Origin of the sequence: Nocardia niwae NBRC 108934 = DSM 45340 (assembly GCF_001613465.1) — a bacterium.
GTDB lineage: Bacteria > Actinomycetota > Actinomycetes > Mycobacteriales > Mycobacteriaceae > Nocardia > Nocardia niwae.
Map to the genome: position 1 here is coordinate 54,076 of NZ_BDCK01000034.1, position 113,788 is coordinate 167,863.

Here is a 113,788-nt window from a genome sequence, read left to right on the forward strand (position 1 = left end):
GTCGAAGTCGGCGTCGCCTACTCCGATCCCGTGATGGACGGTCCCACCATCCAGGCCGCCGCCGAACAGGCGCTGCGCGGCGGCGTGCGGGTGCGCGACGTGTTCTCGGTGGTCGAGGCGATCACCGGCGCCGGGGGCCAGGCCGTCGTGATGAGCTACTGGAACCCCGTGCTCAAGTACGGGGTGGATCGCTTCGCGCGGGACCTGGCCGCCGCGGGCGGCGCGGGCATCATCACCCCGAACCTGATCCCGGAGGAGGCCGACGACTGGTTCGTCGCCTCGTCCACGCACAATCTGGATCGCATCTTCCTGGTCGCGCCGTCGTCCACCGAGGAGCGCCTGGTGAAGACGCTGGAGGCCAGCCGCGGCTTCGTCTACGCGGCTTCGACCATGGGCGTCACCGGCGCACGGGACGTGGTGTCCTCGGCCGCGCCCGCGTTGTGCGCGCGGATCCGGGCCCACTCCGACATCCCGATCGGCGTCGGGCTCGGCGTTCGTTCCGGGGCGCAGGCCGCCGAGATCGCGTCCTACGCCGACGGCGTCATCGTCGGTTCGGCGCTGGTGAGCGCGGCGGGCCAGGGACTGGACGCGGTGCGGGCGCTGACCGCGGAACTCGCCGTAGGCGTGCGGTCGGCGACCGTCGCATCCTAGAAGCCGCGCACCGCACCTGGTCCTGACGACCGGGAACGGATGCGTTCCCACGGCGCGAATCGTTAGCGCTGCACGACGGCCTCCCGATCTCCTCGGGCGACCCGGGATCAGCCGTTCTGCGCAGTGTGATCGTCCCGCCCCGCGACGAGGCGGTGCGGTGGTGGCGAGGCGGCCGGGCATCTCCGCTACGGTGGCCCCGTGACGTTACGAGTCCTCGCAGACAGTGTCCTGGCCGACGGCGGCGTCAGCGGCGCCGTGCTGGCCTACATCCCCAGCCCCGCGCGCGGCGTCTGGCAGCTCGGGCCGTTCCCGCTGCGGGCGTACGCCCTCTGCATCATCGCCGGCATCATCGTCGCGATCTGGTGGGGCGAACGGCGCTGGCGCGACCGCGGCGGGCAGCCCGGCGCCATCCTGGACGTCGCGATGTTCGCGGTGCCGTTCGGTCTGGTCGGCGGCAGGCTCTATCACGTCGCCACCGACTGGCAGAAATACTTCGGCGCGGACGGGAACCCGGTCGACGCGCTGAAGATCTACCAAGGCGGACTCGGCATCTGGGGCGCGGTGCTGCTGGGTGGCGTCGGCGCGTGGATCGGCTGCCGGGTCTACCGGATCCCGTTGCCCGCCTTGGGTGACGCCGTCGCTCCGCCGATCCTGCTGGCGCAGGCCATCGGCAGAATCGGCAACTACTTCAACCAGGAGCTGTACGGGCGTGAGACCGACGTGCCGTGGGGCCTGGAGATCTACCGGCGGGTGGGCGACGACGGCCGGCTCGACATGATGAACGGCGTCTCCACCGACGTGGTGGAGAAGGTCGTGCACCCGACGTTCCTGTACGAGCTGCTGTGGAACGTGCTCGTCGTCGTGCTGCTGGTGTACGTGGACAAGCGTTTCCGGATCGGCCACGGACGCCTGTTCGCGCTGTACGTCGCCGGCTACTGCTTCGGGCGGTTCTTCATCGAACTGATGCGCGCTGACGAGGCGACGAAGATCGCCGGTATCCGGGTCAATTCGTTCACCTCCGCCGTCGTTTTCCTCTGCGCGATCGCCTACTTCGTGTTCGCGACGAAAGGCCGCGAGACGCCCGAGCAGTTGCGACCCGGCGCGAGCCAGCGGCCGTGGCCGTGGCAGTTCGGCGCGCTGCGCGCCGCCGCGGCAGCCCCGGCCGAGAAGCCCTCGGACACTGCCGCATCCGAGCCCGGCACCGCTGCCGCACGGCCGGAGACCACGACGACCGAGAACGAGTCCCGTACCACGGAATCGAGCGGGCAGCGGCAGAACGAGACCGTCGAGCCTGCGGCCGAGACCTCCCAAACCTCCTCGGAGCAGGCCGATTCGGAAAAGCGAGCCTCGGACAAGAACTGATCGCCGCGGCCCTCGGCTCGTCGGGTCGCGAATTCTCGTCGGTGGCAACGATCGAGCGATCGGCAGCGATAACTACGCGCAGGACCGAACGTTCCGGGGGCGACAACCCGGTCGATCCCGGTGACAATGGCTCCTGATCGTCGCGAGCGCAGTGCGGCGGTCCAGTGAGGCCGGGGGCCGACAAGAGGGTGCCCGCACTAATGAGGAGGACATGAGTGACCGACCCTTACCAGCAGAATCCGAGCGCTGGGGGCCCGCAGTACGGCCCGCCGGGCACCGGCCCCGACCTGACCAAGCCACTGGACGCGCAGAGCCCGCCCCAGTACAGCCCGCCGTCGGATCCCTACGGTCAGCCGCAGTACGGTCAGCCCGTCGACGCCTACGGTCAGCAGCCGGTCGGCTACCCACCCGCGCCGTACCCGGGCGCCCCGCAGGGCTACAACCCGAACGACCCGGAGGCGCCCTGGGGCCGCGACCCCTTCGGTGTGCCGCTGTCGGACAAGCAGAAGCTGGTCGCGGGCCTGCTGCAGATCTTCCTCGGCAGTTTCGGCGTCGGCCGCTTCTACCTCGGATACACCGGTCTCGGCATCGCCCAGCTGGTGGTGAGCGTGCTCACCTGCTTCACCGTCGGATGGATCTGGGGCATCGTCGACGGGATCCTGATGCTCACCGGCAAAGTGCCCGACAGCGACGGCCGCCCGCTGCGCGACTGACGCGGCACCGGTAGTACTGGAGGCGGGCACGGTGTGCCCGCCTCCAGGTCGTCATCGGCCGGAAGCGCCGAGCGCAATCCTTCCGCGCACCATGATCGCGATACTGTCGCTCGCGGAAGTCGGGGCGTAGCATGACCGGATTCGTGTGCCGTGTGTGGAGCTCCACGCACCGAGGAGAGGGATCCCGTGCGTCGTAGATTGTTCGCCGCCGCCATGCTCGCCGTCGTCGCCGCCACCGGGCTGAGCGCGTGCGGCGACAGCGACCCGAACGTGTTGAAGGTAGGCACCGAAGGCACCTACGCGCCGTTCAGCTTCCAGGGCTCCGACGGCAAGCTCACCGGCTACGACGTGGAGGTGATCCAGGCGGTCGGCGACAAACTCGGCAAGCGGGTCGAATTCGTGCAGACGCCGTGGGACGCCATCTTCGCGGGCCTGGAATCCAAGCGCTTCGACCTCGTGGCCAACCAGGTGACCGTGAACGACGAGCGCACGGCCGAGTACGCGCTGTCGGCGCCGTACACCACGTCGGCGGGCGTGATCGTCACCCGCGCCGACAACAACGCCATCGCCGGCCTCGGCGACCTCGACGGCAAGACATGCGCCCAGTCGGCCACGAGCAACTGGAGCAAGGTCGCCACCGACGCGGGCGCGAAGGTCGAAGCCGTGGAGGGTTTCGTGCAGGCTGTCCAGCTGTTGAAGAACAGCCGCGTGGACGCCACCGTCAACGACAATCTCGCCGTCGCCGAATACACCAAGAAGACCGGTGACACCAGCGTGAAGATCGCCGCCCGGACCGGCTCGGTGAGCAAGCAGGCGTTCGCCGCGCGCAAGGGTGACGCGCTGATCACCGACGTGGACAACGCGCTGAACCAGCTGCGCGCCGACGGCACCTTGGCGAAGATCTCCGAAAAGTATTTCGGCACCGACGTCAGCCAGTAGCCCGCATCGTTCATGGACGCCGCCACCCGGGACCTCATCTGGCACAACCTGTGGCCGATGCTGCAGGCCACCGTGACCAAGACGCTTCCGCTCACCGCGATCAGCTTCGCCATCGGCCTGGCGCTCGCGCTGTTCGTCGCGCTGGCCAGGATGTCGCCGGTGTGGCCGCTGTCGGCGGCCGCCCGGTTCTACATCTCGATCATTCGCGGCACTCCGTTGCTGGTGCAGCTGTTCATCGTGTTCTACGCGCTGCCGCAGTTCGGCATCGTGATCGACCCCTTCCCCGCCGCGGTGATCGCGTTCAGTCTCAATGTCGGTGGATACGCGGCCGAGGTGGTGCGCGCGGCGATTCTCAGCGTCGCCACGGGGCAGTGGGAGGCGGCGCAGGCGCTCGGCATGTCGTACCCGATGATGCTGCGGCTGATCATCCTGCCGCAGGCAGCGCGGATCGCCGTGCCGCCGCTGTCGAACACGCTGATCTCCCTGGTGAAGGACACCTCATTGGCCTCGACCATTCTGGTGACCGAGTTGCTGCGCGTGGCCCAGCTCGCGGCCGCGCCGACGTTCGATTTCTTCGCGCTCTACGGGGTCGCGGCACTGTATTACTGGGTGATCTGCTTGGTTCTCGGATTCGGGCAGACCCGGCTGGAAACGAGGTTGGCCCGTCATGTCGCCCGCTGAATATCCGTTTGTACCTGCTATGGAGCTGTCGTTCATTTTTTTCACCAAGGATTCACCGTGGCCACGGCGGGCCCTGCCCACCGAGCGGGACTAGGCTCTACTCGTGATGCGACGGACGAAGATTGTGTGCACGCTCGGACCGGCCACTGCCACCGAGGACCGTATCCGCGAACTCGTCGAGAGCGGTATGGACGTAGCCCGGCTGAACTTCAGCCACGGCGAGCACTCCGACCATGCCGAGAACTACAAGAAGGTGCGTCAGGCCGCCGACCACCTCGGCCGGGCGGTCGGCATTCTCGCCGACCTGCAGGGTCCCAAGATCCGCCTCGGCCGCTTCCTGGAAGGCAGGACCGTCTGGGCGACGGGCGAAGAGGTCCGCATCACCGTCGACGACATCGACGGGACCCACGACCGCGTGTCCACCACATACAAGGAACTGTCCAAGGACGCCAAGCCGGGTAATCGCCTCCTGGTCGACGACGGCAAGGTCGGCCTCATCGTCACCCGGGTCGAGGGCAACGACGTGGTCTGCCGGGTCACCGAGGGCGGTCCGGTCTCCAACAACAAAGGCGTGTCGCTGCCCGGCATGGACGTGTCGGTTCCCGCGCTGTCGGAGAAGGACATCGAGGATCTGGAATTCGCACTGAAGCTCGGCGTGGACTTCATCGCGCTGTCATTCGTGCGGTCCCCGTCCGATGTCGAGCTGGTGCACGACGTGATGGACCGGGTGGGCCGCCGGGTGCCGGTGATCGGAAAGCTGGAGAAGCCGGAGGCGATCGACAACCTCGAGGCCGTGGTCCTGGCCTTCGACGCGGTGATGGTCGCGCGTGGCGACCTCGGTGTCGAGCTGCCGCTCGAGCAGGTGCCGATCGTGCAGAAGCGCGCCATCCAGATGGCCCGCGAGAATGCCAAGCCGGTCATCGTCGCCACCCAGATGCTGGAATCGATGATCGACAACTCCCGTCCCACTCGCGCCGAGGCGTCGGATGTCGCGAACGCGGTGCTCGACGGCGCCGACGCGGTGATGCTGTCGGGTGAGACTTCGGTGGGCAAGTACCCGATCGAGACGGTGCGCACGATGGCGCGCATCGTGCACGCGGTGGAGACCGAGTCGACCCGGGTGCCGCCGCTGACTCACGTGCCCCGCACCAAGCGCGGCGTGATCTCCTACGCTGCCCGCGACATCGGCGAGCGGCTCAACGCCAAGGCGCTGGTCGCGTTCACCCAGTCGGGTGACACGGTGCGCCGCCTGGCCCGGCTGCACACGCCGCTGCCGCTGCTGGCGTTCACCCCGCTGCCGGAGGTGCGCAGCCAGCTCGCGCTGACCTGGGGCACCGAGACCTTCATCGTGCCCACCGTGGACAGCACCGACGCGATGATCCACCAGGTGGATGTAGCACTTCTGTCGATGGACCGATACCAGAAGGGTGACCTGGTGGTCATCGTGGCCGGGTCGCCGCCCGGTACCGTCGGTTCCACCAACCTGATCCACGTTCACCGAATCGGTGAGGAGGACCATTAGTGAGTGCTTCCCTGAGCAGCCCCGTCGGCATCGCGGAGCCGGATGCGCAGCGCACTGATCTGGATGTGCTGCTCGGCCTGCTCGATCTCGAGCAGATGGACGAGGACGTGTTCGTCGGCCAGCACCCGGAGAAGGTGTGGAGCCGGACCTTCGGCGGCCAGCTCGTCTCGCAGGCCATCATCGCGGCGGGCCGCACGGTCGGTGACCGTCCGGTCCACGCGGTCAACGCGCATTTCGTGCGCGGCGGCGACGTGAAGAAGCCGATCGAGTACCGGGTGGACCGGCATCGCGACGGTCGCGCGTTCGCCAACCGCACTGTGACCGCTAGCCAGGACGGCCAGGAGCTGTTCGTCATGCTCGCGGCGTTCCAGGACTGGGGCACGGGGCTCGAGCATGCGCACGCCCAGCCGGAGGTGCCGGATCCGGAGACGTTGCCGCGGGTGGAGGAGAGCTTCGAAGGCTTGGAGGACAAGCTGGAGATGTTCGTCAAGGCGCCGCATCCGATCGACATGCGCTACACCAACGACCCCGCGTGGATTCTCAAGGGCACGGGGGAGCGGCTCAACCACAATCGCGTGTGGATGCGCGCGGACGGCAGGCTGCCCGACGATCCGCTGATCCATGTGGCGACGCTGGGCTACTCGTCCGACACCACGGTGCTGGACTCGATCATCACCACCCATGGGCTGTCGTGGGGTCTGGACCGCATCGTCGCGGCCACGGTCAACCACTCGATCTGGTTCCACCGCCCGTTCCGTTTCGACGAGTGGGCGCTGTACTGCACCGAGTCACCGGTGGCTGCCGGCTCTCGTGGCCTGGCGACCGGCCGCTTCTACTCCCGCAGCGGCGATCTGCTGGCCACGACGGTGCAAGAGGGACTCATCCGCCACTTCCCCGCGCGGCGCTGATATCTACAGCAGTTCGAGGTCGCGATCGATGTCGAGATCGACATCGGTGCGTTGCGATGCGCGGATCGAGACCGGGATCCCCGGGCCCGGCTCGGTTCGCGCCAACCGCGAGATGGCCTGCAACAGGTGGCGTTCGAGTGCGGCCATATGGTCGGCGGTGAGCTGGTCGGGTGCGCCGACCAGACTGAGCGCGATCTCGTAGGTGGTGCGATCGTCCGCAGCGGCGCTGGGCGGATCTGTCGGGTAGCGGTTTTCCAGTGCCGCATGGGCCGGGTCGTCGGTGTCCACCGGCAACGTGAAGCGCCAAGCGAATACGTCCCGGTCGGCGAGGTGTTCGTCGACCACCGCACGGACGGTGTCGACGACGCGTTCGAGGGTTTCCGGTGTCACATAAACATGGAGCGAAACATCCGAAATGCGTTTCGGCATGTCTGATTCCTGTCCTGTGTCGAACCAGCAACGGCGGAAGTGTTGTCCGGCGGGAGTTTAGTGCGTCCGGCGCGGAAAAGAACACAGCCGGTTGGTAACAGGTTGATACGCGGGAGCCGGGCGCGCTATCGCGTGCGGTCGCCGGCGGCGGTCACCGGGTGCGCTGCGCGGCGAGGAAGGTCGCCAGCGGTGCGGGTGCGCCGCCGGGGCGGATCACCAGTCCCCGGCGCTCGTCATGGGGCCAGCGCGGCTGTTCGTGGGGAGCCAGCGCCAGCAGCAGCGGCACCAATTTCTCGGCGATCCGGTCGCCGACCTCGCAGAATGCCTGGGCCGACAGTCCGACCGGGTCGGCGATGTTCTCCCGGCCCACCAGTGACAGGTCGTTGCGCGCCCGGTGCAATTCGGCGACCGTGCGCGCTCCGGTGACGTGCGCGATGCGGTGGGCCTCCAGCAGCGTGAAGGTGCGTGGTCCGGCGCCGAAGGCCAGGTCGACCACTTGCCCGCGAATCTGCTCGGTCATCGTGAGGACCAGGTCGGCCTTGTCGATCATCTCCGGCTCGAGCCTGCGGGCCCGGAAGTTGCTCGGGTCGGCGCCGAGCCCGGCGATGGTCTGCGCGGCCAGCGGCTCGACCGGGAAGCCCACCAGCGCACGTGTTCCGGCGCTCTCGGCGGTGAGGTAGGGAAGATCGTATTCGACCGCGAGGGCGCGCGTGAGCCGCTCGGCGATCACCGAACGACAAACGTTGCCGTTGCAGACGAACAGGACGTGCATACGGATAACGATAAACGGCGCAGAAGCTACCAGACGGGCCCAAGTCGTTAGTCCCACATGTGGGAACAACATATTCATCTGTTCGTAGCGCGCCGTACACGAAGTGCGCCGCTTTCGGCGGTTGGCCTGCGACGTAGGTCACTCCGAGCGGTGGTGCTGTTCGATTCTTCTTCTGGCCGTACCCCGGAGTTCGCACATTCACACGCTGCTTTGTGATTGCATCGTGATATGACCGAGCGCGCAGGCTACTCGGATTCGTCACTGTAGTAAGCGGATTCGCTCACGACGGGTTCGAACCCGGCCGTTCTGCCCTGCACCCGGCCGCGGGTGGAGAAGCGGTGCCCGCGGGAGGCGACTACGGGTGCGAACCGCGCGAGTCCGGTCGCCGGATCCATGTCGTCGTACATGGCGTCGATGCCGCCGCGGGCGAAGTAGGCCTCGTGCCAGAAGCCGGTGCCGCCGGAGTCGCGCAGGAACTTCTGCCACCAGTCCCGGTGTGGCGCGGTCCGCGTCCATGCTTCGAGGCTGTCGAGGTCGCGCCAATACTGCCGTGCGCCCCAGTGCGGCGGGAACAGCGCCCACACGAGGTCTTCGTGCAGCAGCAACCCATCCGGCCGATCCTTGTGCGAGCGATAGAGTTTCGGCCCCAGTCCGAGCAGTCGCAGCATCCCCCTCGGCCGCCGCACCCGCATACCGATATAGATGACCACCAGATCCGGATACTCGGACAGATCCACAGTGGTCCTGTTCACCCTCATCACTTACCTCCGCTGCCCCGCACACCCGATGCCGCCATTTCGATAACGATCCAGCGACCGGATCGGTTCGATGACGATAGAACGCGGGCCACCCGAGATCCGGTCGCCCCGCCATCAATCCCCGACCCGCTCGCTCCCGATCGTGCCGTCCATGCCCGACCGACCACCCACGCGAGATGAGCGGTACCGAACGCGTCGACGAGGTTCGCCTTCGGCAGAAACCAGCTGGCAATCAGCAGGCACAGCACCGAGCACACAGGTACGCATGGTTCGACCGGTCATACCGGGCAACGGCGAGCAGAGGGCTGTAAATGAGGGTCGAAGCATCACGGACTACCTCGCCGGACGCCTCCGGCGCCGGGCATCGGCGGCGGGTACCACCCGGCCGCCGAGCCCGGCGGCGGCTGATATGGAAACGGCGCGGGTCGAATCGGCGCCGGAGGCGGCTGTTCGCTATCCCCGGAATGGTGCGAGGGCGTCGATCTTCGATGGCGGTCATATGCGAGTGCGGCCCACCGAAAGAAAAGGGCGGGAACCAGGCCCGTCGCAACGCCGATGAGAACGAGGCCGAAGAAGTTGCCGAGCGGATTAACGTACGGCGGCAACCCGGCAACCAGTACGGCCAACACGAAAAGGGAGATCGTCCACGTGAAGGCGACATAATAGACGCCTCTCAGGAGTTTTCCGCCTGCGGTGTCGATGCTCCCGATCAGCCACATCTCGCCGACCCTGTTCTGTCGTGGAACGCTTTCCGGCTGGCGCATCGCTTGTGCTTGGGAGAGTGATTCCAGCGCGGAAGCGATTATCGACTCCGCCTTCCGGGAGAATTCGGACGGATAACCATCCTGAGCGGCTTTCATCGATTCCCATATTTGTATCGCGGAAAGCTGGTCGCGAGCCGAGCTGACCAAGTTCTTCCGGCGGACTTCCAAGTCGCGGGCTTCTCTCCGCTGCTCGAAGATGCCTATCGCTGCCACCAGGCCGGCCGTGACGGGCCCTGCCAGAATTGCGACCGCCAACTCCGTATTGTCCATCCGACGATTCCTTCCGTCGCAGGATGATTCAATGACGCCTGTGCAGCAAATCTTCTGCAAATTTTAACACCGGAGTCGCCGTGAGCTGAAGACTCGGACTGCGCGGGCGGCGTACGCCGGGAGACCGTCGCGAGGCGGCGTCAGGAGGCCGATCCGGCCGTGTCCGAGATCGGCCGGTGGCCGGCGAGGTCGGCCAGGCTGGATACGCCCCTCGGTGAGGTGGGTGAATTCCTCCCCGGGCGTACACGCCCGGCACACGCGAGCGATGGCGTTCGGTGAAGCGCCGATGGCGAACACGGGGGCTCGTGGGAAGACCACGTCCACCTTGGTGCCGAGTGTGGGACTCGAACCCACACGTCCTTTCGGACAACGGTTTTTGAGACCGTCGCGTCTGCCAGTTCCGCCAACTCGGCGCACCGGGTGGCAACTATAGCGGGTCGGACGGCGTGGACGCGAATGGGTTGGTCCGCGCGGCGCGAGGGCACGGTTTGCGCAGGGTATATGCGTTCTATGCCGAAGTGAAAGGTACTCTTTACATCACTCGACAGCCCGATGGACGGCCGACGGTCGCCTCGTGCGAGCGCGGCTTTCCTTTGGTTGGGTCGGGTACAGGGCATCGGAACCAGAGGGGTCTACCTATGAGCACAGCAGCTGGGGGCGTCGGCACCAAGCGGGAAGCCGGGGCGAAGCGGGTCGTCGTCGCCGAAGACGAAGCGCTCATTCGCATGGATCTGGTCGAGATGCTGACCGAAGAGGGCTATCAGGTGGTCGGTGAAGCGGGCGACGGCCAGCAGGCGGTGGATCTGGCGGTCGAGCACCGGCCGGACCTCGTCATCATGGACGTGAAGATGCCGCGCCGCGACGGCATCGACGCGGCGGCGGAGATCGCGTCCAAACGCGTTGCCCCCGTGGTCATCCTGACCGCGTTCAGCCAGCGCGATCTGGTGGAGCGGGCACGCGACGCGGGTGCGATGGCCTACCTGGTGAAGCCGTTCACGAAATCGGATCTGGTGCCCGCCATCGAATTGGCGGCCAGCCGCTTCCACGAGATCACGGCGCTGGAGAGCGAGGTCGCCAATCTCGCCGAGCGGTTGGAGACGCGCAAGCTGGTCGAGCGGGCCAAAGGTGTGCTGATGCAGACACAGGGCCTTTCGGAGCCGCAGGCGTTCAAGTGGATTCAACGCACCGCAATGGATCGCCGCACGACGATGAAGGCGGTCGCCGAGGTCGTGCTGGAGAACCTGACACCGAAGTGACCGCGCACCGGGTTGCGGGAGAATTTACGCAGCTGAAACGTCGTCGTGAACAAGAATTCGAAACGATGTCGCGCGCATGATCCGAATGTGATGCGGAACTAACGTACCGACGCTATGTTCTGACCGGGCTGATGTGAGTCGGCCTCCTCGGCGACCCCGGGGGAGCACAGAACTTAGATGAGGTGAAACGTGCTTAGTTCGACATGGCGCAGTCGCTCGACGCGAGCTGTTCTGGCCGTCGGCGCCGCCGCCGCGCTGGTGCTGACCGGTTGTAGCGACAAATCCACCAGCAGCGGTTCGGATTCCTCGGGCACCAACGGGGCGGGCGGTCTGTCCATCCAGCCGCTTCTGCAGGTCGACCAGCAGGGCAAGGAAGTGCCGAAGGCCGACGCGGCCACGGCGGCCGATCCCGCGGGCGACGGCAAGGCGACCTGCGCGCCGGGCACGGCCGTCGCGATGGCGGGCGCGCTGACCGGCCCCGACGCCGCGCTCGGCATCAATATCGTCAACGGCGTCAAACTCGCCCTCGACAAGCACAACAAGGCCAATCCCGGGTGCAAGATCGAACTCAAGCAATTCGACACCGAGGGTGATCCGCAGAAGGCCACCCAGGTGATCCCGCAGATCGTCAACGACCGTTCGATCATCGGCCTGGTCGGTCCCGCGTTCTCCGGGGAGACGAAGGCGACCGGCAAAATCCTCAGCGACGCGGGCCTCGTCTCGGTCACCTCCTCGGCGACCAACGCGACGCTGACCCAGAACGGCTGGACCACCTTCTTCCGCGGTCTGGCCAATGACGACGTGCAGGGTCCCTCGGTGGCGAAGTACCTGGTCAACGGCGCGGGCTACAAGAAGGTCTGTGTCATCCAGGACAACACCGACTACGGCACCGGCCTGGCGAAGTCGATCACGGAAGGTCTGGGCGCCGCCGCCGACCCGGCGTGTGCGGCCAGCATCAAGAAGGGCGACAAGGACTTCTCCGCGACGGTCACCAAGGTGGCGGCCGCCAACCCGGACGCCATCTTCTACTCCGGCTACTACTCCGAGGCCGCGCCACTGGCCCAGCAGTTGAAGTCCGGTGGCGTGAAGGCCGTTTTCGTCTCGGCCGACGGCACCAACGACCCGCAGTTCGTCTCCCAGGCGGGCAGCGCGGCCAAGGGCGCGAAGCTGTCCTGCCCGTGTGGTCCCGCCCCCGAGAAGTTCGCCGCGGACTACGAGGCGCTCAACGGCCAAGCGCCCGGCGTCTACTCGGTCGAGGCCTACGACCTCACCACGATCTTGGCCAAGGGCATCGATGGCGGCAAGGTGAGCCGCCCCGACCTGCTCGACTATGTGCGGACGTACGACGGTGCCGGCCTCGCGCGTCAATACAAGTGGAACCCGAACGGTGAGCTGTCGAACGCGCTGATCTGGGTGTACGAGGTCAAGTAGTCCCGGATTCCGGGCGCACGGCACGTACGGGGGTTCATCCGAATCCCCGTACGTGCCGTTGTTCGGTGGGCGAATGGATGAGGGCGGAAATAAATGAAACAAACGGCATTGGCCGGTGGCTTACAACTCGCGGCCGGTTCGATCGACTTCAACTACGAGGGGCTGATAGATAGTTTCTGGCGACTGACCGTGGACGGCGTGACATACGGCGCCATCTATGCCTTGGTTGCCGTGGGCTACACCTTGGTGTACGGCGTATTGCGCCTGATCAATTTCGCCCATTCGGAAATTTTCATGCTCGGGTTGTTCGGGCAATTGATCGGCTTGATGATCTTCGGATTCGTCGCCAGTCCCGATGTCTACACCCAGGGCGTGGTGCTCACCGTCGTCTATCTGGGTTTGGCGATGATCGTGGGCATGGCGGTCTCCGGCGGCGCGGCCGTCGGCTTGGAGCGGGTGGCCTATCGCCCGCTGCGCAAGCGTGGCGCCAAACCGCTGGCTTTCTTGATCACCGCGATCGGCATGTCGTTCGTGCTCCAGGAACTGGTGCACTTCGTGCTGCCCAAGATCCGCCCCGACCTCGGCGGCACCAACGCCCAGCAGGCCATCCGGCTCGTCGAGCCCACCGTGCAGTTCAGTTTCGGCGGCGCGGACGTCACCAACATCATGCTGCTCATCGTGATCGCGGCGGTGGTGCTGGCGATCGTCACCGAACTGCTGATCAACCGGACCAAGTTCGGGCGCGGCATCCGCGCCGTGGCGCAGGATCCCGACACCGCGACGCTGATGGGCGTCTCCCGGGAGCGGGTCATCATGCTGACCTTCCTCATCGGCGGTGTGCTCGCGGGGGCTGCGGCGATGCTGTACACGCTGAAGATCCCGAACGGGATCATCTACTCCGGCGGCTTCATCCTCGGTATCAAGGCGTTCAGCGCGGCGGTGCTCGGCGGCATCGGCAACCTGCGCGGCGCGCTGCTGGGCGGGCTGGTGCTCGGCGTGGTCGAACAGTACGGCCAGATCCTGTTCGGTACCGAGTGGCGTGACGTGGTCGCGTTCGTGGTGCTGGTGCTGGTGCTGATGGTGCGCCCGACCGGCATCCTCGGCGAAAGTCTCGGAAGGGCGCGGGCATGACCGACACGACCAAGACGGCGTCCGCGCCGGACACCGCCCGCCGCGGCCTCGGCGACGCGATCCGCACCTGGTGGGAGGGCCTGAGCAGGCCCGCGCAGTGGGGCGTCGGCGTCCCGATCCTCCTGCTGCTCGCGCTGCTTCCGCTGTTCCCGCCGCCGCTGCTGAACACGCCCTCCTACAACTTCGGCCTGGTGATGGCGCAGGTGGCGATGTACGCCCTGCTGGCCATCGGCCTCAACGTCGTGGTCGGGCAGGCGGGTCTGCTCGACCTCGGTTACGTCGGTTTCTACGCGGTCGGCGCCTACACCGTCGGCCTGCTCACCAGCCCCAACAGTCCGTGGAACCAGACCGACGGCGGCTGGCTCGACCCGAAGTGGGCCTGGCTGGCCTGCCTGCCGATCGCGGTCGCCGTGACCGCCGTGTCGGGCCTGATCCTCGGCTCGCCGACGCTGCGGCTGCGCGGCGACTACCTGGCGATCGTGACGCTCGGATTCGGTGAAATCGTGCGGCTGCTCGCGGAGAACCTCACCGAGATCACCAACGGCAGCCTCGGCCTGTCGGGTGTCGCCTACCCGCATGTGGGCGAATCCGCGAGCAAACCGGAAGGCGTGTTCTCCGGCGGTAACAGCGGCAACCCCGACAGCGCCAACCTTCTCGACCGCGCCAGCTACGGAACCTATTGGTACTGGTTCGGCATGGCGCTGGTGGTGGTCGTGCTGCTGGTGGTCGGCAATCTGGAGCGCAGTCGGGTCGGCCGCGCCTGGGTGGCCATCCGCGAGGACGAGGACGCGGCCGAGATCATGGGCGTGCCGACGTTCAAGTTCAAGCTGTGGGCGTTCATGATCGGGGCGGCGGTAGGCGGCATGTCCGGCGCGATCTACGCCGGGCAAGTGCAGTTCATCAATCCCACCGGCTTCAACATCATCAACTCGATGCTGTTCCTGTGCGCGGTGGTCATCGGCGGGCAGGGCAACAAACTCGGGGTGATCTTCGGCGCGTTCGTCATCGCCTATCTGCCCGCGCGGCTGCAGTCGGTGAACCTGGTGAGCAACGAGTCGACCGGCTACGTCCTGCTGGCGATCGACGTGGCGGCGTTCGTCGCGCTGATCGTCGTCTGGCGGCTGTGGGCAGGTCGGCTCGGCGTGTGGCCGCGCCGCGGTGTGATCACCGGCATGGTGGTGACCGGCGTGCTGGCGTTGCTGCTGCTCGGCAGTGTGCTGCTGTTCCGCAAGGGCGGCGCGCAGTCGCTGGGCGACCTCAAATATCTGTACTTCGGTATCGCGTTGGTGGTGATGATGATTCTGCGTCCGCAGGGTCTGTTCCCGGTGCGGCAGAAGCTGCTCACCTACGGCAGGCAGGTGTATCAGGCCGTGCGCAGACCCGCCGCGGCCGAGCCGATCGGAGCGGGCCGATGACCGGGCCGGGCGCGGGTGACGCGCTGTTCGACAACGAGGACATGGCCGCGGGCTACGCGGCCGAACCGCAGGTCGAGTCCGCGGGCACGGTCGACGTCACCCAAGTGATCCCCGACCTCGCCGACGCCGAGACGGTCGCCGAGGTCGTCGCCCCGCACCGCGCCATCGAGACCGCGGTGGGCGAGCCACTGTTGCGCACCGAGGGTCTGACCGTGCAATTCGGCGGCCTCACCGCCCTGGACCAGGTGAGTTTCGAGATCCGCCGCGGCGAGATCCTCGGTCTCATCGGGCCCAACGGCGCGGGCAAGACCACCTGCTTCAACGCGATCACCGGTGTCTACCAGCCCGCCGCCGGACTGGTGTACTTCGACGGCAAGCCGCTCACCAAGACCAAGCGCAACGCCATCACCCGCCTCGGCATCGCGCGCACGTTCCAGAACGTGCGGCTCTTCGGCGAGATGACCGCGCTGGAGAATGTGGTGGTCGGCACCGACGCACGGCACAAGACCTCGGTGCCGGGTGCGGTATTCCGGACGCCGCGGCATCGGCGCGAGGAACGCGACGCGATCGAGCGCGGCATGGCGCTGCTGGAGTTCGTCGGTATCGCCCCGCGCGCGGTGGAGAAGGCGCGCAATCTGTCCTACGGCGACCAGCGTCGCCTGGAGATCGCCCGCGCGCTGGCCACCGAGCCGAAGCTGCTGTGCCTGGACGAGCCGGCGGCCGGGTTCAATCCGAGCGAGAAGTCCGCGCTCATGGACCTGATCCGCAAGATCCGCGACGACGGTTTCACCGTCCTGCTGATCGAGCACGACATGCGGCTGGTCATGGGCGTGACCGACCGGATCGTGGTGCTCGAGTTCGGCCGCAAGATCGCCGACGGGCTGCCCGCGGACATCAGGGACAACCCGGCGGTGATCGCCGCGTATCTCGGCGTGCCGGATGACGAGGTGCGCGCATCCGGCAGCGCCGCGACGGCAGACGGCGAGACCGGCGACGGCACACCGCCGGGCCCGGAACCCGCGGCGGTGCCGCTCGGTAAGGCGGCGGTCACCGAGCCGGTGACCGAGGCGCCGCGCGAGCAGGCGGGCGGCGGTGCGGCGCCGCTGCTGGAAGTCGAGGACATGGTTGTCAACTACGGCAGAATCCAGGCGCTGCACGGGATTTCGCTGACCGTCGCCGAGGGCGAGCTGGTCACCCTGCTCGGAGCCAACGGCGCGGGCAAGACGACCACCATGCGTGCGATGTCCGGGCTGTTGCCGCTGACCCGCGGCCGGATCATGTTCGAGGGTCGCGACATCACCCGGATGAAGGCGCACGAGCGGGTGACGCACGGGCTGATCCAGGCGCCGGAGGGCCGGGGCGTTTTCCCCGGCATGACGGTGCAGGAGAACCTCGACATGGGTTGTTACGGACGGAGTTTCAAGCAGAAGGCCGAGTACGAGCGGACTCTGGAGTGGGTCTTCGAGCTCTTTCCCCGGTTGCTCGAGCGGCGCAAGCAGGTCGGCGGCACGCTCTCCGGCGGTGAGCAGCAGATGCTCGCCATCGCCCGCGCGCTGATGGCGCGGCCGCGGCTGCTGCTGCTCGACGAGCCGTCGATGGGTCTGGCGCCCATGGTGATCCAGCAGATCTTCCGGATCATCGGCGAGATCAACCGGCAGGGCACCACGGTGCTGCTGGTGGAGCAGAACGCCCAGCAGGCGCTGGCCCGCAGCGACCGCGCCTACATCATGGAAACCGGTGAGGTCACCAAGGCCGGCCGTGGTGCGGAATTGCTCACCGATCCCGCGGTGAAATCGGCGTATCTCGGCGTGGGTTAGGCGGCTTCGCCCGGCGGGCGCGCCTACTCCGGTGCCGCGCGGCCCGGCTCGAGGCATGATCGTGACCATGGATGGTCACGACGAGCTGATGAGCCTGGCCGAGCGGTACTGGGACGCGGTGCTCGAGGCGGCGCCGAGCGAGGCCACCTTGCTCGGCGACCGCCGCTTCGACGATCGGATCGAGGATCTGTCCGCCGACGCCGAGCAGCGGTTGCTGTCGACCTGGCGTGAGTTGCTGCGCGCGGTCGACGTGCTCGACGCCGAGCGATTGAGCCCCGCCGACCGGATCACGCGCAGCTTGCTGCGTACCGAGCTGAGCGGCGCGGTCGAGCACTTGGAATGGCGGCCGATGGAACTGGCCTCCGATCAGATGAACGGCGTGCACGCCGGGGTGCTGATGGTGGCGCCGCAGACCAACGCGCCGCAACCGGAGAACGCGCTGGCGCTGGTGCGCCGCTACCGGCAGTTCGGCGACATGCTCGGACAAGCCGTGGAACGCTTCCGGGCCGGACTCGCAGCGGGCCGCCCGCCCGCGCGGATCACCATCGAGCGCTCGCTCAACCAGTTGGACGGCTATCTGGACTCGGACATAGCCGCCGACCCCTTCGTCACCTTCCCTGGGCCCGAGGGCTGGGACGGCGAGGCCGCGTGGCGCTCCGAATTGGCCGACGTGGCGCGGGATGTCATCCGTCCCGCGTTCCAGGTCTACCGCGACGCGCTCTACGACGAACTGCTGCCCGCCGCCCGTCCCGACGACCGGCCGGGCCTGTGCTGGCTCGGCGCCGACGGTGAGGACATCTACCGGCGGCTGCTGCGCCATCACACGACGTTGCCCGAGCTCGGCGCCGACGAGATCCACGACCTCGGTCTGGCCGAGCTGGCGAAGTTGCGCGAGGAGTACGCGACGGTGGGCGCGCGCCTGTTCGGCACGGCCGATCTCGGCGAGATCTTCGCCCGGCTGCGCGACGATCCCGCGCTGTGCTACGACGACGCCGAGCAGATCATGTTCGACGCCCGCCGGGCGCTGGCCTTGGCCACCGCCGAGATGGGGAACTGGTTCGGGCGCCTGCCGAAGGAGTCCTGCGACATCGTGCCGGTGCCCGAGTTCCTGGCCGCGGATTCGCCTGCGGCCTACTATTTCCCGCCCGCGGCCGACGGTTCCCGTCCGGGCACGTATTTCGTCAACCAGCACCATCCCACCGGCCGGGGCCGCTTCGAGACCGCGTCGGTGGCCTATCACGAGGCGATTCCCGGACATCATCTGCAACTGACCATCGCCAACGAACTCGACCACCTGCCGCGCTTCCAGCGCCAGTCCTTCGCCAATACCGCCTTCGTCGAAGGGTGGGCGCTCTACACCGAGCGGCTGGCCGACGAAATGGGTTTGTACGAGGACGATCTCGGGCGGCTCGGCATGCTGGCCGGGGACTCATGGCGCTCCTGCCGCCTGGTGGTCGACACCGGTCTGCACGCGAAGGGATGGAGCAGGCAGCAGGCCATCGACTTCATGGTGGCCAACGCGCCGGTCGGACTGGCCGAGATCACGGTGGAGGTGGACCGCTACATCGCGATGCCGGGTCAGGCGGTCGGCTACAAGATCGGTCAGCTGGAGATCCTGCGCCAGCGGGTCGCGGCCACCGAGCGGCTCGGCGCGGCCTTCGACATCAAGGCCTTCCACGACCAGGTGCTCGGTTCCGGGTCGGTGAGCCTGCCCGTGCTGCGGGAACTGGTGGCCACGCTCTGATGCCGCGGGACGCGACCGGCACCCGCGTCCGCGAGCCGCAGTATCGTCGCTCGGCGGCGCGGGGCTGCCGGGTGTCGGCGTATCGCCTTGTCGGTGCCGGTCCCTAGACTCTGGGGCGTGAGTTCACCCACGACCGCTCCCCGTCCTGCTCCCGCGTCCGGCTCCGGCGATCCCGGCTCGGGAGACCGGCCGACGCTGCTGCTGCTGGACGGGCATTCGATCGCCTATCGCGCGTTCTTCGCGCTACCGGCGGAGAATTTCAAGACGGTCACCGGGCAGACCACGAACGCGGTGTACGGCTTCACCGCGATGCTGATCAACCTGCTGCGCGACGAGAAGCCGACGCATGTGGCCGCGGCGTTCGACGTCTCGCGCCAGACCTTCCGCGCCGAGGCGTACCCGGAGTACAAGGCCAACCGCACCACCACGCCGGACGAGTTCCGCGGTCAGGTCGAACTCACCAAGGACGTGCTGGGCGCGCTGGGTATCCCGGTGATGGCGATCGATGGCTTCGAGGCCGACGACATCATCGCCACGCTCACCACGCAGGCGACGGCCGCGGGTTTCCGCGTACTCATCGTCACCGGTGACCGGGACTCCATCCAGTTGGTGAACGAGAACGTCACCGTGCTGTACCCGCGTAAGGGCGTGTCGGACCTGACCCGGTTCACCCCCGAAGAGGTGATGGCGAAGTACGGCCTCACGCCCGGCCAATACCCCGATTACGCGGCGCTGCGTGGCGATCCGAGCGACAACCTGCCCGGCATCCCGGGCGTGGGGGAGAAGACCGCGGCCAAATGGATCCGCGAGTACGGCGACCTGAACACGCTGGTGGAGAAGGTCGACCAGGTGAAGGGCAAGGTCGGCGACGCGCTGCGGGCGAACCTGAGCAGCGTGGTGCTCAACCGTCAGCTCACCGAGTTGATGCGGGAGGTGCCGCTGCCGTACACCCCCGATCAGCTGGCGCAGGGGCCGTGGGATCGCGAGAAGATCCATCAGCTGTTCGACGATCTCGAGTTCCGGGTGCTGCGCGACCGGCTGTTCGAGACGCTGGCCCCGCCGGAGCCGGAGGCGGAGGCGGGTTTCGAGATCAGCGGCGGCGCACTGGAGATCGGCGCGGTCGCGGACTGGCTGGCCGAGCACGCGAAAGCCGATGTGCGCCATGGCGTCTCGATCCTCGGCACGGGCTCCCCGGCCGGTGGCGACGTGCGCGCGCTGGCCATCGCGGCGGGTGACGGCGAGAGCGGTTACATCGACGTCACGGTGCTCACTCCCGAAGACGAGGCCGCGCTGGGCGCCTGGCTCGCCGACCCGGCGGTGCCGAAGGCGCTGCACGAGGCCAAGGCCGCCTTGCACGCCCTGCGCGGCCGCGGCTGGACCCTCGGCGGGTTGACCAGCGACACCGCGCTGGCGGCTTATCTGGTCCGCCCCGGCCAGCGCACGTTCAATCTCGACGACCTGTCGCTGCGCTACCTGCATCGGGAGCTGCGCGCCGAGACCGGCGAGACCGCGCAGCTGTCGCTGCTCGACGACGAGGACGCCGTCGACGCCGAATTGGCCCGGGCGCAGATGCTGCGCGCGCGGGCCGTCGCGGACCTGGCCGACGCACTCGACCGTGAACTGGCCCAGATCGAGTCCACCCCCCTGCTGGCGGATATGGAACTGCCGCTGCTCGGTGTGCTGTCCACCTTGGAGGAGGCGGGCATCGCGGTGGACACCGATCAGCTGGCGACGCTGCAGCGGCAGTTCGCCGACCGGGTCGCCGAGGCGGCCGAGGCGGCCTACGACGTGATCGGCAAGCAGATCAACCTCGGCTCGCCCAAACAGCTGCAGGTGGTGCTGTTCGACGAACTGGACATGCCGAAGACCAAGCGCACCAAGACCGGCTACACCACCGATGCGGACGCGCTGGAGTCGCTGTACGAGAAGACCCAGCACGCGTTCTTGGAGCACCTGCTCGCGCATCGCGACGCCACTCGCCTGAAAGTCACCGTCGACGGCCTGCTCAAGTGCGTCGCCGAGGACGGTCGCATCCACACCACGTTCAATCAGACGATCGCGGCCACCGGGCGGTTGTCCTCGACCGAACCGAACCTGCAGAACATCCCGATCCGCACCGACACCGGCAGGCAGATCCGCGACACCTTCGTCGTCGGTGCCGGCTACCAGTCGCTGATGACCGCGGACTACAGCCAGATCGAGATGCGGATCATGGCGCACCTGTCCGGGGACGAGGGGCTGATCGAGGCGTTCAACTCGGGCGAGGATCTGCACAGCTTCGTGGCGTCGAAGGCGTTCGACATCCCGATCTCCGAGGTGAGCCCGGAGATGCGCCGCCGGATCAAGGCGATGTCCTACGGCTTGGCCTACGGGTTGAGCTCCTACGGTCTGTCCGCGCAGCTGAAGATCAGCACCACCGAGGCGAAGGAGCAGATGGAGGTCTACTTCGCCCGCTTCGGCGGCATTCGCGACTACCTGTACGAGGTGGTGGAGCAGGCGCGCAAGGTCGGTTACACCGAGACGCTGTTCGGTCGCCGCCGCTATCTCCCCGATCTGGACTCCAGCAACCGGCAGCGCCGGGAGGCGGCGGAGCGCATGGCGCTCAACGCCCCGATCCAGGGCACCGCGGCCGACATCATCAAGGTGGCGATGATCAACGTGCACCGGGCGATGCGCGACGCCGGTCTGCGTTCCAGGATGCTGTTGCAGATCCACGACGAACTGCTGTTCGAGGTCGCCGACGGCGAACGGGAGGCGCTCGAGGCGCTGGCGCGCGAGCAGATGTCCGCGGCGATCGCCCTGTCGGTGCCGCTGGAGGTCTCGGTCGGCGTCGGCCGCAGCTGGGACTCCGCCGCGCACTGACCGGCGCAGCGGGACATGCCGGGCCCGACCGCAGGGGCCCGGCACCCGGCATCTGAGAGCTATCATCGGGCAGCCACGCGCAAGTAAACGAATCACGATGAACGGGACGGATGTCCCGTGCCGCGCGGCGACCTACCGTGGGGCTGGTCATACACAGGGATTACCGAACTCAGGGATGGCCCATGACTGTCACCGATGAGTACCTGCAGAACAACGCGGCTTATGCGAGCACCTTCCAGGGCCCGCTGCCGCTGCCGCCCTCGAAGGGCGTGGCCGTGGTCGCGTGCATGGACGCGCGGCTCAATGTGTACGGCGCGCTCGGCCTCGCCGAGGGCGAGGCGCACGTCATCCGCAACGCGGGCGGCGTGGTCACCGCCGACGAGATCCGCTCGCTGGCCATCAGCCAGCGGCTGCTCGGGACCAGGGAGATCATCCTGATCCATCACACCGATTGCGGCATGCTCACCTTCACCGACGACGACTTCAAGGCGAGCATCCAACAGGAGACCGGGATCAAGCCCGACTGGTCGGCGGAGGCGTTCTCCGACCTGGAAACCGATGTGCGCCAATCGATCGCGCGCATCGTCGCCAGCCCGTTCGTGCCGCACAAGGACTCGATCCGCGGCTTCGTCTTCGACGTCGCCACCGGCAAGCTGAACGAGGTCCTTTCCCGGTAGGGGATCGAATTCTGCTGCGACGCAGGGGGATCCGGGTGGAATCACCCGGATCCCCCTGCCTTGTGGCGTTCTCAGGAAGGCCGTGCACGATCAGGCGCGCCGAGCCCGCGGCCGCCACCGGATGGCCGGACCGTTTGCGAGCCCAGGGCGCTTGTTCCAAGCCACTTCGGCGAAGGCGGACAGGATGAGCAGGACGGCAAGGCCGGGGATGGTCATGGCCACGAGGAGACCCATGTCACCGACGCTGCCCTCCGCGCGGCCGCACCGTCCTGAACTGCGCGAACAGTACTCGCCAGTAGACAAATCGGGCATCGAATGTGGTTGCTATTGCCTCGCGATGTCCCTATCCTCGATGCCGTGCCGAATCCCGCCGACCGCCGCAGCGCAGCGCTCCTTGTCGCAGACCGCGACAGCGCTCTGCTTTCGGCGTCGCTCACCGGGCCCTCCGTGGCTGCGCAGGCTACCGCCTCCCAGCCCGAGGTTCGCGCCGAGCTACTTCCGCTCACCGCGATGGTGGCGCCGCGTTCCCGAGTTCTCGTAGTACCCCGCCGTAGCGGGGTCTGATCCGGGCCGGCCCCCTCGCTGCGGGCTTTTCCACTTGTTAGTGCTGGTCCCCTCTGTCAACTGAGCCACGACATACTTCGGGAAGACCTACTTTCAATGACCATCCTGACTCTTGATACAGACATGTTCCACGCCGCCGCTCCCAAGGGCCTACGCGCCGAAGCCGCCGGGCTGACCTCGGCGGAGTTCCACAGCCGCTACTGCGCGCACGGCGGCCCGATCCGCCTCGGGGAATGGTCGCCCGCGGGCGCCAGGACCGCGGCGTTCACCGCCACGCTCGAGTTCGCCGGCCATCTGCGGACCGTCGTCGCCACGGGCAACCCCGTCGCGGCGATGACCTCGGCTCTCTACGACGAGGGCTACCCCGTGGAGATCCTGCAGTTCCACCAGCGGCGCACCGCCGAGGGCACCGCCACCTTCGTGCAGTGCGAATGCAACGGCAGGCGCGGCTGGGGGGCGGCGATCGCGGATGACGGCGCCGAGTCGACGGTCCGCGCCATGATCGCGGGCGTCAACCTGCTCGGCACGTCCTGATTCGAGCGCGACCCCGCGGGTCGGCAGCACGCCGCCCCGCGGTGTCGCGTCGGCGGATCCGGACGCACAGCGGGCCCGGACACGGACTGCCGCTTCCGCGTGTCCGCCTCCGGGCCCGAACGAATTCCATTGCGGCGCAGTGCCTCACCGCGCCGCGCGGCCTACTGCCCGGCCTGCTGCTGCTCGGCGAGCTGCTTGCGCACCTCGTCCATATCCAGCGCCTTGACCTGGGTCACCAGATCCTCGAGCGCCGCGGGCGGCAGTGCGCCGGGCTGGGCGAACACCAGCACGCCTTCCCGGAACGCCATGATGGTCGGGATGGAGCGGATGTTGGCAGCCGCAGCGAGGCCCTGCTCGGATTCGGTGTCGACCTTTCCGTGCACCACGTCGGGGTGCTTGTCGGAGGAGGCCTCGAAAGTCGGTGCGAAGCTCTTGCACGGACCGCACCAATCGGCCCAGAAGTCGACGAGTACCACGTCGTTTCCGGTGACGATCTCATCGAAATTGTGCTGGGTCAGCGTCTGGGTGGCCATGACGTCCTCTCGTTTCGGTGTGCCTGCTATAACGCGGGCTTCCTCGGTTATCTTCCACGGCGGATCCGGCCGACCGGCCACTCGCGCCGCTGATCCCCGTCCCATCGACGGATACCCAGCACCGTCGCCGGAAAATCCCGATCCCGTGCGACGGCGTGGATGGCCTCGCCGAGTTGGTGCGGGGGCAGCCGCCTGGCCAGGGTGATGTGCGGGGTCCACGCATCCGGGTGCACGTTGGCCGGAACGCCGGGGCACGGGGAGATCGTGTGGAAGACCCGCCGGTGCAGCGCGAGCAGCGCCTCGGACGGGACCACCAGTCGCACCAGGATGGGACGGCGCGCACCGAAGACCACCAGTCCGCCCAGACGCACGGGAATCGGCGCGAAGGCCAGCTCGTCCAGCGCCTGCTCGATGCGCGGCCAGATCTGCCTGGCCACGGCGGCGGTGACGTGCGGGCGATGGGACTCGTCGGTGTGCGCGGCGGGACTCCGCACGCCGGCCTCCGCGAGCAACTGCCATTGCCTGCGGATCTCCGTGTCGGCGTCCTCGTCGAGGAGTAGTTCGACCGACTGCACCATGGTCCACCGAAGGTAACCGCAACCGGCGTGTCCGCGGGCCGGTTCCGGCGGCCGGGCCTGTCGGCGGGAGGATGTCCCGGTGAACGACGCGAATCAACCCCGGACGACGCGGGCACTGCGGCTCGGCCTGATCGACGGCGACGGCATCGGCCCCGAGGTCGTGCGAGCCGCCAGGCAGGTGGTCGACGAGGCGCTGTCGGCCGCGGGTGCCGCGCCGGTCGAGTGGGTGCCGCTGGTGATGGGTCACCGCGCCATCACCGACTTCGGCACTCCGCTGCCCGGGCGGACGCTCGAGGAACTGGCCGGGGTGGACGCTTGGATTCTCGGTCCGCACGACAACGCCTCCTATCCGGCCGAACACCGCGTCGCGCCGGGCGGTGTGATCCGTAAACATTTCGACCTCTACGCCAACATCCGTCCCGCGCGGGCGTTCGCGGGCGTGCACGCGGCGGCGCCGGAGATCGACCTGGTGATCGTGCGGGAGAACAGCGAAGGGTTCTACGCCGACCGCAATATGTTCGCGGGCTCGGGGGAGTTCCGGCCGACGCCGGACATCGCGATGTCGGTCGGGCTGGTGACCCGGGCCGCGTGCGAGCGGATCGCGCACGAGGCGTTCCGGCTGGCCGCGACACGACGCAAGCGGGTGACCATCGTGCACAAGGCCAATGTCCTGCCGCTGACGATGGGGCTGTTCCGGGACGTCTGCCATGAGGTCGGCCGGGCCTACCCGGGGGTCGAGGTGGACGACGAACACGTCGACGCGGCGGCCGCGCATCTGGTCCGCGCCGCCGCGGACTACGACGTCCTGGTCACCGAGAATCTGTTCGGTGACATCCTGTCCGACCTGGCCGGGGAGTTGAGCGGCTCGCTCGGGCTGGCCGCGTCGCTCAACTGCTCGGCCACAACGGCGATGGCCCAGGCGGTACACGGCGCCGCGCCTGCGCTGGCCGGGCACAACCGGGCGAACCCGGCGGCGTTGCAACTGTCGGCGGCGATGCTGCTGCGCTGGCTGGCGACTCGGGACGCCGAGACGAGCTGGGCGCGGGCAGGTGAGCGGATCGAGCGGGCCGTCGCCGCGACCTTCGAGGCGGGCATCGCCACCGCCGACCTCGGCGGGCTGGCCTCCACCAGTGAATTCACCGAGCAGGTGTGCGCCAGGGTGCACCGCAGGTAGTCGGCGGAATGTTTGTGGCACAGAGATTTTCGCCCCGCGTATCGGAGGACGGGATGCGGCGCAGCGTCCGGCCGCGAAACCGAGCGCGGGAGGACCGGCCGGGGCGGGGTAGGGTGTCCCGCCGACGCGCCCGGCGCGGGATCGCGCGAGGCGTTCGTATTGCTGTTGCATTACTGTCCAGCGCGGAGCGGCCCGGTCGCTTAGATTGCCAAACGGGTGATGACGCCCGGGTTGCGTGGAGCCAAAATGTGGAGGGCTGCTGTGTCTGATCGTTCGTTTCTCGGCAGGCGCGCCCTGCGAGCCACCCTGGGTGCGCTCGCCGCGGGCGCGCTGGTGCTGACCGGATGTACCACCAACACCGAGGACACGGGACCCTCGGTGGCCAAGGTGCAGGTGGACAAGGTCGACGAGATCGCCGCCCAGCTGCCCGACAAGATCAAGCAATCCGGCAAGCTCGTCGTCGGCGTGAACATTCCCTACCAGCCGAACGAGTACAAGGACGCGAGCGGCCGGATCGTCGGCTTCGACGTGGACCTGATGGACGCGGTCGCCTCGGTGCTCGGCGTGAAGGCCGAGTACGTCGAGTCGGCGTTCGAGAAGATCATCCCCTCGATCCAGGCCGGTACCTACGACGTGGGTATGTCGTCGATCACCGACTCCAAGGAACGCGAGCAGCAGGTCGACTTCACCACCTACTTCAATGCGGGCGTCCAGTGGGCCCAGCAGAAGGGCAAGCCGATCGACCCGGAGAACGCCTGCGGCAAGAAGGTCGCGGTGCAGGCCACGACCGTGGAGCACACCGACGAGGTGCCCGCCAAGAGCGCCGAGTGCGTCGCCGCGGGCAAGCCCGCCATCGATATCAAGCCGTTCGACGAGCAGAGCGCCGCGACCAACGCGCTGGTACTCGGGCAAGTCGACGCGATGTCGGCCGACTCCCCGGTGACGGCGTACGCGATCAAGCAGAGCAACGGCAAGATCGAGACCGCCGGCCCGGTGTTCGACTCCGCCCCCTACGGCTGGGCGGTGCCCAAGGGCGCGCCGCTGGCCGCCGTGCTGCAGAAGGCGGTCCAGCACCTGATGGACACCGGCAAATACCTCGAGATCACGAAGAACTGGGGCGTCCAGGACGGCGCCATCACCAAATCCGTCGTCAACGGCGCCGTGAGCTGATCGATGGCCGACAACGACACTCGGCCGGCGCCCGGCGATCCCGGGCCCGGCGGAGCGGACTCGACGCGGGAGCCGGAGCCGATCAAAGCGGTTCCACTGCGCAGGCCGGGCCGTTGGATAGCGGCGGCGGTGATCCTCGTCCTGGCGGGGCTGTTCGTCTACGGCGCCGCGACGAACCCGGCCTATCGCTGGGACACCTACGGGAAATACCTTTTCGACACCCGGATCACCGCGGGCGCCATCGTCACGCTGGAACTGACCGTGTGCGCGATGGCGATCGCGGTCGCGCTCGGGACGATGCTCGCGGTGATGCGGCTGTCGCCGAATCCGGTGCTGCGCGCCACGTCGTGGGTGTATCTGTGGATCTTCCGCGGCACTCCGGTGTTCGTGCAGCTGGTGTTCTGGGGCCTGGTCCCGTCGCTGTACAGCCAGATCCAGCTGGGGGTTCCGTTCGGGCCGCAGTTCTTCCAGCTCGATGTGCAGCAATTGCAAGCCGCGTTCGCCTTCGCCGTGCTCGGACTGGGTCTCAACGAAGCCGCCTATATGGCCGAGATCGTCCGGGCCGGAATCAACTCCGTCGGCGAGGGACAGCGGGAGGCGTCGTTCGCGCTCGGCATGTCCTGGAGCCAGACCATGCGCCGCACCGTGCTGCCGCAGGCCATGCGCGTGATCATCCCGCCGACCGGCAACGAGCTCATCGGCATGCTGAAGACCACCTCGCTGGTCACCGGCATCCCGCTGAGCACCGATCTGTTCGGCCGGGCCCGCGACATCTACGGCGTGAACTTCCAGCCCATTCCGCTGCTGCTGGTTGCCGCCACCTGGTACCTGGCGATCACGAGCGTGCTCATGATCGGGCAGTACTACTTGGAGCGCTACTACTCGCGCGGCGTCTCCCGTCGGCTGACCGCCAAGCAGCTGCAGGAACTCGCCGACGCCCAGCAGGGGGAGAAGGCGAAATGAGCGTGGACGTGGAGAAGACCACCGCCCCTCCGATGATCGTCGCCGACCGCGTCTGCAAGAACTTCGGCGCGCTGCAGGTGCTCAAGGGCGTCTCCCTGGAAGTGGGCCGCGGCGAGGTGCTGTGCCTGATCGGGCCGTCCGGCTCGGGCAAGTCCACCTTCCTGCGCTGCATCAACCACCTGGAACAGGTGAACGCGGGCCGGCTCTACGTGGACGGCGAGATCGTGGGCTACCGGGAGAAGAACGGCAAGCTCTACGAGATGCACCCGCGCGACGCGGCCAAGCAGCGCCGCGAGATCGGCATGGTGTTCCAGCACTTCAACCTGTTCCCGCACCGGACCGCGCTGGAGAACATCATCGAGGCGCCCACCCAGGTGAAGAAGGTGCGCAAGGCGGACGCCGTGACCAGGGCGCGGGAGCTGCTGGACCGCGTCGGCCTGGCGGACAAGGCGAACGCCTACCCGGCGCAGCTGTCCGGCGGTCAGCAGCAGCGGGTGGCGATCGCCCGCGCGCTCGCCATGGATCCCAAGCTCATGCTGTTCGATGAGCCGACCTCCGCACTGGACCCGGAACTGGTCGGCGAGGTGTTGACGGTCATGCGGGAACTCGCCCGCTCCGGCATGACGATGGTGGTGGTGACCCACGAGATGGGGTTCGCCCGGGAGGTCGCCGATCAGCTCGTCTTCATGGATGGCGGTGTGGTGGTCGAGGCGGGTGCGCCGCGGCAGCTGCTGGCCGATCCACGGCACGAGCGCACCAAGGCGTTCTTGTCCCGGCTGCTCTGACCCGGTCGCCGGAAGGCTCGCCGACCGTGCGCGATGAACCGTCGGCGGGCCGGACCGGTGTACCGAAGCGCCCGCATCCGTGCGGGGGCGGTCGCCGGCTCACCGATCGGCGCGCAGCGCGAGACGTAGCTGTCCGAGCAGCACCTTGGCGGCCGGGCTCGCGGGGCGGTCGGTGCGCCAGGCCAAGGCGAGGCGCCCGCGTATCTCGGGCTCGACGATGCGAACGGTCCGCACCCCGAAGGCCGTGGCCTCCTCGGCGGTGAGCACGGGCACGACGGCGACGCCGAGACCGCGCGCGGCCAGGCGCAGCAGAAGTGCGGGCGCCGCCGCCTCGTAGGCGATGGCGGGCTCGAATCCGGCGGCCGCGCAGGCCCGCTCGAAGACGCCGCGGATGCCGGTGCCCGGCGTCAGGCAGATCAGTGGACGACCCCGCAGCGCGGCGAGCGGAAGCTCGGCGCCGAAGCCAGGGTCGTCCGCCGCGACGGCGGCCACCAGCGCGGTCTCCAGCACCACTTCCATGCCGATGGCCGGATCGAGTTGCGCGCCGGTCAGCCCGATCAGGGCCAAATCCAGCTCGCCCCGGCCCAGGGCTGCGAGCATCCGCTCGGACGTGTCCTCGGTGAGGCTGATCCCGACCTGCGGGTGGTCGTGATGGAAATCGGCGAGCACCGCGGCGACGTCGAATTCCTCGACCGCCGCCCCGGAAATGAGACCGACCCGGACCTGACCCCGCAGCAGGCCGCTGAACTCGTCCACCGTGTGGGTGATCCGCTCGACGGCCTCCAGCGCCGCCCGCGCTTGCGGCAGGACGGCGGCCCCCACCTCGGTCACTGTCACGGTGCGCCCGCCCCGGTCGAGCAGCGGATGACCGAGCTCGCGTTCCAATTGCCGGATCTGGGCGCTGAGCCCCGGCTGGGCCAAGTGCAGCCGTGCCGCGGCGCGGGTGAAGCTCGCCTCCTGCGCGACGGTCACGAAGTAGCGAAGCTGCCGCAATTCCATAACTGATCATTATAGTTATTAGAAGAATTATATGTTTTACTTCTTCACCCTGGCAGAGCAGGGTCGAAGCATGGGAAACAACGCCGCACAGACCACGGAAAACCTCGAAATCCTCACCGGTCCGGTCTTCCGTCCCGGCGACGACGGCTACGACGCGGAGATCGCCGGCTTCCAGACCGCCTATACGCATCGGCCCGCGCTGGTCGTCGGCGCAGTGCACACCGAGGATGTACGCGCCGCCGTGGAGTACGCCGCCCGCCACGACCTGCCGATCGCCGTGCAGGCCACCGGTCACGGGCTGTCCGTCGCCGCCGACGGCGGGCTGCTGATCAGCACCCGGCGCATGACCGGAATCCGGATCGATGCGGCCCGCCGGACCGCGTATGTCGGCGCGGGAGTACGTGCGGGCGCGCTGGTCGAAGCGGCAGCCGAGCACGGATTGGCGCCGCTGAACGGATCGTCGCCGTCGGTGGGTGTGGTGGGTTATCTGCTCGGCGGCGGCGTCGGCCTGCTCGCGCGCCAGTTCGGGTACGCGGCCGAGCACGTGCGGACGATCGAGCTGGTCACCGCGGACGGCCGGGTGCGCACCTTGACGCCGCAGGACGATCTGTTCGGCGCCGTGCTCGGCAGCGGAGGCAACTTCGGCGTCGTGACCGCGGTGGAGGTCGGCCTGGTCCCGGTGCAGACGGTGTACGGCGGACAGCTGGTGTTCGACACGCCGCTGGTCGAGCGGGCGCTGGAGGCGTGGCGGCGGTGGACCGCGACCGTGCCGGACGAAGTGACCTCGACGGTGACCATGCTGGCCTTCCCGGACATCCCGCCGGTGCCCGCACCGCTGCGCGGGCGGTACGTCGCGTCGGTCCGGGTCGCCTACACCGGGCCCGCCGAGGAAGGCGACCGGCTGGTCGCGCCGCTGCGGGCGGTCGGGGAACGCCTGAAGGACGACCTGCGCGCGATGCCGTACACCGAGTCGCACACCATTCACAGCGACCCCGACCACCCGCACGCCTACGCCGCCACCAACGCCCTGCTCGGCGCATTCACCGAGGAGACGGCGGCGGCCCTGCTGGCCGTGGCGGGCCCGGAATCCGGCGCCGGGGCGGTCGTCGACGTGCGTCATCTCGGTGGCGCGCTGGCCCGCGCGGGCGAGGCCGGGATCGCGGTGGACCACCGCGATGCCGCCTACATCGTGCGGATCATCACCGGCCCCGAGGAGACCGAGGCCCGGGCCGGAATCCGCGCCGCGCTGACGCCGTGGGCGCTCGGCCACAGCCTGAACTTCCTCTACGGGGCGGGCGCCGAAGCCGACGAGGCGCAGACCCGGGCGGGTTATCGGGCGGACACCTACGCCCGGTTGGCCGCGCTCAAGGCTCGGCACGATCCCCGCAATCTGTTCCGCTGCAACCGCAACATCCGGCCGGACGCCGGGTGATCCGGCTGCCGTCGCCGCCCTGGCCGGGCGCGACGGCAGCATGCTATCTTCATGATATCACTCTGATATTGGGAGGATGTCATGCAGTTTCGATCCGCGTTCCACGTCAACGGCTTCCTGGTGCTGGTGGCATGGTTCGTGCTCACGATCTTGTTCGGCGGTGGCGCGGCGCTCGGTTTCGTCGCGGGCGCCCGGGACGGCAATGCGCTCGCCGTGGGCGGCGCCGTGGCGGCCACCGTTGTCGTCGTCGTCCTGCTGTTGCTCGCGACCGGGCTCACGGTGGTGAACCCGAACGAAGCCAAGGTGGTCCAATTCTTCGGCCGCTACGTCGGCTCGGTGAGCGAGCCGGGTTTCTTCTCGGTGCTCCCGTTGACCGATCGCAAGAGCATCTCGCTGCGCGTGCGGAACTTCGAGACCCAGAAGCTCAAGGTCAACGACGCCGACGGCAACCCCGTGGAGATCGCCGCGGTGGTCGTCTACCGGGTGGTGGACAGCTTCAAGGCCGCCTTCGCGGTCGACGACTACGAGGAGTACGTCGAGACCCAGTCCGAAGCGGCCGTCCGGCACCTGGCCACGACGCACCCGTACGACGCGCACGAGGACGATCGCACCAGTCTGCGCGATGGCGCCGAGGTGGCCGAGGAACTGACCGTCGAGCTGCGCGAACGCACCGAGATGGCGGGTATCGAAGTGCTGGAGGCGCGGATCACCCACCTCGCCTACGCGCCCGAGATCGCCCAGGCGATGCTGGTTCGCCAGCAGGCCGCCCAGGTGGTCGCCGCGCGGACCAGGATCGTCGAAGGCGCGGTCGGGATGGTGGGGCTGGCGCTGGAGCGGCTCGCCCAGGAGGGCATGGTGGAGCTGGACGAGGAGCGCAAGGCGGCGATGGTGTCGAATCTGCTCGTCGTCCTGTGCGGTGACCGCCCCACCCAGCCCGTCGTCAACGCCGGTTCGCTCTACTCCTGAGGCGGGCTGCCCGTGGCCGAGCGCAAGAAGCTGCTGCTACGCCTGGATCCGGCCGTCCACGACGCCATCGCGAAGTGGGCGGCCGACGACCTGCGCAGTATCAACGCCCAGATCGAGTACGCGCTGCGCCTGGCGCTGGAGCAGGCCGGGCGCAAACCGAAGTCGCAGTGACACGACCTCGATACCGATCAGAGATGGTGCCCCGGCCCGAGGGCGCGAAGACTGGCAAGGTGTCAGCAAATGTCCGGCCATCGGAACCGAAAGGGGAAATGATGACCACGATTGTGCACATCGACGACACCGTGCGCGACTACGAGACGTGGAAGCCCGCGTTCGACGGTCTGGAGCAGTTCTTCGCGGAGGCGGGCGCTCGCAACTGCCGGGTGGAGCGGTTCACGCACAACCCCAACCGAGTGCTCGTCGAGCTGGACTTCGACACGATGGCGGAGGCCGAAGCCTTCCGGGACGACCTGCATCGACTCGTCGACCTGCCCCGGACCCAGATGCTGCTGGTCAGCCACGAGGTGTCGCTCCTCGAACTGGTCGACGACCGTCATCTCACGGTCCGGGCTTCCTCGTGACGAAGATGGCCGTACCGGGGAACAGTTCGCCGCGCAGCGGGCTCCACTGTCCCCATTCGCGCTCGAGCCATTCCGGCCATTCCGGTTCGACGATGTCCTCCAGCGCCAGTCCCGCCGCGACGATCTCCCGGACCCGGTCGCCGATGGTCCGGTGGTGCTCGACATAGGTGGGCACGTCGTCGCCGTCGACCTCCACGTAAGGCGTGCGGTCGAAGTACGGGATGGTGGCGGTCAGCCCCGCCGGGCCGGGATCATCCGGGAAGATCCAGCGCATCGGGTGGTTCACGGAGAACACCCAGCGTCCGCCCGGTCGCAGCACTCGCGCCACCTCGCGCATCACCAACGCCGAATCAGCGACGAACGGCACCGCGCCGAACGCGGAACAGGCCAGATCGAACGCGGCGTCCGCGAAGGGGAGGGCCTCGGCATCCGCCTGCACCAGCGGAACCCGGGGGCCGCCGCGCGCCATCACCGCCGAGCCCCGCTCCAGCATGCCGCGCGAGAGGTCGAGACCGACCGGACGCGCGCCCTGCCCCGCCAGCCAGCGCGAGCACGGAGCCGAGCCGCAGCCGATCTCCAGCACCCGCTTGCCGGAGACGTTCCCGAGGAACCGCATGTCGCCCTCGTGCAACCCTTCCGGGCACCACACGAACTCGCCGCCGGGGGAGTCCACGCCGAGGAAATCCGCGTGCGTCTCGTGGTATTGAGCGGCATCGGCGTCCCACCACCGCCGGCTTGCCAGCCTGCTGGCCGCCGATCCGATCCGGGTCCGCGCCGTGCCCGTCGTTCCGAGCAGTGCGTTTGCTTGCGCATGGCGATCTTCCGACACGCCGATCAGAGTATCGGCGTGGCGACCCGACGGTTTGCCCGCCCGGACCGAGGTCGCGTACGCTGAACGCGCGAGTGTCTTCCGTACAACCGTACCGGAGTTCAACCCGTGCTGAGTTTCACGCGCGTCGCGTGCGGTACGTTCCTAAGTGTCCGTCTTCACACCTCGCGGTGAGATCGCAGCGTACCGAAAGTTCCAATGTCCGCAACCGACCACAATCCGTCCGGAGCAAACCGACATATGCCCACCACCGTCACCTCGCCGCAGGTAGCCGTCAACGACATCGGCTCCGCCGAGGATTTCCTCGCCGCCATCGACGCCACGATCAAGTACTTCAACGACGGCGACATCGTCGAAGGAACCATCGTCAAGGTCGATCGCGACGAGGTCCTGCTCGACATCGGTTACAAGACCGAAGGCGTCATCCCCTCTCGCGAACTCTCCATCAAGCACGACGTCGACCCCAACGAGGTCGTTTCCGTGGGTGATGAGGTCGAGGCCCTTGTTCTCACCAAGGAGGACAAGGAAGGCCGCCTGATCCTGTCGAAGAAGCGGGCGCAGTACGAGCGTGCGTGGGGCACCATCGAGGAGCTCAAGGAGAAGGACGAGGCCGTCAAGGGCACCGTCATCGAGGTCGTCAAGGGCGGCCTGATCCTCGACATCGGCCTGCGCGGCTTCCTGCCCGCGTCGCTGGTCGAGATGCGCCGGGTCCGCGATCTCCAGCCGTACGTCGGCAAGGAGATCGAAGCCAAGATCATCGAGCTGGACAAGAACCGCAACAACGTCGTGCTGTCCCGCCGCGCCTGGCTGGAACAGACCCAGTCCGAGGTCCGCAGCGAGTTCCTGCACCAGCTGCAGAAGGGCCAGGTCCGCAAGGGTGTGGTCTCCTCGATCGTCAACTTCGGCGCCTTCGTCGACCTGGGCGGCGTGGACGGTCTGGTGCACGTCTCCGAGCTGTCCTGGAAGCACATCGACCACCCGTCCGAGGTCGTCGAGGTGGGCAACGAGGTCACCGTCGAGGTGCTCGATGTCGACCTGGACCGCGAGCGCGTCTCGCTGTCGCTGAAGGCGACCCAGGAAGACCCGTGGCGTCAGTTCGCCCGCACCCACGCCATCGGCCAGATCGTGCCGGGCAAGGTCACCAAGCTCGTTCCGTTCGGCGCGTTCGTCCGCGTCGAGGAGGGCATCGAGGGCCTGGTGCACATCTCCGAGCTGGCCGAGCGCCACGTCGAGGTGCCGGACCAGGTCGTGGCCGTCGGCGACGACGCGATGGTCAAGGTCATCGACATCGACCTGGAGCGTCGCCGGATCTCGTTGAGCCTCAAGCAGGCCAACGAGGACTACCACGCCGAGTTCGACCCGTCGAAGTACGGCATGGCCGACAGCTACGACGAGCAGGGCAACTACATCTTCCCCGAGGGCTTCGACCCCGACACCAACGAGTGGCTCGAGGGCTTCGACAAGCAGCGCGAGGAGTGGGAAGGCCGCTACGCCGAGGCGGAGCGTCGCCACAAGATGCACACCGCGCAGATGGAGAAGATGGCGGCCGACGCCGCGGCCGAGGCCGCGAACGGCGGTGGCGCGTCGAACTACTCCTCCGAGAGCGGTTCGCAGTCCTCCGCCAGCCAGGCCGAGCCCGCCGGCGGTTCGCTGGCCAGCGACGCCCAGCTGGCGGCGCTGCGTGAGAAGCTGTCCGGCAACGCCTGATAGGCAATAGCCCGAACGACTGTGCCCCAACCGGATCCGGTTGGGGCACAGTCGTTTTCGTTGAGCGTCTTCAATCTTCTTCGTGCCGCGACGATTTCGTCGTGCCCCGTTCGACCCGTGGGGCGATCGCGGGCGGCCGTGCCGCCTCGTGTGGCGCCACCATCTGGGCTGTGGTGAGCGCGACGACCTCGATCTGCTCGAGCCGCAACCCGAGCGCGGCCAGCCGCGCGATGACGCCCAGCCGATGCTCCGGCAGGCCGGGGCGGATCACCAGCGGTTCCCGCTCCGGAAGATTCAGGACATAAGCACGGCGTTCGGCGTCGAATCGCACCGGGGCGCCGTCCCGGATGGCCCGGTAGGCGTCCACATCCAAGGTGCTGTGCCGGATCGGGTCGATCATCAGCGACTCGACGAATTGCTCCGTCTGCCGCAGCCACGGCTCTTGCTCCGACGGATCCAGATGCTCGATCCGCTGAGCCACGCGCCACCGGTAATCCGCCGCCGCATGGCGCAGCAGAGCGCGGTGCCGCTCGATCTCGGCAGCGAAGGCCACGAGTTCTTCGTGATCCACGGCGAGACGGTCGGGCGTCGAAGCATGGACGTCGGGCATGGTGACCCCTATCTCTCGGGTTGCGGGTTACTTTGTGTGGCAACCAGATCGACGTCCGACATTCTTATTGTGCCGGAGGGGTCCGACAGAAACGGCGCGTGCGGCAGTGGTCCTGACGATCAGCTCTGCGGCTCTCCTGCCTGGCCGGTCAGTAGCCGACTGTGAAGCGGCGCTGGACGAAGCGCGGCAGTTCGGCTTCGTCGAGGAGGGCGACCGCCACGTCTTCGGCGGAGATGTCCGGGCCGACCAGGAGCTGATCACCACCGATCCGGAAGCGGGCGGTGCGTTCACCGGGATTGATCCGCCCGGAGGAGGGGCTCAAGTAGGTCCAATTGCGGTTGGACAGTCGATAGATGGTCAAGGCGTCGCGCAATGCGCGCACGACCCGGGCGTATTCCGCGGGCACGTCGAGCACTTCGGTGAGGGTGCGAGTGAACTCGTCCCCGGTGTCGAGCAATTGGACACCGGGTGCGACCTCCAGGCTGCCCGCTCCGCCCACCGCGATCAGGCGGACGCGCGGCCGCCGGTCGAGCGCGGCGACCATCGCCCGCGCGCCCATCACGAAATCGTCCGCCTTGGCGATGGTGTCGGCGATGCCGTGCCCGGCGTTCACAGCGCTCACGACGACGTCGAGGCCGGCGATCGCGTCGGCGATGCTGTCGGCGTCGAGCCAGTCGGCCACCGCCCACCTCTCGTCTCCGTGCCGGGCGGGGAACCGCGCCGCGTCGCGGGTGAAGGCGGTGACCCGGTGACCCCGGCTCAGCGCTTCGGTGACGACGCGCGAACCGATGACGCCGGTCGCACCGAAAACACCGATATCCATGACAGCTCCTTAACGACGTTCATTTACTACACGGCGTTCAGTAAAGACACGGCAGATAGTAGCCGAACGTTGTAGAGTGTCAACCGTGGCCGAGATCGGGACAAGTCGCCGGGAGCGTCTGCGCGCCCAGACGCTGGAGGACATCGAGACGATCGCGATGCGGCTGCTGGCCGAGGGCGGCCCGGACGCGATCTCGCTGCGGGCCATCGCCCGCGAGATGGGGATGACGGCGGGCGCGATCTACGGCTACTTCGCCACCCGCGACGATCTGATCTCCACCCTCATCTCGGAGGTCTATACCGCCCTCGTGGACCGGCTCGAAGCGGCCCGCGACGCCGTTCCGGCCGAAGATCCCGCCGCACGCATCGTCGCCTGGGCCGACGCCGTGCGCGCTTGGGCGGTCGAGCGACCCGCCGAATTCCGGCTCATCTATGGAGACCCGGTCGCCGGTTATCGACCGCCGCCGGGTGGACCCGCCGTCGCGGCCGAATTGCGCGCCTGCACCGGCCTGGTCGGTCTCGCCGCCGCCGCCTGGCCCCGGGCCGCGGCGACGCAGTCCGCGGGTGACTGCGCGTGGTCGGACTTCGACGCGGGCTTGGTCGAGCATGTCCGGTCCGAGTTCCCGGAGTTGCCCCCCGACGCACTCGCCCTCGCGCTGCGCATGTGGGGCCGGATGCACGGGCCGATCGCGCTCGAGGTGTACGGCCACCTACGTCCGCAATCCCAGGACCCGGCAAAGCTTTTTCGCGCGGAGATGCGCGATCTGGTTCGCTCTCTCGGCTTTTGAGTAATGGCCGCTGCGGCGACTCCGGAGCGGCGTAGCTCTAGCGTGCCGGCGCTGTCGTCGCGCGGGAGCCCGGCTCCATGGGCCCGTGCGCGATGTCATGAAAAGCGTGGCGCAGCAAGGCGATGATGCGCTGTGGCGGCGCGTCGCGCAAGCCCTCCAGTTCGAGCAGGTGGCGGCCGATCACCACGCCGATGGTGAGGGCGCCCAGCAGTCCGGCCCGCAGGTCGGCCTCGTCGTCGGCGAGTTGCCCGGCCGCTTCGCGCTGGCGCTCGGTCATGGCTTGGTTTCGCCCGGCTTCGCCGGTGTGTGGTCACGGAACTCGAGATTGCCGGTAATGCGCCAGATCCATAATCGGCAAGGTTCGGATGCGCGGGATATTGTGCCGGTGTCCGCGTCGCCAACACCGTCATCGGTTTCGGTGTTGCGGTAATTCGGCGCCGCGCCTTCCTTCCCGGCGCTTCCTCCATTGCCCGGGATGGCTGGATCGGTCCGCGTGGGTTCGGCCATCGCGCCGCCCGCTCGGATGTGCGCGAAATCACCGGATAGCGGGAAAACATTTCTGTCGGCGGCATGGGCGGAGGGCATTTTTCGTCGCACGACACGAGTTATTTCCGCAATCGGAACCGTCGTGAGACGATGCGCCGACCGGCGCGCTCGGCCCTGGTGCAGGTAACTGATCTTGCATCTGTACTTGCATTTTCTGCTGGGCGAGGCCGGGTGCTGCCGACGTAAAGGGTGGTGCGGCGGGGCCGGTTACCGTGCTGGACTCCGAATCCCGCGCACGCAAAGCAGTGGCCCAGCCTTGGCTAGAGGCTGGGCCACTTCGAACTCGGGTTCAGCTTGCGGTAGCAGGTACCCACCGGACCGCTGGTGCGGCCGGACGGTTCCGCATGGCAGCGAAACTGTGCCGCGCGGGACTGATGAACGCGGTGAACCAAGAGCGGCGGTGCTCGGCGAGCGCCGCCGCGACAGCGGGGATCTGAATGCAGTGCACTCGCCCCGCCATGCCCAGGCGGTGGCGACCCGTCTGGTTGATTCTGGTGCCCAATGGTGTTCCTTTGCTTCGCTGGTGTCGGCCTGGATCGCCACGGCGAAGATTAGCGGAACGAAAGTGCGCGGCAGAGTATTTTGCCCGAGTAATTGCCCCGGCGTGTCGGAAAGTCGCCGCGGTGGAACGGCAAACGTCCGGAATTGTTGCGAATCGGTCTCGGCGTTGTCACGGATCGGGCAAATGGCGTCACGGGTGGTGGAATGCGCGGGCCTACCGGGTAATCGGCGGGACCGGCCTCGTCCGGTCCGGCGGGCGGGCGGCGCGCTCGGGGCGGCGGACGCCAGGGCCTGGTCCGGATGCGAGACTGGTCGAATGTTACGAATCGGCCTCACCGGAGGCATGGGAGCGGGGAAGTCGACGGTGGCCCGGGCGCTCGCCGACCTCGGCGCGGTGGTCATCGATTCCGACCTCATTGCCCGGGAAGTGGTCGAGCCGGGCACCGAGGGCCTGGCCGCGCTGGTAGAGGCGTTCGGCGCAGGCATCCTCGCCGCGGACGGCAGCCTCGATCGGCCGGCCCTGGCCGCCAAGGCCTTCGGTGACGACGAGGCGCGCGCGAAACTGAATTCGATCACCCATCCGCTCGTCGGGAAGCGTACGGCGGAATTGATCGCCGCCGCGCCCACGGATGCCATTGTGGTGCAGGATATTCCGCTTCTGGTGGAAAACGGTCTCGCGCCGCTGATGAATCTCGTGCTTATCGTCGATGTCGATGCGGAAACTCGTATTCGCCGCCTGGTGGAATTCCGCGGTGTCGCCGAAGCCGATGCGCGCGCGCGTATTTCCGCGCAGGCCACCGACGAACAGCGCCGAGCCGTTGCCGATGTGTTGCTGGATAACAGCGGCGCGCCGGGTGCGGTCGAGGAGCAGGTGCGCCGACTGTGGGCCGAGCGTCTGGTGCCATTCGAGCGCAATCTTCGTGGCGGGACGCCCGCGCGCCGCGGTGACATCCGGCTCGTGCCCGCCGATCCGGGTTGGCCCGCGCAAGCGCAGCGGCTGATCGCCCGGCTGTGGGTGGCCTGCGGAAGCGCCGCGTCCCGGATCGATCACATCGGTTCCACGTCGGTGCCTGGGTTGCCCGCGAAGGACGTGATCGATCTGCAGATCACCGTCGCCGATCTGACCGCCGCCGACGGCTTGCGCGACACTCTCGGCGCGGCGGGATTCCCGGTGCGTCCGGACAACACCCAGGACAATCCCAAGCCGACGCCGCGGGACCCCGCTGGCGTCGATACCACTCTGTGGACCAAGCGCTTCCATCAGAGCGCCGATCCCGGCCGGTTGGCCAACGTGCACGTGCGCGTCGACGGTTCGCCCGGGCAGCAGTACGCGCTGCTGCTGCGGGACTGGCTGCGCGCCGACGCCGAGGCCCGCGCGGAGTACGTCGCCGTCAAGCGTGAGGGCGAAGCCGCGGCGGCGGGCCTGAGCGGCGCGGAGGCGACCGCGGCCTACCTCGGAGTCAAGGAGCCGTGGTTCGACGCCGCCTATCTCAGGGCTCTCGCTTGGCGGGACTCGTCGGCGCCGTAACGGCGGGCGCGTTCGAGGCGGTACCGGCGGCGTCGGTCCGGCGCGACGAAGCGGACCCGCCGATTCCTCCGTCGCACGGTGCCGATGTGCGACGGAGGGTCGCTCGCGACGTGAATCGGCCGAGTGCGGGAGCTACAGCCACGTCAGAGTGATATCCATGGTTTCCAGCCAGCCCTCGAAGGTGTGGCCGTTGGCGGCGATGCCGTCGATGGCGGCGGTCGCGTGCTGCACGGCGGCCTCGGCCTCGGCGAGGCCGATCAGCCCCGCGGCGTGCGCGGCGATCAGCTCGTCGACGTCCAGCAACTGGGTCTCGCGCGAGGAGCGCACGACGATGTCGAGGTAGTGATCGACGGACTTCCACTTCTTCGGGGCCACCGCCGTGAAATCACCGATGTCGAGGTAGTAGTCCTGGTCGCGCCGATGCGCGGGAAGATAGTGGAATATCGTCGCGCGCAGGTGCAGTTTCGGCAGCAACCACGACTCGATGTAGTGGAACTGCGGGTGATCCGAGGTGCGGGCCATGTACAGGCCCCACGGCTCGACGTGGTACTTCTCGACCGGACGCACGAAACCTTTCGGATCCGTGTTCGTCAGATCCGCGATGTTGAAGTACTCGACCTTGGGCCGGTGCACGTCGACGATGGGTGCCTGCGTCATGCATCAAGAATCTACCGCCGTTCTCGACGCGTCGAGCCGGGGCAGTAATCGGCGGGCTACATCCAGGTGAGGACGATGCCGTGGGTGGCGAGCCAGCTCTCCACGCGGTGCTCGTGCGCCGCCAGCCCGTCCAGCACGGCCGTGGCCCGCTCGAAGGCCCGGTGCGCCTGCGCGGTGTCGACCAGCCCGGCGGCATGCGCGGCGAGCAACTCGTCGACTCCGAGCAGTTCGGCGGTGCGCCCGCGGCGCACGGCGATGGACAGGTACTGGTCCACCGCCTTCCAGCGCTTCTGGCCGACGCGGGTGAACTCCCCAACGTCGAGGCGGTAGACCGGTTCCCGGTGGTGTGCCGGGTTGGTCCGCGCCAGCGTCGCGCGCAGCGAGAGTTGCGGCAGCAACCAGGATTCCAGGTAGTGCGAATCCGGTCCGCCGACCCGGCGCGCCATGTACAGGCCCCACGGTTCGGCATGGAAACGATCGACCGGGCGGACGAAGCCCTTGGCGTCGGTATTGGTGAGTTCGGCCAGATTGAAGAACTCCACCCTCGGCCGGTGCGGCGCCGGTCTGGCCGCGGCGATCGGCCCTGGTGGGGCGGCCGCGGCGGCGCCGGCGACGGAGGGAACCACCGCGCGGATATCTCTGGCGACGTACCCCGCGAGGCCGGTGACGGCCGGTACGGCGACGAGCAATGGAAGCAGACCGCTCATGGCTCTTGTCCTTCACCACGTCCGAACAACCAGATCAGGTTACACCTGACGCGGGGTCGTCGCGCGGTTCGCGATAAGGTGTTCTTCCACACGAAACATGTTGCCGCAACGGACATTTCGGACATGTAACCGTCCGCTCGCAGTGGCCTCCGCACGGCTGTGCGGTGCGTTGGCGCGCACCCGCTCACGCGGCTTTCCGCGGCAACTTCTCCGGCCCCGAGGGCGATTCGTGTGTGCTCGGCAAAAGCTTTGCGGGGCAGTTGCTTTCGCCGCGGATCGCTCGGGCATTCCTCTTTGCCGTCGGCGGGATCGCCTTCGGCGGGATTGCCTTCGGCGTACGCCTCCGGCCCGGTGGCCCGGCTGTGCCGCGGCATCTTCCGGCCGTGGCGGGGCGGCTCGAGAGTTCCCCGTGACTCCGGCGGTGGCATGGCGACGCGACGGGGTGCCGACGTGATCAGGCTCACATTCTCCGATGCTCCGGCGGGGGGCCGGCCCTGACGGTCCGACTGCGCCCCGGGAACCTGTCGGTGGGTGGGCCTACGCTGGTGAGCATGGCATTCGCAACCGAGATTCCGGCGGAGGGCTTCGAGGAGCGGGCCGCCGAGCAGCCGCTCGCGCACTCGGAGTTCCGTCCGGTCGGCGAGATCGAGCGCGTCGGCGGCCGGTTCGAGGTGGTCAGCGAACACCAGCCGGCGGGTGACCAGCCGGCCGCGATCGCCGAGCTGGAGCGCAGGATCAAAGCGGGGGAGCGCGACGTGGTGCTGCTCGGCGCCACCGGTACGGGAAAGTCGGCCACCACGGCCTGGCTGATCGAGCGGTTGCAGCGGCCGACGCTGGTGATGGCGCCGAACAAGACGCTCGCGGCCCAGCTGGCCAACGAACTGCGCGAGATGCTGCCGAACAACGCCGTCGAGTACTTCGTCTCCTACTACGACTATTACCAACCCGAGGCGTACATCGCGCAGACCGACACCTACATCGAGAAGGACAGCTCGATCAACGACGACGTCGAGCGATTGCGGCATTCGGCGACCTCCAGCCTGTTGTCCCGGCGCGACGTGGTGGTGGTCGCCTCGGTGTCGTGCATCTACGGCCTCGGCACGCCGCAGTCGTATCTGGACCGCTCGGTGCAGCTGGAGGTCGGCTCCGAGATCGACCGGGACGCGCTGTTGCGGCTGCTGGTCGACGTGCAGTACACCCGCAACGACATGGCGTTCACCCGCGGCTCGTTCCGGGTGCGCGGCGACACCGTGGAGATCATCCCGTCCTACGAGGAACTCGCCGTCCGCATCGAGTTCTTCGGCGACGAGATCGAGGCGCTGTACTACCTGCATCCGCTCACCGGCGATGTGGTCCGCCAGGTCGACATGCTGCGGATCTTCCCCGCCACCCACTACGTGGCGGGCCCGGATCGGATGGAGCGCGCGGTGCGCGACATCGAGGCCGAACTGGAGGATCGGCTCGCCGAGCTGGAACGCCAGGGCAAGCTGCTGGAGGCGCAGCGGCTGCGCATGCGCACCCAGTACGACTTGGAGATGATCCGGCAGGTCGGGTTCTGCTCCGGCATCGAGAACTACTCGCGCCATATCGACGGCCGCCCGGCCGGTTCGGCTCCCGCGACGCTGCTGGACTACTTCCCGGAGGATTTCCTGCTCGTCATCGACGAGTCGCACAACACCGTCCCGCAGATCGGCGGGATGTACGAAGGCGACATGTCCCGTAAGCGCAACCTGGTGGAGTACGGCTTCCGATTGCCGTCCGCGGTGGACAACCGCCCGCTGACCTGGGAAGAATTCGCCGATCGGATCGGGCAGACGGTCTACCTATCGGCCACGCCCGGTCCGTACGAACTCGGGCAGACCGGCGGCGAGGTGGTCGAGCAGGTCATTCGGCCGACCGGCCTGGTCGACCCCAAGGTCGTGGTGAAGCAGACGAAGGGGCAGATCGACGATCTGATCCACGAGATCAGGGAACGCACCGAGCGCGACGAGCGCGTCCTGGTCACCACGCTCACCAAGAAGATGGCCGAGGATCTCACCGACTATCTGCTCGGGCTGGGCGTGCGGGTCCGCTACCTGCATTCCGAGATCGATACGTTGCGCCGAGTCGAGCTGCTGCGGCAGCTGCGGCTCGGCGAATACGACGTACTCGTGGGCATCAACCTGCTGCGCGAAGGTCTCGACCTGCCCGAGGTGTCGCTGGTGGCGATCCTCGACGCGGACAAGGAGGGATTCCTCCGCAGTACCACCGCGCTGATCCAGACGATCGGCCGCGCGGCGCGCAACGTCTCCGGCGAAGTGCACATGTACGCGGACAAGATCACCGACTCCATGCAGTTCGCCATCGACGAGACCGAGCGCCGCCGCGCGAAGCAGATCGCCTACAACGAGGAAATGGGGATCGATCCGCAGCCGCTGCGCAAGAAGATCGCCGACATCCTCGATCAGGTGTACCGCGAGGCCGACGCGACCGAGGTGGAGGTCGGCGGCTCCGGGCGCAACGCCAGCCGCGGCAGGCGGGCGCAGGGCGAGCCCGGACGGGCGGTGAGCGCGGGTGTCTACGAGGGCCGCGACGTCAAGTCGATGCCGCGCGCCGAACTCGCCGATCTCGTCAAAGAACTCACCGCGCAGATGATGAACGCGGCTCGCGAACTGCAGTTCGAGCTCGCCGGGCGGTTGCGCGACGAGATCGCCGATCTGAAGAAGGAATTGCGCGGCATGGACGCCGCCGGATTGAGTTGACCCGCACAGCAGCGGCGCTGCCTCCGCGAGCCGTTCCTCGAACGGCCGCGGAGGCAGCCGAGCCGTCAGGCTTGGGTGGCCATCCATTCGTTCACCCGGCGCTCGGCCTCTTCGCGCGAGACGTCCTCGACCTTGGTGAGCACCACCCAACGATGGCCGAAGGGGTCGATGATCACGCCGAACCGGTCACCCGTCACGAATGTCTGCGGCTGTTCGACGTTGCGGGCGCCGTGCTCGACGGCGCGCCGCACGACCGCGTCGACATCGGGGCAGTAGTGCACGATCGAGGTGTGCACCCATTCGCCGTTCGGCGCCAGCACTCCGTTGTCCGGGATCGGCAAGCCCATCTGCAAGGTCGAGTCGCCGATCTTCAGTTCCGCGTGTGCGGGCTGCCCATCGGGCAGGTCGTTGCGGGTGATCACCTCGGCCTCGAAAACGGTGGTGTAGAAATCTATCGCCTTGTTGCCGTCGCCGACCGCGAGGAAACAGGTGATCGAGTGGTAGCCATCGGCGATGGGATTCACTGTGTTCGTCATGACCACTACTGTTGCCGGTCGCGGACGCCGGGTCTTGTAAGAAAGCGACATCGTGCCGCATAGCGCCGAACCCGCCGCCGAGCCGCCGCAGGCCCGCAATCCGCCCACACCCACCGATACCAAGGGAATCCTGCATCCGGACGAGCAGGCGAAGCATCGGTCCCTGATCCGCGTGCCGCCGGGGCCCGCGGTGGACCGCTACGTCGAGTGGTACTGGGCGGTGCGCTGGGACCTGCGCGGCAGGCCGCCGTACCGGGCGGAGGTGCTGTCGTATCCGAGCGTGAACGTCACCTTCGAACGGTCCGGGTCGCGGACCGGCGGATTCGTCAACGGTGTGGTCACCACGAAATTCATGCGCGAACTCAGCGGGCTCGGCGAGACGTTCGGTATCCGCTTCTGTGCGGGCGGATTCGGTGCGTTCACCGGCGTGGATGTCGGCTCGTTGCGTGACCGCGCGGTGCCCGTCGCCGACGTGCTGCCCGATGGCGCGAACCTGACCGAGCGGGTGCTCGACGCGGCGACGGTCGAGCAGCGCTGCCGCGTCGTCGAGCAGTACCTCGCGGACCGTCCCGCGGTCGAGGACCGGACCTATCGATTGGTGCGGCGCATCGTCGATGCCATGGCCACCGACCAAGAGCTGACCAGGGTCGATCAGATCGCCGAGCGCTTCGGCGTGCCCGCCCGCACGCTGCAGCGCATGTTCCGCCGTTATGTCGGCGCGGGGCCGAAATGGGTGCTGCGGCGTTATCGGTTGCAGGACGGCGCCGAACTGCTCGCGAAGGGCCGTACCGAAGACCTCGCCGCATTGGCCGCCGACCTCGGATATTTCGACCAGGCCCACTTTTCGCGTGAGTTCACCACGGAAGTGGGTATGGCCCCGCTGGAATATGCCAAGAATTCGCTACGTTTCCGCAACGAGGTCACCGCCAAGATCATGCCGACGAGGACTTAGTTGCCCTAGTGCGACGAGGAGCCGACATGGACGTCGTGGTGTTGATCGGACGAGTGTTGTTCGCGGTGCTGTTCCTGACTTCCGCCCTCGGCCATTTCACCCGGACCGACACGATGGCGGGGTATGCGCAGAGCAAAGGCGTGCCGATGGCGAAGGCTGCCGTCTTCGGCTCGGGCGCGCTGTTCGCCGTCGGTGGCCTGAGCGTGCTGCTGGGCATCTGGGCCGACCTCGGATCGCTGCTGCTCGTCCTCGCGCTGCTGCCGACCGCTTTCGTGATGCACCGGTTCTGGCAGGAGACGGATGGGGAGGCCAAGCAAACCGAGCTGATCCAGTTCAACAAGGATTTGGCCCTGGCCGGCGCCGCCCTGATGTTGTTCGCGTTCTTCGCCCATGTCGACGAACTCGGATTGACCATCACCGGACCGCTTTTCGACCTCTGACCGGGGATCCGCGCCAATTGTGCGCGTCCTTTCCGACCGCCCCGGAAGACGAAGCCATGAACGGCATAGGAGCGATTCTCGGCATATTCTGAGCAAACTACCGGCGGCGGCTCCGGCCGTGCGATGGTCCGGCCCCGATCGGCCCGGTCCGGACACGTGATTCACCTGCGCGACGGGCCGCTCTTCGTGTGACGGACCTGGCTCTGTGATGAATATCCCAGGCCCGCAATGGGGTTCGAGGCGGTTGTGGCACCTCACAAGTTTAGTTCGGTGGAATTGCGTCTGCCCTGGTTGGTCCGGCCTTCTCGCATTCCCTGGCGAATCCGCGGCGGGAATGGAGCGCGGACCCCCGGTGTGATGTCTTGCGATTTCTCAAATTTCCGCACCATTTGCCGCTATGGTCGAGCCCAGTCGCCGCGCCGGGCCCCCGGTCGAGCCGGGACGAACCCGCCCGCGGCACCCGACCCACCGCATAGTTGGAGGAGAGAATGACCGCCTACCGGACCATTGTCGTCGGTACCGATGGCTCGGACTCGTCGTATGTCGCCGTCGAGAAGGCAGGCGCTCTGGCCGGCGTGTCCGGCGCGACCCTGATCGTGGCCTGCGCGTACTACCCGACCGACGACCGTGACGTCGCCGCCGCGGCCGACGTGCTCAAGGAAGAGGCCTACCAGGTACGCGGTTCCGCGCCGACCAACGAGATCCTGCGCATCGCCCGGGACAAGGCGATCACGGCGGGCGCGGCCGACATCGTCGAGCGCGCCATCGTCGGCGAGCCGGTGGAGTCGCTGCTGGCGCTGGTCAAGGAGGTCGACGCCGACCTTCTGGTCGTCGGCAACCGGGGCTTGAACACCCTGGCCGGGCGGCTGCTCGGTTCGGTGCCCTCCGACGTGGCGCGCAAATCCCGCTCCGACGTCCTGATCGTGCACACCGTGCGCTGAGTGCGGCAACGGTCGAAAGGCTCCGTGTTCTCGCGATCGCGAGGGCCACGGAGCCTTTCGTCGTTTCGGGTGTGCGGCCGATCAGCGCAGCCGGTCGAGCACGCCGGGCAGGTCCGCGCTGTGCACCACACCCAGGCGCTGGGTGGCGCGAGTCAGCGCGACGTACAGATCGTTGAGCCCGCGCGGTGATTCGTCGAGGATGGCCTGCGGTTCCACCAGGTACACCGCGTCGAACTCCAAGCCCTTCACCTCGTGCACGGTCAGCACCCGAACGGCCTGGCCCGCCAGGTCGGCCAGCGAGGCCACCAGCGCCTGCGGAGCGAGCACCGCGGTGGTACCCGGCCCGGTCTCGGTGGCGACCAGCCGGGCGACCTCCGCGTGCACGTCGCCGGGCGCGACCCGGTACGCCCGCGGTGCGACGCCGGTCTCGCGGACCGAGCGCGGCGCGGTCGCCGTCGGATCGATGGCGGCCAGGACGTCGGCGGCGACGTCCATGATCTCCGCGGGCGTGCGGTAGTTGACGGTGAGCTCGGTCAGCTTCCACCGGGACGCGACGTAGGGCTCCAGCATCCGCTGCCAGGAGGACGTGCCCGCCGGGTCGCCGGTCTGCGCGACGTCGCCGACCACGGTGACCCACCGGTTCGGGATTCGCCGCATCACCATGCGCCAGGCCATCTCCGACAGCTCCTGCGCCTCGTCCACGATCACGTGGCCGTAGGTCCAGGTGCGATCGCCCGCGGCGCGCTCGGCGGTGGTCTGGCGGGCGCGGAAGTCCTGGCGTTCGGCCAGCTGGCTCGCGTCGATCAGGTCGTAGGCCATCAGGATCTCGGGGTCGAGGTCGTCTTCGAGATCCTGGGGCGCGGAGCCGGTGAGGATGTCGAGGGCGTCCTGCGCCTCGGCGATCTGTGTGCGCCAGCGGCGGCGGGCGCGTTCGCGTTCCTCGGTGTCGTCCACGCCGAGCAGTTCGGCCAGCTCATCGAGCAGCGGCGCGTCCGCGGCGCTGAACTGCCCGTTGTCCGGCCGCAGCAGTTCGGCCCGGTCGGCGGGGTCCAGCGAACTCGCGGCCCGGTCCAGGCGCTTGGGGTCGGCGAGCAGGTCGGCCAGGACGTCCTGCGGGGACAGGATGGGCCAGAGTTTCGCGATGGCCTTCTGAATCTGCGGGTCGGCGCGCATCTCGTCGCGGATCTCGGTGAGGTCGGCCGAGCTGAGCAGACTGGGGCCGCCGGACAGGTCGGCGCCCATCGTCTGCGCGAGCTGATCGGTCAGCGCGTCGACCACCGACGCGGCGAAGATCGGGCGGGCCAGGTTGTGCGGGCGCCGCGAGGACCGGGCGCGGCCGCGGGCTTTGGTGGCGATCTTGCGATCCAGCGTGACCGGATAGCCGTCGAAGCTCAACCGGATCGGTTCGCCGGGCACCTCTTGCCGGTCGCGCACCGCCTGCTTGAGCACCTCCAGGATGCTCAGCGATCCCTTGATCTCGCCGGCGCGCAGCGAGTCCTCGCGCGCCGCCCGCACGCCCGGGTAGAGGTCGCCGATGGTGGACAGCAGCACGCCGGTCTCACCGAGCGACGGCAGCACCTGCCCGATGTAGTCCAGGAAGGTGGCGTTCGGTCCGATGATCAGCACGCCGCTCTTGGCCAGCTGCTGGCGGTAGGTGTAGAGCAGATACGCCGCGCGGTGCAGCGCGACGGCGGTCTTGCCGGTGCCGGGCCCGCCCTGCACGACGAGCACGCTCTTGTGCTCGGAGCGGATGATCGCGTCCTGCTCGTGCTGAATGGTCTCGACGATGTCGTTCATGTGGCCGGTGCGGGCGGCGTTGAGCGCGGACAGCAGCGCGCTCTCGCTACCGACACCGCCGTCGGCGCCGGTGGCCCCGGCCCGGCGCGCGGCCTCCAGATCGAGGTACTCGTCGTTGATCGCGGTGACCTTGCGATTGCGCGACCGGATGTGCCTGCGCCGGGTCACGCCGTCCGGCGCCGCGGTGGTGGCCAGGTAGAACGGCCGCGCCAGCGGAGCGCGCCAGTCCAGCAGCAGGCTCTCGTAATCGTCCTTCTCGTCGAGGATGCCGAGCCTGCCGATGTAGCGGTACTCCTCCTGCGCACCGTCCAGGTCGATGCGGCCGAAGCACAGGCCGTGCTCGGCGGCGTCGTATTTCGCCAGGTCCTCGGTGTAGAGCTGGCTGAAGGACTCCCGTTCGCTGCGGGCCTGCGGGGTGCCCCCGGTCTCCAGCAGCACGGTGCGCAACCGGTTGCGCGCGTAGGCGCGCATCTCGTCGAGCCGCTCGTAGAGCACCGACAGGTACGCCTGTTCCTGCTCGGTCTCGCGGGTCCGCTCGGGAGCGCCGTCCTGGGCGGCACGGTCCTGAGTGAGGTCGGGCAAACTGAACTCCTTGTCACCGCGAACAGGCGTGAGCGCATCACCCGGCCGGGCAGGCGCACGCACGGAAAGCAGAGTTGTCGATTCTACTGGGGTTGCGGCGGGCTCGCCGTAAGCCCAGGCGGGGGCCCCTGCGGCGGGACGGGGGTGAACTCGTCCGACGGTGTGAGGGCTACCGGCGCGAAGTGCTCGACCGCCGGGAACGGGTCGTAGAAGTGGTGGAGCAGATCCTTCCAGCGCTGGTATTCCGGCGAACCGCGGAATCCGACGACGTGATCGTCGATGTGGTCCCATTCCACCCGGAGCAGGTAGCTGCCCGGCGACTCCACTCCGCGCGACAGCGACAGCGACCGGAAACCGGGCATGCTCGCGATGATCGGCCGCGCCGCGGCGAAGGCGGCCTCGAAATCGGCCGCGCGCTCGGGGCGAACCGGCAGCAGGGCGTGTTCGATGATCATGCGCGAGCTCGTCAGGACGCGTGGGTGCTGTTCGGCCTACGGCCCTTGGTGACGGTGCCTTCCCGGCGCCCGGGGGGTTTGGCCCGGTACATCGCCAGGTCCGCGTCGTGCAGCACGGACTCCGGGCTGCGCCGATCGCCCACCCCCAGTTCGGTGACGCCGATCGAGGCGTTCACCTCGATCCGGTGCCCGCGCGCGATGATCGGCTCGGCCATGGTGGAGCGCAGCCTGCTCACCAGCGCTTCGATGTCGACGCGACGGGTGCGGCCGGACAGCAGGACCAGGAATTCGTCGCCGCCCAGTCTGCCGACGATGTCGTCGCCGCGCAGCGCGCGCTGCAACCGCTGGGCGACGATCTGCAACACGGTGTCGCCGATCGCGTGCCCGAGGGTGTCGTTGATCGCTTTGAAACCGTCCAGATCGATGAACAGCACGGTGGACACCGGCAGCAGTTCCTCGGTGCTGGCCAGCGCGGCTGCCAGCTGGGACAGGATCAGCGAGCGGTTGGCCAGCCCGGTGAGCGAGTCGTGAGTGGCCTGATACTCCAATTGCCTTCTGCTGGCACGGAATTCGGTGATATCGGCGAAGGAGGACACCGCCGACGAGCGCGGGTCGCCGGGATTGAGCAGCCGGCTGCTGCCCGACAGCCAGCGGCGCTGTCCGTCCACCCGGTCGACGCCGAAGACGTAGCCGGTGATGGTCTCGCCCGTGGCCAGCGTGCGCGCCACCGGATGCCGGCTCGGCGGCAGGGGCTGGGCGTTCGCGTCCAGCAGCACCAGCGGCAGCGACTGGATGGTGCGCCCGATCACCTGCCGGTCGGGCCCCTCGGTGCCGAAGATGCGTTTGGCCGCCGGATTCATCGATTCGATCCGGCCCTCCGGATCGATCACCACGACGCCCTCCTCCAGCTGGGAGACGACCGTGGTGAAGTAGTGCTCGGCCCGGCGCTGCGCGGCCTCGGCGTGACGCTGGGCGGTGAGGTCGTGGATCACCACCTGGTAGGCGAGGCGGTCGTGCCAGGCGGTCAGCACCGACACCGTCTCCACGGGGACGGTGCCGCCGTCCACGCGCATCAGCGTCATCTCGGTGGGGATGGAGGCCGCGCCCGCGGTGGTGAGGGTGCTGATGCGGTCGAGCATCGAGGGGACCGACGCGGGGTGGACGAAGTCGGTCAGCGGACGGCCGACGATCTCCTCGGCATCCTCCGCGGCGAGTAGCCGCACGGTCGCCGGGTTGACGTAGACGACCCGCCCGCGCTCGTGCACGCAGATCCCGTCCGGAGTGTGTTCGACCAGGGAGCGGTAGCGCGCAGCCAGCTGTTCGGCGGCGTCGACCGCGGCGGCCAGCTTGTCGTCACCCACTCGAACCCCCGATCATCGACCCCATTATGGCCATTGGAACACGGGATTATTCTGGTATCGACGTGGACAAGATCACACCGTCCACGCTATTGCTTCGATCACAGTACTGGCACGTTCTCGGCCCGGATCCGGCGATCATTGCAGATACCGGTTGTCGCGTCGAGGAGGGGCGAACCGCTCGAGCGTCCCGGGCAGCCGGCGAAGGAGCGATTCATGCCGGGTGCCGACCCGAATAGCGCCGCGCGGGTGCCGACTCCGCCGGGGCATCGAGATCAGATGACCATCGCCGGGATCGGTGCGATCACCGGCTACGGATGGGGGCGGGAGCGCCTGTGGGACGGCTTGCTCAGCGGCAAGTCGGCGGCGGCCCTGCGATCGGGTTACGGGCCCGGCCGGGACGAGGACGCGTGGGTCGCGCTGGTGCCCGACGGCGGCGACCCCGAGGTGAGCACCAGCCGTTACGGCCGGGCGGTGCACGAGGCGGCGCGGGAGGCCGTCACCGACGCCCGCGCCCGCGGCTGGCGGCCCGGCCGCACCGTGGGCCTGCTGCACGCCATCGTTCTCGGCGACGTGGCGAACTGGCGCGACTTCTACCTCGTCGACGGGGGCAACCGCCGGTCCAGGGAGTACCTGCGGCTGTTGCCTTCGACGCCGGTCTCGATGCTGATGCAGGAATTCGGCTTCCACGGTCCGGCCATGAACGTCTCGGCCGCGTGCAGTTCCGCCAACGTGGCGCTGATCACCGCGAAGCTCTGGCTGGACGCGGGCATGGCCGACGACGTGATCTTCGTGGCGACCGACCTGTCCGCCACCCCCGACATGCTGGCAAGTTTCGTCCGGCTCGGCGCCGCGGTTACCGACGCCGAGCCGATGGACGCGTGCCGACCCTTCCAGCAGGGCAGCCGCGGGTTCAGCATGGGGGAGGCTTCGGTGGCGTTCGTGCTGACCCGTTCGGCGGAGCGGCCCTACGTGGCGGTGCTGGGCGGCGCGATGTCCAACGACGCCTATCACGTGGTCTCGGTCGACCCGGCGCACGAGCAGATCCTCGATTGCACGCGCCGCGCGCTGGCCGCGGCGGGCGTCACCGCCGCGGACGTGCGTTACTTCAACGCGCACGGCACCGGGACCCGGCAGTGCGACATGGCCGAGCACCATCTGCTTCAGCAGGTGTTCGCCGACCGCCCGCACATCTACGCGCTGAAACCGCTGGCGGGCCATTGTCAGGGCGCCGCGGCCGCGGTCGAGGTGGCGGCGGCCGCGCTCGGCTACGACCGCGGCATCGTGCCCGCGCCCCCGATCGTCGCGCCCGCGCATCCGCGGTTGCTCGACGGCCCGGCGCCGTTCGAGGGCGGCATCACCCTGAAACTCTCCCTCGGCATGGGTGGGCACAACTCCGCCGTGGTGCTCGGCGCTGCTCAACCGTGATGTGTACGGGCCGAATGTATTTCCCGATGCGAGTAATCGGACCGCCTGCTCTGTCACGAACCTGAATCCCGACTGCGCCAGCCCTTTTCGCCGATGGGGACTTTCGGCCCTGTTCGCGGCACCGCTCGCAGTGCTGGCATAGGGACGGGACGGATCGATCTGGAAAGCGGGGCAATGCAGATGGTCTCATCATCAGGACTGCGATGCGCATCGGAACAGTGGACGACGGCCGCCGGTCCGGAAGTGGCGGTGACCACGCGAGGGGAGGTGGCCGTCCTGGACGTCACGCGGGCGGTGCGCGCCGTCACTCGCGTGCTGCGGCGGCATCATCTCGACGCGCCCGCCCGGGTGCGTCTGAGCGCGCCGTCCGATCCGGACGCGCCGACGGTCGTGCAGGTCGACGTGCGTCATCTCGACGTCGTCATCCGGGTCCAGGTCACCGGGCCGCGCGGGTTCGCGGTGACCTTCGCCGCCGAGCGGCTCGACCGCCGATTGGCCCGGATGGCCGCGCGGGAGGCGCGGACCTGGCCCGATCCGGCCCGGCCCCCGCTGGCCCGCGCCGGTGCTCCGCGTCCGATCGTCCGCCGTAAGCGGTGCGCCCTGTCCACCTGCACGCCCGCCGAAGCGGTCGCGGTGCTGGACGCCATGGATTACGAGGCCCACCTGTTCACCGACGCCGAGACCGGTGAGGACGCGGTGGTGCATTGGGCGGCGCCGGGCGTGCGGCTCATCCGCCAGACGGCGACCTATCCGCCGATCCGGTCGCCGGAGATGGTCCGCAGCACCCCGCCGATCGTCGTCGACGCGGAACCCGCCGCCTGCCTGGATTCGGTCGAAGCGGCGAATCTGTTGTGCGGCAGGGGATTGCCGTTCCTGTTCTGCACCGACCCGGACAGCGGCCGCGGCGCGCTGCTGTACCGTCGCCACGACGGTGATCTGGCGCTCGTGGCGCCCGCCTGATCGCTAGGCCAGTGGCGCGGACCAGTGCACCCTGGTCCCGCCGTTCTCGGCCCGACCAACCGTGCAGCGACCGTCGGACATGGTCGCGCGCTGCGCGAGGTTGGCCAGCCCGCTCGGGGTCACCTCCGCCGGCATGCCCGTTCCGTTGTCCTCGACGAGCACGGTCAGCTCGTCGTCGACGGTGATCTCGATGGCGAGCCGGTTGCCGCCGGAGTGGCGCACCGCGTTGCTGACCGATTCGCGCACCACGGCCTCGGCGTGGTCGGCGAGGGCGTCGCCCACCACCGACAGCGGTCCGGCGAACCGCACGCTGGCCCGGAACGCGCCATCCGCGGTCTGCTGGCGCACGGCGTCCTCGAGCCGCCGCCGCAGCGGATCGCCGCCGTGCAGGTCGAAGATCGACGTGCGGATCTCCTGCACGACCTCCTGCAAGCCATCCATCTCCGCCGAAAGCCGCCGCCGCACCTCGATATCGTCGGTGCGGGCCGCGGTGGCACGCAACCCGAGCCCGACCGCGAACAGCCGTTGGACGACATGATCGTGCAGGTCACGCGCGATGCGGTCGCGGTCGGCGAGCACGTCGAGCTCGCGCATCCTGCGCTGGGTCTCGGTCAATTGCATGGCCAGCGCCGCCTGGTCGGTGAACGCGGCGGTCAGCTCGACCAGGTCGCCGGGGTACGGGGCGCCGTCGGGTGGACGCACGAGGATCAGCACGCCGAGCACGAGATCGGCGGTCTGCAACGGCAGCACCAGCGCGGGCCCCGCGGCGCCGACGGCGGCGCCGAGGTCTTCCGGCCCGGCGCCGGACACCTGCACCGGTGTGCGCTGCGTGAACACCGTGCCGGTCGCGGTGCCCGCGACGTGCACCCGTCCGGGTCCCGGGCCCGGGCCGAACCATTGCGCCACAACGAGTTCGGTGGCTTCGTCGGGCGGCGTCGCCGGTGGCACCACGGCCAGCAGCGCCTGCTGCGAGCCGGTCAGCGCGCGGGCGCGCGCGACCACCTGCGCCAGCACCAGGTCCGGCGCCGTACCCGCGAGGAACTCGGTCGCGATATCGCGGGTCGCTTCGATCCACGCTTGCCTGGTCCGCGCGGATTCGTACAGCCTGGCGTTCTCGATGGCGATGCCCGCCGCGGCGGCCAGGGCCAGCACGATGGCCTCGTCGTCCTCGGTGAAGGGCTGCCCTCCCGCCTTCTCGGTGAGGTAGAGATTGCCGAAGATCTCCTCGCCGATCCGCACCGGAACGCCGAGGAAGCTGCCCATCGAGGGATGGTTGGGCGGAAAGCCCACGGAGGCGGGATGTTCCGACAGGTCGTCCAGCCGGATCGGTCGCGGGTGCGCCAGCAGCAGTCCGAGTACGCCCTGCCCTTCGGGTGAACGGCCGATGTGGGTGTGCGTCGCGTCGTCGACGCCCTGGAAGAGGAATTCGACCAGCCGCTCGTCGTGCCCGCGGACGCCGAGCGCGCCGTAGCGGGCGTCGACCAGGCGGGTCGCGGTCCGCAGCAGGGCGCGCAACGTGTCGAGCACCGTTGACGGAAGAGGGGGGATGAGGTGCGTCATGGGCGATTCGGGGTGGCCGGTGGGGTGCGCACAGCGGGCTCAGTGTAGTCGCGGCCGGTGCGCACGTCGCGGAGTTGGGCCGAGCGATGACCGGTGCCGCGCCGGAGCTACCGCGCCAGGCCGTCCGACCGGGTCGAACACCTGGGCGCGATGTTCTTCATCACACCTGCGCGGGTGGGATCGAGCACCACATGCCCGCCGCGGCCGGGCGGGCTCCACCGCAGGCGACTTGTCGCTCGGATGCCGGCTGCCTCGGCCTGCGGGGGCGGCGGCCAGGGGGAATGCCCGGTGTCGGCGCGCTGTTGACCAGTGGTGCCGGGCGGGCGATGCTACTGAGGCGTCCTGGCCTGTTTCCCGGCCCCATCCGTAACGTCCGACCGCCGGGGTCCCGCCATTCATCGAGGTGACGGGCGGTCCGCGAAACTTGTCGGTGGTCATGCCTAGCATGGCGGCCGGGGGTATGTCTGGACGCCGAACACGAAGGAGAAGGGACGGCTGTGGCGGAACGCCTCACTGTGCGCGGAGCTCGGGAGCACAACCTCAAGGGTGTCGATCTCGACCTGCCCCGCGACAGCCTCATCGTGTTCACCGGCCTGTCCGGCTCCGGCAAGTCGAGCCTGGCCTTCGACACGATCTTCGCGGAGGGGCAGCGGCGTTATGTCGAGTCGCTGTCGGCGTACGCGCGGCAGTTCCTCGGGCAGATGGACAAGCCCGACGTCGACTTCATCGAAGGCCTCTCGCCCGCGGTGTCCATCGACCAGAAGTCCACCAACCGCAATCCGCGCTCGACCGTGGGCACCATCACCGAGGTCTACGACTACCTGCGGCTGCTCTACGCGCGGGCGGGCACGCCGCACTGCCCCGTATGCGGCGAGTTGATCGCCAAGCAGACGCCGCAGCAGATCGTCGACCAGGTGCTGGCCATGGAGGAGGGCATCCGCTTCCAGGTGCTCGCTCCGGTGGTGCGCACTCGCAAGGGCGAGTTCGTCGACCTGTTCGACCAGCTCAACACGCAGGGCTACTCCCGGGTGCGGGTCGACGGCGTGGTGTATCCGCTCACCGATCCGCCCAAGCTGAAGAAGCAGGAGAAGCACGATGTCGAGGTCGTCGTCGACCGGCTGGCGGTCAAACCGGCTTCCAAACAGCGGCTGACCGATTCGATCGAGACCGCGCTGCGCCTCGCCGACGGCATCGTGGTGCTCGACTTCGTCGACCGCGACGAGCACGCGCACGATCGGGAGCGCCGCTTCTCCGAGCGCCTCGCCTGCCCGAATGGTCACCCGCTGGACATCGAGGACCTGGAGCCGCGCTCGTTCTCGTTCAACTCGCCCTACGGCGCCTGCCCGGACTGCACCGGCCTTGGCATCCGCAAGGAGGTCGACCCGGAACTGGTGGTGCCGGATCCCGCGCTGAGCCTGAACGAAGGCGCCATCGCGCCGTGGTCGCGGGGGCAGACCGCCGAATACTTCACCCGGCTGCTGTCCGGTCTGGCCGATTCCATCGGTTTCTCCATGGACACCCCGTGGCAGGATCTGCCGCCCAAGGCGCGCAAGGCGGTGCTCGAGGGCAGCGCCGACCAGGTGCACGTGTCCTACACCAACCGCTACGGCCGCAAGCGCTCGTACTACGCCGACTTCGAGGGCGTGATGCCGTTCCTGCAGCGGCGCATGGAGAGCACCGAGTCCGAGCAGATGAAAGAGCACTACGACGGGTACATGCGCGATATCCCGTGCCCGGTGTGCAACGGCGCCCGGCTGCGCCCGGAGATCCTCGCCGTCACCATCGCCGCGAACGGCGACAAGAAGTCCATCGCCGACGTCAGCGACCTGTCCATCGGCGACTGCTCGGCGTTCCTGAACTCGCTCACCCTCGGCGAGCGCGAGGCCGCCATCGCGGGCCAGGTGCTCAAGGAGGTGCAGGCGCGGCTGGGCTTCCTGCTCGACGTCGGCCTGGAGTACCTCACGCTGTCGCGTGCGGCCGCCACGCTGTCCGGCGGTGAGGCACAGCGGATCCGGCTCGCCACCCAGATCGGTTCCGGCCTGGTCGGCGTGCTGTACGTGCTCGACGAGCCGTCCATCGGCCTGCACCAGCGGGACAATCGCAGGCTCATCGAAACACTCACGCGCCTGCGCAATCTCGGCAACACGTTGATCGTGGTCGAGCACGACGAGGACACCATCCGCGCCTCGGACTGGGTGGTCGACATCGGCCCGTTCGCGGGCGAGCACGGCGGCACGGTGGTGCACAGCGGGCCGTACGAAGAACTGCTCACCGATCCGAACTCGCTGACCGGGGCGTATCTGTCGGGCCGGGAGCGGATCGAGGTGCCCCTGGTGCGCCGTCCGGTCACCAAGAAACGGCAGCTCACCGTCGTGGGGGCGAGCGAGCACAACCTCAGGGGCATCGATGTCGCCTTCCCGCTGGGCGTGCTGACCTCGGTGACCGGCGTCTCCGGGTCGGGCAAGTCGACCTTGGTGAACGACATCCTGGCGACCGTACTGGCGAACCGGCTCAACGGCGCGCGCCAGGTGCCCGGCAGGCACACCCGGGTCAACGGACTCGACCACCTGGACAAACTGGTGCAGGTGGATCAGTCGCCGATCGGTCGCACGCCGCGGTCCAACCCGGCCACCTACACCGGCGTCTTCGACAAGATCCGCACGCTGTTCGCCGCCACCACCGAGGCGAAGGTGCGCGGTTACCAGCCGGGCCGGTTCTCGTTCAACGTCAAGGGCGGTCGCTGCGAGGCCTGCTCCGGTGACGGCACGCTGAAGATCGAGATGAACTTCCTGCCGGACGTCTACGTCCCCTGCGAGGTCTGCCACGGCGCCCGCTACAACCGGGAAACGCTCGAGGTGCACTACAAGGGCAAGACCATCGCCGAGGTGCTGGACATGTCCATCGAGGAGGCGGCCGAGTTCTTCGAACCGGTCACCTCGATCCACCGCTACCTCAAGACCCTGGTGGACGTGGGGCTCGGTTACGTGCGCCTCGGCCAGAGCGCTCCGACCCTCTCCGGTGGCGAGGCCCAGCGGGTGAAGCTCGCCGCCGAGTTGCAGAAGCGGTCCACCGGCCGCACCGTGTACATCCTCGACGAGCCGACCACCGGCCTGCACTTCGAGGACATCCGCAAGCTGCTCAACGTCATCAACGGATTGGTGGACAAGGGCAACACGGTGATCGTCATCGAACACAACCTGGATGTCATCAAGACCTCCGACTGGGTGATCGACATGGGCCCCGAGGGCGGCTCCGGCGGCGGCACCGTGGTGGCGGAGGGTACGCCGGAGGAGGTCGCCGCCGTCGCGCACAGCTACACCGGCCAGTTCCTGAAGGAGGTGCTGGACCAGCCGCCCGCGCCGCAGAGCGCCGCGAAGAAGGCTCCGGCGAAGAAGGCCGCCAAGCGCCCGGCGAGGAAGGCCGCGGCGGTCGGCTGACCCGTCGCCCGATGCGGCGTGGGCCGGATTACCCGGGACCGCGCCGCTTTCCGGGTCAGCGGTTGGCGATGGTGTGGATCAGTTGGGCGAGTTCCTTTGGCTTGGACCACATCGGCCAGTGCCCCGTGGGCAGGTCTACGTACTCGGCATCGATGCGGGCGAGTTCGGCGAAGAGTGGGGTTTCCCCGTTGTCGCGCAGCTTCTTGACCACATCGGCGGTCATGCTGCTGCAGATCACGGTGGTCGGGACCGTCAGGCGGGCGGATGAGTCGCTCAAGCGCAGCGGGGCGGCAGCGACGGACGCGGGCTCCGGCACCGCACGCTCGCGGAACCGGGTCAGGACGGCGTCGTCCAAGCCCGCCAAGCTGTTGCCCGCGGCCTCCAGTTCCGGCCAGTCCGGCAGGGTCCACTCGCGCGCGGCGACATCCAGCGCCGAATTGATGACGAAACCGTTCGGCAGCGGCGCGCTGTCGACGTAGATCGCCCGGCGGAACAGGCCGGGCGCGCGGTCGATGGCGAGATAGGCGGGCGCCGCGCCGCCGGAGTGCGCGACGAGCACGACGGCCTCGCCCGCGGGCACCGCGTCGATGATGGCTTGCGCTTGGGATTCCAGGGTGGCCGACAGCCGGTCGGGGTCGGCGTCGTCCAGGCCCGGCAGCGTCAGTGCCAGTACGTCGTTGCCGCGCAGTCGCAGATCGGGTGCGACCTCGTCCCACGCCCACGCACCGAGCCAGAATCCGGGAGTCAGCAGAATCCGAGTAGCCATGGGCTCACTGTGCCCTACCCGTTGGGAAATTTCCTAAACATCGTTGTCCCAAGGCGTGATTCGCTCACAATTTCCGGCCGCGTTTCGGAAATCCATACGGGATCGATGAAGCGTGAATGTGTCCCGGCCGCATGCCGCGCGTGGGCGGCGGCGCATAGCGTGCGCGGTTCCGGTCGTCGTCGCACGCATCGCGACCGAGGTCCGGCGGGCGCGCCGTCTCCGTGCTGCGCGCCGGTCAGTGGACGGGGCCGGTGTACTTCTCGCCCGGCCCCTTGCCCGGCTCGTCGGGATGCGCGGAGGATTCGCGGAAGGCGCGTTGCAGCGACTGCAACCCTTCGCGAATCGGCCCGGCGTGCGGGCCCAGGTACTCCACCGACGCCGTGACGAGTCCGGCCAGCGCGGTGATCACGCGGCGCGCCTCGTCCAGGTCGCGGCGGGGGCTGGTGTCCGGGTCCTCGTCGGCCAGTCCCAGCTTCTCGGCCGCCGAGCTCATCAACATCACGGCGGCGCGGCTGATCACCTCGACCGCGGGGATGTCGGCCAGTTCGCGTACGGAGGCGTCGAGCTCGTCAGTCATGCCTTCAGGCTAGCGACGCCGCCCGCAGCATCTGGAGGTGGCCGATCTCGGTGACGTTCTTCATCAGCTCCGCGTTCACCCAGCCCGCCAGGTGCGCGATGGTCAACCCGGCGTCGGCGGGCCACGGGTAGGCGGAGGGGCGGTCCAGATCGGTCTCGTCGAACCCGTCGAGCACGCGCGCCCACTCGGTGTGCAGCTCGCGCAGGCAGGCGACGGCCGCGGCGCCGTCACCGGGCCAATGCACGTCCTCCCGCGCCGGTGGGGTGACGCCCTCGGCGTGGTCGATGGCCGTGCCCCACCACCAGCCGATGTGCCAGGTGAGCCAGCCGATCGTCGGGACCGGAATGGGGTCGGGCTCGGTGTCGGCCCAGTCCGGGCGCCACACGCCTTCGGCGTCGGGGCGTACCGTCCAGGCGAGGTCGGCGGGTTCCCAGAGAAAGTCCTCCGGGGTGAGCGCGTCGAGGTGGATACCGGCGAGCGCCCAGGTCAGGTCCAACTGCCATCGGAGCAGGTCACGGCGGGGTGTACGCACCGGGGGAGCCTGGCACGACGGCGGTGGCCGGGCAAGCGATTTTGTCCCGATTCGGCGATAGCCGAACGGAATGTTAGACTTTCCGCTGACGACCGCCCCGGGCTCGCCCTGGGGCTGATAAGTGGAGCCCGACTCCCACCGTTGCCGACGAGTCATCGTACGGTCCAGCGGTCCGGTCACCCGCCCCGTGAGGGCGGGTTTCTCGTGCCGTGGTTCTCGCGGAGAACCCGATCACGAGAGTCGACCCGAGTTCACTCGTGGTCGGCGATCGGTCGACATCGGGCCTCGTGTGCGGAATATCGCACCGGGGCCTTCGTGTTGAACAGGGGTTGCAGTTATTGCGCGCGGTCGTCCGACGACACCGCTTGACCTAGGAGGCCCCATCAGCACTGAGACCCGCATCAACGATCGCATCCGTGTTCCCGAGGTCCGGCTCATCGGACCTGGCGGCGAGCAGGTTGGGATCGTGCGTGTTGAAGATGCACTACGCGTCGCCCTCGAAGCCGACCTCGATCTGGTCGAGGTGGCACCCGATGCCCGTCCGCCGGTCTGCAAGATCATGGACTACGGCAAGTTCAAGTACGAGACGGCGCAGAAGGCGCGCGAGTCTCGGAAGAACCAGCAGCAGACGGTGATCAAGGAGCAGAAGCTCCGCCCGAAGATCGATGACCACGACTACGAGACCAAGAAGCGCAACGTCGTTCGCTTCCTCGAGGCCGGGTCCAAGGTCAAGGTGACGATCATGTTCCGGGGACGCGAGCAGTCCCGCCCCGAACTGGGCTTCCGGCTGCTGCAGCGGCTGGCGTCCGACGTCGCCGATCTCGGTTTCGTGGAAACCTCGGCCAAGCAGGACGGTCGCAACATGACCATGGTCCTCGCCCCCCACAAGGGTGCGAAGACCCGGGTGAAGGCGCAGCAGGAGTCGGCCCCGCGCCCGGCGCCCAGCGCCGCCCCGGCCGGTCAGCCCGCTGCGGAGCAGGCCGAGACGGCCGGCCCGCAGTAACACCGATCAGAACACCGGCGGTCCGCCCCGACCGCCGGGACGACAGATAGAGGAATCCATCCATGCCGAAGATGAAGACGCACAGCGGCGCCTCGAAGCGATTCAAGGTGTCCGGTAAAGGCAAGCTGCTGCGCCAGCAGGCGAACCGTCGCCACCTGTTCGAGCACAAGCCCTCCCGCCGGACGCGTCGTCTGGACGGCGTGGAGGTCGTCGCCGCCGCCGACGTCCGTCGCGTGAAGAAGCTGCTCGGTCTCTGATCGCGCCAGCGCGCAGACCGGCAAGCACACCGCGACCGGAGCATCTCCGTCGCCACCCCCGACCCATTTCCGGGCGCTGCCCCGCGCCCCCAGATCGAACAGGACTGACCAGTGGCACGCGTCAAAAGGGCCGTCAACGCTCAGAAGAAGCGCCGTTCCATCCTCGAGGCCTCCAAGGGTTACCGCGGCCAGCGCTCGCGGCTGTACCGCAAGGCCAAGGAACAGCAGCTGCACTCGCTCACCTACGCCTACCGGGACCGCCGGGCGCGCAAGGGTGACTTCCGCAAGCTGTGGATCGCCCGCATCAACGCCGCCGCGAGGATCAACGACATCACCTACAACCGCTTCATCCAGGGCCTGAAGGCCGCCGGTGTGGAGGTGGACCGCAAGATCCTCGCCGAGCTGGCGGTGTCGGACGCCGAGGCGTTCGCCGGCCTCGTCGCGGTCGCCAAGGCCGCCCTGCCGCAGGATGTCAACGCGCCGGCCGCCTGAGTCGCAGTCGTTGGCACACGGACACTTTTCGGAACGACCCGTGGAAGCGCTCAGTGAGCGCAATCCGCGGGTCGTTTCCGCTGTCAAGCTGCAGCGCGGCGCGCACCGTCGCAAAGCGGGCCGGTTCCTCGCCGAAGGCGCCAACGCCGTCACCGCCGCGCTGGAGACCGCGCGCGTCCACGAGCTGTTCTATTCGAAGGCGGCCGCCGAACGCGACCACGCGCTGATCGCCGGGGCGGCCGCGACGGGCGTCCGCACCACGCTGGTCGGTGATCGGGCGGCGCAGCATCTCGGGGAGACCGTCACCGCTCCGGGATTGGTGGCGGTCTGCGACCTGCTCGACGTGCCCTTGTCCCGGATTCTCGAGGCGAGGCCGCGGATGCTGGCCGTTCCTGTCGAGATCGCCGAGCCCGGGAACGCGGGCACGCTCGTGCGGGTGGCCGATTCGGTCGGCGCCGACGGCGTGGTGCTGGCAGGCGATACCGTCGATCCGCACAACGGCAAGTGCGTGCGGGCCAGCGCGGGCAGCATCTTCCACGTGCCGATCGCGCGGCACCGCGACGTGGCCGAGACGCTGGATTCGATCGCCGCCGCGGGAATCACGATTCTGGCGACGGCGGCGAACGGTGAAGTCGACCTCGACGACGCCGACGAGCTGTTCACCGAGCCGGTGGCCTGGCTGTTCGGCAACGAGGCGCACGGTCTCGAGCCGGCCGTCGCACGCCGCGCCGACCACCGCATCCGCATCCCGATCCGCGGCCGCGCCGAAAGCCTGAATCTCGCGACGGCCGCCGCGATCTGCCTCTACGCGAACTCGCGCGTGCGGTATTGAATTGCCGCCCCGCCGCGCAACCACGGCGGATGCTCGATCTCGCCGCGCACGAATCCCGTGGTAGGGGTGCGCTGGACGCATCGGGGGGCTCGGTACGGGGGTGCGCGCGGAGCTGGGTGGTATCCCGTAGTGAGGACAACTGCGGTGGCTGCTCGGACGTGCGCCGCGGCTCGGGGAGGATTGCGGCGCTCATGACGTAGCCGAGTTCGTCAGTCGCCTTCGGCGCTCAGGTTTTCAAGGATCTCCGTTGCCCAGGCAGCAGCCACCGCGTCCGGTCCCGCTACCTCCATCGCGCTCATGACGGTGAGCAGCATTCCGGTGGCGAGGAAGCGCCGCGCTTCGGTTTCCGACGCGCCGGTCAGGTCCCGGATCAGGTGGTAGATATCGCCGAATCGGTTCCTGACCTCGTCGCCGATCTCGGGATCCGCGCTGGCCGCGAACCCGTGCAGCAGTAGTTGGAGCAATTCTCGTTCGGCGAGGAAGAGTTTGTAGCCGCCGCCGAGGGCGGCCATGGCCGCATCGGGATCCGCGTCGGGCGCCGCCTCGGACCGCGCGGTGCGGAAAATCTCCTCGATCCGGTCGCAGACGCGATGCAGGGCCGCGCGGAACAAATTCTGCTTCGTGCCGAACAGCCGGATCACGTATGGCTGTGACACGCCGGAGCGCCGGGCGATCTCGTCGGTCCGGGTGGCGGCGTAACCGGATTCGGCGAACGCGGAAACCGCCGCACACAGCACCTGCTCGCCCCGTTCGGCGGCCGTCATCCTGGTCCTGGTTGCCATCATGCTCCGTTTCCGCTGGTAAACACCCCTGCCTTGACATGTTATCAGTCGATGCCTACCTTTCTCGATATAAGTTATCAGTCGATTACAACAAGGACTGGACATGACCGAGACCCTCCCACCCGTCGCGTCGCCCGTCGGCGCGCCCGCGGCCACGATCGGCGGTCGCAGGCTCGCCGCCGTGCTGGCCGCGGTCGGCATCCCGATGTTCATGGTCACGCTGGACAACCTGGTCGTGACGAACGCGCTGCCGGTGATCCGCACCGAGCTGGGCGCCTCGCTGACCGACCTGCAATGGTTCGTCAACGCCTACACGCTGTCGTTCGCCTCGCTGCTGCTCACCGCGTCCGCCCTCGGTGACCGGCTCGGCAGGCGCCGAGTCTTCGTGCTCGGCATCGCGGTGTTCACCCTGGCGTCCGCGGTGTGCGCGCTGGCCACCGGGCCGGGCATGCTCATCGCGGCGCGGGCGGTGCAGGGCTTCGGCGCGGCGGGAGTGATGCCGCTGTCGCTGACGCTGTTGTCGGCGGCGGTGCCGGAGAAGATGCGCAACGCGGCCATCGGAATCTGGGGCGGGATCGCCGGCCTCGGCGTCGCGCTCGGTCCGCTCATCGGCGGCGCGGTCGTCGAGGGGCTGAGCTGGCAGTGGATCTTCTGGGTGAACGTGCCGATCGGCCTGGTCGTACTGCCGTTCGCGCTGCGGGTTCTAGGAGAGTCGCGCGGCGGCAGCAGGAAAATCGACCTGGTGGGGCTGCTGCTGTCGGCGGGTGGCGTGCTCGCGGTGGTGTGGGGCGTGATCCACGGCGCCGAGGATGGCTGGACGTCGACCGGCGTGCTGTCCGCGCTGGTCGGCGGCGTGTTCCTGCTCGGCTGCCTGATCGCCTGGGAACTGCGCACGCCGGAACCGATGCTGCCGCTGCGCTTGTTCCGCTCCCGTGCGTTCCGGGTGAGCAATACGACCGGCTTCACGTTCTCGATGGGCGTCTTCGGATCGATCTTCCTGCTGGCCCAGTACTTCCAGGTCGTGCAGGGCTACGGGCCACTGGAGTCCGGTATCCGCACCATGCCGTGGACGATGGCGCCGATGGTCGTCGCCCCGCTGGCGGGTTTGATCGTCGACAAGGTCGGAGCCCGTGCACTGCTCACCACCGGGCAGGCATTGCTGGCCGTCGCGCTGGCCTGGATGGCGGCGGTCACGTCCGTCGACGCGAGTTACCTGTCGTTCGTCGGTCCGTTCCTGCTCGGCGGCATCGGCATGGGTCTGACCTTCGCGCCGAGCGCCACCGTGGTGATGGCCGCGGCGGCGGAGGAGGACCGCGCGATCGCCTCCGGCACCAACAACACCCTGCGGGAGGTCGGGGTCGCCATGGGCGTCGCGGTGCTGGCGTCGGTGTTCGCCGCGCGGGGCTCGTACCTGGATCCGCAGAGCTACGTGGACGGACTGGTTCCCGCGGTGTGGGTCGGCGCCGCGATCGTGGCGGCCGGTGGGCTGGTATCGCGCCTGCTGCCTTCCCGCATCACGGCCGCGCGTTGACCGGCGACCCAATCGCGCTGACCGCTGACGCCCGGCCCTTGGGTACTGCCCCGGGGCCGGGCGTTTCGCGGATCGCACAGTTTTGGTGCCGACCGGTCGCGTCGCGGATCCGGCGCTCGCCCGGCGGGCTCGGGGCTACCACACCGCTCGCGCGGCGCGGCGGGTAATCCGGGTGAATCCGCCATAGCGCATCGAATACGATTGCGACCAGCAGCAATGCGGGCAGGCGGTAGCCGTGCCCGCGAACCGATCCCCAGGGGAGAGACGGAGCATCGTGGCCGACGACATCGACGCAGGCGAGCAGAACGCAGCGCTGACCGAGGAGGCACTGGCCGCGGCCGCGGCGGCCGCCGAGAAGGCGTTCGCCGCTGCCGCCGACCTGGATGCGCTCGCGGTCGCGAAAACCGAGCACCTCGGCGGCAAGGCGCCGCTGGCGCTGGCGCAACGGGCGCTGGGCGGTCTGCCCAAGTCGGAGAAGGCCGACGCGGGCAAGCGGGTCAACGTCGCGAGGGCCAGGGTGTCGGAGGCGTTCGAGGCCCGCCGCGCCGCGCTGCTGGCCGAGCGTGACGCCGCGGTGCTGGTCGCCGAGACCATCGACGTGACGCTGCCCGCGGGCCGCGCGGCCGTCGGCGCCCGGCACCCGGTCACCGTCATCTCCGAGCAGGTCGCCGACGTGTTCGTCGCGATGGGCTGGGAGGTCGCCGAAGGTCCCGAGGTGGAGGCCGAACACTTCAACTTCGACGCGCTGAACTTCCTGCCCGATCATCCCGCGCGCACCATGCAGGACACCTTCCACGTCGCGCCCGAGGGTTCCCGCCAGGTGCTGCGCACGCACACCTCTCCGGTGCAGGTGCGCTCGATGCTGGAACGCGACCTGCCGATCTACGTGGTCTGCCCGGGCCGCACCTTCCGCACCGACGAGCTGGACGCCACGCACACGCCGGTGTTCTCCCAGGTCGAGGGCCTGGCGGTGGACAAGGGGCTGACCATGGCGCATCTGCGCGGCACGCTGGACGCGTTCGCCAGGGCGCTGTTCGGCCCCGAGACTCGCACGCGCATGCGTCCCAACTACTTCCCGTTCACCGAGCCCTCCGCCGAGGTCGACGTGTGGTTCCCGGACAAGAAGGGCGGTCCCGGCTGGGTCGAATGGGGCGGCTGCGGAATGGTGAACCCGAAGGTGCTGATCGCCAGCGGGATCGATCCCGAGGTGTACAGCGGGTTCGCGTTCGGCATGGGCCTGGAGCGGACGCTGCAGTTCCGCAACGGCATCCCGGACATGCGCGACATCGTCGAGGGCGACGTGCGTTTCACGCTGCCCTTCGGTATCCGGTCCTGACCTCACCCTTCGATCGAGAGAGCGAAACGTCAAGTGCGAGTAGCGCAGTCCTGGCTGACCGACATCATCCAGCGCACCAACCCGGAGTGGTCGGTGACGCCGGAGGAGCTCGACGCGGGATTCGTCCGGGTCGGGCTGGAAGTCGAAGAGGTCGACGAGCTCCGGCGGGTCGCGGGCCCGGAGGGCGGGGAGCCGCCGCTGGTGGTCGGCCGGGTCGCCGAGATCACCGAGCTGACCGAGTTCAAGAAGCCGATCCGCTTCTGCAAGGTGGACATCGGCAAGCCCGAGTTGCAGGAAATCATCTGCGGCGCACGGAATTTCCGGGTCGGTGACCTGGTGGTCGTGGTGCTGCCCGGCGGCGTGCTGCCCGGCGGGTTCGAGATCACCTCACGCAAGACCTACGGCCACGTCTCCAACGGGATGATCTGCTCGGTCGCCGAACTCGGGATCGGCAAGGACCATTCCGGCATCCTCGTGCTGGAGCCCGGCACCGCCGAGCCGGGCACCGACGCCAACGCGCTGCTCGGCCTGGACGACACGGTCATCGAGCTGAACATCACCCCCGACCGGGGCTACTGCTTCTCGGTGCGCGGCCTGGCCCGTGAGCTGGCCTGCGGTTTCGATCTGGACTACGCCGACCCGGCGGTGCGGACCCTGCCCGACCACGAGCAGGAAGCCTGGTCGATCCGGGTCCAGCCGGATTCGAAGTGCACCCGTTTCGCGGCGCGCCGGGTCACCGGCATCGACCCGGAGGCGGTGAGCCCTTGGTGGTTGCAGCGCAGGCTGCTGCTGTCGGGCGTGCGCCCGATCTCGCCCGCGGTGGACGTCACCAATTACGTGATGCTCGAGCTGGGGCAGCCGCTGCACGCCTTCGACGCGTCCAGGGTCGCGGGCGGCCTGGTGGTCCGTGCCGCGAACGCGGGCGAGACGCTGCGCACCCTGGACGACGTGGAACGCACGCTGGACGCCGAGGACGTGGTGATCGCCGACGATTCCGGCGTCATCTCGCTGGCCGGTGTGATGGGTGGGGCGAGCACCGAGGTCGGCGCCGAGAGCACCGACATCCTGCTCGAAGCCGCCACGTGGAACCCGTTGCTGATCTACCGGACCGCGCGCAGGCACAAGCTGGTGTCCGAGGCGGGTAAGCGGTACGAGCGGGTCGTCGACCCGGAGATCAACGTCGCCGCGCTCGACCGGGCGGCCACGCTGCTCGCCGAGATCGCGGGCGGCACCGTCGAACCCGTGCTGACCGACGTCCGCGCCCCGCTTCCAGCGCCCGAGCCCATCCGGATCGACATCGATCTGGCCGACCGCGTCGCGGGCGTCACATACCCGACCGGGACCTCGGCGCGCCGCCTGGCCCAGATCGGCTGCATCGTCGAGGTCGGCGTCAGCGAGGCCGGGCACGGCCAGCTCGTGGTGACCCCGCCGAGCTGGCGGCCGGACCTGGCCCAGCCTGCCGACCTGGTGGAAGAGGTGCTGCGGCTGGAGGGTCTGGAGCAGATCCCGTCCGTGCTGCCCGCCGCCCCGGCCGGTCGGGGGCTCACGCCGACCCAGCGCCGCCGCCGCGCCGTCAGCCGTGCACTGGCGTTCGCGGGCGCTGTGGAGGTCCCGCCGCCGCTGTTCCTGCCCGCCGGGGTGTTCGACACCTGGGGCCTTGACGCCGACGACCCGCGCCGCGTCACCACGAAGGTGCTGAATCCGCTGGACGTGGAGCGCGCCGAACTGGCCACCACCCTGCTGCCCGGACTGCTCGAGGTGGCCGCCCGCAATATCGCACGCGGCGCGCGTGATCTGGCGATCTACGGCATCGCGCAGGTCGTGCTGCCCGGGGCGAGGACCAGGGCGGTCGATCCGCTGCCGGTGGACCGTCGCCCGACCGACGAGGAGATCGCCGAGCTGCTCGACTCGCTGCCCGAACAGCCGGTGCACGTGGCGGCCGTCCTGACCGGCCGCCGCGAGCCCCGCGGGCCGTGGGGGCCGGGCCGTCCGGTGGAGGCCGCCGACGCGTTCGCCCTCGCCGACGCCGTGGCAGACGCGGCGGGCGTGACCATCGAGCGCCGTGCGGCGGCGCACCTGCCCTGGCACCCCGGCCGCTGCGCCGAGCTGGTGATCGAGGGCACGGTCGTCGGCTATGCGGGTGAACTGCACCCGGCCGTGCTGGAACGTTCCGGTCTCCCGCCGCGCACCTGCGCCGTCGAACTCGACCTGGACGCGTTGCCGCTGCGGGAATCCCGGCCGGTTCCGACGGTGTCGCCGTTCCCGGCGGTGCTCCAGGACGTCTCGGTGAGCGTCGAGAAGACGATTCCGGCGGCGTCGGTGCAGGCCGCACTGCGCACCGGCGGCGGCGAACTGCTCGAGGACATCGCGCTGTTCGACGTCTACGAGGGCGCTCAGGCGGGCGAGGGACGCAAGTCGCTCACCTATGCCCTGCGTTTCCGCGCCGCCGACCGGACCCTCACCGAGGACGAGGCCAGTGCGGCGCGCGACGCGGCCGTCGCGGCGGCGGCCGACGCCGTGGGGGCGGTGCTGCGGGGCTGACGTCTGGTTCTCGTGGCAACAGAGGCCGTGCGGCTGAGGGCGTACGGCCTCGTTGTTCTATGCCAGCCGTCTCCCGGCGCTTGTTGTCGCCCGGTGTCCGCCGGTGTCGCGGCCGGGTCGCCCGTCCGGCCGAGGTGGTGAGCGTCTGCGGTGCCGAACGCGGCCCTCGTTCGCCGATGTCGAGAGCATCCGGCCGGTGCCCGGTTCGAAGTGTCGCCGCCGGCCGACAGTGTCGTTCGTAAGGCGCGACGGTCGGCCGCTTCGAGCCGCTCTGCCGATGTCGCCGTCTCGGGTCATCGAGATCGAAGCGCGGTGATCCGCCGAGGTTGCGGCACCCGCGCGACCCGGCCTCGCCTGTCCAGGAGTAAGAACGTGGTCATGCGACATCCGGCCCGTCCGATCCTCAACGCGCTGACCTATCTGCCGGAACGGACGGTGCTGCAGACTCCGGCGCTGCTCGGCATGGAGTACACCGACCTGTCCCTGCGCACCTCGGACGGGGAGACCGTGCACGCGTGGTGGATGCCCGCCCCTGATTCGGTCGGGCACATCCTGTTCGCGCACGGCAACGCGGGCAATCTCGGCGACCGGGTGCCGATCTTCGCGTTGCTCACCGAGGCCGGTTTCGACGTGCTGGCCTTCGACTACCGCGGATACGGGCGCAGCACCGGGCGACCGACCGAGCACGGCACTTACCTCGACGCGCACGCCGCGCGGCGCGCGCTGCTCGCGCAACCCGGTGTCGATCCCAACCGGGTGCTGTATCTGGGCAAATCCCTCGGGGGCGGCGTGGTGCTCGAGCTGGCGCAGCACCATCCGCCCGCCGGCGTGATGCTGATGTCCACCTTCAGCGGCCTGCGGGATGCGGCCCGGTCGGTCTATCCGTTCCTGCCCGCCCCACTGGTGCCGAACGCCTACCCGAACGAACGTCGCATTCGCTCGCTGCGCGCTCCGGTGCTGATCATGCACGGCGACCAGGACGAACTGCTGCCGCTGCGGCACGCGCAACGGCTCTACGCCGCCGCGCCGGAGCCGAAACGGCTCGTCGTCTTTCCCGGGGCCGGGCACAACGATCTGATCGTCGTCGGCGGGTCGGCCTGGTACGACCTGGTGCGTACGTGGGCGGGTGCGCTCGTGCGGTCGTGAGCGGCGCGCGCTGCGTCCGGCCGTGCGTAGCCTGGCGGTATGAGTGACAACAGCGAAATCGCGAGCCGGTTGGCGGGGCTGTCCGACGCGGAACTCGCCGGGGTCCTGCTCGTCGCCACGGCAGGGCGTCCCGGTTTCGCGGCGGTGCACGCGGCGCTGACGGGGCTGTTGGAGACCGGTGATGCGCGTGTCGCCGGAGATGTGACTCCTACCACCCCCGTCGGCGTCACTGCGCTTCCTCCGCAGGCCCCGCGGGCATCCGGGCAGGTAGACGACAGTTCGGCGGTACCGGCGGTACCGGTACCGCCGCCGGGTATCGCCGCCGACGCCGGGAGCGGCGGGTATTCGGGTTCCGGTGTTCCTACTTTCGAGTCAGTTCGCGATAAGGTCGAGCAGCGCTACGGCACCGCGCAGGGGATGGGCGAACTCGACCGGCAGACTCCCGTGGGACGCAGCGTGGACGAACAATGGCAGGCACGCGAGAAGGCTGCCCGTGAGCGCCTGGATCGGATCCGGAAATCGTTGCACGGCAACGACATCGACCCGCACCAGCCGTGAGCCGGGCCGCGCGCGCCGGACAACGACTGTGATGGGTGGAATTCGATGAGCGAGCCGCGTGAGATCGCCGAACGGCTACTGGACGCCCAGGTGGAATTCCTGCTCGCGGAGGTGACCGGCGAGCGTTTCGCGGAGGTGATCGCACGCGACACCGAGGCGGTGCTCGGGGTAGCCGACACGCTCGTGTTCCGGGACGTCGTGGAGATCGAGCAGGCCAAGCAGACCGTCCGCACCGTCGTCGAGTTGATCGGCGGCAGTCCGGTGTTCGCCGACATGGTCGGTGTGTTCGCCGACTCCATCTACGACCGCATCGCCGCCGACAACGACTACACCCTCGGCGAGGTGGTCGAGCGTGAGCCGGTGGAGGCGCTGCTGGAGAAGATCTTCGGCATGCACCAGGCGCAGGAGCGCATCCTGGACCGGCTCACCGAGAGCCCGCTGGTGGCCACCGTCGCGTCGAAGTTCGTGGACAAGCTGATCAACGACTTCATGCAGGCCAACCGGGAGCGCGCGGAGAAGATCCCGGGCGTCTCCTCGCTGATGTCGCTGGGGCAGTCGGCGGCCAATCGTGCCAAGAAGGTCGCCGACAGCACGTTCGTCGGCGATCTGGCGGGAAAGGGTGCGCTGTTCGCGCTCAAGCGCACCAACAACGCCATCCGAGAGATGTTGCGCGACGCGCCGGTGCACGCCGCCGCGATGGAGTTCTGGGATCTGCACGCCGACGAACCGGTCAGCGGTCTGCGCGAATACCTCAGCCGGAAGGACCTCAACGAGCTGGTGCTGCTGTGCTACGAGATCGCCGTCACCACCCGCGAGAAGGAGTACTTCGGCCTGCTCCTGGACGAGTGCGTGGAGGTGTTCTTCACCAAGTACGGCGATTACACCCTGGCGGCCATGCTGCCCGAACTCGGCCTCACCGGTGACGACATCATGAAGGAGATCCTCCGGTACGGACCGGCGGTCATCGAGGGCGCGAAGCGCGAAGGAGTGCTCGCCGGGCTGATCCGTGAGCGCCTCGCCCCCTTCTACACCTCCGACAAGGTGCTCGACATCCTTGCCGGGTGAGGCCGAAGGCCGTTCATCTGGGCAGGGCGGGGACGATCGCTTCGCCGACGGTCGCGAGCCGGTCGCAGGGATTGCCGTCCGCGGTCTTGTTGACCAGCGTCAGTTGCAGCAGACCCTGGCGAGCGGGGAAGAGCACGTCGCACATCTGATCCTTGGCGGCGTCGTCGACGCGGAACTGGCGTCCGGAGCGCCCGCCGATCGTGATGTCCTGGAAGTCGACATTGCCCGGCTTGCGCTCGAACTCGGCCACGGACATGCCGTTGGAGAACACGCCGAGGGTGAAGTCGGCGCCCTTCCAGCCGCAGATCTCCCACCCGGCCTGCTTCACCCCGCCGACACCGACCTGCTTGCTCGCCGGATCCAGGCCGGCGCTCGTCAGTGCGGTGTCGGGGATGCCGGTGCAGGGATCGAACAGCGCGGTGGCGGTGCTCGCGGCCGGTGTGGTGGTGGTCGCAGGCGCATCGCCGGACTCGTCGCCGCAGGCGGCCGCTCCGAGCACAAGTGCTATTGCCAAGGGAACCAACGTAATTCGGTGCGCCATCCAGCCCTCTTGCCCTCCGGGTGTGTCGCGCCGGACTGTATCAGAGTCACGCCGCGAGGTTTCGCGGCGGGCGAAGACGGGTACCAGTTTCCTCGTGCGGCTGTGCCGGCGGCCGCACTTCCATCGCCGAAATCGGTACCGCGCTGGAAGTCTCGATCGGGTCGGCACGCCGTCGTCAGCGACCGGGCCGCCCGACACGTGATGTGCGCGCCGCCGTTGCCATCGAGAGGATCAGCGCCATTGTCCTGGCACTGCGACACGCGAACGCCGACCCTGCCGTCCTCGGTGAAGATCGTGGTGAGCGGTGGTCTCGGCGCCGGGAAGACGACCTTCGTCGGAGCCGTCTCCGACATCCACCCGCTGGTGGCCCGGGCGGAGACGGCCGAGCCGATCGTCGTCGTGGATGATCCGGAGCGCCCGGCGGACTGGAAGCCGACCACCGTCCCCGTCGACGTGGGACGGATCGACCTGGACAGCTCGCTACTGCTGTACCTGTTCGGCGCCCCGGGTGCGGACGACCTCGCCTGGCTGTGGGACGACCTCACCGACGGTGCGCTCGGCGCGGTGATCATGGTGGACACCGCCCGCGTCCATGACTGCCACCCCGCGCTGGACTATTGCGCGCAACACGGCACGCCCTTCGTCGTCGCGGTCAACCATGCCCTCGGCGGCGCTCACGCCGACCTCGGCGAGGTGCGGGCGGCACTCGCGCTCGCGGACTGGATCCCGGTACTGGAATGCGACGCCAGGCGCCGCGATTCGGTCAAAGACGTATTGGTCGCACTGCTCGAACAGGCTCTCTCGCACCGGGCGGATCACCTCGTCGCCAGAAGCGCGGGTTGAGCGCGGCACGGAATGCTTCGGCTGCGGCCGGAGAATCGGGTCCAGCGCCACTGACGAATTCGCCGTCCGCGTCGTCGCTCTCGGAGTCGCGTCCGAAGCTCTCGTGGCGGAAGGGGTATGAGCCAACACTTCTCGGCGTTCGCTCGCGTGCGGCGGATGTCCGTTTGTCGTGCTCGTAACTCTTCGTTGCCAGTGTGTTTAGAAGTCCGCACACTGTCTGTTTTGTCCGATTCTCGCGTTGACGGCGCGGTTGCCCTGTGACAGTTTGCCCTTGATTTCCGTGTGCTCGCTGGGGAGCAGGCGCGGCGGCTGATCGGAGGAGCAGAGGGTGATGCGGTCACCTGGACGACCGGAGAATGCCGGGGGCGCAACGGTGGTCCCGCTCCGCGTTCCCGACGGTGAACGCCGAGTGCCGGGCAAAGGAATCGTGCGCCCGCAGACCATCCGCGGACAGCTGGCGCGCATCCTCGTCGTCTCGCTGGTTCTGGTGCTCGTCCTTCTCGGCGGGATGGTCGCGCGCGAGATAGACGCGTACCGCAAGAGCCGGGACACGGTAGCCGCGGTGTCGCTGGCGCTGGCGGTGCAGGATCTCGTGCACGAGGCGCAGCGCGAGCGCGGCCTGACCAATGGCTTGCTCGGCGGTGACCAGCGGTTGCGGCAGCCGGTCGACGACCAGCGCGGCGTGGTCGACCGCGCCCTACGTGCGTTGCGGCAGGCTTCGGCGGACGGCCCGCCGGGCGCGGAGCGGGTGCGGGCGGCCGCTCGGCCACTCACCGACCTGGACGTGACCCGATCGGGGATCGATGAGCGGCGCACTTCCCGGCAGGCGGCGTTCCAGTTCTACACCGACGCCATCGATGGGCTGAACCGTCTGTCGCTCGGCCTCGATCAGGCCACCGACCCGATGGTCCGGCACGGGCTGCAAGCGCTGCACGCGCTGGGTGAGGCCAAAGAGCAGACCGCTCGCGAACGCGGCTTCCTGAACGGCGTCTTCGCCTCGGATGCCTTCGGGCCGGGCGAGTACGTGCAGTTCCTCGACATCCGGGCGGCCAAGCTGGCCGGTCTGGCGGCGTTCGCCCGCGACGCGACCCCGGTCCAGCAAGCGCGCATGGATGCCGTGCTGGACGGTGTGGACGCGGTCGCGGCCGCCGAGTCGGAGAACATCGCGATCGCCTCCAGCGCCGGACCGCTGGCACGACCGGTCGATCCGATCACCTGGTGGGCGCGGATGACCGCGGTCATCGATGAGCAGCGCACCGTGCAGCAGGCCGTCGGCGACGACGTCCGGCGGCGGGCGGAGGCGCTGCGCCGCGCCGCCGCCCTGATCCTCGGCGCGTTCGTCCTCGCCGCGCTGGCGGCGATCGCGGTGGAGGTGGCGCTGGTCGTCGCCGCGATGCGCGCGATCGTCCGGCCGCTGGCCACACTGGCCGCGGACGCCGACGACGTGTCGAGCAGGCGGCTGCCCGACGTGATCTCCGCTTGGCGCGCCGGTGACGACACCCGGCCGCCGGACCCGCCTGCGCCGGTGCGAGCGCCGCCGGGCGCGGGCGTCGAGATCGCCGCTGTGGCCCGAGCGTTGGATCGTGTGCAGTCCACCGCGTTCGACCTCGCGTCGGAGCAGGCGCTGGTGCGCCGCAACACCACCGAGTCGATGGTCAGCCTGGCCCGCCGCAGCCAGAACCTCGTCCGCCGCCAGCTCGGCCTGATCAGCGAATTCGAGCGGGAAGAGCTCGATCCCAAGGCGCTGTCGAATCTGTTCCAACTCGACCATCTCGCCACCAGGATGCGCCGCAACGCCGAGAGCCTGCTCGTGCTGGTCGGCGAGGCCAGTCCGCGCAGCTGGGCGGAACCGATCCCGCTCAGCGACGTCATCCGCGCCGGCTTGTCCGAGGTCGACGACTACCGCAGGGTGGCGCTGCGGCGGATGGACGATGTCCTGGTCGCGGGTGCCGCGGCGAGCGAGCTGGCCCACATGCTCGCCGAGCTGATCGAGAACGGACTGGCGTTCTCCCCACCGGATCTCGAGGTGGAGATCTACGGGCGTGCCGGACCGGACGGGTACCTGCTCGCGGTGGTCGACCACGGTGTCGGCATGCCACCGGGGCACTTGGACCAGGCCAACGCGCGACTGCGCGGCGAGCAGGATTTCGTCGTCGCGCCCACGCGTCATCTCGGTCACTACGTGGTCGGCAGGCTCGCCGAGCGGCTCGGCATCGCGGTCGAACTGAGCCTCTCGCCGGTGAGCGGCATCGTCGCGCGCCTGACGCTGCCGCCGGGGGTGCTCGAGACAGAGCAGGAACATCGAGGCGACCCGCGTGAGCCCGCGCCCCACTCCGCCGGGAGGAGCGATTCGAGTTCGCTGATGTCGCGCCCGACTGCGACCTCGGGAGCTCACACAGCGATTCAGGCGGGGTCTTCGCCCGGCGCGCAGCTCGTTTCCGCGCGGGCCGAGCCCGCGGCGAGCATCGCCGCCGCCGAAACATCCCGCGCGGCAGAGAAGTCCGGTGCGGACGAACCGCCCCTGCGGTACACCGAGAACGGCCTGGTCAAGCGCAACAAGAAGGCCAGCGCCGCGACCACCGGCGTTCGTCCCGGCACGGCCCCCCGGCCGGAGCCGGCCCCGGCGGTCGAGCGTTCAGCCGAGCAGATCCGCGGCATGCTGTCGACCTTCCGGTCGGGACATCAGCGTGGCGCGTCCGCGCGGCACGTCGCCGAACGCGACGACCGCGTCCGCGCGGCCGGCGCGGCGCACGAATTACCACCCATAGCGACCATGGCAGAGGAGATCCGGTGACCACCCACATATCGAGCGCCGACCAGCATACGTTCGACTGGCTGCTGGCCAACTTCGTCCGCGACACCGACGGTGTGCGCGAGGCGGTCGCGGTTTCCTCGGACGGCCTGCTCATCGCCATGTCCGACGGCTTGGACCGCGCCTCCGCCGACCGGCTCGCCGCCATGGTGTCCGGGCTGGTCGGGCTCTCCAGAAGCGCTTCGCGCAGCTATTCCTTCGACGGCCTGAAGCTGATCATGATCGAGATGACACGCGGATTCCTGCTGGTGTCCGCCATGGGTGGCGGCAGCTGTCTCGGTGTGATCGCCGACAGCGGCTGTGATGTCGGACTGGTCGGCTACGAGATGGCGGTGCTCGCCGACCGCGCGGGTGCGCTGCTGGATCCCGCGCTCATCGCCGAACTGCGTGAATCGCTGCGGCGATGAGACACCAACCGGCTCGGGACGACGACCGATTCGTGCGTCCCTTCGTGGTCACCGCCGGACGCACCACACCGCTGTTGGACGGATTGCGCGTCGAGACTCTGGTGCGGGCCGAGCCCGCCGCGCTGTCCGCCCCGCTGCGCTTCGAGCAGCGCACCCTCGTGCGGTTGTGCCAGCGGCCGCATTCCATCGCCGAGATCGGCACCGCGCTGGGCGTCCCGATCGGGGTCGCCAAGGTCGTCGTCAGCGACCTGGCAGCCACCGGACACGTGACCGTGCGCGCCGCCGATCAGCTCACCGCCGCCGCCATCGAGAGGATCAGGGACCTTGTCCGGGCACTCTGACACACGCCCGCCGACCATGCCGTCCTCGGTGAAAATCGTGGTCAGCGGTGGATTCGGTGTCGGGAAGACGACGTTCATCGGAGCCGTCTCGGAGATCGAGCCGCTGGTGACCGAAGCGGCGATGACCGAGGTGGCCCTCGGCGTGGACGACGCGGGGCACCGGGCGGACAAGACGCAGACCACCGTCGCGCTCGACTTCGGGCGCATCACCCTGGACAGTGCACTGCTGCTGTACCTGTTCGGCACGCCGGGACAGGACCGTTTCGTGTTCCTGTGGGACGACCTGGTCGACGGTGCGCTCGGTGCGGTGATCGTGGTGGACACCAGCCGCGTCGACGACTGCTATCCCGTGCTGGACTACTTCGAGGCGCGCGGCACGCCCTTCGTCGTGGCGGTCAACCGCTTCGACGGTGGCACTCGCTTCGACCTCGGCGAGGTCCGTGAGGCACTCGAGCTCGAGACCTGGATTCCGGTGCTGGAATGCGATGCCAGGCAGCGTGATTCGGTGAAGCAGGTGCTGGTCTCGCTGCTGGAACAGGTCTTGGCGCACCATGCGGATCACCTCACCGCCCGCGACGCGGGCTGAGGGAACGGTCGATCGGCCCGCGCGGCCCGGCCACGACAGGGCGCCGCGCCGCCGATGAATTCACCGCGCCTGCGTCGTCTGTACTGTTACCCGGCCCTGACCAACACAAGGAGCATCCTCATGAGCAACGGCGCAGACCTCGCCCTCACCCACATCGGCGTGCTGGTCGCCGACCAGGACAAGGCCCTGGAGTTCTACCGCGACGTGATCGGCCTCGAGGTGCGGGCGGATCTGCCGTTCGCCGGTGGGCGCTGGCTGACCGTCGGTCCGGCGAAGCAGCCGGGCATCGAGTTCATCCTGGAGACCCCCGAGATGGTGCCGGACGAGGCGGCCGGTGCGGCGGCGCGGGCGCGGCTGGCGAGCGGCGCGCAGGGCACGTTGATCTTCACCACCGACGCCGTGGACGCCACCTTCGCCCGGCTGCGCGACGCCGGTGTCGAGGTGACGCAGGAGCCGATCTCCCAGCCGTACGGGGTACGCGACTGCGGCTTCCGCGACCCGTGGGGCAATCACCTGCGCTTCTCCCAGCTTCCCGGCTGAGCCGATCGCGGCCGGTGTGGGCCGCGTCGCATTCCCCGGCGGCCCGGCGGGCAATACTGTCTGATCATGGGCGAATCGATGAGCGAGACCGAACAGGACGCCATCCGGCCGCTGCGCGACGACATCCGGTTCCTCGGCGGCGTGCTCGGTGACACCATTCGCGACCACGAGGGACCGGAAGTCTTCGACCTCATCGAGCGGGTGCGCATCGAAGCGTTCCGGGTGCGCCGCGAGGAGGTCGAGCGCAGCGCCGTCGCGGAGATGCTGGACGGTGTGGACATCGCGGTGGCCCTGCCGCTGATCCGCGCGTTCAGCTACTTCGTGCTGCTGGCCAATCTGGCCGAGGACATCCAGCGCGACCGCCGCCGCGCCGCCCACGAAGCGGCGGGCGAACCGCCGCAGGACTCGTCGCTGGCGGCCACCTACCGCAAACTCGACGCGGCGGCGCTGGACGGCGCGCGGGTCGCCGATCTGCTGGCCGACGCGCTGGTGTCGCCGGTGGTCACCGCGCATCCGACGGAGACGCGCAGGCGCACCGTCTTCGACGCACAGGCCCGGATCACCGAGTTGATGCGCCTGCGCCAGCGCTATGCCGAGAACGAGCGCGAGCGGGCCGCCCTGGAGTTGCGGATCCGCCGCCAGGTGCTGAGCCTGTGGCGTACCGCGCTGATCCGTCTGGCGCGCTTGCGGATCCAGGACGAGATCTCGGTGGGTCTGCGCTACTACGACCTCACCCTGTTCGACGTGATTCCGGCGATCAACGCCGAAGTGCGCGCCGCGCTGCGCGAGCGCTGGCCGGGCGTGGAGCTGCTGCCGCGCCCGATGCTGCGTCCCGGCTCGTGGATCGGCGGTGACCGCGACGGAAATCCGTACGTCACCGCCGATGTCGTGCGTCAGGCCGCCTACCGCGCGGCGGGCGTCGCGTTCGAGCGTTACCTGCGCGAGCTGGTGGAACTGGAGAAGACGCTGTCGCTGTCGGCTCGACTGGTCACCGTGACGCCCGAGGTCGCCGCGCTCGCCGAGACCGGGTATTCCGATCCGGCCGCGCACGCCGACGAACCGTATCGCCGTGCGCTGCATCATGTCCGGGCCCGGTTGACCGCCACCGCGCAGGCCGCGCTCGGCGAGGTTCCACCGAATGGACTGGACGCGGGCGCGCTGCCGTACCCGACCCCGCAGGCGGTGCTGGACGACCTGGACGCGATAGACGCCTCGCTGCGGCGCAGCGGCGACGGCCTGCTCGCCGACGATCGCCTAGCCGCGCTGCGCCACGCCCTGGAGACCTTCGGCTTCCACCTGCAGAGTCTGGACATGCGGCAGAACTCCGAGGTGCACGAGCAGGTCGTCGCCGAATTGCTGGCCTGGGCCGGCGTGCACCCCGACTACGCGAGCCTGCCGGAGTCGCGCCGGGTGGAACTGCTCGCGGCCGAGTTGCGCACCCGCCGCCCCCTGCTCGGCCCGCACGCACGGCTGAGCGAACTGGCCGCCAAGGAAGTCGACATCGTCCGCGCCGCACGCGAGGTGGTGGACACGCTCGGTGCGGCGGCGGTGCCGACCTACATCATCAGCATGTGCACGTCGGTCAGCGATCTGCTCGAAGCCGCCCTGCTGCTCAAGGAGGGCGGGCTGCTCGATCCGGGGGAGCCGGACGGGCCGCCGAGCTGCTCGGTGGGCATCGTCCCGCTGTTCGAGACCATCGAGGACCTCGGCGCCGGGGCGGCGACACTGTCGGCGGCGCTGGAGGTCGGTGTCTATCGGGAGCTGGTGGCCGCGCAGGGCATGCGCCAAGAGGTGATGCTCGGGTACTCGGACTCCAACAAGGACGGCGGGTATCTGGCGGCGAACTGGGCGCTCTACCGCGCCGAGCTGGACCTGGTCGAGGTGGCCCGCAAGACCGGCATCCGGCTGCGGCTGTTCCACGGCCGCGGCGGCACGGTCGGCCGCGGCGGCGGCCGCAGCTACGACGCGATCCTCGCCCAGCCGGCCGGAGCGGTGCGCGGCTCGTTGCGGCTCACCGAGCAGGGTGAGGTGATCGCCGCGAAGTACGCCGAACCCGGTACGGCGCACCGCAATCTGGAATCGCTGATCGCGGGCACGCTGGAATCGACGTTGCTGGACGTGGAGGGTCTCGGCGCCGACGCCGAGCCGTCCTACGGCATCATGGACGACCTGGCTGCCCGCGCCCGCGCCGCGTACGCGCGGCTGGTGCACGAGACGCCCGGTTTCGTCGAGTACTTCCGGCAGTCCACGCCGGTCGCCGAGGTGGGCGACCTGAACATCGGCAGCAGGCCCGCCTCGCGTAAGCCGACGAATACGGTCGCCGACCTGCGCGCCATCCCGTGGGTGATGTCGTGGAGCCAGGCGCGCGTGATGCTGCCGGGCTGGTACGGCACCGGAACCGCGCTCGAGGAGTGGATCGGCGGCGACCCGCAGCGCCTGGCCACCCTGGCGGATCTGTACCGGCGCTGGCCGTTCTTCCGCACGGTGCTGTCCAACCTGGCGCAGGTGATGGCCAAGAGCGATCTGGACATCGCCGCCCGCTACGCCGAACTCGTGGACGACGTGGCGTTGCGGGAGCAGATCTTCGGCATGATCCGCGACGAGCACGCCCGGACCGTCCGCATGCATGCCGCGATCACCGGAAACGATCATCTGCTGGCGGACAACCCGTCGCTGGCGGAGTCCATCCACAACCGCTTCCCCTACCTGGAGCCGCTGAACCAGATGCAGGTGGAGCTGCTGCGCCGCCTGCGCGCCGGGGACGACTCCGAACTGGTGAAGCGCGGCATCCTGCTGACGATGAACGGCTTGGCCACCGCCCTGCGTAACTCGGGCTAGCCTGCGAAGGGCCCGGGCCGGTAGGAAGGAAGGTCGTGTCGATCGACGAAGCAGCCGTGGCGGCGCTCGCGGACCGCCGGATCGGTCCCGAACACAAGGGCATGCCCCCCGCGTACTGGGGACGGACCGTGCGCGAATTCCGCGACGCCCCACCGGTGCTAGAGCAACTCGAGACGCCGGTGCTCACCGTCGACCGCGCGGCCCTGACGGCGAACATCGCGGTCATGGCCGAGTGGGTGCGCGCGGCAGGCGTGCGGTTGGCGCCGCACGGCAAGACCACGATGGCGCCGCAGGTGTGGGCCGAGCAGCTGGCCGCCGGCTCGTGGGGCATCACCCTGGCCACCATCTGGCAGACGCAGGTGGCGCGATCTTTCGGCGTCGCGCGGGTGCTGCTGGCCAACGCGCTGGTCGATCCGGTCGGATTGCGCTGGGTGGCGGCGGAATCGGCGCGCGACCCGTCGTTCGAGTTCTTCTGCTGGGCCGACAGCGTCGACACGGTCGCGCTGATGGACGCGCACCTGCGCAGCGCCCCGGACGCGGGGCCGATCCGGGTGCTGGTCGAGCTCGGCGGTCCGCACGGCAGAACCGGCGCGCGCACGGTGGAACAGGCGCATGCGGTGGCGGCGGCGATCGATGCGGCGTCGCGGCTGACGCTCGCCGGGGTCGGCGGCTACGAGGGCGCGCTCGCCCACGACCGCACCGCCGGCGGCATCCGCGCGGTGCGCGATTACCTCGGCGCACTCGCCCGCCTGCATCGGGAACTCGCTGCGGCGCAGCGATATCCAGGTCCGGCCGTCGTCACCGCGGGTGGCAGTGCCTACCCGGAGCTGGCGCTGGAATACCTGGCCCCCTTGTCCGACGAACAGGGCGGGCAGGGTGTCGCGACGACGGTCGTGCTGCGCTCAGGGGCGTATGTCATCCACGACGACGGCTTCTACGCGAGCATGTCGCCGCTGGCCGCTCCCGGATGCGCGCGGCCGCTGCGCTCGGCGATGCACGGCTGGGCGCGCGCCCTCTCCCGCCCGGAGCCCGGGCTCGCGCTGCTGGATGCGGGCAAACGCGATCTGCCGTTCGACGAGGGACTTCCGGTTCCGCAGCGCATCGCGGGACCGCGAGGTGGTGCGCTGGACCCGGCCGCGACGGTCTCCGCGCTCAACGACCAGCACGCCTTCCTGCGGCTGCCGGTGGGCGCCGAGTTGCCCATCGGCGCGGTCGTGCGGCTCGGACTCTCGCATCCGTGCACGGCCTTCGACAAATGGCGGCTGATCCCGGTGATCGATGACGCCGACGCCTCCGCGCCGAAGGTGGTCGACCTGGTGCACACATTCTTCTGACGCGGCCGCGTCCCCGGCGATTCTGACGCGGCCGCGTCCCCGGCGATTCGCGGCGGCGAGGCCCGGCGTTCGCCGATCGTCGGAGCGAGCAGCGCATCGCGACGCCGTACCAGCGATGGATCGGTGCGGGTCTTCGATCCTGCCGCGGTAGTGATTCGTCTTACGGGAACACTCCCGCTTACTACATCCGTAGTATCGTGCTCGGTAGCCGCTCGCCGAGCGGTCCGGAGAGAGGGGAAGCGATGCCCGAGGCGCTCATCGTGGGCGGTGGCATCGGGGGATTGGCCACCGCGGTGGCCTTCCTGCGGCAGGGCTGGCGCGTCGAAGTGCTCGAACGCGCTACCGAGTTCACCGAAGTCGGCGCGGGGTTGTCCCTGTGGCCGAACGCCCTTCGCGCGTTGGATGCCCTCGGTGTGGGCGACGATGTGCGAGCACGAGCCCTCGGGCAGGGTGCGGCGGGCATCCGCGACCGCGCGGGGCGGTGGCTGGCCAGGATGGACGCCGAGGCGATCCGGGCGCGGTACGGCAGCCCGATCATGCTGCACCGCGCCGATCTGCTGCGCATCCTGCGCTCCGCGATCCCGGCGGCGGCGCTGCGCACCGGCATCACCGTGACCGAGGCGGGGGCCGACGGCACGGTGGCGCATTCGGCCGGGACGTCCCGCGGAGACGTCGTCGTCGGCGCCGACGGCATCCGCAGCGTCGTACGCCACGCCGTCTGCGGCGAGATACGCCCGCGCTACGGCGGCTACATCGCGTGGCGTCTCGTCGTCACACCGCACCAGCCGGTCACCGAGATGGGCGAAAGCTGGGGGCGCGGCGAACGTTTCGGTTACGTCCCGCTCGCCGACGGCCGGGTCTACTGCTTCGCCACCGCGAACATGCCCGCGGGAACGACGGGCGGCGGGGCGGCCGAGCTGCGCGCCCGGTTCGGCGGCTGGCACGAGCCGATTCCCGCGCTGCTCGCCGCGGCCGGGGACGCCGAAGTGCTGCGCCACGACCTCTACGATCTGCCGCCGTTGCGCACCTTCGTGGCAGGCCGGATCGCGCTCGTCGGAGACGCGGCCCACGCGATGATGCCCACCCTCGGGCAAGGCGCCTGTCAGGCGCTCGAGGACGCCGTGGTGCTGGCCGAAGTGGCCGCGCGCGGCGGTGACCTGACCGGCTACGACCGGGAACGCAGGCCGCGCACCCACATGATCGCCTCCCGCTCGCGCCGGCTCGGCGCGCTGGGGCAACTGTCGTTCCCGCCGGTGGTGGCGGTGCGCGACGCCCTGGTGCGAGCGATCCCGGACTCGGTGCAGCTGCGATCGATGGCAGACGTTCTGGACTGGCGCTGCTAGCCGGCGGCATGGCTAGGGTGCGGGGAAGGCGCGCACGGCCTGCGCGCAGCGGGCCGCCTGGGCGCGGAGGGCCTCGGCGAGTTCCGGCGGGCCCGTGAGCAGTGTGAAATCGAGGTCGACCGAGGTGATCATCCACACCAGCTGCTCGGGGGAGTCGCTGCCGACGTGCAGGCGGCAGCTGCGCTCGTCGACCGCTTCCAGGACGCCCATCCCGGGCCACACCCGATCGGCGGCGTCGTCGGCCGAGCGATGCAACAGCACCGTCGCCTGCTGTGGCCAGGCGCGCGCCGACAGCCGCATCGAAAGATACGCCGCGACATCGCCTTCCGGTGGTTCTCGGGGTGTGAAGCGTGGTCCGGTGGGAATCCGGGGGGTGATCCGGTCCACTCGGAAGGTGCGCCAGTCGGTGCGCTCCACGTCCCATGCGACCAGGTACCAGTGCCTGCTGAAGTGCACGAGGGTGAGCGGCTCCACGATGCGCAGGCCGTGCGCGCCGTCGTGCGCGCGGTAGTCGAACCGCAGTCGTTCGTGGCGCTGGCAGGTCTCGGCGATGGCCAGGAGCGTGTCCGGACGCACCTGCGGCACCGGTGCGCCGACCCGCAAGGTGGCGCCGCGCAAGGTGCGCACCCGGTGCCGCAAGCGAGGCGGCAGGACCTGCTCCAGCTTGGTCAGTGCGCGCAGCGAGGCCTCCTCGAGGCCGGTCGCGGTACCGCCGGAGGCACCGCGCAACCCGACCGCCACCGCGACCGCTTCCTCGTCGTCGAGCAGCAATGGCGGCAGCGCGGTTCCCGCACCGAGGTGGTAACCCGCGGCGCCCCGGGTGGCGTGCACCGGGTAGCCGAGTTCGCGCAGCCGATCGACATCGCGGCGCACCGTACGGCTGGTCACGCCGAGCCGCGCGGCCAGTTCGGGCCCCGTCCAGTCGGGGCGGGTCTGCAGCAGGGTCAGCAGTTCCAGCAGGCGGGCCGACGTTTCCAGCATGACGTCAGAATGCCGGAAAGTTAGGAACGGTCCCGTCCTAAGTGCTTCCTACCGTGGCTCGCATGACTACCGCATCCGACATCCGCCCGTTCCGCATCGCCATCCCGCAGGAGAAGATCGACGACCTGCGCCGCCGTCTCGCCGCCACGGTATGGCCGAGCGACCTGCCCGGTGCCGGATGGGACAAGGGCATGCGCGTGTCCTACCTGCGCCCGCTGGCCGAGTACTGGCGCACCGAATTCGACTGGCGCGCCGTGGAAGCGGAGTTGAACGAGCTGCCGCAGTTCGTCACCGCGATCGACGGGCGGCAAGTGCACTTCCTGCACGTCCGATCGCCGGAGCCGGATGCGCTGCCGCTGGTGCTCGGTCACGGCTGGCCCGCGTCGTTCGCCGAGTTCCTCGGGGTGCTCGGACCGCTGAGTGATCCGCGAGCCCACGGCGGCGATCCGGCCGACGCCTTCCACCTCGTCGTGCCCTCACTGCCGGGGTTCGCGTTCTCCGAGGTGTCACCGGAGCCGGGCGCGGGCTCGACCGAGCGGTTCGCGGACGTGGTCGCGGCACTCATGGCGCGCCTGGGCTACGACCGCTACGGCGTGCAGGGCGGCGACGCGGGGTACTTCGTCGCCGCCCGCCTGGGTCATATCGCCCGCGAACACGTGGTGGGACTGCACGTGAACGGTCCGATCACGATTCCCTCCTGGGACAGCGGAGACGGTGAATCCTGGGGCGGCGCGGACGAATCCGAGGCGGAATGGTCTCCGGAGGACCAGGCGAAACTGGCCACGCTGACCGGCGCCGACAGCTACTCCCGCTACGACTACGCGACCGTCCAGGCGCACCGACCGCAGACGCTCGCGATCGGTCTGCAGGACTCGCCCGCCGGGTTGCTGTCCTGGATCACCGATCTGTTCCGGCAGTACACCAATCCGGCGATCGAGGTGCCCGAGGACGCGGTGGGCCGGGACGCGCTGCTGACGAACGTCAGCCTGTACTGGTTCACCGGGACTTTCGCCTCCTCGCTGCGGCTCTACAGCGAATCCGCGGCTTGGGGCGCACCGGTGCGCAAGTCCGAGGTGCCGACCGCGGCGGCGATCTTCCCCGGTGACATGTCGGTCCGCAAACTCGCCGAGGACGCGCACAACATCGTCCGGTGGACGGAGTTCGACCGCGGCGGGCACTTCGCGGCGATGGAGGCGCCGGACCTGTTGATCACCGACGTGCGGGAGTTCTTCCGCACGTTGCGCTGAGGGATGCGCCTGCCTCACTCGGTGGGCTGGTTCCCGGAGTAGCGCGCGTGCATGGCGGCGGCGGTCGCCGCGAGTCGCGCACGCAGGTGCGGCGGTTCCAGCACTTCCACGTGCTCGCCGAGCGGCAGCAGGCCGTGCGCCAGCACTTCGTAGGACTCCGACGGCACCACCACCTCCACCCACCCCTCGGCGTCGGGCGGCCCGGCGGTGGCCAATGCCTCCGCGACCGCCGCCGGATCGTTCGTCAGCCGCAGCAAGCGCAGGTGGGTGGCGGCGATCCGGCAGCGGGCGCGCACGCGGAGCATAGAGCGCGCGAACTCGTCGGCGGCTTCGGCCCAGTGTGCCCGCAGGTCGAATCCCGCTGGGCGGACAAAGGTTTCGCCGGTCGGTTCGGCGGCGACGAGGCGACCCACCCGGTACGAGCGGGGCGTGGATCCGCTGCGGGCGACGAGATACCAGGTGCCCGCCTTGAGCACCAGGCCGAGCGGGTCGAGCAGGCGCTCGACCACCTTGTCCTTGCGGCCGTAGCGCACGCGTAACCGGCGGTCGTGCCAGAGCGCGTCGGCGATCGTCGCGAGCGTCGGCGTCTGGTCCGGGCGATGGAACCAGCCCGGCGCGTCGACATGCACTCGCTCGGCGATGCGCGTCGCCCGCCCGCGCAGTTCCGGCGGCAGCGCGGCCAGGAGCTTCAGCTGCGCGGTGGCCAGCACCGTGCCGAGCCCGAGATCGGCGGCGGCGCCGGGCAGGCCGGTCAGCAGCACCGCGTCGGCCTCGTCGGTGGTGAGGCCGGTGAGCCTGGTGCGGTAGCCGTCAACCAGCCGTACGCCTCCGGCCCGGCCCGGCTCGCTGTAGACCGGGACACCGGCCGCCGAAAGGGCCTCGACGTCGCGGTAGACGGTGCGCACCGACACCTCCAGTTCCCGGGCCAGCTCGGGCGCGGTGAGCCGGCCTCGGGTCTGCAACAGCAGCAGCAATTGCACCAGTCGACCAGCCCGCATGGACGCGACACTAGCCGTAAACCTTGACGGGAGACGGCAGGTTTTCGCCGTACCGTCCTCGGCATGACCACTTGGAGCCGATTCACCGACGAAGCACCGCATATCGCCGAGGTCTTCCTGCGCAGGCATCGCGCGGCGGGCAATCTCTGCATGCTCGGCACGATCCGGTCCGACGGATCGCCGCGGATCAGTCCGATCGAGCCGCGGATCTTCGAGGGGTCGCTCGTGATCGCGGGGATGCCGAAGACCACCAAGTTCCGCGATCTGGGCCGCGACCCGCGCTTCTGCCTGCACACCGCCACCGTCGACACGAACGTCTCCGACGGCGACGCCAAACTCTTCGGCGCCGTGGTCGACCTTCCCGACCGAGACGTGCACACTCGTTTCGCCCAGCACCTGTTCGACGAAACCGGCTTCGACATCAGAGGCCAGGAGTTCGACCACTTCTACGTCGCCGATCTCACCGGGGCCTCGACGGTGGAGGTCAGCGGCGACCACCTCGACATCACCATCTGGAAGCCGGGCGCGGGCGAGCGCGTGGTGCAGAAGCACTGACCCGTGTGGTGGAGCGGTCGCCGGGTGGTGGTCTTACCGCAGCTCCGTGCGGCGTTGTGACGGAGTCTGCGACACGTGTGGCGCCGGGCCCGGTCGGGTGGCGTGAGCGGGACCAACCCACTCTAGGCGGTAGGTGGGCGGCTTCGAACTCAACCGGGCGCGGGCCGAGCCGCCGCGCGTCCTTCGGTCTCGCTCCGGCGGCGAGCCAGGAAGTCTCGCTCGGCGGAATTCTCGGTGCGGGCGATGGCGGCGTCGTAGGCGGCCACGGCCTCCTCGACGCGCCCGAGACGGGTCAGCAGATCGGCGCGGATGGCGTGGAACAGATGGTGATCCGCCAGAGGTAGCGCGTCCACCAGGTCCAACGCGGTGGCCGGACCGTCCACCTCGGCGACCGCCACGGCGCGGTTCAGGGCGACGATCGGATTCGGCGTGAGTGCGGTGAGCTGGTCGTAGAGCCGCACGATCTGGCCCCAGTCGGTAGCCGCGGCGACGGGCGCGTCGGCATGCACCGCGTTGATCGCCGCCTGGAGTTGGTACGGCCCCGGCCGGTCGCGGCGCAGGCACTGCCGGACGAGTGCGTGCCCTTCGGCGACGAGGTCGCGGTCCCAGCGGCTGCGATCCTGGTCCGCGAGGGGAATCAGGGCGCCGTCGGCGCCGCTGCGGGCCGCCCGGCGGGACTCGCTCAGCAGCAGCAGCGCGAGCAAGCCGGTCACCTCGGGTTCGTCCGGCATCAGCTCGGCCAGCAGGTGGCCGAGGCGGATCGCCTCGGCACACAGGTCGGTCCGGACCAGCCGTGCGCCGGAGGAGGCGGTGTGCCCCTCGGTGAAGATCAGGTACACGACGGCCAGTACCGCGCGCAGCCGGCCGGGCAGTTCCGCGTCGGCGGGTACCCGGTAGGGAATGCGGGCGTCGCGGATCTTGCCTTTGGCGCGAACCAAGCGTTGCGCCATAGCCGTTTCGGAGATCAAGAATGCCCGGGCGATCTCCGGTGTGCTCAGTCCGCCGAGCAACCGGAGAGTCAGCGCCACCTGCGCTTGCGGCGCGAGAGCAGGGTGACAGCAGGTGAAGATCAACCGGAGACGGTCGTCGCGCACACTGCTCACCGCCTCCTCCGGCTCGCCGTCGGCGTGCAGGAGGGCGGCCTGCGCGTGCCGGTCGGCGCGGGAGGCCTCGCGGCGCAGGCGGTCGATCGCCCGATTCCGGGCGGTGGTGATGATCCAGCCGGGTGGGCTCGGGGGGAGACCGTCGGCGGGCCAGCGCTGGACGGCGGCGGTGAACGCGTCCTGCACCGCGTCCTCGGCGACGCCGATGTCGCCGAAGACGCGGATGAGGCTCGCCACCGCTCGGCCGTAGTGCTCGGCGAAGACCGCTTCGATCACCGAGCCGGTCACGGGTTCGCCCATCTATTCGTCCCGGATCGGCCGGACCTCGATCGGCAGCCCGACCACGGTGGTGAGCTTGCGGCCCCAGTCCAGCGCCTCGTCCAGATCGGCGGCGCGGATGACCGTGAACCCGCCGATGTGTTCCTTGCCCTCCACGTAGGGGCCGTCGGTGATCAGCACGTCCTCGCCACGCGCGTGCAGCACGGTCGCGGTGCCGGGCGAGTGCAGGCCGGCGGCGAACACCCAGGCGCCCGCTGCCCGCATCTCATCGTTCAGCGCGCCGAGTTCGCGCATGATCTCGTCCAGGTTCGCGGGCACGCCTTCGTCGGGCTGGTAGATGCTGAGCAGGTAGTGCTTCATCGCTCGTCCTCCTCATCCACGCCGGTAGGTGGTGATGACGACACCGGTACCCGTCGTCACGCTGTCGGCCGACCGCAGCCGGCCCAACGCCACGCCGTCGAACAGCCGTCGACCCGTGCCGAGCACCAAGGGGTGGATCAGCAACAGGTATTCGTCCACCAGATCGTGGCGCATGAGCGAGCGCAACAGGTCACCGCTGCCCAGCACCACCAGATTCCGCTCCGGCTGCCGTCGCCGCAACTCGGGTACCGCGGTCACCGCCTCGCCGCCGAGCCAGGTCGAGTTCTGCCACGGCAGCGGTCCGCTTCCGGTGCGGGAGGCGACGATCTTCTCGGTCTTGTCCAGCGCCTCGGCCATCGGGTTGCCGGCCTGCCGCGGCCAGTATCCCGCGAAGTCCTCGTAGGTGCGCCTGCCGAGCAGCAGCGCGCCGCGGTGGGCCGCCATGTGCTTGCCGAGCACCTCGGCCTGCATCGGGTCGTCGTGCCGGTGCGCCCAGCCGCCGTCGGGGAAACCGTCCCTGGTGTCCTCGTCGGCCCGCCCGGGCGCCTGCATGACGCCGTCCAAGGTCAGGTGCTCCACCGCGATGATCTTGCTCATCTCCGCTCCTTCCGCGACCGGCCCGGCGCCGGTCTCGTCACCTACACGAACGGCCCCCTGGCGGATCGACAGCGTCAGCGAGATATTTCCGGCGCTGCCCGATCACGACGGAGGAGCGGGCAAGAGACGTTGGATCCCGGGATAACTCACAATCCCCGGCGCAACGGCCGCGTCGTTCCGTACGGCGCGCGCGACGCCCAGCGCCGCCGACAGCGCCGCGCGGTACAGCAGCGACCCGGTGCTGACCCGGCGTACCCCGAGTTCGGTCAGTGTTTCGAGGTCCGGGCCCGTGGGCGAATAGAGGACATTGACCGGTACTTCACTGCACGCTACGACCCGCTCGATCCGCGCCGGGTCGGTCAGGCCGGGCACGAAGACGCCATCGGCTCCGGCCGCGGCATACCGCCGCGCGCGGTCGTGGGTGGAGCCGTGATCCAGACCCAGCCAGTGGGTGTCCACGCGGGCGTTGACGAACACTTCCGGCGTCCGTTCCTTGACCGCGGCGATCAGGGCGGCCTGCTGCTCGGGTGCGGCCAGCGCCGACCCGCGGCGGCCGTCTTCCAGGTTGACGCCCGCGATCCCGCAGGCGGCGAGTTGTTCGACGAAATCCGCGACCGCGCCCGGCCGCTCGTCGAAACCGCCCTCGACATCGACGGTGACCGGGATCGGCAGCCCGGCCATGCGTCGGGCGGCCGTGAAGGTCTCCGCCTTGGTGACGCCCGCGCCGTCGGTCAGCCCGGCCGCGGCGGCCACGCCCAGGCTGGTGGTGCCGATCGCCGGGAATCCCTCGTCGGCCAGCAGGGCGGCCGAGGCGAAGTCCCAGGCGTTCGGCAGCACCAGGGGACGGTCGCGGTGATGCAGCCCGCGGAAGATCTCGAACTCGGTCGGCCGGGTCGCCGCCGCAGAAGGCGAAGTCATGCCGCGACCGTAGCGACGGGACGTTTCGGCGACCGCCGAAACGACGACCCGCCATCATGGTGGGATGCCGACCAGAGGAGCCCAGCTGGCGGGCCTGGCCGCTCTGCTCGCCGACCGCACCCGCGCCGACATCTGCCTGGCGCTGGTGGACGGACGGGCCTGGACCGCGGGCGAGCTCGCCCGCCACACCGGGGTCGCGCCGTCCACCGCGACCGAGCATTTGGACCGTCTGCGCGACGGCGGGCTGGTGGTCGAGCACCGGCAGGGCAGGCATCGCTATCTGCGGCTGGCTGGCCCGCACGTGGCGGACCTGCTCGAAACCATGGTCGCCCAGCTCGACCCGCCCGCCGCCCCGGTGACCGGGCTGCGCACCGCCACCGTCGCGGCCGTGCTGGCCCGCGGGCGCACTTGCTACGACCATCTCGCGGGCCGGTTGGGCGTCGCCGTCACCGACGCGATGGTCGCGCGCGGCCTGTTGAGCGGCGACGGTGGCTTCGCGCTGACCGCGCCCGGGCTGGCGTGGCTCACGGGGCCGATGGGCGTCGACCCGGCCGCGCTGAGCGCCACGCGGCGCCCGGTGGCCCGGCCGTGTCTGGATTGGACCGAACGACGGGTCCACCTGGGCGGTGCGGCGGGCGCGCAGCTGTGTCGCCGCCTGAAAGAACTCACCTGGATCAAAGGTGTCGGCAGTGGGCGCGCGGTCCGGGTCACCGCGCTGGGCGCAGCGGGGCTGGCGGAAGCGCTGGACATGGACTGCTCGGCACTGCGCTGACCTGCCTACGGACCCAGCGGCACGGAATGCGGCCTGGCGCCTGTTTGCGCGCTGGCACGACGGGTATGAGGTGCTCGTGACCACGCTCGCGGCGACCAGGCTGTGAATGAGCTTGCATAGTCATGCATAATCATCACATGGTTGATTCCTCGGTCGGACCCGTCGTGCGGGTCGCGGTAGCCGGTGCCAGCGGGTACGCGGGCGGCGAAGTGTTGCGTCTGCTGCTGGGGCATCCCGCCTACCGAACCGGGCGCCTCGTCATCGGGGCGCTGACCGCGGGCTCGAACGCGGGCACCGCGCTGGGGGAGTTGCAGCCGCATCTGCTGCCGCTGGCAGATCGAGTGCTGGCGCCCACCACGGCCGCCGAACTGGCGGGCCACGACGTGGTCTTCCTCGGCCTGCCGCACGGTCAGTCGGCGGCCATCGCCACCGAGCTGCCCGAGTCCACGGTGATCATCGACTGCGGCGCCGACTTCCGGCTCACCGACCCGAAGGCCTGGGAGAAATACTACGGCAGCCCGCACGCGGGCAGCTGGCCCTACGGTCTGCCCGAGCTGCCCGGCGGCCGGGAGAAACTGCGCGCCGCCACGCGGATCGCGGTTCCCGGCTGCTATCCGACTGTGGCCAGCCTCGCGCTGGCCCCCGCCGTCGCCGCGGGCATCGTCGAGCCCGCCGTGCACGTAGTCGCGGTGAGCGGCGCCTCCGGCGCGGGCCGCAAGCTGGACATCGGTCTGCTGGGATCGGAGGTGATGGGTTCGGCGCGGGCCTACGGCATCGCGGGCGCGCACCGGCACACCCCGGAGATCGCGCAGAACCTGGCAGCAGCCGGCGGCACGGACGTCGCGGTGTCGTTCACGCCGGTCCTCGCGCCGATGCCGCGCGGCATCCTCGCCACCTGCACCGCGCCGACCCGCGTCGACGCCGCGCAGGCGCGCGCCGTCTACGAAAAGGCCTACGCCGACGAACCTTTCGTGCATCTGCTGCCGGAAGGCGTACTGCCGCAGACCGGTTCGGTGCTCGGATCCAACGCCGTCACCCTGCAGGTGGCGGTGGACGCCGACGCGGGCCTGCTCGTGGTGATCGGCGCGATCGACAACTTGACCAAGGGCACCGCGGGCGCTGCGGTGCAATCGATGAACCTGGCCCTCGGATTCGAGGAGACCGCAGGACTTTCCACCGTAGGAGTGGCACCGTGACGACAGCCGACATCGCCAGCGGCAAGCTGGTCCGCACCCAGGGCGTGACCGCACCGCTCGGCTTCCGCGCGGCGGGCATCGCCGCGGGCATCAAGGCCAGCGGCAAGCCGGATCTGGCGCTGGTGTTCAACGAGGGGCCGGAATACGCGGCCGCGGGCGTGTTCACCCGCAACAAGGTGAAGGCCGCTCCGGTGCTGTGGTCGCAGCAGGTGCTCACCGGCAAGCGGCTGCGCGCGGTGATCCTGAACTCCGGCGGCGCCAACGCCTGCACCGGCCCGGGCGGGTTCCAGGACACGCACAAGACCGCCGAGGAACTCGCCGCCGCGCTGAGCAACTGGGGCACCGAGACGGGCGCGGGCGAGATCGCGGTCTGCTCGACCGGGCTGATCGGCGACCGGCTCCCGATGGACAAACTCATCCCCGCCGTCACCGAGATCGTGCACGAGATGGGCGGCGGCCTGTCCGGCGGCTCGGATGCCGCCTGGGCCATCATGACCACCGACACCGTGCCCAAAGAGGCGGCGTTCCACCACCGCGACAAGTGGAACGTCGGCGGCATGGCCAAGGGCGCGGGCATGCTGGCCCCGTCGCTGGCCACCATGCTGGTGGTGCTCACCACCGACGCGGCGGTCACCGCCGATCAGCTCGACCAGGCGCTGCGCAACGCCACCGCGCGCACCTTCGACCGGCTCGACGTCGACGGCTCCTGCTCCACCAACGACACCGTGCTGCTGCTGGCAAACGGCGCCAGCGAGGTCAGCCCGAGCCAGGAGGAACTGGACGCGGCGGTGCTCGCGGTCTGCGACGACCTGGCCGCCCAGCTGATGGCCGACGCCGAGGGTGTCACCAAGCGGGTGCTGGTCACCGTCGCAGGCGCGGCCACCGAGGACGAGGCCGTGGCCGCGGCGCGGACCGTCGCCCGCGACAGCCTGGTCAAGACGGCGCTGTTCGGCTCCGACCCGAACTGGGGCCGGGTGCTGGCGGCGGTCGGCATGGCGCCGGTGACGCTGGACCCGAACCGGATCTCGGTGTCGTTCAACGGCAAGCCGGTGTGCGTCGACGGCGTCGGCGCGCCCGGCGCCCGAGCGGTCGACCTGTCCGGCGCGGACATCGAGGTGCTGATCGAGCTGAACGTCGGCTCGGCGAGCGCGACCATCCGCACCACCGACCTCTCGCACGGTTACGTCGAAGAGAATTCGGCCTACAGCTCATGACCAGCGAGGCGCTGCACACGCTTTCGGCGCTGGACAAGGCACACGTCCTGGCCGGCGCCCTGCCGTGGTTGCAGAAGTTCCGGGACAAGATCGTCGTGGTGAAGTACGGCGGCAACGCCATGGTCGACGACGACCTCAAGCGGGCCTTCGCCGCCGACATGGCGTTTCTGCGCACCGTGGGCGTGCACCCGGTGGTCGTGCACGGCGGCGGCCCGCAGATCAGCGCGATGCTGAAAAAGCTCGGCCTGCAGGGCGAATTCCGCGGCGGCTTCCGGGTGACCACGCCCGAGGTGATGGACGTGGTGCGGATGGTGCTGTTCGGACAGGTCGGCCGCGAGCTGGTCGGCCTGATCAACACGCACGGCCCATACGCGGTCGGCATCTCCGGGGAGGACGCCGGACTGTTCACCGCGACCCGCCGCACCGTCGAGGTGAACGGCGAGCCCACCGACATCGGCCTGGTCGGCGACGTCACCGAGGTCAATCCGGACGCCGTGCTCGACCTGATCGGCGCGGGCCGCATCCCCGTGGTGTCGACCATCGCGCCCGACGCGGAGGGCGTGGTGCACAACATCAACGCCGACACCGCCGCCGCGGCGCTGGCCGAGGGCATCGGCGCCGAGAAATTGGTGATGCTCACCGACGTCGAAGGCCTGTACACGAACTGGCCGGATCGGTCGTCGCTCACCTCCAGCATCGATACGGCAGCGCTGGCCGAGTTGCTGCCCCGCCTCGATGCGGGCATGGTGCCCAAGATGGAAGCCTGCCTGCGCGCCGTGACGGCCGGGGTGCCCACCGCGCATGTCATCGACGGCCGGGTCCCGCACGCCGTGCTGCTGGAACTGTTCACCGGAGAAGGAATCGGAACGATGGTGACGCCCGCCCCGCTCATCCCGAACGGGTCCGGCGCACCGAACGGAACGAAACAATGAGCACAGCTGAACTGCAGAAGCGGTGGTCCGCCGCGCTGATGAACAACTACGGCACACCGAAGGTCGCGCTGGTGCGCGGCGCGGGGGCTGTGGTCTACGACGCGGACGGCAAGCGCTACGTCGACTTTCTCGGCGGCATCGCGGTCAACAGCCTGGGGCACGCCCACCCGGCGATCCTGGAAGCGGTCACCCAGCAGCTCGGCACACTCGGACACGTGTCGAACCTGTACGCCAGCGAGCCGGTCGTCGAGCTGGCCGAGCGCTTGCTCGCGCACTTCGGCGACGGCGAGGGCCGGGCGTTCTTCTGCAACTCCGGCACCGAGGCGGTCGAAGCGGCGTTCAAGATCGCCCGGCTGACCGGACGGCCCAAGATCGTCGCCTGCGAGGAGGCGTTCCACGGCCGCACCATGGGCGCGCTCGCCCTGACCGGTCAGCCGTCCAAGCGCACGCCCTTCGAACCGATGCCCCCGGGCGTCGTGCACGTGCCCTACGGCGATGCCGCGGCGCTCGAGGCCGCGGTCGACGAGGACACCGCCGCGGTGTTCCTCGAGCCGATGATGGGGGAGAGCGGTGTGGTCGTACCGCCGTTCGACTACCTCGCCAAGGCGCGGGAGATCACCGCGCGCAAGGGCGCGCTGCTGGTGCTGGACGAAGTGCAGACCGGCATCGGCCGGACCGGGAAGTTCTACGCCCACCAGGCCGTCGGCATCGTGCCGGACGTGATCACGCTGGCCAAGGGCCTCGGCGGCGGTCTGCCGATCGGCGCGGTGCTGGCCACCGGGCGGGCGGCCGATCTGCTCACCCCCGGGATGCACGGCACCACCTTCGGCGGCAACCCGGTGTGCGCGGCGGCGGCGCTCGCCGTGCTGCGCACGATCGACGAGACCGATCTGCTGTCGCACGTCGAGTCGGTCGGCAAGCGGCTCAGCGACGGCATCGAGCTGCTCGAGCATCCGCTCATCGATCGGGTGCGCGGTGCGGGCCTGCTGCTGGGCATCGTGCTCACCGACGAGGTGTCCGCTCAGGTCGAGGCGCGGGCGCGGGCGGCGGGCTACCTCGTCAACCCGGCCAAGCCCGATGTGATCCGGCTGGCGCCGCCTCTGGTGCTCACCGAGACCCAGGCCGATAATTTCGTCGCCGACCTGCCGGAGATCCTCGACGCCGCGCTCGCGGACGCGAAAGGGGCTGCGGCGCAATGACTTCCGTGCGGCATTTCCTGCGTGACGACGATGTCAGCCCGGCCGAGCAGGCCGAGATCCTCGCCCTCGCGGCCGAACTCAAGAAGTCGCCGTTCGCGCGGCGCCCGCTGGAGGGTCCGCGCGGCGTCGGCGTGATCTTCGAGAAGAACTCCACCCGCACCCGGTTCTCCTTCGAGATGGGCATCGCCCAGCTCGGTGGGCACGCGGTCGTCGTCGACGGCCGCGACACCCAGCTGGGCCGGGAAGAGACGCTCGGCGACACCGGCCGCGTGCTGTCCCGGTACGTGGACGCCATCGTGTGGCGCACCTTCGAGCAGTCCCGGCTGGACGAGATGGCCGCCACCGCGACGGTGCCGGTGGTCAACGCGCTGTCCAACGAGTTCCACCCGTGCCAGGTGCTCGCCGACCTGCAGACGCTCGCCGAACACAAGGGCGACCTGACCGGCCGCGAACTGGCCTACTTCGGCGACGGCGCCAACAACATGGCGCACTCGCTGCTGCTCGGCGGCGTCACGGCGGGGCTGAACGTCACCATCGCCGCACCCGCCGGGTTCGAGCCGCAGCCGTGGGTGGTGGAAGCGGCGCGCAAGCGGGCCGCCGAAACGGGCGCCACCGTCACCGTGACCGGCGACCCGGTCGCCGCCGCCTGGGGCGCCGACGCGCTGGTCACCGACACCTGGACCTCCATGGGACAGGAGAACGACGGCCTGGACCGAGTCGGTCCGTTCCGGCCGTTCCAGCTCAACGCCGATCTGCTCGCCCACGCCAAGCCGGACGCGGTGGTGCTGCACTGCCTGCCCGCCCACCGCGGCGAAGAGGTCACCGACGAGGTGCTCGATGGGCCGCACAGCGTGGTGTGGGACGAGGCGGAGAACCGCCTGCACGCGCAGAAGGCGCTGCTGGTCTGGCTGCTGGAGCGACGATACGGGGGAGTGGCGTGAGCGGTCGGGCCAGGAGGCGGCAGTCGAGCGTGACCGGCTCCGCTCGTGCCGGAAGGGCACAGCGTGAGCAAGGACGGCCGTGGCACCGGCATGGCCCGTGCTCGTCGTGCCCAGCGGGCGAATCGGTCCCCAGCGAGGTGCGGCGGTGAGGGAATGTCGGCGAGTGCGCCTCGCTCAACCGCGTACGACGATCCCGCGCCCCGGCGAGGCGCGGTCGTGAGCGTCTCGCAGTCGGAATCGGGTCGAAGCGGCCCGGCCATCGCACGCACCCGCGCCGGGCGTCAGTCGCGCATCATCGAACTGCTGTCGGCGCACGCGGTACGCAGCCAGACCGAACTGGCGGCGCTGCTCGCGGCCGAGGGTATCGAGACCACGCAGGCGACGCTGTCGCGGGACCTGGACGAACTCGGCGCGGTGAAACTGCGCGCCGCCGACGGCGGCGCGGGCGTCTACGTGGTACCCGAGGACGGCAGCCCCGTGCGCGGCGTGACCGGCGGCACCGACCGCCTGTCCAAACTGCTCGGCGACCTGCTGGTCTCCACCGACGCCAGCGGCAACATCGCGGTCCTGCGCACCCCACCCGGCGCGGCCCACTACTTGGCCAGCGCCTTGGACCGCGCCGCCCTGCCCTACATCGTCGGCACCATCGCGGGCGACGACACCATCGCGGTCATCGCCCGCGAACCGCTGACCGGCGCCGAGGTGGCCGCGAAGATCGAACAACTAGCCTGATTCGCCTTACCGCGCGCCAGTCTGCTCGGTCCCATCGGTGCGACCGCCTCGAACCACTGTTCGTAGAGTGCACCCACCTCGATCATCCCCTTTTTGACATAGTAGTAGACGAGACCGGAATGGTTACACATCAATTGTTTGTACCCGATGGAACGGTTAACGGAATACCGTCGAAACCGTGAGCGAATCTATGGAATATTCGGCGAAATTCAACATTCCCGCGTCGTTCATCGCCGACTGGGCCCGCCTGACTCCGGGCGAGCTGAATTACGGCTATGTCAACCGATGGATATCGCCGTCGGATGTGGTTGAGTCGGCGCTGGGATGCGTGGTGCCTGCTGGTTCCAAAATGGGTTCTACAGAGGAGATCTCACTGCTGCTCTCGGATGAGTTGGATCGTCTCCCCGATCTGATGGATCAGTTGGTCGATCGTGATGACCTTGTCTGGACGTATCTCGCACTCGCTTGGGTGCATGAGAACCAGGCAGAATTCGAGGATCCCTTCAAAACTGTCGATCTGCTCGCCGATTTCGGTTACCCGCAAGATGTCGGGGAATTCGTCACCTTCATGCCGCCACCACCCGGCGGTGTTCCAGGATATCCTGGCCTTCGGCAACGTTGGCAGGAGTATCTCGAACAAAAACGCTCCGAATTTCTCCTTGCGCGGATATCGGATGCGGACAACGGTTCTCGGAAAAATTAGTGACGGGTGGTGGGCCTGTCCTTTGCTGTGAAGGCGGCTCCCGCCGCGTCGGGGTAGTCCGCGGACTCAGGTTCGAGCCGGGACCTCTCACTCTGTAATAGGAGCCGGGACGGTCTTGTCCTCAGCTCTCGGCAGACAGCGTGCCCCTCATCTCATGAGATCCCGACCTGGGGCGGTCGAGTCGGCGGTATATAGACCACACCGCTGATCTATCGCCGTCGCGGAACGACGCAAAACGATGGCTCCACTGAGCGAACAAGGAAGGGTTCGACCTCGGTGTGGGCAGGCGGGCCCACCGGTTGCGGTGATCGACCCGTGTTCAGCTGGCCACTCGTGGGCGGCGTGATCCGGATGCTGCCGGTGTCGGCGCAAGCCGCCGGACAAGAAGCATCGGGTGTGGCGGCGCTGCCGGCGCCGGAGCGGCTACCGGCCGCGATTGCCGGTCACCTCGAACTCGACTCGCCGTTGATCGGCTGGGCGCTCGTGCTCGGTGACCTGCATGCCGCACTACTGTCCGGCTTTTCGGTCTCACCGCGATACGCGGCCGACTCCGACGAAGCAGCCGTGCGCAGACTGATCGCGGAAGTAGTCGAGCAGGTCGATTCGTGGGCGGTATCTCACCGCCACGTCGGTCGGCGCATGCAGGGGAAGTCCAGGCAATGACGGAAGGGCAAAACTCGGAGATATTGCCGCAGCAGGACCTCGTGCCCCCGGCGCGGCCGACGCCGATCCGACGGCGGCCGCGGGCGCGAGTTCACTGCGGCCGGCGGTGGTAACCCCTGTGACAGGGCTGGCAGCTTTGCCGGTTGCGAAGCGCAGGTACTACCCCCAGTTGTGAATGGGCTTGCATCGTCGTGCATAATCATTTGCAGAACGACGCGGGCCCGCCCATGCTGGTCTCGAGGCGTCGGGGCCGGGCCGTTCCCACCGCTCGGACACCCGCCATACTGCTGATACACCTATCGAACATCGAGGAGCACACAGAACATGTCCGAGCGCGTCGTACTCGCCTACTCCGGTGGGCTGGACACCTCCGTCGCGATCAGCTGGATCGGCAAGGAGACCGGCGCCGAAGTGGTGGCCGTGGCCATCGACCTCGGCCAGGGCGGCGAGGACATGAACGTGGTGCGCCAGCGCGCCCTGGACTGCGGCGCCGTCGAGGCGATCGTGATCGACGCCCGCGACGAGTTCGCCGACCAGTACTGCCTGCCCACCATCCAGGCCAACGCGCTGTACATGGGCCAGTACCCGCTGGTGTCGGCGATCAGCCGCCCGCTCATCGTGAAGCACCTGGTGGAGGCCGCCAAGTTCCACGGTGCGAGCACCGTCGCGCACGGCTGCACCGGCAAGGGCAACGACCAGGTCCGCTTCGAGGTCGGTATCGGCGCGCTCGCCCCCGACCTCAACGTGATCGCCCCGGTCCGGGACTACGCGTGGACCCGCGAGAAGGCCATCGCCTTCGCGGAGGAGAACTCGCTGCCGATCAACGTCACCAAGAAATCGCCGTTCTCCATCGACCAGAACGTCTGGGGCCGCGCGGTGGAGACCGGGTTCCTCGAGGACCTGTGGAACGCCCCGACCAAGGACGTCTACGACTACACCTCCGACCCGACGGTGAACTTCGAGGCGCCGGACGAACTGATCATCACCTTCGACAAGGGTGTGCCGGTGGCCATCGACGGCCGCCAGGTCAGCGTGCTGGAAGCGATCGTCGAGCTGAACAACCGCGCGGGCCGCCAGGGCGTCGGTCGCCTGGACATGGTCGAGGACCGCTTGGTCGGCATCAAGAGCCGGGAGATCTACGAGGCGCCCGGCGCCATCGCGCTGATCACCGCCCATCAGGCTCTGGAGCACGTCACCATCGAGCGTGAGCTGGGCCGCTACAAGCGGCAGGTCGAGCAGCGCTGGGGCGAGCTGGCCTACGACGGCCTGTGGTTCTCCCCGCTCAAGCGCGCGCTGGACGCCTTCGTCCTCGACACCCAGCAGCACGTCTCCGGTGACATCCGGATGGTCCTGCACGGCGGCTCCGCCGTGGTCAACGGCCGCCGCTCGGAGCAGTCGCTCTACGACTTCAACCTGGCCACCTACGACGAGGGCGACACCTTCGACCAGTCCCTGGCCAAGGGCTTCGTCCAGATCCACGGCCTGTCCTCCAAGGTCGCCGCCCGCCGCGACCTGAACCAGAAGTAAGCGACGGGCGTGCCGGTGCCGTGACACGCATCGGCACGCAGACGGACTGCGCCCGCTGCTTGGAATCGCCTGGGGTTATGCCCGATCGCTCCCACAGCGGCGCGCCGACCCCTGGAGGCGTTGATACTCCGCGAGCAGCGCGGCGCGAGTCGAAGGCTCGAGGCAGTATTCGGTGTGTGCGCTGAACGGGGAGCAGGGTGCGTTCCGAAGCAACCTCCCACGGGGGCGCGAGCGGACATGTTCTTGCGCTGCGCGCCAGGCCGCTGTTCTCGATCGGTGACGTCGAGCTACTACCTATCGAGGGCGTGCACCGTCGAGTGCTCCGCGGTGGACAGGCCCGGCAGGGCGACCCCCGCCGGGGGCGCGCGACCGTGACCGCGACAATTGATCTCGTAAGACGATGGGTGGCTCACCGGGTCCGTCCAAGACCCGAGTGGTACCCGGACAGCACCTGAACGCGAACCCACCGGTCACCCGACTGGTGCGGCTGAAATTCGGAGAGGCGGAACAGCGCATGAGTGGCGGTACGAACCAAGGCGCGCTGTGGGGCGGGCGATTCGCCTCCGGCCCGGCCGAGGCCATGGCCGCGCTGAGCAAGTCGACACATTTCGACTGGGCGCTGGCCCCCTACGACATCCGTGCCTCGAAGGCGCACGCGCGGGTGCTGCACAAAGCGGGACTGCTGTCGGATGCCGATCTGGCGGGCATGCTCGACGGGCTGGATCGCCTCGCGGCGGACGTGGCTTCCGGCGCGTTCGGCCCCGCCGAGTCGGACGAGGACGTGCACGGGGCGCTGGAACGCGGCCTGATCGAGCGGGTCGGCGCCGAGCTCGGTGGCCGTTTGCGGGCGGGGCGCTCGCGCAACGACCAGGTGGCCACGCTGTTCCGGATGTGGTTGCGCGACGGCGTACGCCGGGTGGCCGCGGGTGTGCTCGCGGTGGTCGACGCGCTGGTGGAGCAGGCCGCCGCGCATCCGGATGCGGTGATGCCGGGCAAGACCCACCTGCAGGCGGCGCAGCCGGTGCTGCTGGCCCACCACCTGCTCGCGCACGCCCACCCGCTGCTGCGCGACCTGGACCGGCTGCGCGATTTCGACCGCCGCGCGGCGGTGTCGCCCTACGGTTCCGGCGCGCTGGCGGGTTCCTCGCTCGGGCTGGATCCGGAGGCGATCGCCGCGGAACTGGAGTTCGACTCGGCCGCCGCCAATTCGATCGACGCCACCTCGGCGCGGGACTTCGCCGCCGAGGCGGCGTTCGTGCTGGCCATGATCGGCGTCGATCTGAGCCGGATGGCCGAAGAGGTGATTGTCTGGAGCACGCCGGAATTCGGTTACGTCACCCTGGCCGACGCCTGGTCGACCGGTTCGTCGATCATGCCGCAGAAGAAGAATCCGGACGTCTCCGAGTTGACCCGAGGCAAGGCGGGCCGGCTGATCGGCAATCTGACCGGCCTGCTGGCCACGCTCAAGGCGCAACCGCTGGCCTACAACCGCGACCTGCAGGAGGACAAGGAGCCGCTGTTCGACTCGGTCGCGCAACTCGAACTGCTGCTCCCGGCCATCGCGGGCTTGGTCTCGACACTGACGTTCCACACCGATCGCATGGCCGAACTCGCGCCCGCCGGTTTCACGCTGGCCACCGATATCGCCGAATGGCTGGTGCGCCAGGGGGTTCCGTTCCGGGTCGCGCACGAGGCGGCGGGTGCGTGCGTGCGCGTCGCGGAATCGCGCGGCGTCGGCCTGGACGAACTCACCGACGAGGAGTTCGCCGCCGTCGACCCGGCGCTGACCGGGAAGGTGCGCGAGGTGCTCACCGTGCAGGGATCCATCGCGTCCCGCAACGCCCGAGGCGGTACGGCCGGCGTCCAGGTCGCGGCGCAGCTCGCGGAGGTGCGCGAGGCGGCGGCCGCGGCGCGGACCTGGCTGGGCTGAACCAGCCACGATCCGGAGGCGGCAGCGGCCGCAGGCCCGGCTCGACCACACGTGCCGGGTCCGGTGAGCCCGCCTATCCGACGACGGTGATGTCGGCGCCGCTGAACAGCAGGTCACTGCGCCGCCGGGTGCCGACGGCCTCCGGCACTGCTTCGGCTTCCGGCGCCAGCTCGCGCAACTGCCGGAGAAACACCTCGACGGCCAGTGTGGCCATGCTCTTGCCGGGGCAGACATGCCTGCCGAAGCCGAACGTCAGCGGTAACTTGCCGGGCCCGTCCAGCGCCAGGCAGTCCGGGAAGACCTCCGGATCACGGTTGGCCGCGGCGAACAGCACGAGCAACGGTCCGGCGGGCAGCGGCGTGCCGCTGGAGAGCACGACCGGCGTCCTGGCTCGACGCTTCCATGCCACCAGTCCGGGATCCAGCTGGAGGATTTTCGCCGTGACCCGGGTTCCGCCCTCCGGTTCGGCCAGCAGGTTCCACCAGATCCGGTCCGGATCGCCGAGCAACCGCTGTACGCCCTGCTGGATGCTGCCACTCACCGTGTGCACTCCGGCGGCGAGCGAATTCGCCATGGCGGACACCGCGATTCGATGGGAGAGCCCGGCGTCGCGGAGTTTGCGCGCGAACCCGGCCGCCTCGCCGCCCCGGCCCTGTCGCACCGCTCGGCCGCTCACCGTGAACAACCAACCCAGCGCGCTCACCGCGTCGGCCAGGTCGCGTCCACGCATCACCCGGCCGAGCAGTCCCGATTGCGCTCCGCTCCACGCGGCCACGTGTGGCCAGTCCGCCGCGGGCAGGCCGACCGCCGCGCCGACGGTCCGGGCCGCGTAGCCGATCGAGAGGGCCGTCACGTCCAACGGCGATCCGGCCCGGAAACCCATGTCTCGCAGTGCCTCGTGGAAATGCTCGGCCATCTGCGCCGCCCGGGCGGGCCGATCCGCCGCGGAAATCGTGAAGTGCCCTTCCGGACCGGCCATGGTGTTCCACACGCGCTTGTGCAACCGGTCGTCGGCGAGGTTGGCGGTGGCCTTCGCGGGTGGCGGAACCAGGTGCCGGACGAAATGCGGGATGGCTCGTGGTGTCGCCGCGATACGCGCGTAACCGACCAGCGGGTCCAGCGAATTCGTGTTGGAGATGCCCGGCGTCGTCGCGTCCAGGACCTCACGCACGTCGGCGTATTTCCAGATCACGCGCAGCCCGGAACGGTGCGCATAGCTGGGCTCGGGCCACTCGTGCAACCGCCGATAGCGTTCGTCGCGCTCGGCGTACGGCAACTCGTTGCACGTCACCTCATCGAAGGGAAAACCGGTTACCGCAACGGACGAGCAACGCATGGCGCGATGGTATCGACGCGTCGGCCGTGGTCGCCGTGCCGCGAATTCCCGGTGCTGGGGAGCGGCCGCGGGGAAGGCGATCGCCGACCGGTGCGCGCCCGCGGGGCTCTGGCTACGCTGCGAAAATGACCTTGCTCCTGCTCGCCTTGGCCATCGCTTCCGAGGTGACCGCCACCGTGTCGCTGAAACTGTCCGACGGATTCGCCAAGCTCGTCCCGTCCATCGTGGTGGTCGTCGGCTATTGCGCGGCGTTCTTCTTCCTGGCCCAGGCGCTGAAACGAGGCATGCCGATCGGGGTGGCCTACGGCATCTGGTCGGCGGTCGGCGTCGCCGCGATCGCACTGATCGGCGTGCTCTTCTTACAAGAGCGACTGACCTTAATCCAAATCGGCGGCATCACCCTGGTAATCCTCGGCGTCCTGGCCCTCGAACTCGGCGGCGCCCACTGACTTCACGGGCACGAGTGGCACATGGTTGCGGCGTTTCGCGAGTAATCCCTCGGTGATGTGCCACTCGATGGAGGCGGCAGGGCCGGTCAATCCGAGACTCGGACGGCGTATCCGGCGTTCGCGAGTGCGGTGAGCACGTCGTCGCGATGGTCGGGCCCGCGCGTTTCGAGGGTGAGGGCGACCTCTACCTCGTCCACCGCCAGCCAGGTCCCGGTGCGCGAGTGCGCCACGTCGACCACGCTGGCGCTGGTCTTGCCGATCACCGCGAGCAGTGCCCCCAGTGCGCCGGGGCGATCGGAAATGGTCACGCGCACCGCGAGGTAGCGGCCTGCCGCGCTCAGGCCGTGCCCGATCACCCGGGTCAGCAACAGCGGGTCGATGTTGCCGCCGGACAGGATCGCGCAGACCGGCTCGCGCAGGCCGAGTTCCTCCGGCGGGTGGCTGGTCAGGGCGGCGACCGCCGCCGCACCCGCGGGCTCGACGATCAGCTTCGCGCGTTCCAGGCACAGCAGCAGCGCCTGTGACAGCGCTTCCTCGTCCACCGTGACGATGCGCGAAACATGCTGCGCCACATGATCGAACGGCACGGTGCCGGGACGCCCGACCGCGATGCCGTCGGCCATCGTCGCCATCCGCTCGACCCGCACCGGGCGGCCCGCCGCCAGCGAGTCCGGCCAGGCGGCGGCTTCCGCCGCCTGCACCCCGATGACGCGCACGTCCGGCGCCAGATGCCGCAGCGCGACCGCGACTCCGGCCAAGAGCCCGCCGCCGCCGGTCGGTACGAGCACCGTGCCCACCCGCGGCAGCTGCTGCGCGATCTCCACCCCGACGGTGGCCTGACCGGCCACGATATCGGGATGATCGAACGGGTGGATCAGCGTCGCGCCGGACCGGTCGGCGAAGTCGAGCGCGGCGTCCAGCGACTCGTCGATGGTCTCGCCGACTTGGCGGACCTGCGCGCCGTAGGCCTTGGTCGCCATCAGTTTCGGCAGCGATGCCCCGATCGGCATGAACACCGTCGACGCGATGCCGAGCGACGCCGCCGACCACGCCACGCCCTGCGCGTGGTTACCGGCGCTCGCGGCCACCACGCCGCGTTCGCGTATCTCCTGCGGCAGATTCGCGATCCGGTTGTAGGCTCCGCGCGGCTTGAACGATCCCGTGCGCTGCAAGTTCTCGCACTTCAACCACACCTGGGCGCCCACCCGTTCGGACAGCACCCGTGAGGCCAGCAGCGGCGTGCGCCGGATCACCGGGGTGAGCAGCCGCGCGGCCGCCTCGATCCGGGCCATATCGACCGATTCCATACCGCCATGCTGCCACTCGGGCAGGCGAACTCAGGCGGCTCTGGCCAGGTTGTGCGCCAGCGCGCCCAAACGCGCCAGGCGCGCGTCACCGAGCGGGGTGATCCTGCTGCCCAGGCGGTTGGTGACGAAGCCGAGCGACATCCCGGTCGCGGGGTCGGCGAAACCGCCGGAGCCGCCGAGGCCGAAATGACCGAACGCCGAGACGGGTTCGGCCTTGGACGGCTTCATCGGCACGCCGTGGTAGCCGAGGGCCCACGGGATCCGGAAGGCCAGCACGTAGTCCGGGGTGAACACCTGCCGCCGGGTCATCTGCTCGATGGTGTCCGGGCGCAGCAGTTGGTAGCCGTCCAGCTGCCCGCCATTGGCGAGCGCACCGTACACGCGGGCCAGCGCGCGGGCGGAGAACACGCCGTTGAGGCCGGGCATCACCGAGTTGTGCAGGCGCGGATCGGCGACCAGTTCGGCGAAGCCCACCGGGGTGGTGTCGGCGGCGGCCGCGAATCGGGTCCGGGCGAGCATCCGCGAGCCACGCTCCCAGCTCATGCCCGCGACCGTCAGGCGGGGGAAATTGGTGGCGATACGTCCGCGTTCGGATGCCGGGACACGGAACCAGAGGTCCTCGGCCGCGAGCGGTTCGGCGATCTCGGTGCGCAGCAGATCGGTGAACTCGGCTCCGGCCGCCCGGCGCACCAGCTCCGCGGCCAAGTGCCCGTAGGTGATGCCGTGGTAGCCGCTGGTCACCTTGTGCCGCGGATCGGGCGCGGCGGCCGCGAGCGCCGCGGTGACCGCGGCGTCGTCGAAGAATCGCTCGACCGGTCCGGGCAGCAGTCCACGCAGCCGGTGCAGCCCGGCCCGATGGGTCAGCACCGCCCGCACGCTGATGTGCTCCTTGCCCGCCTCCGCGAACTCCGGCCAGTACGTCGCGAGCGGCTCGTCGTAATCGATCAGGCCGCGCTCGGCCAAACGATGCACCAGTGTGCTGGCGATCCCCTTGCCGGTCGAGTAGGCCATCGCGATCGTGTCGTGCGCCCACGGAACATCGGGATGCGCGTATCCGGCCCAGACGTCGACCACCGGCTCGCCGTGCAGGTAGACCGCCAGCGCGCCGCCGCCGTCGGACGGGCGCTGGAACAGCCGGTCGAACTCCGCCACCAGTCGCGCGAAACGGCGATCCACGAACTGCCCTGCCGAAACTGTCATCGGAACCCCTGTGTCGATCCGCCGTGCTTGCGAACAGCTAAAGCCAGGTCTCGCGGTACTCGCAACTCAGGTCGGCCGATGAGCCTCGGATCTGGGCTGTGCCGCAATGCTTGCAGGCAGCGGGCCCAACGTCGCCGACGACGGCCTGACAGCGAACAGGCCAACTGATGCGAGATCAGGCCCGGAGATCGGCATGGCCGCTCTGCACGAGCGAGCGCCGAGGTCTGTGTGCCGGTGCTGACCAGGGTGGCGGCGGGGACAGTAACCATCCAAACGCTGCTCATGGGGTTGGCGCCAGTCGGCTGAGGCGAGTCGGCCGCAGCAGCCGCCCGAGCCCTATACCCGGTTCGCTGTGCTCCTTCGCCGCCGGAGCGAAGCTCAGGCGGCCACGGCCGTGACGAGCTTGCGCAACTCGGCGTTCGGATCGGCGACATCGACCACGAGCCGTGTGACATCGGCGCCCGCCAGGTCGATACGGATGGCGTGTCCGTCGAAGCGCGTGTCCCAGAACTCCTTGCGGCCCTTGCCGCGGAATGTCCCGGCCGCGATCACGCCCGGGAAGAACGCACCGGGCGCGCGCACCCACGGCGGGCGGCGGTCGACCCCGGCCAGGCCGAGCGCGGTGATGTCGGACAAATCGAAGGTCAGGTGGTCGCGCAGCGCCAGCACCTGATGCGCGCCGAGCACGTGCATCGTCACCGTCGTTCCGGTGACCTCGAATTCGACCATCACGCACCTCACTTCACCGAGATCTCGTACAACGTCAACGATGCAGAACGGTCCTGGCCACAGCCTGTGCCGTTCCTATGATTTCTCTCAGTTTCGCTCCATGGTGTTACAGGGATATGCGCATCTATGGATGTGACACGCCGAAGGGCCGCGACACCGAGCGCCTCTGACGAGCCGCACCGCAGCCCGGACGAGGGAAGCCGCCGCGAGGCTGCGGACTGGATCGAGGCAGCGGCGGCGCGGTCGACGATGCGTTGTGCTGCCTCGGACCAGGAAATCGGGCGGACGCGATGGTCAGGGGGCCGCAGGGCGAGTGACGTGCGCGTGCTCCGCGATGTCGAGCACACCCGCCAGCCACGGCGTGTAGGCGTCCGGGTTGTCGGCCAATGCGTCGCGCAGTGCGTCCGGTTGAATCCAGGCGAAGTCGGCCACCTCGGCCGGGTCCGGCCGGGGCGCGCCGATGTCCAGCCGCCCGATCAGTACGTGATCCCATTCGGACTCGACACGACCGGTGCGGAGATCTGCCGCGTGGTAGCGGTAGACGCCCGCCTCGGTGAGCGCGATCGTCAGGCCCATCTCCTCGGCCAGGCGTAGTCCGGCCGCGATTGTGACGGGTTCGCCAGGCGCGGGATGGCCGCAGCAGGTGTTGGCCCACAGGGAGGGGAACCTGGTCTTCACCGCCGCGCGCTGCTGCAGCAGGACCCGGCCGGCCGAGTCGAACAGCAGCACGGAGAACGCGCGGTGCAGTCGCCCCGGGGCCAGGTGGGCCTCGGCGACCGAGCACGCGCCGACCGCGCGCCCCGCGTCGTCGACGAGTTCGACGGGCAGGGCCTCGCGGTCGGTGTACGGCTGGACGAGGGCGTCGGTCACCTGCCCACCTTATCGGCGGCGATGAGCAGGTAGTGGAAGCTGCCCTCCCGGTAAGCGGTCAGGAACGGCTTCTCGACACCGGTGGCGAGCTCGGATTTCGTGCGCAGCTCCCAGTACGGGATGGTGGCCGCGGTGAGTTCGGTCACGGCGATGGGCACCAAATCGTTCTCGGCCATGGCGCGGAAGTACTCGCTGCGCGGATGGATCATGCAGCCGTAGTGCGCGTCGATCCAGCTCACCGAGGACGAGCGGCCGCCGGTCACGTCGTTGGAGCAGCCGGTTATGCACACATAGCGCCCGCCAGGCTCCAAGAGCCGGGAGAACTCGCGGAACAGATCGAACAGGTCCACGTACATGGTGGTCTCGTTGGTCCAGATCGCGCGCATGGAGCCGCTCTCGAATCCGGTGTCCAGCATGTTGCGGAAGTGGAACCGCACCTTGTCCGCGACGCCGCGGTGGACGGCCTGATCGTTGGCGAACCCGACCTGGTACTCGGAGATGGTGACGCCGTCGACCTGGCAGCCGAAGCGCTGGTTGGCGATGAAGCTGGTGCCGCCGCGGCCGGAGCCGCCGTCCATCAGCCGGTCGCCGGGCCGGACGTCGCCGAGGTGGTCGAGCAGGAAGTCCGCCTGCGCGGTCTCCAGCCGGTGCAGTTCGGTGACGATGCGCTCCTCGCGGGTGTCCTCCGGGCCGGTCAGCACGGACAGGTCCGGATCCCCGATGCCGTAGTGGTGGTGGTAGAGCCCGTCGACCTCACCGAGTTTGGTGTTGACCCGGTCGTCGTTCGGGTTGTTGTTCCAGTACGCGGCGACGGACTTCTGGTAGCTGGTACGCAGAACGGTCCCGGTCTCCGGGTTGAGCATGGTCATGCGCGATCATCCTCTCTCGGTGCGGTACTGCTGAATTGCTCACTTGCGGGCGGCTTCAATGCGGGTCGCGATAGCGTTTGCTATCGGCGTGCCAAGCGCGGTTGCCTCCCATCCAGGCCCACAGGCCCGTGAGGAAGCGGCGTAGTTCCGGCGAGCCGAGCGCGGCCAGGGGCGCCGCCTCCCGTTCGAACCGGTGCACCAGCTCGTCGTGCACCTCGGCGGTGCGCAGCACCGCCTCGCGGCGCGAGCAGCGCTCCTCGGCGGCCAGGACGGTCGGCAGATTGAACTCCCTGCCGTTGGACAGGTCCTCGCGGGCCATCGAGTACAGGTCGTTCACCATCTGACTGGCCAGTGCCGCGGTGGTGACCACGCGGCGGACCGCGGGGTCGGTGTATTCCGCGGCCTGCAACTCGTAGCCGCCGACCACGTCGGTCGGCGCCATGCACGGCAGGAAGCTGTGCGGTTGCCGATTGGTGAGGTACTCCCATACCGGTGGCATCCGTCCCGCGGCGCGCCAGCCCGCTTCCGCTCCGAGTGCGATGAACCACCCCGCGATCTCGGTGCGCAGCCGGGCCAGCTGCGCCGGACGCGCATAGCGGGCGAGGTGCTCGAAGGAGGTGCGGAAGGCGCGCAGGATCGGGTCGGCGTCGAGGGCCGCCTCGAGCTGGGCGACGTACCGCGCGGGAAGGTGAACCGGATCCATGGCGGCGGCCGCCAGTTCGAGCCGGGGACCCAGTTCCGCCTCGGCGCTGGAGGGGGTACCGTCCGGCGCCCGGTCGTCGGCGTCCTCCTCGCAGTAGTAGTCGTCGACGGACCATTCCGATACCGCGCACTTGGCCGCCGCGAGCAGCAGGTCGGCGTCGTCGCAGTCCGGGTGGGCGAGCATGATCAACCGGCCGAAGTCGGCGTCGCGCAATTCGTTCAGCCGGCCCTCGTACAGCCCGATGTCTTCGGCCCAGTCGACGATGCCGGTGTTGACGGCCTCCGCGAGCGCCGGATCGTCACGCAGCGGCGGCGGGCAGTACAGCGGCGGGATCGGATCCGAGTGCTCGCGCTGCGCCGTGCCCGATCCGGTCGGCCCCGGTGCAACGCCCGCGGCGTCCGATCCGGTTCGCTGGAGCGGCGAGGGCTTGGCCGCGCGTGGCGCGGCGAGGCGGTGTATCCCTGGCCACGCCGACGCCGTGCCCAGCCCGGTGGAGCCGGTGGGGAATCGCGGCGCTGTCGGTGACGGCGTTCGTCCCGCCGCCGGAATCGCTACCGGTGCGCTGCCCGCCGTGCGCGTGCCGGTGACGGCGGGGGAGGGCGCCGCGCCTGCGGACGTCGTTCCGCGATTCGGAAGCAGCAGTGCTGCGGCACCCAGCCCGGAGGGACCGAGTAAGCCGCGTGGCGTCACGCTCCCCGGTCGCATCGAAATACCTACTGGAGCAGCGGTTTGCGAAGCGAACAGATCGGACGGCGCAGTCGTCCGGGTGTTGGTGAGTAACGCGACGACGGCGGCGGCCACCTCATCGGTGGCGTGCGCCGCGCCGGCGCGGGAGAGCACCGACATGCCCATCACCCCCGGTCAGTCGGCTTGCCGGGCGACCGAGACGTTGTCGAGCACGCCGAGGGCATCCGGCACCAGCACGGCCGCCGAGTAATAGCAGCTGATCAGGTAGGAGATGATCGATTGGTCATCGATGCCCTTGAAGCGCACGTTCAGGCTCGGCTCGTATTCGTCCGGTATCCCGGTCTGGTGCAGGCCGATCACGCCCTGATCCTTCTCGCCGGTGCGCATGGCCAGGATCGAGGTGGTCTGGGTGTCGCTGATCGGGATCTTGCCGCAGGGGAAGATCGGTACGCCACGCCATGCGGGAACACGGTGCCCGTCCACCTCGACCGGATCCGGATAGAGTCCGCGCTTGGTGCATTCGCGTCCGAACGCGGCGATGGCCTTCGGGTGAGCGAGGAACAATTTCGTGCTGCGGCGCATGCTGAGCAGTTCGTCGAAGTCGTCCGGGGTCGGAGCGCCGGACTCGGTGTAGATGCGCTGTTTCAGATCGCAGTTGTGCAGCAGACCGAAGTCCGGGTTGTTGACCAGGTCGTATTCGCGCCGTTCGTAGAGAGCTTCGATGGTCAGGCGCAATTGCTGCTCGACTTGGTTCATCGGGTCGTTGAACAGGTCGGCGACGCGGGTGTGCACCCGCAGCACGCTCTGCGCGAGGCTGAGCTCGTATTGGCGCGGCGAGGCGTCGTAGTCGACGAACGTGCCTTCCAGCAGCGGTTCTCCGGCGTGGCCCGAGGAGATCGTGATGTCGGCCTCGCCCTTGTTGTTCTGCGGGTGACTGGGCGCGGCGGCGACGCGGTCGAGTTGCTCGCGCAGCGCCGGACTGTGGTCGAGGAGCTGTGTCAGCGATTGCCGCGGCAGGACCAGGACGGTCGTTCGCGTGACCGTCTTGATGGTGACGGGCCAGATCGCCGACGGCTCGGTGAGCATGGTGTCGCCGAAGAAGTCGCCACCGCCCAGGATACCGAGTTTCGTCTGCTCGCCGTATTCGCCGGATCCGATCTTGGTCAATTTTCCGTGCACGATCAGCAGAACTTGATCGACGGGATTTCCGAATTCCGCTACCACGGTACCGGGTTCGAGATCGCGTTGTTCGAAACGATCTGCGAGGCCGCGCAGAACTTCCTCGTCGTCGAATCCGCGAAGCGCCGGAAGCTCCTGCAATTCCAGCGGAATGACGCGTGCGGTGGAGCCGTCGATGACGAATTCCACCTCGCCGTTGCCCACGGTGTGGGTCAGGCGGCGGTTCACCCGGTACACACCACCGTTGACCTGCGTCCACGGCAGCGCGCGAGTGAGCCACCGGGAGCTGATGCCCTGCATCTGCGGTTCGGATTTGGTGGTGTGCGCGAGCAGCCCGGCCGTGCTGGTGCTGAGGCTCCTGCGCGCGTTGTTTTCCGTTTGGACTGGCATTTCAATGGTCATGCGTGGTCCTCACCTCGAGACGGCCACCGAGACATGGTGACGGGTTTTGGAGCGGGGTGGATTGAGGTCGCCGATAGTTCAGAGTCGCTGGGTGTTCACATCAAACAGCAGCGGGCATACCCGCACAGAGCTCATCGAACGAAATTGCCTACGCGCCAGGGCGTTCCAGACGTGATCGATGGTAGACGCCGAAAGCGGCTGTGCACAGGAAAATTTGGAAGATCGTCTCCTGGCCCGGCGGATGGTCACGACACGCGGTCGATTCCGGTAACGGCGGGTGGCGTAGCGAAGCCGGTCGCGGATTGCCTTCCGTCAGCGGACGATCAGACGCATCGAGCGCTCATTCGGCTGCGCGGGCTCGGTGATCGTGATGGCTTCAGGTGACCGGGGCCGCCGCCCTGATCCACCGGAACCGGCTCCGCCCCTCCGGGTGTTCGCGGGTGCTCCGCGCTGTGTTTCGTACCGGGTCGCCTACCCTGGGTCGGACGGGGCCTTCCGCGCGCGCTCCGGTCGGGGGGCGTCACCGCGTCCGTCCCGCCTCCTGCGCGGGGTGGTCGCAATGCACTCGACGGACTGTTCGACTCCCCGTTACTCAGGCGGTAGCCGCTCGCGTTCCCGAGCCGCGGGGGTGGGCGTCCGGGAAGCCGGCCACGGCAACCTGGCATGTGACGTGTCACAGCGGACACATAATGGACAGGTGGTGTGGGAAGCTCGTCTGAACACGTCGCGGTGTGTGATGCAGGTCACGTTCTAGGGTAGGCCAGGAGCGATGGTGAAGTTGAATGCGAATGTTGTGGTGGGCTCGGTGCAACGGTTGATGGCGACCGCGCAGAACGGCCTGGAGGTCATCCGCTTCGGCGGGCTGACCCATGACGTCGCGTCCTCGCCGTTCGAGGTCGTGGAACGCAGACGCATGTACCGGCTGCGTCACTACTTCCCCGACGACGCGACCCCGGGGCGACCGGTGGTCCTGCTGGTCCCGCCGCTCATGGTCAACGCCGACATCTGGGACGTGAACGCCGAGGACGGCGCCGTGGGGATCCTGCATCGCGGCGGCGTCGACTGCTGGGTGGTGGACTTCGGCTCGCCCGCGAGCGAGGAGGGCGGCTGGCAGCGCGACCTCGCCGATCACGTCCTGGCCGTCAACAGCGCCATCGACACCGTCAACGAGGCCACCGGCTCCGGCGTGCATCTGATGGGTTACTCGCAGGGCGGCATGTTCGCCTATCAAACCGCGGCCTACCGGTACGGCAAGGGCGTGGACAGCATCGTCACCTTCGGCAGCCCGGTCGACATCGTCGCGGGCATGCCGTTCGGACTGCCCTACGGCATGGTCTCCGACGTCGCGGACTTCCTGGCCGATCACGTGGTCACCCGGCTGCCGATCACGGACTCCATGGTGCGGATCGGCTTCCAGCTGCTCGACCCGGTGAAGACGGCCAAATCCCGGATCGATTTCCTCCGCCAGCTGCACGACCGCGAGGCGCTGCTGCCGAAGGAGCGTCAGCGCCGCTTCCTCAACAGCGACGGCTGGGTCGGTTACGCGGGGCCGGCCGCGGCGGACCTGCTCAAGCAGTTCGTCGCGCACAACCGGCTGATGCTCGGCGGTTTCGTGATCCGCGATCATCCGATCTCGCTGGCCGAGCTGAAATGCCCGATCCTGGCGTTCGTCGGCGAGGTCGACGACATCGGACAGCCCGCCGCGGTCCGCGGCATCGTGCGGGCCGCGCCGAACGCCGAGGTCTACGAGGCGACGCTGGTCGCGGGCCACTTCGGCCTGGTGGCCGGAAGCATGGCCACCAACCACACCTGGCCGCTGGTGCGGCAATGGGTCGAGTGGATGAACGGCGACAAGCCGCTGCCGCCGGAAATCGTGCCGATGACCGAGCACGTGCCGAACAATCGGCCCCGGTCGGCGGCGACCCGGGTGGTGCACACGGCCGC

106 protein-coding genes, 1 tRNA gene and 2 pseudogenes (2 of these 109 running past the window's edge) are annotated in these 113,788 nt (G+C 69.1%); 69 read left to right on the top strand and 40 right to left on the bottom strand.

What is annotated here, in order from left to right; translation table 11 throughout:
• The 7 genes from trpA to NNI01S_RS24080 form a co-directional block, all read left to right on the top strand.
• Positions 1–651: the 3' portion of a tryptophan synthase subunit alpha gene (gene trpA, locus NNI01S_RS24050; protein ID WP_063022406.1), read on the top strand. Its footprint begins 150 nt before the window's first position; only the last 651 of its 801 coding nucleotides appear in the window; its start codon lies beyond the left edge, outside the window; the stop codon is at positions 649–651.
• 198 nt (positions 652–849) lie between these two features.
• Positions 850–2,013: a prolipoprotein diacylglyceryl transferase gene (gene lgt, locus NNI01S_RS24055; RefSeq protein ID WP_245676348.1), complete on the top strand. Its 1,164-nt coding sequence runs from the start codon at positions 850–852 to the stop codon at positions 2,011–2,013.
• A gap of 215 nt (positions 2,014–2,228) precedes the next feature.
• Positions 2,229–2,726 carry a TM2 domain-containing protein gene (locus NNI01S_RS24060; protein WP_063022407.1) on the top strand — a complete coding sequence of 166 codons (498 nt, stop codon included), beginning with the start codon at positions 2,229–2,231 and terminating at the stop codon, positions 2,724–2,726.
• A 213-nt stretch (positions 2,727–2,939) separates the two neighbouring features.
• Positions 2,940–3,665: a transporter substrate-binding domain-containing protein gene (locus NNI01S_RS24065; RefSeq protein ID WP_063022513.1), complete on the top strand. Its 726-nt coding sequence runs from the start codon at positions 2,940–2,942 to the stop codon at positions 3,663–3,665.
• Positions 3,666–3,677: 12 nt separating this feature from the next.
• On the top strand, positions 3,678–4,346 hold the full coding sequence (locus NNI01S_RS24070; protein WP_063022408.1) for an amino acid ABC transporter permease: 669 nt from the start codon (positions 3,678–3,680) through the stop codon (positions 4,344–4,346).
• A 103-nt stretch (positions 4,347–4,449) separates the two neighbouring features.
• Entirely contained in the window at positions 4,450–5,868 is a 1,419-nt protein-coding gene (gene pyk / locus NNI01S_RS24075; RefSeq protein WP_174554482.1) for a pyruvate kinase, read from the top strand.
• Between the two features lie 95 nt (positions 5,869–5,963).
• Positions 5,964–6,776 carry an acyl-CoA thioesterase gene (locus NNI01S_RS24080; RefSeq protein ID WP_245676355.1) on the top strand — a complete coding sequence of 271 codons (813 nt, stop codon included), beginning with the start codon at positions 5,964–5,966 and terminating at the stop codon, positions 6,774–6,776.
• Between the two features lie 3 nt (positions 6,777–6,779).
• Here NNI01S_RS24080 and NNI01S_RS24085 read toward each other — a convergent pair whose 3' ends face one another.
• The 5 genes from NNI01S_RS24085 to NNI01S_RS24105 all read right to left on the bottom strand — a co-directional run bounded on the left by NNI01S_RS24085 (position 6,780) and on the right by NNI01S_RS24105 (position 10,182).
• Entirely contained in the window at positions 6,780–7,166 is a 387-nt protein-coding gene (locus NNI01S_RS24085; RefSeq protein ID WP_245676349.1) for a hypothetical protein, read from the bottom strand.
• Positions 7,167–7,356: 190 nt separating this feature from the next.
• Entirely contained in the window at positions 7,357–7,977 is a 621-nt protein-coding gene (locus NNI01S_RS24090; RefSeq protein ID WP_063022411.1) for an arsenate reductase/protein-tyrosine-phosphatase family protein, read from the bottom strand.
• A 245-nt stretch (positions 7,978–8,222) separates the two neighbouring features.
• A complete protein-coding gene (locus tag NNI01S_RS24095) occupies positions 8,223–8,735 on the bottom strand; it encodes a monooxygenase family protein (RefSeq protein ID WP_063022412.1) in 513 nt (170 codons plus the stop codon).
• Between the two features lie 326 nt (positions 8,736–9,061).
• Positions 9,062–9,769, bottom strand: a complete 708-nt coding sequence (locus tag NNI01S_RS24100; protein WP_063022413.1) for a hypothetical protein — start codon at positions 9,767–9,769, stop codon at positions 9,062–9,064.
• A gap of 326 nt (positions 9,770–10,095) precedes the next feature.
• Positions 10,096–10,182 (bottom strand) — tRNA-Leu (locus NNI01S_RS24105).
• A 225-nt stretch (positions 10,183–10,407) separates the two neighbouring features.
• Here NNI01S_RS24105 and NNI01S_RS24110 point away from each other — a divergent pair.
• The 9 genes and pseudogenes from NNI01S_RS24110 to NNI01S_RS24145 all read left to right on the top strand — a co-directional run bounded on the left by NNI01S_RS24110 (position 10,408) and on the right by NNI01S_RS24145 (position 22,102).
• Positions 10,408–11,025 carry an ANTAR domain-containing response regulator gene (locus NNI01S_RS24110; RefSeq protein WP_063022414.1) on the top strand — a complete coding sequence of 206 codons (618 nt, stop codon included), beginning with the start codon at positions 10,408–10,410 and terminating at the stop codon, positions 11,023–11,025.
• Between the two features lie 189 nt (positions 11,026–11,214).
• Positions 11,215–12,456 carry a branched-chain amino acid ABC transporter substrate-binding protein gene (locus NNI01S_RS24115; protein WP_435825100.1) on the top strand — a complete coding sequence of 414 codons (1,242 nt, stop codon included), beginning with the start codon at positions 11,215–11,217 and terminating at the stop codon, positions 12,454–12,456.
• Positions 12,457–12,549: 93 nt separating this feature from the next.
• Complete coding sequence (locus NNI01S_RS24120; protein WP_063022415.1) at positions 12,550–13,587, top strand: branched-chain amino acid ABC transporter permease; 1,038 nt, start codon at positions 12,550–12,552, stop codon at positions 13,585–13,587.
• Entirely contained in the window at positions 13,584–15,002 is a 1,419-nt protein-coding gene (locus NNI01S_RS24125; protein WP_063022416.1) for a branched-chain amino acid ABC transporter permease, read from the top strand. The genes NNI01S_RS24120 and NNI01S_RS24125 overlap by 4 nt, the downstream gene beginning before the upstream one ends.
• A pseudogene (locus NNI01S_RS36145) lies at positions 14,999–15,952 on the top strand (ABC transporter ATP-binding protein); the annotation flags it as partial. The gene NNI01S_RS24125 and the pseudogene NNI01S_RS36145, both read left to right, overlap by 4 nt.
• Before the next feature lie 171 nt (positions 15,953–16,123).
• Positions 16,124–16,819 (top strand): ABC transporter ATP-binding protein, encoded by a 696-nt coding sequence (locus tag NNI01S_RS36150; protein ID WP_245676356.1) that lies wholly within the window; start codon positions 16,124–16,126, stop codon positions 16,817–16,819.
• 67 nt (positions 16,820–16,886) lie between these two features.
• On the top strand, positions 16,887–18,563 hold the full coding sequence (locus NNI01S_RS24135; RefSeq protein WP_245676350.1) for a DUF885 domain-containing protein: 1,677 nt from the start codon (positions 16,887–16,889) through the stop codon (positions 18,561–18,563).
• A gap of 117 nt (positions 18,564–18,680) precedes the next feature.
• Positions 18,681–21,425 (top strand): DNA polymerase I, encoded by a 2,745-nt coding sequence (gene polA, locus NNI01S_RS24140; protein ID WP_084489259.1) that lies wholly within the window; start codon positions 18,681–18,683, stop codon positions 21,423–21,425.
• Between the two features lie 182 nt (positions 21,426–21,607).
• Complete coding sequence (locus tag NNI01S_RS24145; protein ID WP_063022418.1) at positions 21,608–22,102, top strand: beta-class carbonic anhydrase; 495 nt, start codon at positions 21,608–21,610, stop codon at positions 22,100–22,102.
• A 90-nt stretch (positions 22,103–22,192) separates the two neighbouring features.
• Here the strand turns inward: NNI01S_RS24145 and NNI01S_RS35465 are convergent, their stop codons facing one another.
• Positions 22,193–22,336 carry a hypothetical protein gene (locus NNI01S_RS35465; RefSeq protein WP_169813009.1) on the bottom strand — a complete coding sequence of 48 codons (144 nt, stop codon included), beginning with the start codon at positions 22,334–22,336 and terminating at the stop codon, positions 22,193–22,195.
• Positions 22,337–22,762: 426 nt separating this feature from the next.
• Between NNI01S_RS35465 and NNI01S_RS24150 the strand changes: the two genes are divergently transcribed.
• A complete protein-coding gene (locus tag NNI01S_RS24150; RefSeq protein WP_063022419.1) occupies positions 22,763–23,200 on the top strand; it encodes an alpha-isopropylmalate synthase regulatory domain-containing protein in 438 nt (145 codons plus the stop codon).
• A 161-nt stretch (positions 23,201–23,361) separates the two neighbouring features.
• On the opposite strand, the gene trxA is transcribed toward NNI01S_RS24150, so the two are convergent.
• A complete protein-coding gene (gene trxA, locus NNI01S_RS24155) occupies positions 23,362–23,733 on the bottom strand; it encodes a thioredoxin (protein WP_063022420.1) in 372 nt (123 codons plus the stop codon).
• A 47-nt stretch (positions 23,734–23,780) separates the two neighbouring features.
• Entirely contained in the window at positions 23,781–24,311 is a 531-nt protein-coding gene (locus NNI01S_RS24160) for a 2'-5' RNA ligase family protein (protein WP_063022421.1), read from the bottom strand.
• Between the two features lie 79 nt (positions 24,312–24,390).
• Here NNI01S_RS24160 and NNI01S_RS24165 point away from each other — a divergent pair, with 79 nt between their 5' ends.
• From NNI01S_RS24165 to NNI01S_RS24180, 4 genes are all read left to right on the top strand, one after another.
• Positions 24,391–25,485 (top strand): isocitrate/isopropylmalate dehydrogenase family protein, encoded by a 1,095-nt coding sequence (locus tag NNI01S_RS24165; RefSeq protein WP_063022422.1) that lies wholly within the window; start codon positions 24,391–24,393, stop codon positions 25,483–25,485.
• A 246-nt stretch (positions 25,486–25,731) separates the two neighbouring features.
• Entirely contained in the window at positions 25,732–26,655 is a 924-nt protein-coding gene (locus NNI01S_RS24170; protein WP_063022423.1) for an ABC transporter substrate-binding protein, read from the top strand.
• 3 nt (positions 26,656–26,658) lie between these two features.
• The gene (locus tag NNI01S_RS24175) at positions 26,659–27,618 is read left to right on the top strand and encodes an amino acid ABC transporter permease (RefSeq protein WP_063022424.1); all 960 of its coding nucleotides are present in this window, start codon (positions 26,659–26,661) and stop codon (positions 27,616–27,618) included.
• Positions 27,619–27,650: 32 nt separating this feature from the next.
• Positions 27,651–28,403 carry an amino acid ABC transporter ATP-binding protein gene (locus tag NNI01S_RS24180; RefSeq protein ID WP_063022517.1) on the top strand — a complete coding sequence of 251 codons (753 nt, stop codon included), beginning with the start codon at positions 27,651–27,653 and terminating at the stop codon, positions 28,401–28,403.
• A gap of 99 nt (positions 28,404–28,502) precedes the next feature.
• On the opposite strand, the gene NNI01S_RS24185 is transcribed toward NNI01S_RS24180, so the two are convergent.
• Positions 28,503–29,402, bottom strand: coding sequence for a LysR family transcriptional regulator (locus NNI01S_RS24185; protein WP_063022425.1), 900 nt, complete (start codon positions 29,400–29,402; stop codon positions 28,503–28,505).
• A gap of 70 nt (positions 29,403–29,472) precedes the next feature.
• Between NNI01S_RS24185 and NNI01S_RS24190 the strand changes: the two genes are divergently transcribed.
• The 4 genes from NNI01S_RS24190 to NNI01S_RS24200 all read left to right on the top strand — a co-directional run bounded on the left by NNI01S_RS24190 (position 29,473) and on the right by NNI01S_RS24200 (position 32,381).
• Positions 29,473–30,834: an FAD-binding oxidoreductase gene (locus NNI01S_RS24190; protein WP_063022426.1), complete on the top strand. Its 1,362-nt coding sequence runs from the start codon at positions 29,473–29,475 to the stop codon at positions 30,832–30,834.
• 81 nt (positions 30,835–30,915) lie between these two features.
• Positions 30,916–31,800, top strand: a complete 885-nt coding sequence (locus NNI01S_RS24195; protein ID WP_063022427.1) for an SPFH domain-containing protein — start codon at positions 30,916–30,918, stop codon at positions 31,798–31,800.
• Positions 31,801–31,812: 12 nt separating this feature from the next.
• The gene (locus tag NNI01S_RS35470; protein WP_168434213.1) at positions 31,813–31,971 is read left to right on the top strand and encodes a type II toxin-antitoxin system antitoxin; all 159 of its coding nucleotides are present in this window, start codon (positions 31,813–31,815) and stop codon (positions 31,969–31,971) included.
• Between the two features lie 101 nt (positions 31,972–32,072).
• Positions 32,073–32,381: a hypothetical protein gene (locus tag NNI01S_RS24200; RefSeq protein WP_157114944.1), complete on the top strand. Its 309-nt coding sequence runs from the start codon at positions 32,073–32,075 to the stop codon at positions 32,379–32,381.
• Here the strand turns inward: NNI01S_RS24200 and NNI01S_RS24205 are convergent.
• The gene (locus tag NNI01S_RS24205; RefSeq protein ID WP_063022429.1) at positions 32,359–33,210 is read right to left on the bottom strand and encodes a class I SAM-dependent methyltransferase; all 852 of its coding nucleotides are present in this window, start codon (positions 33,208–33,210) and stop codon (positions 32,359–32,361) included. The two genes, NNI01S_RS24200 and NNI01S_RS24205, sit on opposite strands and share 23 nt — an antisense overlap.
• A 240-nt stretch (positions 33,211–33,450) precedes the next feature.
• Between NNI01S_RS24205 and rpsA the strand changes: the two genes are divergently transcribed.
• The gene (gene rpsA, locus NNI01S_RS24210; RefSeq protein WP_063022430.1) at positions 33,451–34,917 is read left to right on the top strand and encodes a 30S ribosomal protein S1; all 1,467 of its coding nucleotides are present in this window, start codon (positions 33,451–33,453) and stop codon (positions 34,915–34,917) included.
• 70 nt (positions 34,918–34,987) lie between these two features.
• On the opposite strand, the gene NNI01S_RS24215 is transcribed toward rpsA, so the two are convergent.
• Both NNI01S_RS24215 and NNI01S_RS24220 read right to left on the bottom strand, forming a co-directional pair.
• Complete coding sequence (locus NNI01S_RS24215) at positions 34,988–35,527, bottom strand: hypothetical protein (protein WP_157114945.1); 540 nt, start codon at positions 35,525–35,527, stop codon at positions 34,988–34,990.
• Positions 35,528–35,675: 148 nt separating this feature from the next.
• Positions 35,676–36,350: an NAD(P)-dependent oxidoreductase gene (locus NNI01S_RS24220; RefSeq protein ID WP_063022432.1), complete on the bottom strand. Its 675-nt coding sequence runs from the start codon at positions 36,348–36,350 to the stop codon at positions 35,676–35,678.
• An 85-nt stretch (positions 36,351–36,435) separates the two neighbouring features.
• On the opposite strand from NNI01S_RS24220, the gene NNI01S_RS24225 reads away from it, so the two are divergent.
• A complete protein-coding gene (locus tag NNI01S_RS24225) occupies positions 36,436–37,137 on the top strand; it encodes a TetR/AcrR family transcriptional regulator (protein WP_063022433.1) in 702 nt (233 codons plus the stop codon).
• 37 nt (positions 37,138–37,174) lie between these two features.
• On the opposite strand, the gene NNI01S_RS24230 is transcribed toward NNI01S_RS24225, so the two are convergent.
• Both NNI01S_RS24230 and NNI01S_RS24235 read right to left on the bottom strand, forming a co-directional pair.
• Positions 37,175–37,414 carry a TetR/AcrR family transcriptional regulator gene (locus NNI01S_RS24230; RefSeq protein WP_063022434.1) on the bottom strand — a complete coding sequence of 80 codons (240 nt, stop codon included), beginning with the start codon at positions 37,412–37,414 and terminating at the stop codon, positions 37,175–37,177.
• Positions 37,411–37,734: a hypothetical protein gene (locus NNI01S_RS24235; RefSeq protein ID WP_157114946.1), complete on the bottom strand. Its 324-nt coding sequence runs from the start codon at positions 37,732–37,734 to the stop codon at positions 37,411–37,413. Before NNI01S_RS24235 ends, NNI01S_RS24230 begins: the two co-directional genes overlap by 4 nt.
• Positions 37,735–38,500: 766 nt before the next feature.
• Here NNI01S_RS24235 and coaE point away from each other — a divergent pair.
• Positions 38,501–39,712: a dephospho-CoA kinase gene (gene coaE / locus NNI01S_RS24240; protein ID WP_063022436.1), complete on the top strand. Its 1,212-nt coding sequence runs from the start codon at positions 38,501–38,503 to the stop codon at positions 39,710–39,712.
• 132 nt (positions 39,713–39,844) lie between these two features.
• Here the strand turns inward: coaE and NNI01S_RS24245 are convergent, their stop codons facing one another.
• Positions 39,845–40,369, bottom strand: coding sequence for a ribonuclease FAU-1 family protein (locus NNI01S_RS24245; protein WP_063022437.1), 525 nt, complete (start codon positions 40,367–40,369; stop codon positions 39,845–39,847).
• 56 nt (positions 40,370–40,425) lie between these two features.
• A complete protein-coding gene (locus tag NNI01S_RS24250; protein ID WP_157114947.1) occupies positions 40,426–41,076 on the bottom strand; it encodes a ribonuclease FAU-1 family protein in 651 nt (216 codons plus the stop codon).
• A 551-nt stretch (positions 41,077–41,627) separates the two neighbouring features.
• Between NNI01S_RS24250 and uvrB the strand changes: the two genes are divergently transcribed.
• Entirely contained in the window at positions 41,628–43,817 is a 2,190-nt protein-coding gene (uvrB, locus tag NNI01S_RS24255; RefSeq protein ID WP_063022438.1) for an excinuclease ABC subunit UvrB, read from the top strand.
• A 65-nt stretch (positions 43,818–43,882) separates the two neighbouring features.
• Here uvrB and NNI01S_RS24260 read toward each other — a convergent pair whose 3' ends face one another.
• Positions 43,883–44,353 carry a VOC family protein gene (locus NNI01S_RS24260; RefSeq protein WP_063022439.1) on the bottom strand — a complete coding sequence of 157 codons (471 nt, stop codon included), beginning with the start codon at positions 44,351–44,353 and terminating at the stop codon, positions 43,883–43,885.
• A gap of 52 nt (positions 44,354–44,405) precedes the next feature.
• On the opposite strand from NNI01S_RS24260, the gene NNI01S_RS24265 reads away from it, so the two are divergent.
• The 3 genes from NNI01S_RS24265 to NNI01S_RS24275 all read left to right on the top strand — a co-directional run bounded on the left by NNI01S_RS24265 (position 44,406) and on the right by NNI01S_RS24275 (position 46,686).
• Complete coding sequence (locus NNI01S_RS24265; RefSeq protein ID WP_084489263.1) at positions 44,406–45,305, top strand: helix-turn-helix domain-containing protein; 900 nt, start codon at positions 44,406–44,408, stop codon at positions 45,303–45,305.
• 26 nt (positions 45,306–45,331) lie between these two features.
• The gene (locus NNI01S_RS24270; protein WP_063022440.1) at positions 45,332–45,745 is read left to right on the top strand and encodes a DoxX family protein; all 414 of its coding nucleotides are present in this window, start codon (positions 45,332–45,334) and stop codon (positions 45,743–45,745) included.
• 488 nt (positions 45,746–46,233) lie between these two features.
• Positions 46,234–46,686, top strand: a complete 453-nt coding sequence (locus tag NNI01S_RS24275) for a universal stress protein (RefSeq protein ID WP_063022441.1) — start codon at positions 46,234–46,236, stop codon at positions 46,684–46,686.
• A gap of 81 nt (positions 46,687–46,767) precedes the next feature.
• On the opposite strand, the gene NNI01S_RS24280 is transcribed toward NNI01S_RS24275, so the two are convergent.
• The 3 genes and pseudogenes from NNI01S_RS24280 to NNI01S_RS24290 form a co-directional block, all read right to left on the bottom strand.
• Complete coding sequence (locus tag NNI01S_RS24280; protein WP_063022520.1) at positions 46,768–49,065, bottom strand: HelD family protein; 2,298 nt, start codon at positions 49,063–49,065, stop codon at positions 46,768–46,770.
• A gap of 170 nt (positions 49,066–49,235) precedes the next feature.
• Positions 49,236–49,520: pseudogene (locus NNI01S_RS24285) on the bottom strand (antibiotic biosynthesis monooxygenase family protein); the annotation flags it as partial.
• A gap of 11 nt (positions 49,521–49,531) precedes the next feature.
• A complete protein-coding gene (locus NNI01S_RS24290; protein WP_063022442.1) occupies positions 49,532–50,881 on the bottom strand; it encodes a diguanylate cyclase domain-containing protein in 1,350 nt (449 codons plus the stop codon).
• A gap of 276 nt (positions 50,882–51,157) precedes the next feature.
• Here NNI01S_RS24290 and NNI01S_RS24295 point away from each other — a divergent pair, with 276 nt between their 5' ends.
• Both NNI01S_RS24295 and NNI01S_RS24300 read left to right on the top strand, forming a co-directional pair.
• Complete coding sequence (locus NNI01S_RS24295; RefSeq protein ID WP_063022443.1) at positions 51,158–52,306, top strand: beta-ketoacyl synthase N-terminal-like domain-containing protein; 1,149 nt, start codon at positions 51,158–51,160, stop codon at positions 52,304–52,306.
• A 249-nt stretch (positions 52,307–52,555) separates the two neighbouring features.
• Positions 52,556–53,266 (top strand): sigma 54 modulation/S30EA ribosomal C-terminal domain-containing protein, encoded by a 711-nt coding sequence (locus tag NNI01S_RS24300; RefSeq protein WP_245676351.1) that lies wholly within the window; start codon positions 52,556–52,558, stop codon positions 53,264–53,266.
• Between the two features lie 3 nt (positions 53,267–53,269).
• Here the strand turns inward: NNI01S_RS24300 and NNI01S_RS24305 are convergent, their stop codons facing one another.
• Positions 53,270–54,826, bottom strand: a complete 1,557-nt coding sequence (locus NNI01S_RS24305) for a sensor histidine kinase (RefSeq protein WP_084489267.1) — start codon at positions 54,824–54,826, stop codon at positions 53,270–53,272.
• A 497-nt stretch (positions 54,827–55,323) separates the two neighbouring features.
• Between NNI01S_RS24305 and uvrA the strand changes: the two genes are divergently transcribed.
• The gene (gene uvrA / locus NNI01S_RS24310) at positions 55,324–58,263 is read left to right on the top strand and encodes an excinuclease ABC subunit UvrA (protein ID WP_063022445.1); all 2,940 of its coding nucleotides are present in this window, start codon (positions 55,324–55,326) and stop codon (positions 58,261–58,263) included.
• A gap of 55 nt (positions 58,264–58,318) precedes the next feature.
• Here the strand turns inward: uvrA and NNI01S_RS24315 are convergent, their stop codons facing one another.
• From NNI01S_RS24315 to NNI01S_RS24325, 3 genes are all read right to left on the bottom strand, one after another.
• On the bottom strand, positions 58,319–59,029 hold the full coding sequence (locus tag NNI01S_RS24315) for an alpha/beta fold hydrolase (protein ID WP_063022446.1): 711 nt from the start codon (positions 59,027–59,029) through the stop codon (positions 58,319–58,321).
• Between the two features lie 235 nt (positions 59,030–59,264).
• A complete protein-coding gene (locus NNI01S_RS24320) occupies positions 59,265–59,606 on the bottom strand; it encodes a DUF1844 domain-containing protein (protein WP_063022447.1) in 342 nt (113 codons plus the stop codon).
• A gap of 4 nt (positions 59,607–59,610) precedes the next feature.
• Positions 59,611–60,138: a DinB family protein gene (locus NNI01S_RS24325; RefSeq protein WP_063022448.1), complete on the bottom strand. Its 528-nt coding sequence runs from the start codon at positions 60,136–60,138 to the stop codon at positions 59,611–59,613.
• A gap of 337 nt (positions 60,139–60,475) precedes the next feature.
• Here NNI01S_RS24325 and infC point away from each other — a divergent pair, with 337 nt between their 5' ends.
• The 4 genes from infC to NNI01S_RS24345 all read left to right on the top strand — a co-directional run bounded on the left by infC (position 60,476) and on the right by NNI01S_RS24345 (position 62,722).
• Positions 60,476–61,141, top strand: coding sequence for a translation initiation factor IF-3 (gene infC / locus NNI01S_RS24330; RefSeq protein WP_083887487.1), 666 nt, complete (start codon positions 60,476–60,478; stop codon positions 61,139–61,141).
• Between the two features lie 62 nt (positions 61,142–61,203).
• Positions 61,204–61,398, top strand: coding sequence for a 50S ribosomal protein L35 (rpmI, locus tag NNI01S_RS24335; protein ID WP_063022449.1), 195 nt, complete (start codon positions 61,204–61,206; stop codon positions 61,396–61,398).
• A 111-nt stretch (positions 61,399–61,509) separates the two neighbouring features.
• The gene (rplT, locus tag NNI01S_RS24340; RefSeq protein ID WP_039797323.1) at positions 61,510–61,890 is read left to right on the top strand and encodes a 50S ribosomal protein L20; all 381 of its coding nucleotides are present in this window, start codon (positions 61,510–61,512) and stop codon (positions 61,888–61,890) included.
• A 40-nt stretch (positions 61,891–61,930) separates the two neighbouring features.
• The gene (locus NNI01S_RS24345; RefSeq protein ID WP_063022450.1) at positions 61,931–62,722 is read left to right on the top strand and encodes a TrmH family RNA methyltransferase; all 792 of its coding nucleotides are present in this window, start codon (positions 61,931–61,933) and stop codon (positions 62,720–62,722) included.
• Between the two features lie 209 nt (positions 62,723–62,931).
• Here the strand turns inward: NNI01S_RS24345 and NNI01S_RS24350 are convergent, their stop codons facing one another.
• Positions 62,932–63,507, bottom strand: a complete 576-nt coding sequence (locus NNI01S_RS24350) for a TetR/AcrR family transcriptional regulator (protein ID WP_063022451.1) — start codon at positions 63,505–63,507, stop codon at positions 62,932–62,934.
• A gap of 100 nt (positions 63,508–63,607) precedes the next feature.
• Between NNI01S_RS24350 and NNI01S_RS24355 the strand changes: the two genes are divergently transcribed.
• The 6 genes from NNI01S_RS24355 to NNI01S_RS24380 all read left to right on the top strand — a co-directional run bounded on the left by NNI01S_RS24355 (position 63,608) and on the right by NNI01S_RS24380 (position 71,681).
• Complete coding sequence (locus NNI01S_RS24355) at positions 63,608–65,035, top strand: MFS transporter (RefSeq protein ID WP_063022452.1); 1,428 nt, start codon at positions 63,608–63,610, stop codon at positions 65,033–65,035.
• A 274-nt stretch (positions 65,036–65,309) separates the two neighbouring features.
• Entirely contained in the window at positions 65,310–66,371 is a 1,062-nt protein-coding gene (gene pheS, locus NNI01S_RS24360; protein ID WP_063022453.1) for a phenylalanine--tRNA ligase subunit alpha, read from the top strand.
• A gap of 33 nt (positions 66,372–66,404) precedes the next feature.
• Positions 66,405–68,912, top strand: a complete 2,508-nt coding sequence (pheT, locus tag NNI01S_RS24365) for a phenylalanine--tRNA ligase subunit beta (protein ID WP_063022454.1) — start codon at positions 66,405–66,407, stop codon at positions 68,910–68,912.
• 378 nt (positions 68,913–69,290) lie between these two features.
• Positions 69,291–70,058: an alpha/beta hydrolase gene (locus NNI01S_RS24370; RefSeq protein WP_063022455.1), complete on the top strand. Its 768-nt coding sequence runs from the start codon at positions 69,291–69,293 to the stop codon at positions 70,056–70,058.
• 39 nt (positions 70,059–70,097) lie between these two features.
• On the top strand, positions 70,098–70,616 hold the full coding sequence (locus tag NNI01S_RS24375; protein WP_063022456.1) for a PspA/IM30 family protein: 519 nt from the start codon (positions 70,098–70,100) through the stop codon (positions 70,614–70,616).
• A 45-nt stretch (positions 70,617–70,661) separates the two neighbouring features.
• Positions 70,662–71,681 carry a hypothetical protein gene (locus NNI01S_RS24380; protein WP_063022457.1) on the top strand — a complete coding sequence of 340 codons (1,020 nt, stop codon included), beginning with the start codon at positions 70,662–70,664 and terminating at the stop codon, positions 71,679–71,681.
• A 13-nt stretch (positions 71,682–71,694) separates the two neighbouring features.
• Here the strand turns inward: NNI01S_RS24380 and NNI01S_RS24385 are convergent, their stop codons facing one another.
• Positions 71,695–72,195, bottom strand: a complete 501-nt coding sequence (locus NNI01S_RS24385) for a DUF3558 domain-containing protein (protein WP_169813011.1) — start codon at positions 72,193–72,195, stop codon at positions 71,695–71,697.
• A 267-nt stretch (positions 72,196–72,462) separates the two neighbouring features.
• Here NNI01S_RS24385 and NNI01S_RS24390 point away from each other — a divergent pair, with 267 nt between their 5' ends.
• The 9 genes from NNI01S_RS24390 to NNI01S_RS24430 all read left to right on the top strand — a co-directional run bounded on the left by NNI01S_RS24390 (position 72,463) and on the right by NNI01S_RS24430 (position 83,266).
• On the top strand, positions 72,463–73,065 hold the full coding sequence (locus NNI01S_RS24390; protein WP_245676352.1) for a GTP-binding protein: 603 nt from the start codon (positions 72,463–72,465) through the stop codon (positions 73,063–73,065).
• Positions 73,066–73,474: 409 nt separating this feature from the next.
• On the top strand, positions 73,475–75,859 hold the full coding sequence (locus NNI01S_RS24395; RefSeq protein ID WP_245676353.1) for a sensor histidine kinase: 2,385 nt from the start codon (positions 73,475–73,477) through the stop codon (positions 75,857–75,859).
• A complete protein-coding gene (locus NNI01S_RS24400) occupies positions 75,856–76,284 on the top strand; it encodes a roadblock/LC7 domain-containing protein (protein ID WP_063022460.1) in 429 nt (142 codons plus the stop codon). Before NNI01S_RS24395 ends, NNI01S_RS24400 begins: the two co-directional genes overlap by 4 nt.
• Positions 76,281–76,625: a DUF742 domain-containing protein gene (locus tag NNI01S_RS24405; protein WP_063022461.1), complete on the top strand. Its 345-nt coding sequence runs from the start codon at positions 76,281–76,283 to the stop codon at positions 76,623–76,625. The genes NNI01S_RS24400 and NNI01S_RS24405 overlap by 4 nt, the downstream gene beginning before the upstream one ends.
• A 16-nt stretch (positions 76,626–76,641) precedes the next feature.
• Positions 76,642–77,211, top strand: a complete 570-nt coding sequence (locus tag NNI01S_RS24410; RefSeq protein ID WP_157114952.1) for a GTP-binding protein — start codon at positions 76,642–76,644, stop codon at positions 77,209–77,211.
• Positions 77,212–77,331: 120 nt separating this feature from the next.
• Positions 77,332–77,751, top strand: coding sequence for a VOC family protein (locus NNI01S_RS24415; protein ID WP_063022463.1), 420 nt, complete (start codon positions 77,332–77,334; stop codon positions 77,749–77,751).
• Positions 77,752–77,817: 66 nt separating this feature from the next.
• Positions 77,818–80,589, top strand: a complete 2,772-nt coding sequence (gene ppc, locus NNI01S_RS24420) for a phosphoenolpyruvate carboxylase (protein WP_435825101.1) — start codon at positions 77,818–77,820, stop codon at positions 80,587–80,589.
• 101 nt (positions 80,590–80,690) lie between these two features.
• Positions 80,691–81,923 carry a type III PLP-dependent enzyme domain-containing protein gene (locus NNI01S_RS24425; RefSeq protein WP_084489286.1) on the top strand — a complete coding sequence of 411 codons (1,233 nt, stop codon included), beginning with the start codon at positions 80,691–80,693 and terminating at the stop codon, positions 81,921–81,923.
• Between the two features lie 242 nt (positions 81,924–82,165).
• Positions 82,166–83,266, top strand: a complete 1,101-nt coding sequence (locus NNI01S_RS24430; protein ID WP_063022465.1) for an FAD-dependent monooxygenase — start codon at positions 82,166–82,168, stop codon at positions 83,264–83,266.
• Positions 83,267–83,278: 12 nt separating this feature from the next.
• Here NNI01S_RS24430 and NNI01S_RS24435 read toward each other — a convergent pair whose 3' ends face one another.
• On the bottom strand, positions 83,279–84,247 hold the full coding sequence (locus tag NNI01S_RS24435) for a helix-turn-helix transcriptional regulator (RefSeq protein WP_063022466.1): 969 nt from the start codon (positions 84,245–84,247) through the stop codon (positions 83,279–83,281).
• Positions 84,248–84,309: 62 nt separating this feature from the next.
• On the opposite strand from NNI01S_RS24435, the gene NNI01S_RS24440 reads away from it, so the two are divergent.
• Positions 84,310–85,494 carry an epoxide hydrolase family protein gene (locus NNI01S_RS24440; RefSeq protein ID WP_063022467.1) on the top strand — a complete coding sequence of 395 codons (1,185 nt, stop codon included), beginning with the start codon at positions 84,310–84,312 and terminating at the stop codon, positions 85,492–85,494.
• Between the two features lie 14 nt (positions 85,495–85,508).
• On the opposite strand, the gene NNI01S_RS24445 is transcribed toward NNI01S_RS24440, so the two are convergent.
• Positions 85,509–86,492, bottom strand: a complete 984-nt coding sequence (locus NNI01S_RS24445) for a helix-turn-helix transcriptional regulator (RefSeq protein WP_063022468.1) — start codon at positions 86,490–86,492, stop codon at positions 85,509–85,511.
• 63 nt (positions 86,493–86,555) lie between these two features.
• On the opposite strand from NNI01S_RS24445, the gene NNI01S_RS24450 reads away from it, so the two are divergent.
• A complete protein-coding gene (locus NNI01S_RS24450) occupies positions 86,556–87,047 on the top strand; it encodes a pyridoxamine 5'-phosphate oxidase family protein (protein WP_063022469.1) in 492 nt (163 codons plus the stop codon).
• A gap of 149 nt (positions 87,048–87,196) precedes the next feature.
• On the opposite strand, the gene NNI01S_RS24455 is transcribed toward NNI01S_RS24450, so the two are convergent.
• The 4 genes from NNI01S_RS24455 to NNI01S_RS24470 all read right to left on the bottom strand — a co-directional run bounded on the left by NNI01S_RS24455 (position 87,197) and on the right by NNI01S_RS24470 (position 90,304).
• The gene (locus tag NNI01S_RS24455) at positions 87,197–88,450 is read right to left on the bottom strand and encodes an RNA polymerase sigma factor (protein WP_063022470.1); all 1,254 of its coding nucleotides are present in this window, start codon (positions 88,448–88,450) and stop codon (positions 87,197–87,199) included.
• Positions 88,451–88,789, bottom strand: a complete 339-nt coding sequence (locus NNI01S_RS24460; RefSeq protein WP_063022471.1) for a YciI family protein — start codon at positions 88,787–88,789, stop codon at positions 88,451–88,453.
• A 12-nt stretch (positions 88,790–88,801) separates the two neighbouring features.
• A complete protein-coding gene (locus tag NNI01S_RS24465; protein ID WP_063022472.1) occupies positions 88,802–89,386 on the bottom strand; it encodes a dihydrofolate reductase family protein in 585 nt (194 codons plus the stop codon).
• A gap of 102 nt (positions 89,387–89,488) precedes the next feature.
• Complete coding sequence (locus NNI01S_RS24470; protein ID WP_063022473.1) at positions 89,489–90,304, bottom strand: isocitrate lyase/PEP mutase family protein; 816 nt, start codon at positions 90,302–90,304, stop codon at positions 89,489–89,491.
• 64 nt (positions 90,305–90,368) lie between these two features.
• Between NNI01S_RS24470 and NNI01S_RS24475 the strand changes: the two genes are divergently transcribed.
• The 11 genes from NNI01S_RS24475 to argH all read left to right on the top strand — a co-directional run bounded on the left by NNI01S_RS24475 (position 90,369) and on the right by argH (position 102,113).
• Positions 90,369–91,076 (top strand): ArsR/SmtB family transcription factor, encoded by a 708-nt coding sequence (locus NNI01S_RS24475; RefSeq protein WP_063022474.1) that lies wholly within the window; start codon positions 90,369–90,371, stop codon positions 91,074–91,076.
• A gap of 137 nt (positions 91,077–91,213) precedes the next feature.
• On the top strand, positions 91,214–92,272 hold the full coding sequence (gene argC / locus NNI01S_RS24480) for an N-acetyl-gamma-glutamyl-phosphate reductase (RefSeq protein ID WP_084489275.1): 1,059 nt from the start codon (positions 91,214–91,216) through the stop codon (positions 92,270–92,272).
• Entirely contained in the window at positions 92,269–93,486 is a 1,218-nt protein-coding gene (gene argJ / locus NNI01S_RS24485; RefSeq protein WP_063022476.1) for a bifunctional glutamate N-acetyltransferase/amino-acid acetyltransferase ArgJ, read from the top strand. The genes argC and argJ overlap by 4 nt, the downstream gene beginning before the upstream one ends.
• Entirely contained in the window at positions 93,483–94,418 is a 936-nt protein-coding gene (gene argB, locus NNI01S_RS24490) for an acetylglutamate kinase (RefSeq protein WP_063022477.1), read from the top strand. The genes argJ and argB overlap by 4 nt, the downstream gene beginning before the upstream one ends.
• Positions 94,415–95,617, top strand: coding sequence for an acetylornithine transaminase (locus NNI01S_RS24495; protein ID WP_063022478.1), 1,203 nt, complete (start codon positions 94,415–94,417; stop codon positions 95,615–95,617). Before argB ends, NNI01S_RS24495 begins: the two co-directional genes overlap by 4 nt.
• The gene (argF, locus tag NNI01S_RS24500) at positions 95,614–96,558 is read left to right on the top strand and encodes an ornithine carbamoyltransferase (protein ID WP_063022479.1); all 945 of its coding nucleotides are present in this window, start codon (positions 95,614–95,616) and stop codon (positions 96,556–96,558) included. The genes NNI01S_RS24495 and argF overlap by 4 nt, the downstream gene beginning before the upstream one ends.
• Before the next feature lie 216 nt (positions 96,559–96,774).
• Positions 96,775–97,290, top strand: a complete 516-nt coding sequence (locus NNI01S_RS24505) for an arginine repressor (RefSeq protein ID WP_051020632.1) — start codon at positions 96,775–96,777, stop codon at positions 97,288–97,290.
• Positions 97,291–97,468: 178 nt separating this feature from the next.
• Positions 97,469–97,993: a DUF2247 family protein gene (locus NNI01S_RS34725; RefSeq protein WP_157114949.1), complete on the top strand. Its 525-nt coding sequence runs from the start codon at positions 97,469–97,471 to the stop codon at positions 97,991–97,993.
• Between the two features lie 315 nt (positions 97,994–98,308).
• Positions 98,309–98,656: a hypothetical protein gene (locus NNI01S_RS24515; RefSeq protein WP_063022481.1), complete on the top strand. Its 348-nt coding sequence runs from the start codon at positions 98,309–98,311 to the stop codon at positions 98,654–98,656.
• A 324-nt stretch (positions 98,657–98,980) separates the two neighbouring features.
• Positions 98,981–100,183 (top strand): argininosuccinate synthase, encoded by a 1,203-nt coding sequence (locus NNI01S_RS24520; protein ID WP_063022482.1) that lies wholly within the window; start codon positions 98,981–98,983, stop codon positions 100,181–100,183.
• Positions 100,184–100,697: 514 nt separating this feature from the next.
• Complete coding sequence (gene argH / locus NNI01S_RS24525) at positions 100,698–102,113, top strand: argininosuccinate lyase (protein WP_063022524.1); 1,416 nt, start codon at positions 100,698–100,700, stop codon at positions 102,111–102,113.
• A gap of 73 nt (positions 102,114–102,186) precedes the next feature.
• Here argH and NNI01S_RS24530 read toward each other — a convergent pair whose 3' ends face one another.
• Positions 102,187–103,449: a cytochrome P450 family protein gene (locus NNI01S_RS24530; RefSeq protein WP_157114950.1), complete on the bottom strand. Its 1,263-nt coding sequence runs from the start codon at positions 103,447–103,449 to the stop codon at positions 102,187–102,189.
• Positions 103,450–103,574: 125 nt separating this feature from the next.
• On the opposite strand from NNI01S_RS24530, the gene NNI01S_RS24535 reads away from it, so the two are divergent.
• Positions 103,575–103,898: a DMT family transporter gene (locus NNI01S_RS24535; RefSeq protein WP_063022484.1), complete on the top strand. Its 324-nt coding sequence runs from the start codon at positions 103,575–103,577 to the stop codon at positions 103,896–103,898.
• 86 nt (positions 103,899–103,984) lie between these two features.
• Here NNI01S_RS24535 and ilvA read toward each other — a convergent pair whose 3' ends face one another.
• The 7 genes from ilvA to NNI01S_RS24570 form a co-directional block, all read right to left on the bottom strand.
• Entirely contained in the window at positions 103,985–105,205 is a 1,221-nt protein-coding gene (gene ilvA / locus NNI01S_RS24540; RefSeq protein ID WP_063022485.1) for a threonine ammonia-lyase, read from the bottom strand.
• A gap of 30 nt (positions 105,206–105,235) precedes the next feature.
• Positions 105,236–106,405, bottom strand: coding sequence for a serine hydrolase domain-containing protein (locus tag NNI01S_RS24545; RefSeq protein ID WP_063022486.1), 1,170 nt, complete (start codon positions 106,403–106,405; stop codon positions 105,236–105,238).
• 378 nt (positions 106,406–106,783) lie between these two features.
• Positions 106,784–107,134, bottom strand: coding sequence for a hypothetical protein (locus NNI01S_RS24550; protein ID WP_063022525.1), 351 nt, complete (start codon positions 107,132–107,134; stop codon positions 106,784–106,786).
• A 294-nt stretch (positions 107,135–107,428) separates the two neighbouring features.
• Complete coding sequence (gene idi / locus NNI01S_RS24555; RefSeq protein ID WP_063022487.1) at positions 107,429–108,004, bottom strand: isopentenyl-diphosphate Delta-isomerase; 576 nt, start codon at positions 108,002–108,004, stop codon at positions 107,429–107,431.
• Complete coding sequence (locus NNI01S_RS24560) at positions 108,001–108,873, bottom strand: geranyl diphosphate 2-C-methyltransferase (protein ID WP_063022488.1); 873 nt, start codon at positions 108,871–108,873, stop codon at positions 108,001–108,003. The genes idi and NNI01S_RS24560 overlap by 4 nt, the downstream gene beginning before the upstream one ends.
• A gap of 55 nt (positions 108,874–108,928) precedes the next feature.
• Positions 108,929–110,422 (bottom strand): family 2 encapsulin nanocompartment cargo protein terpene cyclase, encoded by a 1,494-nt coding sequence (locus tag NNI01S_RS24565; RefSeq protein WP_174554484.1) that lies wholly within the window; start codon positions 110,420–110,422, stop codon positions 108,929–108,931.
• 15 nt (positions 110,423–110,437) lie between these two features.
• Positions 110,438–111,844 carry a family 2B encapsulin nanocompartment shell protein gene (locus NNI01S_RS24570; protein ID WP_063022489.1) on the bottom strand — a complete coding sequence of 469 codons (1,407 nt, stop codon included), beginning with the start codon at positions 111,842–111,844 and terminating at the stop codon, positions 110,438–110,440.
• 769 nt (positions 111,845–112,613) lie between these two features.
• Between NNI01S_RS24570 and NNI01S_RS24575 the strand changes: the two genes are divergently transcribed.
• On the top strand, positions 112,614–113,788 hold the beginning of the coding sequence (locus NNI01S_RS24575; protein WP_063022490.1) for an acyl-CoA synthetase. Its footprint extends 1,777 nt past the window's final position; only the first 1,175 of its 2,952 coding nucleotides appear in the window; the start codon lies at positions 112,614–112,616; its stop codon lies beyond the right edge, outside the window.

Bases quoted from the DNA above. Each gene is read 5' to 3' on its own strand.
- NNI01S_RS24065 (WP_063022513.1), top strand. From the start codon at position 2,940: ATGCTCGCCGTCGTCGCCGCCACCGGGCTGAGCGCGTGCGGCGACAGC.
- NNI01S_RS24070 (WP_063022408.1), top strand. From the start codon at position 3,678: ATGGACGCCGCCACCCGGGACCTCATCTGGCACAACCTGTGGCCGATG.
- NNI01S_RS24080 (WP_245676355.1), top strand. From the start codon at position 5,964: ATGGACGAGGACGTGTTCGTCGGCCAGCACCCGGAGAAGGTGTGGAGC.
- NNI01S_RS24090 (WP_063022411.1), bottom strand. From the start codon at position 7,977: ATGCACGTCCTGTTCGTCTGCAACGGCAACGTTTGTCGTTCGGTGATC.
- NNI01S_RS24095 (WP_063022412.1), bottom strand. From the start codon at position 8,735: ATGAGGGTGAACAGGACCACTGTGGATCTGTCCGAGTATCCGGATCTG.
- NNI01S_RS24100 (WP_063022413.1), bottom strand. From the start codon at position 9,769: ATGGACAATACGGAGTTGGCGGTCGCAATTCTGGCAGGGCCCGTCACG.
- NNI01S_RS24110 (WP_063022414.1), top strand. From the start codon at position 10,408: ATGAGCACAGCAGCTGGGGGCGTCGGCACCAAGCGGGAAGCCGGGGCG.
- NNI01S_RS24120 (WP_063022415.1), top strand. From the start codon at position 12,550: ATGAAACAAACGGCATTGGCCGGTGGCTTACAACTCGCGGCCGGTTCG.
- NNI01S_RS24125 (WP_063022416.1), top strand. From the start codon at position 13,584: ATGACCGACACGACCAAGACGGCGTCCGCGCCGGACACCGCCCGCCGC.
- NNI01S_RS36150 (WP_245676356.1), top strand. From the start codon at position 16,124: ATGGTTGTCAACTACGGCAGAATCCAGGCGCTGCACGGGATTTCGCTG.
- NNI01S_RS24135 (WP_245676350.1), top strand. From the start codon at position 16,887: ATGGATGGTCACGACGAGCTGATGAGCCTGGCCGAGCGGTACTGGGAC.
- NNI01S_RS24145 (WP_063022418.1), top strand. From the start codon at position 21,608: ATGACTGTCACCGATGAGTACCTGCAGAACAACGCGGCTTATGCGAGC.
- NNI01S_RS35465 (WP_169813009.1), bottom strand. From the start codon at position 22,336: ATGGGTCTCCTCGTGGCCATGACCATCCCCGGCCTTGCCGTCCTGCTC.
- NNI01S_RS24150 (WP_063022419.1), top strand. From the start codon at position 22,763: ATGACCATCCTGACTCTTGATACAGACATGTTCCACGCCGCCGCTCCC.
- trxA (WP_063022420.1), bottom strand. From the start codon at position 23,733: ATGGCCACCCAGACGCTGACCCAGCACAATTTCGATGAGATCGTCACC.
- NNI01S_RS24160 (WP_063022421.1), bottom strand. From the start codon at position 24,311: ATGGTGCAGTCGGTCGAACTACTCCTCGACGAGGACGCCGACACGGAG.
- NNI01S_RS24170 (WP_063022423.1), top strand. From the start codon at position 25,732: ATGTGGAGGGCTGCTGTGTCTGATCGTTCGTTTCTCGGCAGGCGCGCC.
- NNI01S_RS24175 (WP_063022424.1), top strand. From the start codon at position 26,659: ATGGCCGACAACGACACTCGGCCGGCGCCCGGCGATCCCGGGCCCGGC.
- NNI01S_RS24180 (WP_063022517.1), top strand. From the start codon at position 27,651: ATGATCGTCGCCGACCGCGTCTGCAAGAACTTCGGCGCGCTGCAGGTG.
- NNI01S_RS24185 (WP_063022425.1), bottom strand. From the start codon at position 29,402: ATGGAATTGCGGCAGCTTCGCTACTTCGTGACCGTCGCGCAGGAGGCG.
- NNI01S_RS24190 (WP_063022426.1), top strand. From the start codon at position 29,473: ATGGGAAACAACGCCGCACAGACCACGGAAAACCTCGAAATCCTCACC.
- NNI01S_RS24195 (WP_063022427.1), top strand. From the start codon at position 30,916: ATGCAGTTTCGATCCGCGTTCCACGTCAACGGCTTCCTGGTGCTGGTG.
- NNI01S_RS24200 (WP_157114944.1), top strand. From the start codon at position 32,073: ATGACCACGATTGTGCACATCGACGACACCGTGCGCGACTACGAGACG.
- rpsA (WP_063022430.1), top strand. From the start codon at position 33,451: ATGCCCACCACCGTCACCTCGCCGCAGGTAGCCGTCAACGACATCGGC.
- NNI01S_RS24215 (WP_157114945.1), bottom strand. From the start codon at position 35,527: ATGCCCGACGTCCATGCTTCGACGCCCGACCGTCTCGCCGTGGATCAC.
- NNI01S_RS24220 (WP_063022432.1), bottom strand. From the start codon at position 36,350: ATGGATATCGGTGTTTTCGGTGCGACCGGCGTCATCGGTTCGCGCGTC.
- NNI01S_RS24230 (WP_063022434.1), bottom strand. From the start codon at position 37,414: ATGACCGAGCGCCAGCGCGAAGCGGCCGGGCAACTCGCCGACGACGAG.
- coaE (WP_063022436.1), top strand. From the start codon at position 38,501: ATGTTACGAATCGGCCTCACCGGAGGCATGGGAGCGGGGAAGTCGACG.
- NNI01S_RS24245 (WP_063022437.1), bottom strand. From the start codon at position 40,369: ATGACGCAGGCACCCATCGTCGACGTGCACCGGCCCAAGGTCGAGTAC.
- NNI01S_RS24250 (WP_157114947.1), bottom strand. From the start codon at position 41,076: ATGAGCGGTCTGCTTCCATTGCTCGTCGCCGTACCGGCCGTCACCGGC.
- uvrB (WP_063022438.1), top strand. From the start codon at position 41,628: ATGGCATTCGCAACCGAGATTCCGGCGGAGGGCTTCGAGGAGCGGGCC.
- NNI01S_RS24260 (WP_063022439.1), bottom strand. From the start codon at position 44,353: ATGACGAACACAGTGAATCCCATCGCCGATGGCTACCACTCGATCACC.
- NNI01S_RS24270 (WP_063022440.1), top strand. From the start codon at position 45,332: ATGGACGTCGTGGTGTTGATCGGACGAGTGTTGTTCGCGGTGCTGTTC.
- NNI01S_RS24275 (WP_063022441.1), top strand. From the start codon at position 46,234: ATGACCGCCTACCGGACCATTGTCGTCGGTACCGATGGCTCGGACTCG.
- NNI01S_RS24295 (WP_063022443.1), top strand. From the start codon at position 51,158: ATGACCATCGCCGGGATCGGTGCGATCACCGGCTACGGATGGGGGCGG.
- NNI01S_RS24305 (WP_084489267.1), bottom strand. From the start codon at position 54,826: ATGACGCACCTCATCCCCCCTCTTCCGTCAACGGTGCTCGACACGTTG.
- NNI01S_RS24315 (WP_063022446.1), bottom strand. From the start codon at position 59,029: ATGGCTACTCGGATTCTGCTGACTCCCGGATTCTGGCTCGGTGCGTGG.
- NNI01S_RS24320 (WP_063022447.1), bottom strand. From the start codon at position 59,606: ATGACTGACGAGCTCGACGCCTCCGTACGCGAACTGGCCGACATCCCC.
- rpmI (WP_063022449.1), top strand. From the start codon at position 61,204: ATGCCGAAGATGAAGACGCACAGCGGCGCCTCGAAGCGATTCAAGGTG.
- NNI01S_RS24350 (WP_063022451.1), bottom strand. From the start codon at position 63,507: ATGATGGCAACCAGGACCAGGATGACGGCCGCCGAACGGGGCGAGCAG.
- NNI01S_RS24355 (WP_063022452.1), top strand. From the start codon at position 63,608: ATGACCGAGACCCTCCCACCCGTCGCGTCGCCCGTCGGCGCGCCCGCG.
- NNI01S_RS24370 (WP_063022455.1), top strand. From the start codon at position 69,291: ATGCGACATCCGGCCCGTCCGATCCTCAACGCGCTGACCTATCTGCCG.
- NNI01S_RS24375 (WP_063022456.1), top strand. From the start codon at position 70,098: ATGAGTGACAACAGCGAAATCGCGAGCCGGTTGGCGGGGCTGTCCGAC.
- NNI01S_RS24380 (WP_063022457.1), top strand. From the start codon at position 70,662: ATGAGCGAGCCGCGTGAGATCGCCGAACGGCTACTGGACGCCCAGGTG.
- NNI01S_RS24405 (WP_063022461.1), top strand. From the start codon at position 76,281: ATGAGACACCAACCGGCTCGGGACGACGACCGATTCGTGCGTCCCTTC.
- NNI01S_RS24410 (WP_157114952.1), top strand. From the start codon at position 76,642: ATGCCGTCCTCGGTGAAAATCGTGGTCAGCGGTGGATTCGGTGTCGGG.
- NNI01S_RS24415 (WP_063022463.1), top strand. From the start codon at position 77,332: ATGAGCAACGGCGCAGACCTCGCCCTCACCCACATCGGCGTGCTGGTC.
- ppc (WP_435825101.1), top strand. From the start codon at position 77,818: ATGGGCGAATCGATGAGCGAGACCGAACAGGACGCCATCCGGCCGCTG.
- NNI01S_RS24425 (WP_084489286.1), top strand. From the start codon at position 80,691: ATGCCCCCCGCGTACTGGGGACGGACCGTGCGCGAATTCCGCGACGCC.
- NNI01S_RS24430 (WP_063022465.1), top strand. From the start codon at position 82,166: ATGCCCGAGGCGCTCATCGTGGGCGGTGGCATCGGGGGATTGGCCACC.
- NNI01S_RS24435 (WP_063022466.1), bottom strand. From the start codon at position 84,247: ATGCTGGAAACGTCGGCCCGCCTGCTGGAACTGCTGACCCTGCTGCAG.
- NNI01S_RS24440 (WP_063022467.1), top strand. From the start codon at position 84,310: ATGACTACCGCATCCGACATCCGCCCGTTCCGCATCGCCATCCCGCAG.
- NNI01S_RS24445 (WP_063022468.1), bottom strand. From the start codon at position 86,492: ATGCGGGCTGGTCGACTGGTGCAATTGCTGCTGCTGTTGCAGACCCGA.
- NNI01S_RS24450 (WP_063022469.1), top strand. From the start codon at position 86,556: ATGACCACTTGGAGCCGATTCACCGACGAAGCACCGCATATCGCCGAG.
- NNI01S_RS24455 (WP_063022470.1), bottom strand. From the start codon at position 88,450: ATGGGCGAACCCGTGACCGGCTCGGTGATCGAAGCGGTCTTCGCCGAG.
- NNI01S_RS24460 (WP_063022471.1), bottom strand. From the start codon at position 88,789: ATGAAGCACTACCTGCTCAGCATCTACCAGCCCGACGAAGGCGTGCCC.
- NNI01S_RS24465 (WP_063022472.1), bottom strand. From the start codon at position 89,386: ATGAGCAAGATCATCGCGGTGGAGCACCTGACCTTGGACGGCGTCATG.
- NNI01S_RS24470 (WP_063022473.1), bottom strand. From the start codon at position 90,304: ATGACTTCGCCTTCTGCGGCGGCGACCCGGCCGACCGAGTTCGAGATC.
- NNI01S_RS24475 (WP_063022474.1), top strand. From the start codon at position 90,369: ATGCCGACCAGAGGAGCCCAGCTGGCGGGCCTGGCCGCTCTGCTCGCC.
- argC (WP_084489275.1), top strand. From the start codon at position 91,214: ATGGTTGATTCCTCGGTCGGACCCGTCGTGCGGGTCGCGGTAGCCGGT.
- argB (WP_063022477.1), top strand. From the start codon at position 93,483: ATGACCAGCGAGGCGCTGCACACGCTTTCGGCGCTGGACAAGGCACAC.
- NNI01S_RS24495 (WP_063022478.1), top strand. From the start codon at position 94,415: ATGAGCACAGCTGAACTGCAGAAGCGGTGGTCCGCCGCGCTGATGAAC.
- argF (WP_063022479.1), top strand. From the start codon at position 95,614: ATGACTTCCGTGCGGCATTTCCTGCGTGACGACGATGTCAGCCCGGCC.
- NNI01S_RS24520 (WP_063022482.1), top strand. From the start codon at position 98,981: ATGTCCGAGCGCGTCGTACTCGCCTACTCCGGTGGGCTGGACACCTCC.
- argH (WP_063022524.1), top strand. From the start codon at position 100,698: ATGAGTGGCGGTACGAACCAAGGCGCGCTGTGGGGCGGGCGATTCGCC.
- NNI01S_RS24530 (WP_157114950.1), bottom strand. From the start codon at position 103,449: ATGCGTTGCTCGTCCGTTGCGGTAACCGGTTTTCCCTTCGATGAGGTG.
- NNI01S_RS24535 (WP_063022484.1), top strand. From the start codon at position 103,575: ATGACCTTGCTCCTGCTCGCCTTGGCCATCGCTTCCGAGGTGACCGCC.
- ilvA (WP_063022485.1), bottom strand. From the start codon at position 105,205: ATGGAATCGGTCGATATGGCCCGGATCGAGGCGGCCGCGCGGCTGCTC.
- NNI01S_RS24545 (WP_063022486.1), bottom strand. From the start codon at position 106,405: ATGACAGTTTCGGCAGGGCAGTTCGTGGATCGCCGTTTCGCGCGACTG.
- NNI01S_RS24550 (WP_063022525.1), bottom strand. From the start codon at position 107,134: ATGGTCGAATTCGAGGTCACCGGAACGACGGTGACGATGCACGTGCTC.
- NNI01S_RS24560 (WP_063022488.1), bottom strand. From the start codon at position 108,873: ATGACCATGCTCAACCCGGAGACCGGGACCGTTCTGCGTACCAGCTAC.
- NNI01S_RS24565 (WP_174554484.1), bottom strand. From the start codon at position 110,422: ATGTCGGTGCTCTCCCGCGCCGGCGCGGCGCACGCCACCGATGAGGTG.
- NNI01S_RS24570 (WP_063022489.1), bottom strand. From the start codon at position 111,844: ATGACCATTGAAATGCCAGTCCAAACGGAAAACAACGCGCGCAGGAGC.